We start from the raw sequence: 115,343 nt of genomic DNA on the forward strand, positions 1-115,343 counted from the left end.
CCTTCCAGGAACAAAAATCCTTTATAAGCCAGGTTCACCATACCAAAGCCGGCTACATCAATCTGTTCTGCGCGAACTCCTGTTGCATACAACGGATCAGCAGAGTTGGCCAAACTGAACCAGTTTTCATCCATCAAACCACCTTTCGTCTGGGTAAACTGATTCTTATATTTCTGTTTGCGGCCCGTAACACCACCGGTGAAAGACATATCAAAGTCCTTCGCTACTTTAGGGTTATAGATCAACATCGCATCTCCATAAAAGGAGTTATTATTACGGGTATTCAGCGCATACTGACCGGTATAGCCATAAACAGCCGGTTTGGTGTTGTATTGCTGATCGGAAGTTGTAACATTGGTGAAGTCACCACCTACACGGCCTCTGAAACGCAGACTATTCAGAAGGCTTACATTCAGCGTAGCGCTGTTGATAAAGCGATTCTGTGTTTCATCATACCTGTTACGCAGGTTATTCCACAGATAGTCCATCAGGTTGGTAGCCCTGAAGCGGTATGCCATTTTCTCATCCTGATCGTACTGGTTATTGTCCGCAGCTACATATTTGTAACCGTTACTGGTCTGATATTTATTGAAGAACGTACTCATGTCATCGAAGCGGCTGAAGAAGCCATCGAATGACCCAAATATGTTACTCATCACATTCGCGCGGTTGTGAACAAAGGTGTTGTTATAAGTAGATATCAGATCTACGCTGACCTTGTCACTTAATTTTAATGTACCGTTGAAGTTAAAGTTGTTTTTATAGAGATTACTTCCTGGCATAATACTCTTATAATCTACACGATTGTAAGAAAACCGGAAACTACCTTTATCGCTTGCGTTGGAAATAGCCACGTTGGCTGCAGAGTTATAACCATTCTGGAAGAAGTCCTTGTAGTTATCTTTCTGCGCTACATACTTGCGGGTAGTGCCATCCCAGTATTTCACGTCGCGGCCGTCGAATTTTGGTCCAAATTGATCGTACGCTCTGTAATAAGGATGCATAGCACCATCAGCGTCTGTAATCCAGCCATCTGGTGTAGCACCTACGGAGATGTTGGTTGCGGGGTCATAACCGGGACCATATTCATTCTGGTAATCCGGTGTAGCTGCGAGTTTCTCCTGGTTGTAAACATAATTAACGTCTACATTCAGGCCGCGGCCTTTCGCTCCTTTCTTGGTGGTAATTACCACCACCCCGTTAGTGGCTTCAGAACCGTACAAAGCAGATGCACTGGCGCCTTTGAGGATCGTCAGTGTTTCAATGTCTTCCGGGTTGATATCCAGTGCACCATTCCCCTCAATCCTTGAGTTGCTGGTACCAAAAGTGTTGGTGGTAGGATCATTAAAGTTTCTCAGCGGTACACCATCCACTACGTACAGCGGTTGTGTGCTCAGGCTTACAGAAGAAACTCCTCTTACCTGTACGGAAACACCACTGGCAGCGCCACCGGGAGCAGACACGATTTTCACACCGGCTGCTTTACCATACAAGGCAGAAGCAAAGTTGGTACTTCCGCTTTCGGTAATTTCTTTGGAACTTACGGTGCTAACAGAGTAACCCAGTGCCTTGGCTTCTCTCTTAATACCCATAGCGGTAACCACTACTTCATTCAGATTCTTGTTGTCTTCTTTTAATACAATGTTTACGGCAGACTGTCCATGAACAGCTACTTCCTGGTTGATAAATCCAATGTAGGAAAAAACGAGTGTAGCGCCGTCTGCTACCTGGATTTTAAAATTTCCATCGGGGCCGGTTGTAGCTCCGTTGGAGGCGTTTTTCTCTTTTACGGTAACACCCGGTAAAGGTGTTCCTTTTGCGTCCTTAACGGTTCCCGCAACAGCTTTCTTATCCTGCGCCCACGCAGTGATACAGCAGCATAAGAAAAGCAACGTGGTGAGAAGAAGTGATCTTCGCATAGCTTTCTTTTGGTTTAGTGAATTATAACAAGTGAATCAGACACATAAGCAAAAAAGACACGAAAGTCCCGCTACCATTAACTTGCCTGCATTGCACAGGAGTCCTGATGGTAATCACGTGGTTTCCGTTCTTAAATAATCAAATGGAATTACTCCATTGGCATTAATTGTTATTCTGACATCATACCAGTAGTAAAACGTTTTAGCAATACCACATAAAAAAAACCTGTACCCACCTTCACATTTCTTTTTCACTACAAGTTTGGCTGATCCCTCTGAATAATGGTTTCAAACTTAGGGATAATTATGAGAAGTGCAAAGAAGATTTAACAATTTTTTTATTTATCGTTAACAGCTCGTTAAGAAAGAGAAAATAATATTCCATGTGATCAAAATAGCATTAGGAGGTGATCGCCTTCGGCGATGCGGAAATTGTCTTAGCTCAGGATTACACTGATTATACTGATTAGCTGGATTTTTACTTTTTGGATTTTTTAAAGACTAAGGGAGATAAGAACGGAGATACTTAATTTATCCGTTTGCAATCTCAGTCATAAGCGACCCCGATTGGGGAGATAATCCATAGATAAGCCGTATCTAAGCTGTATCTATATAGGTACGGCTTATCTATGGCTTACCCTCGTTTTATCTCCCGATATAATATGAATATACGGAGTCACACCTTCTGATTACAGTTGGTTACATAACGATTAAGGGAGATAACAGCAGTATCTCCGCTCTTATCTCCCTTAATCTTTAAAAAATCCAAAAAGTAAAAATCCAGCTAATCAGTATAATCAGCGTAATCCTGAGCCAAGACAATTTCCGCATCGCCGAAGGCGATCACCTCCGCGAAGACGCGCGGATAATCAATTCCGGCTCCAGCACTACCTGTTGTTGTGGAGAAGCAGGTGCCCCTGCCGGATGATTTAATTCTTTCATCAACACTTCCACAATACTTTTCCCGATGGCAGCAATAGGTTGTGAAACACAGGTAATGGAAGGACTATGCAAACGAAACAGGTCGTGGTCATCAAAGCCCACCAGTCCGATCTCTTTTCCTATTTCCCATCCCATTGAGCGGATGGTTTCAATACCCGCAATGCCCAGGTAGTTGGTGGCAAAAAATACGGCGTCTACGCCCTTTGCAGCAGTGAGGAATTTCTTTATTTCATTATTGAAACTTTCGCGGTCCAGGTCGAATGGCAGGCGTTTCACGAACGATTTATTAAAAGGAATTTTATGGTCTTTGAGTGCCGCCGTGAAGCCATCCAGCCTGTCTTTCATCTGCGTTTGATCAGATGCGATGGTAACAATCGCAATTTTCTTATAGCCTTGCTCCACCAGGTGCGCAGTAGCATCATAGGCGCCCTTATAGTTGTTGAGCACCACATAGTGACAGTTCACATGCGGGAAATAGCGATCCACCAGCACCAGCGGCTTCGCAGCCGATTGAAGCAGTTCTATTTCTTTGTCGAGGTTTTTGGTGGGCGTAATAATATAACCATCTACCTGCCGGTACTTCAGCACTTCCAGTAGTCCCTTTGCCTTTTCCGTATTATCTTCCGTACTGCCGTAAAGTACTTTATAACCGTGCTTGTCGGCCTCGTCTTCCACTACTTTAGCCAGCGTGGCGAAGAAGTTGTTCGCAATGTCCTCCACAATAAGACCAATCGTTTTGGTTTTGCCGGTTCGCAGTCCGCGGGCAAGCTGGTTGGGTTTATATTTTAGCCGGGTTGCAATTTTCTGGATTTTCTTACTTACCTGTTCACTGATTCTTTTCTCCTTTGCTTTACCGTTGAGTACAAAAGATACCGTTGTGGGAGATACTCCGGCCTGTTTTGCAATATCTTTAATAGAGATCCCTTTCATAGAAAAAATGCTACATCGATTTAGCCGGACGTAATTTACAAAATGAAGTTGGAAATTACATTGTTGTACTAATTATTCCAAGTACCCCCGCCAAAACTATTGCCCTACCCCGGTTGATTTTCTATCACATAAAAAGGTTATTTTCGGGAAAATGATATTTTTTTAACCAATTTTTAATAATTTGGCATCATTCATAGGACGATATCAATACTACTCACCTGCCTGCATAGGGTTCCCCTGAGCCAGGATAATGGCGATGGTAATAAAGTATAGGACGGTCACAGTAATATAGTAGCTTAAATTAATACATGAATGAAACCCATCCTTATTAAAGTTGGGGCTTTTGCCGATAATCAGATCACGATCATAGAAAGAAGTGATCCTTATTTCAATACACCATTCCACTTCCACCCGGAGTGCGAGCTGGTATATGTTACGGAAAGCCATGGGAAGAGAATTGTAGGGGATAGCATCGAAAGCTTTGAAGAAGGCGATATGGTGTTTCTCGGTCCGCATATTCCGCATGTATGGTATAATGAAGAAGAATACTATAAGGGAGATGAAAATCTGAAAGCCCGCTCTGTGGTTATCTATTTTCCCAAAGACATATTCGGGGAGAAATTTTACGGATTGCCGGAAACCAAAGCACTCAGTGAACTATTTCACCGGGCACAAAGAGGGATGAAAATCACCGGCGCCACCCATGAACTGCTGAAACCCGAAATCCTGGCGCTTCCGCGGAAGGAGGGACTGGACCGCATCATTTCCCTTCTCCATATCTTAAAAACACTTTCGGAAACCCGCGACTGCTACTACCTGGCCAGCACCGGTTACTCTCACGCCTACAACGTAAAGGATAATCATAAGATCGATGAAGTGTTCAAGTACGTCATGAATAACTTCTCCAAGGAAATATCCCTGCAGGATGTGGCCAGCATCACCAACCTCTCACCCCAATCCTTCTGCCGCTTCTTTAAAAACCGTACAAAAAAATCCTTTGTACAGTTCCTCAATGAAGTACGTATCGGTCACGCCTGTAAACGGTTAACCGAGGAAGACTGGTCCATCGCGGAAATCGCCTACTCCTGCGGCTTTAAAAACCTTTCCAATTTCAATCGCTTCTTCAAGGAAATTGTAGGCAAAACTCCCAAGGAATATAAAAATGAACTGCGCCTGAAGGAAGCATGATAAAAAATGTAATTATTTTATCATTTGGTTCTTTAGTTATTTTAAAAAGTAAGCGCCAAATGTCAGAATATCAAAATTTTCTTCTTACATTCATTTCAGTAATTATCAACCAAAACGCTTAATTACTACTGTAATTCGATGTACAGCAGTTATTCCGACAACCAGCTAATTTCGCTGCTGAAAAGCGACGACAGCGCTGCCTTCAATGCCATCTACGACCGCTACAGTAAAATGCTGTATTTATTCATACACAGCAAACTGGATGCCTCAGAGATCAGCAAAGATGTGCTGCAGGAACTCTTTATTTCCCTATGGGAGAAGAGACATTCACTGATCCTCAAAGAATCATTGAAAGCTTACCTGTACCAGGTAGCCCGTCACAAAATCATCGATATTTACCGGAAAAACGCCACTTACCGCAAATACCTGCAGCAACTCATCGAACATTTCGATGCCCAGCCGCATTCCATCACGGAAACAGTAGACAATAAAGCACGGACACAGGAACTGTTTGAGGCGATCAACCACCTGCCCGACCGCATGAAAGAAATTTTCATGCTCAGCCGGTTTGAAAACCTCACCGTAGAACAGATCTCCACTCATCTTGGCCTTTCCCAACAGACGGTAAAAAACCAGATTACCAAAGCATTGAAGATACTAAGGACCAGTTATGCCAGGACCGACCTGATCGTACTCCTGATATATATTTATTTGTTTATTTAGCCCGCAGGCCCATAGCCAGGTAAAAAATAATTAAATGTACATGGTACCTTTTCCACGTTATTACGACTTATCAACACATAAAACGGCAACAGGTGGACACAGAACAGATTAAAATATTGCTGGAGCGATATAACCAGGGGAATTGCTCACCGGAGGAAGCTGCTATTGTAGATCAGTGGTTTGAAAATATTAACCGGCATAAGTCCACTTACATAGCAGATAAAGAACTGGACCACGAGCTCGACAGCATCCGTTTACAACTCAATGAACATATCACACCCACGCCAAAGGTGCGGCATATCCATACCCGTTACTGGTACGCCGCAACTGCGGCTATCATATTACTGGCAGCGGGGCTTTTCTGGTTTAACCAACAAACGCCCCGTACCGGGCCAGGTGCCGGCAACTTCCAGCCTCCGGTTATTGCGCGGCAATCCAACCGGATCATCAGGAACGGATTTGTGGAAATCACCACGCCCAAAGGCAATAAAGAAAGTATTACCCTCGAAGACGGCAGCTCCCTGGAACTGAACGCCGGTAGTAAAGTACGCTACCCCGAACATTTCGACAGCAACAGCCGCACCATTTTCCTGGAAGAAGGAGAAGCCTTTTTTAATGTAGCCGCCGACCCGGCCAGGAAATTTGTGGTGAATACCGGCGAACTGGCCACCACCGCACTCGGTACCGCCTTTAATATACGCGCATATGCCAGCGAACATAAAGTAACCGTAGCACTTGTGAGCGGCAAGGTAAAAGTAGACCAACTGAATAAAAACAGCCAATCCGCTTCATCACTCATTTTGCTGCCAAGTGAACAGATCAGCTACGACCCTATTTCACTTAGCCTCGTAAAATCTGTTTTCAATAAACCCGAAGACATCACCGGCTGGAAACAGGGATACCTTGTATTCAAAGATGCTCCCTATAATGAAATAGTAACAGGTATAGAAAATCGTTATGACGTTACCGTTATCAACGAAAGCGACAAAAAAGAATGGAACTACAACGGCTCTTTCAAAAACGAAAGCCTGAAAGACGTCATGGATATTATTTGCCTGGCCAAATCCCTTTCTTATACCATTAAAAACGATACCGTTCACCTGCAAAACAAAAACTAGTCCATATGAGGGTAAAGCCATGCCCCATGATGTGGTTTGTATCCATGGGGTTGATGCTGACACTACTGTTGGCGGGGAGCTTGAACACAACGACTAGTGCCATCACGCAAACACCCGACCCGCCCACAGGTATAGTTGTCACCATACAGGTAAAAAACAAAAACCTGGAAGAAGTAATGGCCGAAATTTCGGTAAAAACAGGACTAAACTTTCATTACGACAAAGCTGATCTTAACCTGAAGAAAAAGATTACGTTAAACTGTACGAAAACACCCATTGATGAAGTACTTGCGTTATTATCAGTTCAGGCCGGATTAAAGTTTACCCTTATCAACAACAAAATCATTGTAGGCGCAGAAAGTGAAGCCAAACCCTCACCCACTGCAGACCTGCTGAATCATGTATCCCTGGAGAGAGAGATCAGTGGAACAGTACGCGATAACAAAGGCACGCCGCTCCCGGGAGTCACCATTCAGATCAAATATTCCAATAAAGGAACCCAATCTAACGCCGATGCTGGTTTTTCACTAAAAGCCAGCACCGGCGACGTGCTGGTGTTTAGTTCCGTTGGCTTTATCACCCGGGAAGTTACCCTGAGCGCCGACCCACACCTCGATGTACGCCTGCAGGAAAATGTAAAGGCACTCAATGAGCTGGTGGTTACCGCACTAGGCATCCAGAAAAAAAGCAGGGAACTGCCCTACTCTACCCAACAGCTGGATGGAGATGACCTGCAACTGGTGAAAGATGCGAACGTTATCAACAGCCTGAACGGAAAAACAGCCGGCGCCACCATCACCCGCAGCGCCTCCGGTGTTGGCGGCTCCGTGAGAGTAGTACTGCGCGGCAACAAATCCACCCGCGAAAACCAGCCCCTTTATATCGTGGATGGCGTACCTTATGCCAACTACACACCCGCGCAACCTTCAGATGTATGGGGCCAGTCGCACAACATCATCGGCGCCGGCGGCCGCGATGGCGGCGATGGCATCTCCAACATCAACCCCGACGATATTGAAAGCATCAGCATCCTGAAGGGCGCTTCTGCTGCCGCCCTCTATGGCAGCCAGGCTGCCAACGGCGTGATCCTCATCACCACCAAAAAAGGAAAACCCGGCAGAAGCAAAATCGAGGTTTCTTCCGATTATACCCGGGAAATGCCCGCAATCCTGCCCCCGCTGCAATATCGCTACGCACAAACCGATACGCCCGGCGTAGATAAAGTAGGCACGCCACAACCCGGATCACTCGGCAGCTGGGGCAGACCTGTGAACGCACCCGATCATGTAAAAAACTTTTATAACACCGGCTCCACCTTTACCAACACCATCGCCTTCAGCGGCGGCACAGAAACCGCACAGAGTTACTTCTCCTACGCCAACACCACCAATAAAGGAATTCTTCCCACCAACAAATTCGACCGCCATACGGTGAACCTGCGCGAAACCCTGAAGCTGCTGAACGACAAACTGGTAATGGACGCCAATGTATCCTTTACCGCACAAAACACGACTAACCGGTTGTCATCCGGATTGTACTACAGTCCCATTTCCGGGCTCTATACCTTCCCCCGCGGGCAGGACTTCGACTATTACAAAAACAATTTTGAATACTACGACCAGGGCCGCGACCTGTACATGCAGAACTGGTGGAACATCCGCAATGATAAAAAATGGATTGGCCAGGACGACCAGCAAAACCCCATGTGGGCGCTGTACCGCGACCTGCGCCTGGATTCCCGCTACCGCGGCCTCGCTACCATATCGCTTACCTGGCAATTGAACGATTGGCTGTCGCTGAAAGGGCGCGGCAACTTTGACAAATCGCTCGATCAATACGAACTGGAAGCATACGCCGGTACACAAATCGTACTCGCCGGTTCCAACGGCCGGTATACCCTCGAACGGGAATTTAATACCCAACTGTACGGGGATATCATGCTGAATGCCAGCCGCAAAATGAACAAGTGGCTGCACCTGGCCGGTAATATCGGTGCAAGCATCACCGACACCAAAGCACACGAACGCACTTTTAACGGCTCCAATCCCAATGCCGATCCGGGACTCACGTACCCTAATAAATTTTCGGTATCCAATATCCTGAGTACCTCGCTCGATGCACAACACAGCATAGATCAGAAACAATTGCAGGCCGTATTCGGCAATGTGCAGGCAGGCATCAACAACTACCTTTTCCTGGATGTCACCGGTCGTAACGACTGGTCCAGCACCTTTGCCTATACCTCTACCCTGCATAAAGGATACTTTTACTATTCCGCCGGGCTGTCTGCCGTATGGAGTGAGATGTTTAAAATGCCCGCCTTCATTGATTTCCTGCGTTCCCGTATTTCCTACGCCAAGGTTGGTAATGATATCGCCGCTTACGCATCCCGGCCGGCGGCATTTACGTTACAAACCATTGCCGGCGTAACACGGGTAGTATTGAATCAACGTACCCTGTATCCCGGTCTCAGCCTGGAACCGGAAGACAACCGTTCTTTTGAAATAGGACTGGAAACACATTTGCTGAAAAACAGGATCACCGCCGATGTAACCTTCTATAAAAATAATAACTACAAGCAGTACATGGAAGTGCCGGCGCCATTGGGTAACAGGTATAACACCTACTACCTCAACATGGGGAATATACAAAACCAGGGCTGGGAAGCTACGCTCACCTTAATGCCTATACGTAATAAGGCAGTATCGTGGACCAGCACCATCAACTTTGCCGCGAATAAAAATAAAATCGTTTCTCTTTCCAATTCCAGGATCATTGGAGCGGATACGAGCAGCATGTTTGTGCTCACCGATTTCGGGGTAAATATGTTTGGCTCCTTCATTATGGAAGGCGGCTCCTGGGGCGATATCTACTCCAATAAAGAATTGTTGCAGAACGATAAGGGCGCTTATGTAATTGATGCTGCCGGCAAATTGCAAACGCGCAACGCATTTAAAAAAGTAGGCAATCCCAATCCTGATTTCACATTGGGATGGAACAACAGCATCGACTATAAAAATTTCAACCTGAGCTTCCTCATCGACGGCCGCTTCGGCGGCAAGGTGATGAGTGTAACACAGGCGGTATTGGACTGGTATGGCGTAAGTGAAGAGAGCGCCAAAGCCCGCGATAAAGGCGGCGTGGAAATAAATGCGGTGAACAGCAATGGAACGCCTTACAGCGGAAAACTGGATGCGCAAAGCTACTATACCACCATTGGCGGCAGGGCCGGCATCGGTGAAATGTATATGTACGACGCCACCAACATCCGCTTACGGGAACTGAGCCTGAGCTACCGCATACCGCTGAAGTGGAAATGGATACGGAATATGCGGATGGGCATCGTAGGCAGGAACCTTTTCTTTTTTGAGCTGCATGCACCATTTGATCCGGAAGTATCGATGGGAACAGGCAACGGACTGCAGGGCGTAGATGTTTTTGGCTTACCGCCCACGCGAAGTATGGGGATCAACCTGAGATTAGGCATTTAAAATACTCACCAATGAAAAGCTGGAAAATCGCCACATTATCCGCCGTTATGGCAATTCTGCTGGCAAGTGCATGTACGAAGAATTTTGATGAGATTAACAGAAACCCTTTCGACTTTACAGAAGAGGAGCTGAAAGCCGATTACCGGCTGATGGGGGAACCCTTATCCCAGGCGCAACTGAACCTGCTTATTTATAACGACCCGCCTACCGCGCAGTTACAACAGAATCTGAATGCAGATGTTTTCTCCGGCTATATGATGGCCCCCACTCCTTTTGAGGGCAATATCAATAACACCAACTATGGCCTGTTGTACTACTGGAATAATAAACCATGGCAGGTAACTTACAGCAACGTAATGAAGACCTGCGATTTTGCACAGTCGAAAGCGAAAGGCCATTATGCCGATTTTTATGCCTGGGCGCAGATCATCAAAGTGGAAGCCATGCACCGCATCAGCGATATTTACGGTCCCGTGATCTACACAAAATATGGTATACTGAATGAAGAAATGGGCATTGATTATGATTCACAGCAGGAAGCGTACTATGCTTTTTTTAAAGACCTGGATGAAGCGGTGGACACATTAACCGGTTTTATAAACAGTGGCTTCCCCCAACGCTTTGCAGCCTTCGACCTGGTATACAAAGGCGATTACACCCAATGGGTAAAATTTGCCAACACCCTTCGCTTACGGCTGGCCATCCGTATTTCCGGGATTGATCCGAAGAAAGCAAAGGAAGAAGGAGAAGCAGCGCTGCGGCATCCGCTGGGATTGCTCACAACACCTGCAGATAACTTTGCAGTGAATATTTCACCGGTTACGCATCCGCTGAATATTATGTGTTATACCTGGGCTGATCTGAGAATGAGCGCTCCCATGGAATCAATCCTCACGGGATATAAAGATCCGCGATTGGCACATTATTTTGTGCCTACCGACGATGGCGTAAATATTTACCATGGCATCCGCAACGGTATTAAGATTGCTGCCAAGGAAGAATACAGCGGCTTTTCACAACTGGTAAAGTTTGATAGCAGGATATTATTTATGACAGCCGCGGAAGCCTGGTTCCTGAAAGCTGAGGCGGCGCTGTATGGCTGGCAGGGCGCCGGTAATGCAGCTACGAGTTATGCCACCGGCATCAACACTTCTTTTAATCAATACGGCATTACTAACGCTGATGCATATATGAATAACAATATGGATAAACCCCATCCATATACGGATCCTCAAAATAGCGACAATAACATACCGGAAGGCGATCCGCATTTAAGTACGGTTACCATCAAGTGGAATGAAAGCGCTACGCTTCAACAGAAACTGGAACGGATTATCACGCAGAAATGGATTGCCATGTTCCCCGAAGGACAGGAAGCATGGAGTGAATTCCGCCGCACCGGTTACCCTAAATTATTCCCCGTAGTAATTAACAACAGCGGCGGCACCATTTCTACCGAAAAATTTATCCGCCGCCTGCCCATGCCGCAGATAGAACTCGTTACCAATCCTAAAGCAGTAGCCCGCGCAGTAGCCACGTTAAAAGGACCAGACACCGGCGGAACACCACTCTGGTGGGATCTCCGGTAATATCTCAAAAAAAAAATAAAAATAATTTAAAACAGGATAGTACTAAATATATCTCCACACGACTCCTTTCCGGAAGCGCCACATTTGAACGCTTTATGCTACGCAGCCTGTAAAAAACAGACGTTATTAAAAACAACATTTCATGTAAGGAAAACACATAACAACAAACTGCTTTGCTCAACCCGGTCAACACATTGCCATTAGCGATGAGGCCTTGCACGCCCCTATAGGCCGGTAAATGCATGTAACACGAAGAAAAACAGCCGCTAAAGGATGGTACGCGCCATGCTAACGGACATCTCATTTCCAAACAATGCACGCAATAAAAAAATGGTCAGTTTAATTCAACAATACAAATCCCATTTATTAACCAAAAAAAAGGCAAGTATGAAAAAAAACCTACGCCTTATGAAAGTGTGCGCTATGACCGGTCTGGCCCTCACTTCCATATTAGCAGACAGTGCATATGTGAAGGCAGCCAGCTATGTATGGTCGCCCGCATCTTCATTCCGTAGCACTTTCCAGGAAAAAGAAATCAGCGGCACCGTAAAGGACAGCAAAGGCAATCCTCTTCCTGGTGTTACTGTACAAATTAAAGGCGCCTCCAAAGGCACCCAAACAAGCGCAGAAGGTAAATATCACATCAATGCCAAAACCGGTGATGTACTTGTTTTCAGCTATGTTGGTTTTGCCATTAAAGAAAGTACCGTTGGCAACAGCGCTACCCTCAATGCAACCCTGGAAGACAATGTAAGAGGACTGAATGAACTGGTAGTTACCGCGCTGGGCATCCAGCGTAAAGCAAAGGATCTCACCTACTCTACCCAGCAGGTAAAAGGAGAAGATCTCACGAATGTAAAAGAAACAAACGTTATCAATAGTTTATCCGGTAAGGTATCCGGATTGCAGATCAACCGCAGCGCTTCCGGTGTGGGCGGCTCTGCCAGGGTGATTTTACGCGGACAAAAATCTATCCGTGAAAACCAGCCGCTGTACGTGATCGATGGAGTACCCATCGCGAACTTCACCAGCGCACAGCCAGGTGATCTCTGGGGACAAGCATCAGGCGCTTCCTCCGGTGGACGCGATGGTGGCGACATCCTGAGCACCATCAACCCGGACGATATTGAAAGCATCAACGTACTGAAAGGCGCTTCTGCATCTGCACTGTACGGCAGCCAGGCGGGTAATGGTGTGATCATCATTACTACCAAAAAAGGGAAAGCCGGTCAGGCAAAAGTGAACTTCTCTTCTAACTTCACTATCGACAGACCTGCATATCTGCCCGAATCACAAAACTCCTATCTTCAAACCGGCGCCGGCACTATTGATAGCTGGGGTAAAGCAGGCAGCAGTAAGGAAATTGTAAAAGACTTCTTCAAAACAGGCACCACCTGGATCAACTCCGTAAACGTAGCCGGCGGTACAGAAAAGGCACAAACCTATTTCTCCTACTCCAATACCACGAATACAGGAATAATGCCTACTGCAAAGTATGGTCAGCATACGCTCAACTTCAGGGAAACAGGTACTTTCCTCAACGATAAACTGAACATTGACGCGAATGTACAGATGACCACACAAAATGCACATAACCGCCCTACTTCCGGTTTATACTATAACCCGCTTACCGGTTTATACATCTTCCCAAGAGGACTGGACTTCGAAAGTTATAAAAACAATTACGAATACTTTTCTGCCCAACGTAACGTGAACATGCAGAACTGGTGGAATATCAATTATGATAAGGGCCAGGCGGGAGAAGACTTTCAGCAGAATCCATACTGGATCCTCAACAGGAACGTCACTGAAAACAGGAAAGATAACCTGATTGCTTCGCTGAGCTTACGTTATGCTATCAACGACTGGTTAAATGTACAGGTACGCGGTAACGCCAACAAAGCATGGGATAAATATGAACTGAAAGCAAATGCCGGTACACAAACTACCATTGCAGACGCCAACGGCCGTTATACCTACGATTACCTGACCAGCACACAATACTACGGAGATCTGTTAGTATCGGGTAACAGGAAACTGTCCGATAAACTCGGGTTCAATTTCACTGCCGGTACCAGCATCAACGACCTTAAACAAGACCGTACCTTTATAGATTCCAAAGACGGCGACCTGGCCTTTGCCAACGTATTCCACATTGGTAACCTGAACCTGAGCCCTGCCGCAAAATTAACGCCCACAGGCGCCAGAAGGCAGATCCAGTCGGTATTTGCAACAGCGGGTGTGAACCTGAGCGAAAAAGTATTCCTGGACCTGACCGCCCGTAACGACTGGTCATCCACCATGGCTTATACCCCTTCCATGAAGAAAGGTTACCTGTATTATTCAGCTGGTTTAAATACTATTCTGAGTGATGTATTTAAGATGCCTTCCGCGATCACGTATTCAAAGATCCGCGCATCTTATGCGAAGGTGGGTAACGACGTGGACCAGTTTGTAACACGCCCTACCAACCAGATCATTTCCGGAACGCTGATATCAAACATTGCCGGTCCTTTTGGCGGCGTGGCATTGAAACCAGAGATCACCACTTCCGTTGAAATCGGCACAGAGTGGAGATTCTTCGACAATCGCCTGAACCTGGATGTGACCTGGTATAATTCACACACCAAAGACCAGTACTTCGACTTCCCCGTATCCGTTGGTTACCTGTATCCTAATGCTTACCTGAATGCAGGTGATGTACAGAATACCGGTATAGAAGCCACGCTGGGTTTCCAGGTAGTTAAACAGAAGAACGTGGGTTGGAATACCGCCTTCAACTTCACCCGTAACAGGAATAAACTTATCAAACTGGCGCCGCAGTTAAACGGTGATTATACCCTCACACCAAGAGGCGATAACGTTAATACATATGCGCTAGTACTGCATGAAGGAAGCTCCTATGGCGACATTTACGGCAGGAAAGCAGTGCGCAGTGAAAGCGGTGCACTCGTAATAGATGACGAAACCGGTAAGCCAAAAGCAAAAGACGGCAAACTGGAATACCTCGGTAATCCCACACCAGACTTCCTCCTGGGATGGAGCAATACTATCAACTGGAAAAAGTTCAATGTAAACATCCTGGTAGATGGCCGCTTTGGTGGTAAAGTAATGAGTATTACCCAGGCCATGATGGACCAGTATGGCGTATCAAAAGCAAGCGCAGATGCCCGTAATAACGGTGGTGTGGATGTACCTGCTGTTTATGCCAGTGGTAAGGCATACACCGGAAAAGTTCCTGCAGATCTCTACTACCAGGGCATTGGCGGTCGCGCAGGCATCACTGAATTCTACATGTATGATGCTACCAACATCCGTTTAAGAGAATTATCCATCAGCTATAATTTCGCATTGAAACCAGGATTCTTCAAAGACATGAAGCTTGGACTGGTAGGACGTAACCTGTTCTTCATCACTAAAAAAGCGCCTTACGATCCTGAATTGAGCATGAGTACCGGCAATGGTGTACAAGGTGTGGATGTATTTGGTTTACCATCTACCCGCAGCTTTGGATTGAACCTGAAATGTGCATTTTAACCTGATTAAGAACAACAAAAACAAGAGCTATGAATTATAAAATATTCAAAATAGCTGGTCTGGCGATGGCAGCCACACTATGCTTCAGCAGCTGTACCAAAAACTTTGAAGACATCAACAAAAATCCATACGGCTCCACTGATGAGGAGTTAGCGGCTGATTTCGCCCTGGTACCTGCCCTACTGCAACAGGCACAACGCAGTATTTACCTGTATCAGCCGGCGCCTACCTTCCAGTTGCAACAAAATCTCCTGAGCGATATTTACAGTGGTTATATGATGTCTCCTACTCCGTTTGGCGGCAACATCAACAACATCACATACAGCTTCGTGGATGGCTGGATCAACACTACTTTCAGCACCGGCTATACCAATGTAATGAACCCCTGCTATAAAGTAGCCGGTTTTACAAAAGGTAAAGTACCCGATAGCTACGCCATGTCGCTGATCGTGAAGGTGGAAGCCATGCACCGTACCTCCGATATCTTTGGCCCCATCATCTACAGCAAATACAATACACCCAGCGGTGATGGTTCTGTTGAGTACGACAGTCAGAAGGATGTTTATTATACCTTCTTTGAAGAACTGAAAACAGCGATCGATATTCTAACGCCGCTGGCCGATAAACCGTCTACAGAGCTGTTTAAAAAATCAGATCTCGTATACGGTGGTAATTACAAACAATGGTTACAGTTTGCCAATACCCTCCGCTTAAGACTCGCACTGCGTATCGTAAACGTAGATGCTGCAAAAGCCAAGCTGGAAGGTGAAGCCGCACTCGCCAATGCCGGCGGACTGCTGCAAACTTACAAAGATAACTTCACGGTGGATATCGGAAGCACCACGCATCCGCTGAACACCATCTGCGGCTCCTGGGGCGATATTTTAATGGGCGCACCCATTGGTACTTATCTCGGTGGTTACAACGATCCACGCCTGCCCCTGTACTTCAAGAAAGCAGTGGACCCTGCTGTAAAAGACAGGTACATCGGTATCCGCAATGGTATTAACATTGACGGTAAAGCACGTTACGCCGACTATTCGAAACTGGTAGACCTGCCTGGTAAACTGCAACTGGTAACAGCTGCCGAAGCCTGGTTCCTGAAAGCAGAAGCCGCCATCCGCGGATGGGCAGGCGCCGGTAATGCACAAACCAACTACGAAACAGGTATCCAGACATCCTTTAATCAATATTCATTAGGCAGCGCCAGCACTTACTACAACAATGCCACTTCCCTGCCTGCTGAATACATTGATCCCAAGGCCATGACTGCCGGACAAAATGATATTAAGAAGGGTTCACAGTACCTGAGCACTGTTACCATCAAATGGGAAGAAGGCGTTACACTCGACAGGAAGCTGGAACGAATCATTACCCAGAAATGGATCGCTAACTTTCCTGAAGGACAGGAAGCATGGAGTGAGTTCCGCCGCACCGGTTATCCTAAACTGTTCCCTGTTGTTGTGAATAACAGCGGTGGAAAAGTAAGTACAACTGATTTCGTTCGCAGGGCGCCATTCCCAAGTAACGAGTACTCTACCAACGGTGCTGCTGTTGCGAAAGCCGTGAGTACCCTGAGCGAACCAAAAGACGTAGGTGGTACCCATCTGTGGTGGGATCCGAAAAAATAATTACCAGACATTCTTATTTTGAATCGCGTGCATAAAAAAGGCCGGTCCTGTTGAGGACCGGCAGCGAATTTTGTCTTGGCTCAGGATTACGCTGATTTTACTGATTACCTGTATTTTTACTTTTGGATTTATAAAGGATTAAGGGAGATAGAAGCGGGTATATTCGCTTTTATCTCCCTTAATTATTATTAAAAAAATCAAAGAAATCAAAAAAAATCCCAAAGTAAAAATCCAGCTAATCAGTAAAATCAGCGTAATCCTGAGCCAAGACAAAATCCGCTCTTTTACCTTTGAAAGAACTCGTGGAAAAACAACAGCTGGTATTTCACTGCGTTAGCCCAGTATTTCCAGTTGTGTTCTCCCGGGCGCTCCGTATAATCGTGGTCGATACCCGCCAGTAATAATTTTTTATGAAGATCCCGGTTTACATCGATGAAGAAGTCTTTCACTCCGCAATCGATGATGATGGACAATGCGCCGGATTTGAGGCTATCTACCTGCTTGAGGACCGTATAGTCGTACCAGTTAGCGCCATCTGTTCCGGGTTCACCCAGGCGTTTTTTCAGATCCCAGTTTTTTGGGAAGGGGCGGAAATCCACGCCGCCGCTCATGCTGCCGGCGGCTCCAAATACATCCTGGTGGCGGATGGCAAGAAACATAGCACCATGGCCGCCCATGCTTAAACCGGCGATGGCCCTGTGAGCGGGTTCGGGTAAGGTTTGGTAATGCTGGTCAATGTATTGTGGAATTTCCTTCGACACATAGGTTTCAAAACGCATGGAGCTGTCTACGGGGCTGTCGAAATACCAGCTGGTTACCGCGCCATCGGGGCATACGATCATGCACTGATAGGTGTCTGCCAGTTCTTTGATAATGGGTACGTTGGTTACCCAGTTAGCGAAGTTGCCACCGGCGCCGTGCAGCAGGTATACCACCGGGTAGCGCTGCGTACCATTTTTATAGGTATTGGGGGTGATGACCACGCATTTGTAGGCGCGCTGCATTTTGCTGCTGTGAATAGAAACGGTATCTACATCCGCGGCCCTGGCTGTTTGCGCCAGGCATATCAATAATAAAAATCGGGCTATTACTTTCATAACTCGGGCTTTTAAAAGAATCTAAAAAAATATAGCGGCTACCATACCAGGATGATAGCCGCCACAAAATATAAAATAGCTTGTTTATTTTGTATTTGCTTTCTTCATGGGGTTATCGCCGGTTGAAGCGCCACGAATGCCGCCCGATGATTTAAACAACTCAAACCTGGAGGGTGCGGCCTCCCGCGGCCAGCTGTTGTTGCTTTCATCGATATCGGCTGTTTCACGTATTGGGTCGAGCTTCACGGCTACTACCTCTTTATCTTTTGCAAACACCTTTGTAACGGTGTTTTCATCTTTGCGCCAGATGTAGGCAGAGATCCGGTCGGTTTCTTTGGTGCCATCTGCAAACGTCCACTCAATGATGAGCGGCATCACCAGCCCTCCCTTATTAGAGAATGTCAGCTGATAAAAGTTCTTCTTACTGTCGTACAAGGCTTTTTCTTCTTTGCTCAGGCCGTTATAGAACTGCGTGTAAGCCGCTTTATCTTCCTGGCTTACCTCGAAGCGGTTCCATTTGCTGTAGAAGTCCTGCAGGCTGGTATCCTGGTCCACCGTGTATTTTACGCCGGCCGCCTTATTTCTCTGCCTCGCTACGTGATCCATGTTTTTATCGTAAGCTGCCTGCGCTGTTTTAGCTGTTTCTTCCGGGTTTTTACCATCCATGCGATACCATTTGAGGCTGTCGATAGAGATATCTACCGGTTCCGTTCCGAAGAACCATCCGCGCCAGAACCAATCCAGGTCTACTGCAGAGGCATCTTCCATGGTACGGAAGAAATCGGCCGGTGTGGGATGTTTGAAGGCCCAGCGGCGTGCGTATTCACGAAATGCAAAATCAAACAGGTCGCGGCCCATGATGGTTTCGCGGAGAATATTCAATCCTGTAGCCGGTTTTGCATAGGCATTAGGTCCAAACTGCACGATGTTCTCGGAGTTTGTCATGATGGGCTCCAGCTGATCTTTCGGCATCTTCATATAATCCACGATCTTATGAGCGGGCCCGCGGGAAGAAGGGAAGTTGCTGTCCCACTCCTGTTCCGCCATAAACTGGCAGAAGGTATTGAGGCCTTCATCCATCCAGGTCCACTGCCTTTCATCGGAGTTCACGATCATGGGAAAGAAGTTGTGCCCCACTTCATGCGTGATCACGCCAATCATCCCGTTCTTTGTTGACTCACTGTAGGTACCGTCTTTATCGGCGCGGCCATAGTTAAAACAGATCATTGGATATTCCATGCCGTTGGCCGCTTCTACGGAAATAGCCACCGGGTAAGGATACGGAATAGTATGTTTGGAGTAGGACTGAAGGGTATGCGCCACTACTTTCGAAGAATAACGGCGGTAGAGCGGGTAGGCTTCCGGTCCGTAGTACGACATGGCCATTACTTTGTTGCCTTCCACGTTGGTCGCCAGGGCGTCCCATACGATGCGACGGGAAGATACCCAGGCGAAGTCGCGCACATTCTGCGCTTCATATACCCAGGTGTTTGTTTTGCCCGCGTGGCCCTGCATGGCTTTCTTTGCGTCGTCGAGGCTCACCACTTCAACAGGCTCTTTGCTGTTCTGCGCCTGTTGCCAGCGCTGGTATTGGGCCGGTGTGAGTACTTCTTTATAGTTCTGGCATTCACCGGTGGCGCCCACTACGTGATCTGCAGGAACGGTCATGCGTACACGAAAGTTACCAAAGGTGAGGGCAAATTCTCCCCTGCCGGTAAACTGCTTGTTCTGCCAGCCCTGGAAGTCGGAATATACTGCCAGTCGCGGATACCACTGGGAAATAGTGTACAGGTAATTTTTATCTTCCTGGAAATATTCATACCCTCCGCGGCCCCCGATGGTCATGCGATCGGAAATATTATACCACCAGGATACTTTAAACCGGTACTTCTCACCGGGCATCAATGGCTTTGGCAGGTCGATGCGGAGCATGGTCTGGTTGATGGTATAAGGTAGTGCTTTGCCATCAGCATCCGTGAGCTTTACAATCTTTACGCCCAGGTCTTTCCCGGAAGGCAGAATGCTGTTCAACGTAGCCAGCGTCATTTTATCAGACATACGGCTTTCATTGAACTGCTGGTTATCGCTTTTGCTGTCGTGTTCATTCTCGTCGAGCTGTAGCCACAGGTAGGTGAGCGGATCGGGAGAATTGTTAAAGTAGGTGATGGTTTCTGCGCCGGTGAGTTTCTGCTGCTCATCATCCAGTTGCGCCTCGATGTCGTAATCCGCTCTTTGCTGCCAGTATTTAGGGCCGGGAGCGCCGGAAGCCGAGCGGTACATGTTGGGTGTTTGCAGCATTGTTCCCAGCTGCTCAAAACGGTTGCCATGGTTGGATCCCGGGTTACTTTGCGCCTGCAGCAACAAAACGCTGCAACACAATACCCCCGCGAGGTAAAGTTGTTTTCTCATAAACAGTATTATATAAACAGTGCTCTTACGCTTTGAATGATCATTAAAAATGCGACGCCAAAGGTGGCAGAAGAAAGGAACATGTTCCAATCCCGGCGTTTTACGCCTCCAAAATTCACGATCGCAGAGGAAATGAGCAGTATGCACATCACAATGATGATCTGCCCGAATTCCAGTCCTAAATTGAATCCCAGCAGTGGCTTTACAATATCTGCCTGGCTTCCCAGCAAACTTTTCAGATAATTGGAAAATCCCAGTCCGTGAATTAAACCAAAAAATAAGGCGTAAAAATAGTTCAGCTGCAGCTTTTGCGGCTCATCGTCTTTCCGGATAATGTTAGAAACAGCTGTTACACAAATAGTGACCGGTATCAGGAACTCAATAAGCGCCGCAGGTATACGGATAATATGTAACACACTCAAAGCCAGCGTAATAGAATGACCGATGGTAAATGCGGTCACCAATACCAGTACTTTCCTCCAGTCACGCAGCAGGTAAATGGCACTCAACGCTATTACAAAAAGAATATGGTCATACGCATCCCAGTTTATAATATGTTGCCACCCCAGCTGAAAATACAACTCATCCATTGTTCCCTTTTCTATAATTTTGGTAATTATAAAAAGTAAAAGTTAATTTTTTTTAAAATCTTAGTCCAGTGGGTTTATTATTATGTAAATGGTGGATGACTTTGTGGCTCACAGCCCTGCACCCCTTCTATGCAAGCGTGACAGAGATTTCGCACGACGCCGGTAAAAAGGAACTGCAGGTAAGCTGCCGCATTTTTACAGATGACCTGGAAAATACCCTTAAAGCTCAGTATAAAATTCCTCTGGATATCACCCACCCTGCCAACAGGAAACAGGTGGAAGGTTATATTTCCGCCTATCTTTCCCAGCATCTCATGATCACACTCGACGGTAAAACTGTTCCCCTGCACTTCATTGGCTATAAAATAGAAGAAGATGCAGTGTGGAGCTTCCTGGAAGCGGAAAATGTGCCCGCACCAAAACAGGTACAGGTAAAGAATAACCTGTTGTATGAACGCCATGTTACGCAAACAAACATGGTGCATGTGCTGGTGGGCGGAGAGCGGAAAAGTGTGAAGCTGGATAACCCGAAAGAGGTGGCGGTGATGGGGTTTTAGGCCATAAAAACAGATTTCGAAAATTTCAATAAACTAAATTAAATTTCATTTATTGAAATTTAATTCTTACCTTCGAGAGGTAAACTCTTGTTATGGTGATCGTTTCGAGACGACTTATATGTTTTTGATATAGGTGGAAATAAATTCAGACTAATAGCAAGGATTTTCTCTCGTGTCCGAACCGTATATATAAGATTTATAGGTACTCACAAAGAATATGATAAAGTAAAACCTGATTCGCTTTAATAACAGGCCCACCTGCACATGGGGTGATGTGTGCACGCAGTAAAAACGATAATATGAAAAAGTTACCCAACCCTTCCTTTTCTACTGAAAAAGAGTATGCTGCCGCAATGCAACGTATTCACCTATTAATGAAAAAAGGTGAATCCAATTTAAGTGCTAATGAATTAAAAGAACTTCAACAACTTTCCATCGCTGCTGAGCATTATGAAGATACACGTTATCCAATCCCTAAGCCAACTACATTGGCTGGCATGATAGCATTAAAAATGTTTGAAATGAAACTCAAACAAAAAGAGATGGCAAGTATGTTGGATATAGGAGAAGCCAAATTTTCACAGATATTAAATGGCAAACGAGATCCGGATGTGGATTTTCTGAAGAAAATTTATCACAAGCTCAAAATTGATGCAGAGTTTATTATGCAGCATGTTTAACTCCTGTTATCCAAAAACTTCACCGGCTTCCGGCTGTTCTCCGGAAACTGCATCCGCATAATATCCTGCTGACTGGTATACCGTACCTGTGGAATTACGCGCAGCTTTGCCTGCAGATAAGATTTTATTTTGCGGTCCATTTCCTCTGATTCTTCCCGCGGCCACAGGTGCAGTAGTATTTCATCCGTACCAAGTTCATTGGAATACACTTCCACCACAAATTCTTTCACATCTTCCATATCATTGAGCAAATCAAACAGCGCAGGTGGATACAACGTAGTACCCTTATATTTGATCATCTGTTTTTTACGGCCTATTACGGGAGATAACCGGAGCGTATGTCTGCCGCAGGAACAGGCTTCATAATGATACTGGCAGATGTCGCCGGTTTTATAACGCAGCAGGGGCATGCCTTCCACGCCCAGGGTGGTAATAGTTACTTCGCCTTCTTCACCCGGGGCAACAGGCTGATTGTTTTCATCCAGCAACTCAACATAGAGCAGTTCGGGATGGTGATGACCGCCCTGCCCGGCTTTACATTCAGTAAAAGCAGTTTGCATTTCAGTGGATGCGTAGGTGGAATAGAGCTGGATATTCCATTGCTCCGTAATCTTCTTGCCCAGTACATTCAGCGAAAAATCCGTATTACGGATATTCTCCCCAATGCAAACAGCTTTCTTTACAGACGTCTGATTGATATCTATATGATGCTCTTGGGCATAAGCAATCAGCTTTACAATAAAAGAAGGAACACCTACAATAGTGGTAGGCTGTATCCGCTGAATGTTTTCCCACTGCATGCTTGGTACACCAGGCCCCACACGCAGCACGCCCGCTCCCAGTTTACGGATGCCATTGTAATAAGCCATACCTGCCATAAACTGGCGGTCCAGCGTAAGCATGAGCTGATAGATGTCGCTATCGGTGCCATCTGCACAACAGAAAGAAATATATTCATTATAACTTAAACGCTGCAGGTCCTTTTCCGTTAAGGCAATAATCACCGGGCGTCCTAAAGTGCCTGATGTAGTGGTGTATTCGGCTATTTTACTTTTATCTACACAAAGAAATTCCCAGTTGTGTTCCTGGAGATCTTCCTTTGTTACGGGCGGGATCTGTGAAAATGCTTCCAGCGATTGAACCTGGTCTGCAACGATGCCGTGTTTTTTAAACCATGCTTTATAGAATGGTGAAAATTCACGCAGGTAACCTAGCAGGCGCATTACTTCCTTTTCCTGGTAGGCCCTGATGGCTGCTTTCGACTGTAGTTCAATATCCGGTATATACATCTGCTATAAATTTATCCTTCTAAAATCACCATTGCAACAGCGGCACTTTTTTCATGGGATAAGGATACCCATATTTTCCTGATGCCTGATGATGCATATCTGTCAGCACCATTTCCTATTAAAAATAATTCCGGTTTCCCAACTTCATTATTACGGATCTCTATTTCATCGAAGTTAACACCGCCGTTTCCCCAGCCGGTACCCAACGCTTTGAGCAGGGCTTCTTTCGCAGCAAAACGAGCGGCATAGCTTTCTGCCGGCATCGCCTGGTTTTCACAATAGCTGATTTCAAAAGGGGTAAATACCAGGTTCCGGAATCCATCTCCCTTCGCCAGCTTGGCCGCGATACGCGGTACTTCTACGATATCTGTTCCGATGCCAATGATCATAGTGGTTAGCTTTTTAGTTTAGCATTGCACAGTGCCAGTTGTTTGCGGATGTGATCTTCCTCTCCTTTGGTAGCAATTACTTTTGTTAACGCTGTTTCGTAATAACCTTTCGCCTTTGCATATGCTTTCTGCTGATACTCATAATCGCCGGCCAGCACATAAGTATGATAGTAGGCCGGGTTGGAAGCGATCAATGCTTGTATATCCACTGCCTTTCCTTCTTTCAGCTGGTCTCTCAGCCTGCGGTAGGTTTCAAAGGCAAGATAATCTTTTGACAGCAGGAAACTATCAGCCGCAATGCTCTGCGCGCTGTCATATACTTCATGGTCGGTAGTAAGACCATGCATGCTGAAAATTTTATTCAGATCGTAAGCCACAAACTGTCCCAGCTGGTAAGGAGCTGTAGATACCCATACCATCCCCTTCTTAGGTTCAAATACGATTGAGTGATGTGCAATCAGCTGGTTAATAGCTTTCTCATTCCCCATCCCGATATCGGCATTGTGTAAACCACCGCGGTCGCGCAGGATATCCACCGTTTTCTGAACAGTATTGGGTCCTTTCTCTTTCATCAGCTCTGTCAACCTTTCGTAGCGGTATTCAGAGGCGCTTTCCTTTATCTGCAATTTGTTAGAGGCCAGGCTGCCCAGTGAATCGCCCTGGAAGTGATTGGTACAGGTAATAAAATTTTTACCGGAGCTGTACATATCCATGCCCTCAGGCGTTTTTTCAATGAGCACCGCTTTATTATCTTCCGCAGAACCTACGAGGAAGGATTCTGAAACAAACATCTTACGCTTCCGCGCAATCTCCCATGCTTCCTGGATGTTCTTCGCATATTGCAGTATTTCCCGCGCTACCAGCGATACCGGCGTAGCAGCAGCTGTAGGTACGCTGGTTTTGGCTGCATTGATCGTTACGGTAAGTCCCTTGTCGTTCATGCCGGAAACCACGCCGGTAAAGCCGCCCCAGGTGACAAACATAAAGTTGTGTCCCTTTTCAGGACGGTAGAATACCACCATCTTCTCTTCTGCAAAGGCATCACCCATGTAAAAATCGAAATTGCGGCCGATGATCAGGTTACTGTCGGCCGATTGATCATTCCAGGTGCCGAACGACGTACAACCCACCAGCATCATGCCTTGCAGGGCATGTCCAATGTCGTGCGCTGCATGATAGTTCATCAGCCGGGCATAGTTGGTCCCGATATAATCGTAGTTGGGTGAAGCTGAAAAAGACTCTCCGTAAATTTCTTCCTTAAACTCTTCCGGCACATGATCTGCCAGGTCGCGGTTAAACCAGCCGATAAAATATTTCAGGAAATGCAGGTAAAAAGTGGACGGCACCATTTTACTGAACTGTGCCACAAATACGTCTTCCTGGCGCCGGATCAACTCCCCGGAGAGCTTACCGTTGATCACGCCTCTTTCAAAAGGAGCGCCTTCCACATACATCTCGTATAAACCACTGTTGCTTTTACGGAACCAGTTGTTACCCAGTGTGTAGGCGGTGCTGTCCAGTTGGGTACGTTGCAGCTGCAATGCACGCTGGTCGGCTATTACCGGCGGCGGCATTTTACTTACCGATACCAGGTAAATGGCCAGCCCGATAAAAAGCAATACAAAAAAGCCGATGATGTATAGTAGTATGCGCCCAAATCGTCTCCAGCCGCTGCGTTTCTTATTTTTCACTTCAAGTATATATTGACTGATTAATTTCATTTACCAAAAAATCCATTCCCAGCAACTCTGCCGAGGTGATCACACTACTGATAGTTACCCCTAAAATTCCATGCAAGTTCAGGTTTTGACCGGTAAGATACAAATTGGATAGTTTGGTGCGGGCCGAAACCATTGTCCGTAGCGGATCTGCACTATCTTTTGTTATGCCGTACATACTGCCGTCGCTGGTACCGATGTAATCACGATAAGATAACGGCGTAGCCACATAGGAAGTATAAATACAATTACGGAAGCCGGGAAACTGCTTTTCCACGCAATCGATCAGCAGGTTGGCTTTTCTTTCTTTAAAAGCTTCATAGTCCGCGCCCCTGCTGCCGGTTTGCAACACTGTATTAAAAGTATGCTGCCATTGCTTTACTTCGTCGTACCGCATGTAGGTCATGATGGATAAACTATCGGCCCAGGTTTCATGCCGCGAGCTGGCCGACACATACATCGCATAGGTTTGCGGCCAATCTTCTTCTTTATAGTCAATTCCTGCCCAGGCGTTGCCCGTGGCATGGTAGTAATGATTGTAGTTAAGGTATTTAAAGGTACCTGGTTTCAATGCCACGTTCAATACAAAAGCCCCTATAGAGTTCTCTAACCCCTGCATACGGCTGCGGTAAGCGCCGCGCAATACATCGCTGTGGGTAATCGCCATGGTTTGCGCCGGATGCAGGTTGGAAATATAATGCGTGGCCTGTACCGTTCTCCCATCCTGCAATACAATATGATTTACCTTATCACCTTCGCCGTGGATAGCGGTAACCGCCATATTGCGGATTACCTCTCCGCCGTTCTCCCGGATCTGTTGGCACAATAGCTTTCCTATTTGGGAGCCGCCATCCACACACTTCCAGGAGCTTTTCATATAACTGTTTAACACCAACGCGTGTACGTAAAATGGTGTCTTCTCCGCTACACCAGCATACAAAAGATTGTTACCAGCCAATACCTGCTGCAGCTTTTCATTGCTGGTAATACTGCGCAAATACTCAGCGGTATTCAGCTGTAACACCGACCGCTTCTCTTCATAATCGCCGGTACGGAGATTATACAGCGGGAACTTACTGCAGACTTCCGTGATTTTATTGCAATAAGCACGCAATGCGTTTTCTTCCCCAGGGAAATCTTCCAGCAACGTGCGGATAAAATTTTCTTCTCCCTGCGCTATCCGGTATACTTTATCATCACCGGCAAAACTGATATGGTCAAAACCATCCATATCCATACGTTTCAGCCGGAGCTTATCATAAATGCCGAGGTATTTAAATACTTTGTAGAGATTTTCACCGGGCGCCAGTCCGCCAATATAGTGCACCCCCGAGTCAAAAATAACCTTATCGCGTGACCATGTTTGCAGGCATCCACCCGTTTGCCTATTTTTTTCGTATATGCATACACGATACCCATGCCGGCTGAGGATAGCTCCACATACCAGTCCGCCAAGGCCGCTGCCTATAATGATCACATCATAGTGGTGCATAATCCTCCCGGGGAAGTTTTTTTATCACAAATATTACGTTAGAGGTATACCGCGTATTGTCTATTTCCTCCGCCACCGCGCCGTATTTGTGAACAAGACTACGGACATGTGCAGCTGAGAAAAACGACAATGGCTGGTCTTTCGTTTTATTAAACCCAATTACTTTTGTAGACATAAACTCCGTGAACTTCGTCCGCTCGTGCCTTTTGGCCATATCGCTGTCGCCATCACGGATTACAATCACGCCATCCGGCGTAAGGCGCGCTATACACTGCTGCAGCAGCATTTCCTGCTCACCGGCAGGCAGGTAGTGCAATACATCACTCAGTATAAAGGCGTCGTATGCTGCAAAAGGAGTAGCCGAAATATCTCCATGAATAAATTGCAGCTGTTCCGGCTTATTATAACAGTAAGCGGCAGTGGCAATCTTATCTTCGTCATAGTCAATACCTGTGATGGTTCTGCCCGGTGCGGTCCAGGTAAGCATGTAATCCATGAATCCATATCCGCAGCCAATATCCAGTATACGTCCTTCTTTGGGCAGCAACTCATGGAACAGCTGGTAATTGTTTTCCATCGCCGTTTTCACGCGCATATACCATTCCAGCACCGGCCCTTTGTAGATGTAATTATACTTCAGCTGCTCCCGGAAATACTTTGGCACTTCCGTTTCTGCGCGCAATAGCTCGTATTGTTGTTTAAAATACCGGCTGATAGATTTCGTACGTGCGCTGTAGTTATCTCCCCACGACTTATCCTCCTGCCTGATACGCGGCAGGTATTTTACCGATACCGTTCCATCTTTCAACAGGAAATCTCCTTTACTCATCGTATAGGCGGTACCGTGAATCACCATTGGTAAAATATCCAATCCCAGTTGCTCTGCAATATAAAAGGCGCCTTTATGAAAACGCTTAATAGCCGGATCGGGAGAACGGGTGCCTTCCGGGTACACCACAATGGAATAGCCCGCCTTCACTCTGTCTCTCAGCCTGTCAATAGCTCCTTCTGCGCCATCCGCTACGGGGTAGTAATCCGCCAGGCGAACCACTGACCCAAATACCGGCGACCGCCATACCCATTGATTGGTAAGCAATATCACCTTCGGGTGCAGCATAGTGGATACCAATATATCGAGGAAAGACTGATGATTACTGATAATCACCGCCGGTTTCTCCAGTTGTTCATTGGAAGGATTGATGATGCGCTTCTTCACATTGCGCATAATATACAATACGCTGTGCGTATAAGCAGAAAGTATACGGTGATACAACACCTTGCCCTTTTCTTTATTGAACGGATTCCAGCGGATCAGTACCGTACCAATGGCGGTAAGGATAAAACTGCCCATGGCAAAATAAGTAAAGGAAAACACAGACAGCGTCCATCCTTTGAAAGTCCATGGTGCAAAGCCCTTCCGTACACGGCCGGTGATCAGCCAGTTAAACAGGAAAGGGATCATTACCTGCGAAATCAGTACTACAGTGCTAATACCGATAATAGAAATCAGCGCAATAGATTTAAGCGAAGGATGTTGTGCAAAGATCAGCACACCCAGCCCAAGAATAGTGGTGATGGCCGACAGGAAGATGGATGATTTAAAAGAAGAAAGGGTTTTCTTTCCGGTCCTGTACTCCTGCAACAGCCCATCCATCATAAAGATGCTGTAATCGTCTCCCAAACCAAAAATAAAAGTAGAAAGGATAATATTTACAATATTGAACTTAATCCCGAAAAGCCCCATGATACCTAATATCCATACCCAGCTGATGGCCATCGGGATAAAGGTGATGAGCGCCAGTTCAATGCGGCCATACGATAACAACAACGCAAAAAATACCAGCAGGGAAGTCATCCACGCAATGCTGTTAAATTCATCTTTCACTACTTCCACCAGGCGGTTAGCGGCGTATTGTTTGTCCAGCACTGTCGTATTCGGGATATTTTCCAACGCATCGTATACTGCCTGTTTGTGCGCCGGATCTACTTTCAGCAATGTTACTACGGAGGTAGTGCCGTTCTTCTCTATGATAAAGTCTCCCATGTTGCCGCTGCGCAGTACCTTCAAAGCATCCGGATCAAGTGGTTTGAAATCATTGTTTATCAGCTGATCGAACGGATCAAAAGCTGCCTTGCTAAAGCCCAGCACACTTCCCTCACTACGGAGATATTCCAGCAATTGTTGTTTCCTGTCTGCCGTCCAGTATTTGTTCCAGCGGTCAATGCGCGCCTGTTGTTCTTTATTGGATAACAGTAACGCCTGTACGCCGGCGTACTTTTTTACGACACCCTTCTGCTGCAACCGTTCAATGACCGGCAACAGCTTTTCGCCGCTTTCAAGCGCCCCTTCCAGGTCCCGGCCATCCGATACTACATATACCGACTGCGCTACATAGGAATTCACACTGTTGAGCTGTGCTTCTGCTGCTTTTAATTGCGGCGTCATGTAATTCATACGCATCATATCGCTTTCAAAGGATACGTTGCGCGCGGTATAGAAAAATACGATGGTCAGCAGGAAAATAGCGCCTACCAGGTATTTATTTTTCTCCGGCCGGTATGCCGATAATTTGTCGAGCCAGTTATCATGATGCGCGGCTACCTGCACCGGTTGTTGCCCCATCACAATCCAGTGGGGCAGGAAAATCAGCGAAAACAATGCAGCGCCCACCAGGCTGAGTGCGGCAAACAGCCCCACATCTTTCAGCATGGGGGAATGCACGAACTGCAAACACAGGAACCCGCCGATAGTAGTGAAGCTACCGAGCGTCATAGGGGTAGCCAGGTCGCTGATTACTTCACGGATATCCTGCGAATGGCGGTAGTGATTAAATACATGCAGCGAATAATTCACCGCAATACCGAGTACTACAGCGCCCGCACCCATGGCCATTACAGAGATATGCCCTTTAATAACGTATATCCATGCCAGTGAAAACAGTCCGCCGAAAATAACCGGCAGCATGACCAGCACCGGCGCTCTTTTCTTTTTAAAAAACAGGGCGATCAGTACTATCAATAGTACTACGGTAATGCCTTGTGTTAAAAAAGTATCCTGTCTTAGCTGCGTGGCATTGCCCACAGATACAGCGGTTCCCCCGAAGTAAGAAGCGGCGATACCGGGGTATTGCCGATCAAGACTATCTTTTATTTTATCCAGTCCTTTCAGGAACTGTGCATTGATTTTTGTGGCGCCCGGCGGATTTGCCGGGGTGATAAGGATCATCAGGTGTTTATGATCTCTGGTGATGATGTAGTTGTCGTACAGTTCAAACTGGTCATCATACTGCAGGTGTTGCAGTTTCTTTACGCCTATCCAGGAGATGCCTACGGGATCGGCCTGGATCATCTTTTTTAACACCAGTCCTGTTGGTGATATCAGCGTATTATAATCATATTGTAACGATTGCTGCAGTTGCCCGGGTAACAACAAACTATCAATCTTCGCGTAATCATTTTTTTCCAGGAAGATGGGCAGGTGTTGTTGTATCACCTGCATCAATCCCATTATCATGGCGTCGTCTGTTTGCGACTGGATCTGCCTGATATAGGGCGATAGCTGCGCGCCCGCCCTGGCAGACAGTTCTGCGGCATAAGCCGTTAGGCTGTCGGGCCGGGCTTCCTGTATAGTATCTTTTTGGGAGATGGTAACAATCAGCTTGTCTGCAAATCTGGAATCCTGGAACACCTGTTGCAGTTTATCCAGTTTCTTATCCTGCGGTAAAATTTTGGTAATATCTTCTTCCAGCTTTATTTGTGCAGCAAAATATCCAACCAGCAAAAAACTGGCGATGGTGCAACACCACAGCCACGCTTTACGCCGCTCAAAAAAATTATAGATCGCTACAAAAAGATTACCCATTTCTTCGTTCTTTTCTAAAAATTGTCAGTATTGCCCAACTCACTATCCAGGCCAGCAATCCACCCAATACTGCCAGTGTAATACTGCCAAATACATATTGTAACAGGTTATCCCTGATGGTGTCGAAGTTAATACCATTGGAAAATACCAGGTCTTTGGCAGTTTGCCCCATCCATATCCGGCCGGCCAGGAAGCTGGCAAAGATCACAAACGGCGTTAGCGGCGGCGTGCTAATATGCGCAAAAAGCAGTACCAACGCCTTATTCAACCTGAATTTTATAGACAACAGGATAGATACCAGCAGCTGGAATCCCCAGATAGGTATGATCCCCATAAAAATACCAAAGCCAATGGAAGCCGCTTTCCTGATATTGGATTCGTCAGACTTCAGCACTTCTTCTTTCCACATCTTTTTCCAGTTTTCTTTTTTTAAAAGAAAACGGATCAGGTCGCGGGGCTTGATATATAAAAAGGTAACGAACACCAGTATGGTATTCAATACAGTAATACGCGAAACGTCCCTTACCGGTCTGAAATGTGATACCCGCTCTTCCGGTGGCGGGTAATATACACGCACAGGTGTCCAGTCCACCTTGATACCTTTCCACGCACTACGCACCAACACCTCTATCTCAAATTCGTATTTGGTGCAGAAGTAATGCATTCTCCCCATGCGCTGCAGGGGATACAGGCGGTAGCCGGATTGTGTATCAGGGCCTTTTAATCCGGTAGTTACGTGAAACCAGAAGTTAGATACTTTATTGGCAGAAGTACTTTTGCCCGGCATATTCTCCTGGTGCAGGTTCCGGGCGCCTATGATCAGCGCCCCGGGATGTTCTTCAATCTGCTGCAACATGGTGGGCAGGTCGGTCGCAAAATGCTGCCCGTCGGCATCCATGGTGATTACATAGTCGTAGCCCTGCTCCAGCGCATAGGAAAATCCGCGGCGAAGCGCCACTCCTTTACCACGGTTGGGGCTATACGAAACTATTTGCAGGGAAGGGAACTTTTCCAGCACCGCAGCTGTTTCATCTGTAGCGCCGTCGTTTACCACAATCACATGACTGGTATAGGTAAGCGCATCAGACAATACAGCGCCCAGGGTACCAGCGTTGTTATACGTAGGAATGAGCACCGCGGCGCGGTGACGTTCAAAATGTTCGTTATGTGTAGGCTGACTGGTCACTTAATTGAATATACCCTGGAACTTCATAAATATTTTATCGTCGCGCTTCAGCGTAGCATTCACTTTCCACCCTCCTTCATCTTCTTTGTAGGTAAGTGAAACATCCACCAGTGGCTGTTTCACCGGGTCTATCATATGCAGGAATTTCATCTGGCTGGCCTTTTTCAGCATCACCTTTTTATCCAGCGCGCTTTCCAGCATTTCCGTAATGGTCTGCATCATGCATACACCAGGCACTACAGGCTGTTCCGGGAAATGACCCTGGAATATAGGATGTGCCGCATTCAATTCGATGGTGGCAGTCACCTGCCCTGGTTCCCGGGATTGCGCTGTAATGGTATAAAAATTTCCTGCTAACATTGAACTTATGTGATTATATAATTAAGGTGACGTTTTACTTTTCTACTTTCTGCAATGAAATATTGAATTTGAAATGCTCATGACGAATATTGATCGTATCCGGCACGCCATTGTTATAATGCTGCATCCATACGGTGACAACCGGTTTGCGGCGCGACGACTTTTCTATCCGTACCAGTTCACTACAAGCCGTGTCCGTGATATAATAGTTATTACCTTTTTCGGTAGGTACCACTGTATAACGGTAACGGTTATCCGAAGCCGTATGTGCCGCCAGCAGATCGGGCCGCAGCAGTACTAATGCAAAGTCCTGCTGCAAGGTTCTCACCACCGCCTTCTTGTCCATTTTGGCCATCAGGTAGTGTTTGGTAAAATTTCCCTGCTTGTCAAATTCAAAATCAAAGAACTTAAATCCCATCTCATTGGCAAATACCACGCGGATACTGCTATCCGGCATCTGCTTAAAAAACAGGAGTCCGCTCAGGTGATGCTTCAGGATATCCACCTGTGTGCTGTACAGCGTGGAGGTGAACTGCGGGCTGAACTGCCTGATACAAGTCACATCGCCGTTTACAGGCTGTAACCCTTTGTACACCGACCGGCAACCTGCCATCAGCAACACGATGCCCAACAAGCTACTTAGCAGAAAATACCGCATCCGGGATATTTGTGTTCAATTGTTTATGTAAAAAACTAATGGTGGTATCATCACCTGATGATTCTGCCATTGTAATCTTTGATACAGAATAGTCCTGTTTATCTACCAGCAACACAATCGTTTGGAAATATGTTTTCATCACCTTGTTTACCGGCGTAAGCTCCAGGCGGTAATACTGCGCATTTTCAGCGGCTTTGGTAGAAAAATCGGCGTTATCCAGTACAGTTCCTCTTACACAATCCACCGTAATTTTATTGATCTGCTCAAACAGCTTATTATTCTTTCCCGATACTTTATTCTCTTTCTGTGCATCTTTGATACGGATATCTTTCCCGTTAATCACCAGCAGATAATAAGAAGGCTGGAGGTATTCCATTCTTACTTTATTATCTTTCTTAAACCAGAATTTCCCTTTAGACACAATTTTATCAGACAACATGCTCAGGTTCTTTTCCTGTACAAAATCGCACTGAATACTTTGTGTGCTCTGAGCCGCTTTTGCAAACTGCTGTTTCAGCGGCGCCATATCCGCTACCGGTTTAAACCCGGACTGCGCCTGCATTTGCAGGCTTACCACACATCCAATTAATAATAACAGCCATTTACACATATGCTCGAACATTTAACATTTTATCAATTCTCTCCAGGCGGTATCCCTTTTCACGGATGCCCCGGATCAGCTGAGGCAGTATATCGGCGGTTATTTTACAGGTATCATGCAACAAAATAACTGCTCCCGGTTTCAGCTGCTGCATGATCCGGTGCAACAAAGCCGTTTCATCTTTTGCTACTGTATCCAGTGAGCGTATGTTCCAGCCTACCGGCAGATAATTCCCTGCCTTTACTGCCCTTGCCAGGTTAGGATTGGTTACGCCGTAAGGCGGCCGGAACAACCGTGGATGCAAGCCTGTAGCATTTACCGTAAGCGCATCCATTTCCTGCATATCCTTCAGCATGTTACCAGACAACTTCATATCAAACCAGAAGTGATGTGAATAAGTATGATTGCCTATTACATGTCCCTCTTCGTATATCCGTTTCAGTAAGTACTCATTCCCCCTGATATTTTTCCCGATACAAAAAAAAGCGGCAGGTACCTGTTCCCGATGCAGGATATCCAGTATCTGCGGCGTATATGCCTCCTGTGGCCCATCATCAAAAGACAGTGCCACTACCTTTTCCGTAGTACTGGCCTCACAGAACGCCTTTAAAAAAAAACCCGATTCAATATTCATCGCCCCGTAAACAGTTACCGGGAGAAAAATAAGCACCGGCAAACTATACCACCAGAAAGAAATACCATACGCCATTACTTTATCCAGGAATAAAAGTACCAGGAGCGTGATAACAGCAATGATATTTACAATCCTGTTGTTTAGCATGCAGTGAGTAATACCAGTGAATGATGTGTTCCCTGGTGATGATTATAGATTAATACTTTTTTTATCTTCTCCGGCGTCCTGCCAAAAAACACTGCTGCTTCCGGCACTTCCTGCTGCGCTATAATGGCATTCGCCATCCAAACGCCAAATGCCGCTGCTGTAGGGTATTCCCCGCAGAGGTGTTTAAAGCTGGCTTCCGCATGATCAGGAAATAAGGCATCGGCTACTTCTTCATAAATTTCATCCTGGTCAATATCTCCATTCCTGCCGGTAACGATCAGATCGATATCTGCAGGCGTGCAATTATTATCTTCCAGGAATTTCATGATGTGCCCGATCACTTCTCCTTCCCAGAGCGGCTTGTATAAGGTGCTTACACCGGATAATTCGGCTACAGCGCCGGGTTGTTTGGCAATACCCAATGTAAAAAAGGCGGCGCCTTCTCCGGCAATAGTGCCCCTGGAAGGACTATTCAGCAGTTCCATCGTTTTTACCGGCGTCTTTTTATAGAGTCCGAAACGCGACAGCAACTGGTGACTGTGATTCGTAATTTCATCCACGCCACCGGCGAGAATATGTTGTGCCGAACCTTCTTTCAATATCATGATAGCGTCCAGCAGGGCGTTTTCAAAAGAAAAGCCGCGATGAACGAAGGTGTTGTTATATCCGTTGCAACCCAGTAGCAGCGCAATCTGGCCGGCTACGGTGTTGTGGGTGCTTTGTATAAATGCAGTAGGCGTCAGCATTTCCTCCAGCTGGTTCACCATTTTAGTGAGGAATACGCCGGTGTCGTCCAGGCAGCCATAAGCAGTACCGGTAATGATAGCATCCGGGGCGGTAACACCGGCTGCTTCCAGGCTTAAATTCGCTGCCCCTACTCCCATTTTCACCACGCGGCTCATCCTGCGGATCTGTTTCACATCAATCCACTGTTTGTAGTCCGGGTCCACTGCGGCCAGGCGTACCTGCTCATATTCCCTTGGAGCGGCCAGCAAAGGGCCTCCCTGTGCAGTTTCCTGCGGAGAAATACAACCGGTGCCATTTATATAGATCTGCATAATTTATAGCTGTTAACTGGCCCTTGAAAATACGAGGCTGGAACAATTGCCGCCAAAACCGAATGAGTTGGACATTACATGTTGCAGATCATGACCTGCAGAAAAGGCGGTAACGGGTGCAAACGGTAACTCCTTCATCTGGTGTTCGAAACGTGCATTCGGGTAAATAATTCCTTCCTTTACTGCGAGCGCCGAAAATACAGCTTCTATGCCGCCGCTGGCGCCCAGCGTATGACCTGTAAAGGATTTGGTAGAACTCATTGCCGGGAAATACGGTGCAAAGAGCCGGTTTATAGCGATTCCTTCCGATACATCGTTGTTCTGTGTACCAGTACCGTGTAAATTAATATAACCAATTTGTTGTGGCTGCAATCCGCTCATATCCAGCGCACCTTTCATGGCCAGGTAGTTACCGGTGCCATCCGGCGAAGAAGCCGTTTGGTGAAAGGCATCGTTGGCGTTGGCGAAGCCGCTGAAGCGGCACCAGGGCTGCAAACGGGCAGCCAGGCTGTCGGACACCAGTACCACATAACCCGCGCCTTCGCCGAGGTTAAGCCCCGTACGGGTATCATCGAAAGGCCGGCAGGGCTGCTGATCCAGGATCATGAGGGTATTGAACCCGTTGAGGGTAAAGCGGGTCAGCGCATCTGTACCACCGGCAATTACTACATCCACAATGTTGTTGCGGATCAGCCGGGAGCCATACATCAGTGCGTTGGCGCCGGAAGAACAGGCGGTGCTGATGGTAGAAATATGATGACGCACCCCAAGGCTGTCGGCCACCAGTTCTGTGATGCTCCCGCACTCGTGGTGAAGCAGGTTCTGCAACCGGCCACCACGGGGATCAGACAGGTACTCCGCGAAAAAATCCTCGGTTTTATCCATCCCACCCACGGTATTACCTGAAACAAACCCTACCCGGTATTGGGAAATATCTCCCAAACCGCTGGATTGCCATGCCTCACGGGCGGCAATCATGCTCAGCAGGGCCGTACGGCTGATATTTTCCGGCATCCGTGCTATATCGGCAAGGGTGGCGTTATCGGCCTTTACTTCCGCTACCGGAAAAGTACTGCGGTGAACAGAAGACAGGTGCTGCATGGCTTCCATACCGGGCTTCATGTCCCGGAATGATTGTATACAGGCAGGTACGTCCAGCCCGATACCGCAGATCACACCACCACCTGCTATCCACACCTTTTCACTCATGCCTTTACGGTTTGATTTTCGGTAATATACACCGCCATCGTGCGCACCGAGTGGAAGATCTTCGGTCCTTCTTCAGGATTGGCAATGCGGATATTGTAGTGCTGTTGCAGCAATACAATCAATTCCAGCGCATCGATAGAATCGAGCCCAAGCCCCTCCTTTGTAAACAACGGCTGATCGTTGCCAATGCTGTCCGGTGCTACTTCCTGCAAGTTCAATTGTTCTATGATCTGCGCTTTCAGATCCGCCATCAACTTTTCCACTGTAGTTTGATTAAAGTTATTAACTGTTTTTTTGTTGATACAACGCTGACAAAGCCGCCTCCGTTAACGGGATGGCATTGTTTCGCTGTTTATTTTCCACGAGGAATAATATTGCCTCGTATGCTTGTTCCATTACTTCCACCCACCCGCAAATACAGGCCTGCAAAGGTGTTTCTGCCAGCAGCTGTGCCGGATAGGTACTCATTAAAGCCGTATCAAAAATATCTGATACAAAAAAAGTATTCTCTCCTTTAAAACCATGCCGGATAGAAATCTCTCCCATCACGATATTGGGCAGGGTATACACAAACAGCGCCGGACTGGCAAAGTCCTTTACAGTAGCGTAATACCGCAAATCCGTATCCAGACTGCTGCTCCGGTTGGACAATACCATGCCCGTTTGCTCCGGTGACAACGAATGGATGCCGGTATCTTTCAGCAATACTTCCGCTGCCAGCCAGCCCAGCTTGCTGAGGGCATCCATTTTATGGAATTTAGGATATTGACCGGAAAAACGGTCATATCCCGCCCGCAGAAATTCAGGTAATTCCAGCGCGGAATCCGCTTCCCACAACAAAGAGCCATTTAAATAAACCCTGTTTTGCCGTATGACGCAACTCCCCGTAATATATGTCGATCCGCTATTCAATCTCAGGGCTGCTTTTTAATTTTTCTGTTAATTCAATAGTTCTTGCCAGACGTTTTAAGGCAGTATCATGATTTTTCACAAAGGGATTGTTCATATCCCACACATAACCAGCCAGTACAGAACAAATTTGTCCTTTTATCAGCGGATCAGCATCTTTTTTAAAGAAAATAGTATCCAGGGTACCTTCGTACCAGGCCATTACATAAGAGCGGAACGTATTCACGCCCTGCATAGTAGGCTCCATATACTCTTTCTCCCAGTCAACCGCCTCACCTTTCAGTTTCCGGATCACCAGTTTTGCCGCCGTTTGTGAAGAAACACAGGCCAAAGTTACACCAGATGAGAAAATCGGGTCCAGAAATTCTGTCACGTTGCCTGTCAGCACAAATCCATCCCCGTAAAATTTATCCGTGGTGGCAGACCACGACTGTAAAACACGTGGTTCAAATACCAGCTCTACATCGCGGAAACGTTCCCTGGTATAGGGTTCCGCCTCCAGCAGGGCGCGGTATTTGTCCTCATCAGTGCCGGGGTACTGTTCAAAAAACTCAGGATCTCCTACAAAACCCAGGGAGGTAACCCCGGTAGAGAAAGGAATGATCCAGATCCATACGCCTTTTTTATGCACCACCGCGGTAATGCGGTTTGGCTGGTCGGCCATGGAACGGCGCACATCCACCGTATGGGCAAACAATGCCTTACGGGGTTGCAGGTTGGAGTTTTTCTCCAGGTTGAATAATTTGGGAATTACCCGGCCGTAGCCACTGCCGTCTACAATAAAACGGGCGGCTATCTGCGATTGCTGGCCATCTTTATCTTCCACGGTTGTAATGGAATCGGATCCATTAAAACGTATATCCGTTACGGTTGTTTCATAAGCTACCGGCACTCCCATACTTTCTACGGTGTCGGCAAGCGTTTTGTCAAAATCGGCACGCGTTACCTGCCAGGTCCAGGTCCAGCCCGGCGTAAATTGCTCTTCGAAAGTAAAATCGCAGAGCGCATCTCCTTTTACAAACTTTGCCCCATACTTCTGCTGAAAACCTTTTGCTTTGATGGCATCAATAAATCCTGCTTCTTCCAGGGCTTCCATGCTGCGTGGCAACAGGCTTTCGCCGATTACAAAACGGGGGAATTTCTGCTTCTCCACCACTTTTACCTTGTACCCTGCCTGATGAATAATAGACGCCGCTACTGTTCCCGCCGGACCTGCCCCTATTACCAGTACATCAACTTGCTCAGTTTTCATAAGTGACGATTTTGGGAGTTATAAATTTTATGCGATTGGATTGGTTATTTTTTTTGACATTTCAACAAAGTATAATTCATGCCCATCTGGTCATTTTCCTCGATAATCGTTAACCCCGCATCATCAATACACTGGAAGAAATCATCTGTGTGATACATCTGGCTGTTACCATTAGCCATAGCGGTAAAGTACAGGGAAGTCTGCTGCAGGCAAAAAGCGGCGGATTTAAATTGCTGGCGGTTCCAGAAAGGTTCCAGGATATATACTGTTCCTCCGTCGTTGAGCGCTTCGCGGCAACGTTTCAGGATGGAAACAATTTCTGCTTCAGAAAAACAATCGAGGAACTGGCTCATCCAGATGGCATCAAAGCCCTTCGGAAAGGGTACTTCCTCGTGGAGGATGTTGGCAATATGAAAATGCACGCGGTTTTCCACGCCGGCATCTTTCATTTTCTGCTGTGCCAGTCCTGCCTGACCCGGCAAATCAAAGATGGTTACTTCCACTTCCGGATCTTTGGCCGTGCAGGCCAGGGCCCACTTACCGGTGTTACCACCGATATCGAGCAAACGTTTCGGTTTCTTTTCAAAAACAATATCCAGCGCCTGCGGAGTGGCAAGGTCTGAATAGTAATGGTCGAAGTCGAACCAGCTTTTACCTACTTCAGGTGGCAGCAGCGACAGGCCGGGATAAATAGTATCCCAGGGACCGAGTTCGCGCAGGCCGGCGGGCTTTCCTTCTCTCAGGCTTTCCTGCAGGTGATTCATGCCTTTGTAGCAGATATCCTGTGAAAAGTCCATATTGATGCGGGTAAGCTGATCATGTAAAATAAAGTAACCGGTTTTGGTGAGGGTATACCGTTTATCGTTCACGATCACCAGCTCCATACCTAAACCTGCTTCCAGCAACACTCTTACGGCATAACGCGACATTTTGGTTTGCTCCATTATTTCCTCAATGGTAATACCGGCAGAGCGGCTGTTGCTCACTGCCGTTAAAATGCCCATATCACGTAATGCCCGGGTAGCCTGAAAAGCAACGGGGGCAAATGCCAGACGCAATGCCGCTTCTTTTGCTTCGAGTGCTGTTTTTGTTTCTTTATTAAACACGACAATAACTTTGTTTAGCTGTTAAGATTAAAAACCATCGCTGCATTGCATCCACCGAAACCTGATACTGTTTTCAGGAAGTGGCGGGATGTTTTTTGCAGCAGGGTATTATGAACATTCACCGGCATACTTACACCGGGTATTTCAAATCCTTTTGTTGGCAATACCACACCGGCTTTCATGGCCTGCATGCTGATGATTGCTTCAATGAGCCCGGCGGCGCCCAGCGTATGACCGTAGTAGCCCTTCAGGCTGTTCACTGGTACTGCTGCCAGGCCTGCGTGGTGCAGCGCCTTCGCCTCCATTTCATCGTTGTACAGCGTGGCAGTGCCATGCGCCGATACAAAACCGATGTCGGCAGCGGTTAGTCCGCTGCCATTTACCGCGAGCTGCATTACTGCCGCCAGTTCTTCGCCGGTACGGGAAGGACCGGAAATATGATTGGCGTCGTTGCTGATAGCGCCTGCACCCAATGAAAAGAGCGCATTCCCTTTCTCCCTGCTGAGGATTACGGTGGCCGCGCCTTCTCCGAGTGTAACACCTGTTCTGTTGGCATCGAATGGTTTACAGGGAACGGCGCTTACCGCCTGGAACGACTGAAACCCCGATAACACAAAGCGGGTGAGCACATCTGCGCCGGCCACCACAATATGGTCATAACGCCCCGATTCAATGAGCCGTTTGCCGGTTAAAATGGCTACCAGTCCGGAAATACAGGCACTGCTAATCACCAGCGGTTCATTAGCGGCGTTAAAATGGGCCGCTATTTTCTTTGCGGTGGTGTACAGCTGCATGTTGGCCAGCGGCGGTACGGCGCCTTCGGGTTGCTGCTCCAGTAATTCAATATTTCCTTTTGTAGTGGAAACAATGAAGCCGGTACGTGTATCCGTAAGCGTAACAGCAGTTTGCTGCAGGGCCGATTGTATGGAGGCAACCAGCAGCCGCTCAAACCGCGTATATCCTTTTACGTTAGTGTTTGCCGTAAAGGCATCCAGTTGCGCAGGCGTTGTGATGGCGCTATAAAACGGAGCAGCGGCATAGGCAGCATTGTTGTGCTGCGCTATGCCACTGTTGCCAGATAACACCTGGTCAAAATTTTCCCGGGTAGTACTGCCAAGAGGCCCCACAATATTATCTGCTACTACATACACCTGTTGCATAGTACCCTTTGGTTATACCAGTCCGTGCTTCTTTTTCCATTCACTGAAAAAAGGAGGAGCAATCAATTGCAGGGAAGAAGTTTCCTTGTCCAGGAATACCTGTACGGAAGAACCCTTTGCTACTATTTCCCCTGTGGCGGGATTGGTAAGGATGTATTCAAATTTTATTTTTGCTGCCAGGTCGTCCACATACCTTGTTTCTACTATTACCCTGTCGCCGTAGCGCAAAGAGCGTTTGTAATCACATTGTACATTTACTACCGGCACGGTGAATCCTTCTTCAAAAATATCCAGGTATCTGAGCCCGTATTTTTCTCCGAAAGCTTCCCTGCCATCTTCAAAATACCGCACATAATGCCCGTGCCATACTATTCCCAGCGGATCTGCTTCATTAAATCGTATCAGTATGTTGGTGCATTCAGTGAGTATCATAATTTATCCTTTCTTCTTTGGTTTCTTTGTTGCGGGTGTTGTACCGGCAGCTTTAGTTTCCTTCTTTGCTGCTGGCGCCTGCACTACCGGCTTTGGTTCTTCCGGATCTCTGGCGTCAGCATATTTGGTTTTCAGTTTGCTGTAATCATCATTGATCTCTTCCAACGCGCTTTTAATGGTAGCCAGCCAGTAGTTGCGCCATGCGAAGCTCCATTTCTGGCCTTTACCCACATAACGTTCTGTGAGCAGTACATTTTTCCGGTCCATATCTACTATGGCCAGCCACATAGACGCACTTTTGCTGGTTTTGCTCATACCTTCCATTACCAGCATTACGCCAATTCCGTGTTTTCCGGAAAAATCATACGATTTCACTACTTTGGTGATGTCTTCCGGTTTAAGACGTTCAAAGTCGGAAGATTCGTCGGATTTCAGCGCATCTTTATTGATGGCTTCATTGCGTTTGTTCACCAAACCAATACTGGTATTGTATTTATCGCGGTGAAATGCGCCTGGTACATCGTACTTCTTTTGTTCGTTCACAATTACCTGGTTCAGGGCAGTAAACTCGTGGTCTACGATCGCATCTGTTTTGGCAGCGGCGTCACCTATCAGTTTAGCCTGTGTAAAATCCACGCCCAGCCAGGTAAAGCTCGAATCTTTGTTGTCCAGGAAGTTCTTCAGTGTCTGAGCATTTGCTGTCATAGCCATCATGCTCAACATCAGCAACGGAAGTGCAATTAATTTTCTGCAGTTCATGTGTGATTAAATTTGGGGATTGATGAATATTTTCATTTCACATTGTGCCATCAGGCGGCCGTCAAACATTACTTTGCCGGTTACCATAGTGGCGTTAAACACTTCACCGCCGATTTCGGTGGTCGTTTCTATCATTTGTCCTGCCGGCGGCAGCTCCAGTATTTCCAGGTCTTTCACCGCGCCAATAAATCCCAGGGGAACGGGTGTATTTTGTTGTTTGGCGATATAGCCGATGCGGGCAGCGGCGGTTTGTGCAATATTCTCCATCAGGCCGGGCGCCGTAAGCACCCCATTCTCCACAAAAATATTATCAGGTGCGATATGAAGACCGGTGCGGGTGATAGGGCCATCTACTGCCAGAATACCACTGATCATTACAATGGGGGTACGCTGGGGAATATAGGCGGTGATATCGTCTGAATGAATAAACATCTGCACAAGTTATTATTAAATATGAAACACGAAATAAATAGAATTATACGAAATTATGAACAGTAAAAACACGCATTATTCCCAAAAATCGTAATAATTGAACCATTGCACCGGGTAACGGTATACTTTTTCTTCCACATGATGCACAAAATCCTGCAGGGCGGTTTCTACTCCCTGGTTACGCCGGCCGTGGTACTGACGGGGCTCGGTCGCAAAAAAATGATAGTGGGCAGACGATTCCTTAAAGGCGAATACCACGGAAACCGGCACCCGGAAGGTGGCGGCTAACAGGAAAGGACCCAGCGGGAAACGGGCGTCCTGTCCTAAAAAAGGGACTGTTACAGTTTTATTACCGGGCAGAAACCTGTCGGCATGCATACACACCAGTTCTTTATTACTCAATGCTTCATTGATAGCATAAATGTGCGACAGGTCGTCTTTGATCACGATAACATTCATATTCCGGTCGCCCGTAATACCAGACAGGTAATCTTTGATCCGCTGGTGTTCGCCATCGAACATCACGATATTAATACGGGTTTGCAGGCGCTTAAACAAATGACCTGCCACTTCCCAGTTACCCACATGTGCGCTCAGCAGGATACCGCCTTTGCCACCGGCAATCATTTCACGCAAATGATGTTCTCCCTCAAACTCAAAGGTGAATTTATTGGACATATCTGCCATTACCACCACCTTATCGATCAGTGTTTGACCAAATACGTAATAATTCCGGTATAAACTGAGCAATGCGCGCGCCCTGCTATAACCAATTTTTTTACGGAGATAATGATAGACAGGTTTTGAGGAACTCCAGGAAAATGCAAAAAAATAGAAGGCTACAAATCTCAGCAACATATACGCAGGCACCACCCCTCCATGCTTCAACAGGAAAACAAAACAACTATATCCGAACTTACTCCCTTTAGATTTTCCTTGCCAGGAGGGCATTATACCAGTTCTTTTTGTTGTACACGAGTGGCTACATAATTGTAGAAATCCTGGAAAGTAACAATAGCCTGGAATTCTTCGGGATTTACTTTAAATCCGAAGTTATCTTCTATTACTACCACCATATCGATATAATCCAAACTATCCAGATCCAGTGTGGATTTCATGTTTGCTTCCGGCGTGATGGCCGCGGGGTTTGCTTCAAACTCCTCTACCAGAAACTTATTCGTAACAGTTATTATCTCTCTAATGTCCATAAAGTGTGAAATCAGATATAGGTCGGTTTAAAAATTGTGTTTACGTAGTCTATTGGTCAGCTAATCCTATTCCGAGCGCCCAAAGTTAAGGATATTTATTTTCCATTCCACCCCCTTACTACCAGGGACGAATTTGTTCCTCCAAAGCCAAAAGAATTCGACAAAAATATATTAAAATTTTTATTAATTGTACTGGTTACAATATTTAGCCTCGCGGCATCCTCATCGGGGTTATCCAGGTTGATATTGGGGGCAATAAAGCCGTGCTGCATCATCAGCATGGAATACACAATTTCACTGGCGCCCGCCATCCAGCATTCATGGCCGGTCATGGACTTAGTAGAGCTTACGTACGGGCGCGAACCGCCAAATACTTCATGAATCGCCTTGGCTTCGCTGGCATCGCCGGCGGCGGTAGATGTAGCGTGCGCGTTGATATATTCTATATCTCCCGGCTGTAACCCTGCATCCTGCAGGGCTATCTGCAGGGATCTTACAGGTCCGTCTACAGTAGGATTGGAAATATGCGCGCCATTGGAGGAAAAACCATATCCCAGCACTTCACCTAAAATAGTGGCGCCCCTGCGCTGCGCAGATTCAAGGCTTTCCAGGATCACGGTGGCAGCACCACCACTGGGTACCAGTCCATCCCGGTCGCGGTCAAATGGCCGGGAAGCCCTGGTAGGATCGCTTTCCCTCACCGAAAAAGCGGCAATGGCATCAAAATTACCCATGGCATACACATTCACTTCCTGGGCCCCGCCGCAGATCACAGCGTCCTGCATACCGTTGCGGATAAACATATACCCAAGCCCGATGGCATGTGAACCACTCGCGCAAGCTGCACTTACAGTGAAATTCACGCCCCTGAGCTTAAAAATAGTAGCCAGGTTCATATTTACCGTGGAGTTCATGGTCTGGAAAACAGATCCTGAACCCACCAGCATCGTATCTTTTTTAGCCCGCATTATGTCATTGGCTTCTACCACCGGTTTTGCGGAGCTGTCGTTACCATATAAAAGTCCTATAGGTGTGGAGTCGATATATTCAGGTGTCATGCCTGCCTGTGCAAGGGCTTCCCGGGTGGCCATATAGGCAAATTCCGCCTGTTCAGGCATCATAAGCCTGGCCCGGCGATCCAGCAATCCTTTGAGTTCAGGTCTTTCTATATACCCGGTTAAACCGGAACGGTAACCAAATGTCTTTCTTTCAGGATCCAGTACAATACCGGATTTGCCCTGATACAATGAATCTTTCACTTCCTGCATGTCCTTTCCGATGCAGGAATAAATTCCCATCCCAGTGATCACTACTCTGTTCATAGCTCTTAGCTTTTAGCGGTTAGCCTATAGCCCAGTAATATTGACGTTATTAAGTGTGCAGCCCCCCATTGATGTTCAAAATTTCTCCGGTAATATAACCTGCCGACCTGGAAGCCAGGAAGGCCACTGCATCTGCCACCTCTTCGGCTGTGCCAAAACGGTTCATGGGAACCTGCGCTGCCAGCTCCTTTTCATTCAGTTCAGCCGTCATATCTGTTTTAATAAAACCCGGCGCAACGGCGTTCACCGTTACCCCTCTTTTGGCTACTTCCTGTGCCAGCGCCTTTGTAGCGCCTATTACCCCTGCTTTGGCGGCAGAATAATTGGTTTGTCCGGGTAAACCTTTAATACCGGACAGCGATACCATATTGATGATACGCCCGTAACGTTTCAGCAACATGCCATTCAGCACCTGCTTGGTTACGTTAAAAAATCCATTCAAACTGATATTGAGTACATTACTCCATTGCGCCTCATTCATCCAGAACATCAGGGAATCTTCCCGGATACCTGCATTATTCACCAGCACTTCTATCTGTTGATCTTTATTATTTTCCACCCAGCCTCCCAATACCTGTTGCACTTCCGCGGCATCGCCTACGTTAAATGGTATCAGTTCACCGGTACTGCCTTTTGCCTTCACTGCTTCCAGCGTTTCCAGCGCTGCTGCCTCATTTCCCTTGTAGTTGATCAGCACATGATAACCTGCTTCGGCCATCTTAATACATACTGCCCTTCCTATTCCCCTTGACCCTCCTGTTACTAATGCACATTTCATGAATTACAAATTACGAATGACGAATGACGGCTAACCACAATTATCTGATCAGAACTGGATCGGCATATTCTTTACCAGGTAAGCTTTAATTTGCTGAAGATCTTTATAGCGCGGGCTGTCCTCAATAAATTTAGGGAAAATTGCTCTCACTTCCTGGTATACTTTGTGTGAAAATCCCGCCAAACGGTCCTGGCAATTCAGATAATCCACCGCCTGTAACACTGTCATTACCTGTATAGCCAATACCTGGAAAGTATTTTCTATTACTTTGCTGGTCATAACAGCCGCATTGGTTCCCATACTCACAATATCCTGGTTATCGTTGTTGTTCGGAATACTGTGTACGTACATCGGGAACGACAATGTCTGGTTTTCCGCCACGGTGGAGGTTGCCGTAAATTGCACCCCCTGCATTCCAAAATTAAAGCCAAGTTTGCCGAGGTTCATAAACGGCGGAAACTTGTGATTCAGCTTATCATTCAGCAGGTAGTTGAGTTGTCTTTCTGCCAGCATCGACAATTTGGTGATGGCTATCTTGATTTTATCCATTTCCAGGGAGACATAATCGCCGTGGAAATTTCCGCCGTGGAAAACGTTTTCCAGGTGATGATCCACTACAGGATTATCACTCACGGAATTCAGCTCCTGTACCACCAGCTTCTCTGCCTGTGCAAGGGTATCGTAAACAGGCCCCAGGATCTGCGGTACGCAGCGCAGGGAATAATACTCCTGTACTTTATCTTTAAAAATTTCTTCTTCCAGTTCTTTATAGAGATGATCAGGGCGATGGCGCACCATTTTGCTGCCAGTAAGGATCTCCCGCATTTTTGCGGCAATCTGCTGCTGGCCTTCATGCTTTTTCACGGCATTCAGTTCGGCCGACAGGTGATCGTCGAATGCTTCTACTATTTCATTGATCATGGCAGATAATACCACCGACCATCCCAGCAGCTTCTTCGCTTCAATGAGGTTTACCAGCCCGATACCCGTCATGGCGGAAGTGCCATTTATAATGGCCAGTCCCTCCCTCACGTGGATGCCTATAGGTTTCAGGTTCAGTTTAGCAAAAACATCTGCCGTAGGCTGATATTTATCTTCATACCAAACCTCTCCTTCCCCGATCAGTACCAGCGCCAGGTGGGCCAGTTGTACCAGGTCGCCGCTGGCACCTACGCCTCCATGCTCAAACACACAGGGATATACGTTTTTGTTGATCAGGTCTTTTAAAAGATGTACCACTTCCGGGTGAATACCGGAATGCGCCTGCATAAAGCTGCTCAAACGGGCGATCATCAGGGCTTTGGTATGCAACGGCGACATGCAGTTGCCGGCGCCGGAGCTATGGCTGCGGATCAGGTTATACTGCAACTGGAAAGTATCTTCATCACTGATGCGGTATTGGGCCATCGGACCAAAACCAGTGTTGATACCGTAGATCAGTTTCTTTGCCGAAAATTTCTCGAGGAATAGAAAACTAGCTTCCACCTGCTGCAAAGCCGCTGCTTCCAATGTCAGCTCTTCCCCGCCCAAAAGGACCCTGTACACTTCTTCCAGAGACAGTGCCTTACTTCCTATTGCAACCATTTTATCTTAAATTAAATTATTTGTATATGTAAAAAAGTGCTCAAAATTAGCATAAAGCTAGATTTATCCAAATAAATAACAATCCCATTCAACGAATTACGGGTAATTACGCATGCGGTTTTTACTTATCAGGGAAGGGAGCAAGCCTATTCTTCTTCGTTTGTTGTTGGCGGTGTAACCAGTACTTTGTCGATACGATGCGCATCCATGTCCACTATTTCAAAGGTAAAATCTCTCCAGGAGAACTTCTCTCCCGTTTGAGGAATGTGTTCCAGGTGATGCAGGATAAACCCTGCCAGCGTATCAAAATCCTGCTCAAATTCGGTCATCCAGTCTTCTTTATCAAATTCTTCCAGGAAATCATAAAACGGGATCTGGGCATCTACCAGCCAGGTCCCATCTTCCCGGAGCACCATTTCATAGTCGTCGCTTTCAGCTGTTTCCGGCATATCGCCCACTATGGCTTCCAGGATATCATTCAATGTAATCATTCCCAGGAAGGTACCATATTCATCTACGATAAAAGCGGCGTGCAGGTGCGTTTCCTTAAATTTCTCCAACACCTGGTAAGCGGTATTATTTTCCGGCACAAACAACGGCTTACGGATAATTTCTGTAAGCGGGGTCGACTGGCCCGCTACCGAATACAGGTCTTTGATGGTAATTAATCCCTTAATACTGTCTATCTGCCCGTCGCACACCGGATATACCGAATGCAGGCTGTCGAGGATCGTTTGCCGGTAGGTGGCCGGTTCATCATTGATATCCAGCCAGGTAATATCATTACGGTAAGTCATGAGCGACGTGATATTACGGTCGCCCAGGTGGAAAACCCTTTCTATGATCTCCTGTTCTGTTTCTTCAATGGCGCCGGAACTGGTACCCTCATTAATAATGGCTTTGATCTCTTCTTCCGTAACATGGGGTTCACCGGATTTGAGATTTAACAATTTTATCAGTGCCGCAGAAGAAGCGGTTAATAACCAGATAAAAGGAAAAGTAAGCCAGGAAAGCACCTGCATGGGCTTCGCCATAAACTTGGCGATCGCTTCCGGTTTGGCCAGCCCGATACGTTTCGGAACCAGTTCTCCCAATACCATAGAAAAATAAGTGATCACCACTACAATGAGAATAGTGGCCACCACACTGCTGTAAGGCTGTATGGCCGGAAAGGTATTGAGCCAGGCCATCACATCAGTTTTGATGTTCTCGCCTGAATAAATACCCGTTAAGATGCCGATCAGCGTAATACCGATTTGCACGGTAGAAAGAAAGGTGTCCGGATTGTTGGCAAGCTTTAAAGCTGCCTTTGCTTTTTCATCCCCTTTATTGGCCTGGTTCTCCAATCGGATCTTCCGGGCCGAGACCAACGCTATCTCCGACATCGAGAACAGGCCGTTCAATAAAATAAGGATGAGGATAATGACGACTTCCATATATAAAGCCTAAAAATAAAAAATTATTCAAATATCAGGGTTAGAAATGCCAGAAGCAAGCCTACGGCTATTGCCAGCACTTTCTTCCTGCTGAGTTCATGATGTTTTGTACCACTTTCGTAAAAGATAGTAGTGGAAATGTGCAGAAATGCACCCACCACCAGCGCTACCACGTATAAAAAGTAATGTTGTATCACTTCAAAGCGGCTTCCCAGCCAACCCGCCAGTACTGCGGCCAGCGGCGTTACCAGCGCAAAAATGATCAGGATCCGCCAGAGATCCGCCCTTTTCTTATGGGCATGCATCATCACGGTAATAAGCGTTAATGCCTCCGGGATTTTATGAGCAGCAACGCCCGCCATCAGTGAAGGCAGCGCAGAATGATCATTATATTTAAAGCCCAGCGGCAACCCTTCCATGAACGCATGGATGGAAAGCCCCAGCAAAAGCGGGGTAACCGCAATATGATGATGATGCTCCTGCGGCATATGGGTATGACCGTGTTCCATTCCATGCGAAAGCTGCTGCAGGAATACCTGCAGGAAAAATCCCAACACAATATAAACACCCGCCTGGTGACCCAGCGCCTCGTACACTTCTGGCAGCAGGTGCATAATGATCACGCCGAAAAGAAAAGCCCCCGTAAAAGCGAGCAGGTAAATGGAAAAGTTGGCATTGACGCGTTTTACTGTCATGGGAATCATCCCACCAGCAATGGTTGCAGCCAGTATTAGTATCAGATAGTTCCAGTTCATGATGCGAGTTCAGACTCCAGTCTTATGCGGCGTTGAAAAAAACTGCCGCTCAGCAGTCCGATTAAAATACCCAGTACCGCACCTCCTGCCACATCGAGCGGATAGTGCACCCCTACGTATACCTGAGCATAGGCAATAGCAGCCGCCCATGCAAAGAATAACCAGGCGTACCGGTGAAATGCCTGTTTTAAAGTTATGAAACAAAATGTAGCCAGTGCAAAATGATTGGCGGCATGATTAGAAGTAAAGCTTCCGCTCATAGGACAATACACCACCAATACCCGGGCGTAGTGCGACACCAGCGGATCACGGCAGGGCCGCACCCTTCCGATCGCGCTTTTCAGGTACAAGCTGCTCTGATCTGCCACGCCAAAGCACAGCAGGAAAAATAATATCCAGAAAAGGCCTTTCCAGCCATAGTTAATAGTTACAAACAGCCCCAGGAACAGGTACAGCGGCGCCCAAACAAAAGGCTCCCTTAAAAAAGGCAGCACCACATCCAGGAACCCGTTATACCATTGACCATTAATATGAAAGAAGAGCCGGAGATCCCCGCGGAGTATCGATTCAAGCATGGCTATGATTTTGTGGCGATGATGATCAGTCGTGGCGAACGTTGTTCATCATAGCTGTTAAAGTGATAGTCGCCGAATATTTCTGTTATTTTGAGTCCCTGTTTGGCAAACATGACCTCAAACTCCTGCCTGGTGAAGGCATTCACGCTTTCTGTGTAAGTAGCGCGGCGCATTTTTTCCTTATCCAGGATACTGATTTGCTTCATAAATTTATGCGCCTTCAGTTCCCGGCGGATATCAAATACCACATTGTCCTTTTCCTTTACTTCATCATTCACCAGGTGGGCAGCTACATAATTACTGTTCAGGTAGTCCAGCACCAGTTTACCACCCGGCTTCAACGCATTTTTGAGTGTACGCAATGCGTTGTCATTATCGCGCTGCGATTCAAAGTAACCAAAGCTGGTAAAGAAATTAAACACCACATCGAAGTAGTTTACCCAGAAAGGTAAGCGCATGTCATGCTGAAAAAAGCTCAGGTGATTATTTTCCAGCTTTCTTGCCACATTAATACTTTCGATAGAAAGATCGATCCCGGTTACATAATAACCTTTATCTGCCAGGTATTTGGCGTGCCGTCCCCTTCCACAGGCTACATCCAGCATTTCCGCATCCGGCGCCGGTTGCAGATAGGTGAGTAACTTATCAATAAATGCCGCGGCTTCCCTGTCATCCCGGTTGTTGTACAACAGGTGATAATAAGGAGAATTAAACCAATCTTTAAACCATAGTTTATCTACTTCCATATTTTGTGCAGCTATAGGCAGAAACTAACAGCTATTTTTTATTATTAAACATCAAATATCGGGTGCTTTCGTAAAAGCCACGTGTTAAATTATCGAGGCTTTTCGCCGTATCCGGTTGCTGGGCACGGATATTCTTCAACGGGTCGCCCTTCAGATCATACAGAGCGGCAGCATCCGTAACCAGGTTGATTTCGTACAGGTAACGATCGCCCAATGTAGCGTAAAAAGGCATCTGATTACGCAGGTAGGTCATGAACACATATTTATCGTTTACCCGGGTGCTGTCAAACAGGTCTACGCCCAATGTATAATTTTTATATGGCATTCCCACCAGTTTTGCCACGGTAGGATACACATCCAGTAAGCTTCCCGGCGTATTAACCTGTTGCGGCGCCAGGTGCTTCGGACTGTACATAAATGCGGTTACATGCACGCCGCCGGTGGATAACTCATACTCCGGCAACGGCATAAAACTATATGGATTGAGCACACAGTTATGATCACCGAAAAATACAAAAATGGTGTTATCAAGATAGCCATCTTTGCGCGCCATATCAATAAGGTGCCCCACGTTATAATCTTCATACCTCAACGCATTGAACTGATCCACCGACACAAAGCCCGATTGTTTAAACTTTTTCATATCGAGGTCTTTCTCCGTCAGCTTCTTAAAATCGCCGGAGCCGCTGGTGGTGGTATACGGCGGGTGGTTATCTGCCAGCTGGAGGAACGCTACAAAAGGCTTCTTCTTATCATTATCTTCTTTAAAAATACCACTGGCCTCCGTGATGAGGTCGTAATCGGAAATACCCCACACATCGGCTTTCCCGGATTTGTACATGCCCTCTTCGTAGATGCGGATACCTTCCACGTTATTGGTAAATACCGCGCGGATATTGGCCCAGTTGGTATTTCCGCCAAGCAGGTACAGTTTGTCGTATCCTTTGAACTGGTCCATCACAATACGCTGATCCAGCATTTTAGGATGACGGCTCGCTGTTTTTACCGCGGTAATGTCCGGTAAACCGGTGTGCACACCAAATACTGTTTTGGCGGTGCTGATAGCCGGCACATAAAAATTCTTAAACAGGATACCGCTGTCTGCCAGGCGCTGCATATGAGGCGTGGCCTGCATCGGATTTCCGTACATACTGGTTACCGCTGCACCAGTGGATTCCAGCATCACCAATACCACATTGAGCCTGGGCTTGCTGCTATCGCCGGCAACGGTACGAACATAATTGAGGTTATTAACATCCGTGGAATCCACTTTCAGGTAGGAAGCCAGGTAAGGGTAATATTTTTTGGTGGCTTCCAGGTTGTAAGTATCTCCTTTTACGGAGAAGTTGGAAGCGAAATACAGGATGGGATTGAGTCCCAGGCTGGTTACGCCGTTATCGCGGGTAAACATGGCCTGGCTCCAGCGCAGCGGGAAATAAGCGATATTCCCATAGATGCCGGCGGCAAACAGCAGCACCATTCCTATAACGTAGCCGGTAAAGGGCCAGTTACGCAGGTAAGTAACCGGCTGGGCGGCAAATCTTTTCCAGGTAGCCTTCTGCAAACGGTATACAAGGAACATGAACACTATAATGCCCAGGGCGCCCCGCACTACGGGGTAACTTTGCCATACCATCCTGGCATTGTCGGCCCGCTCCCCCTTTGCCAGGAACCTCAGTACAGAAGGGTCGAGACGTTGTCCGAGGTAGTCGTAATGACCGAGGTCAAGAATATAAAGAAGGGTAAGTAACAGGTAAATAAGGAAAAAATAGATAAAACTGGTATTACGTATAGCCCTGGAGGTAAAAAATTTATTCCGGGTAATCAGCGTTAATAACAAGATGGGGATCATGAGGTAAAGTGCCAGCCGGAGATCAAATCTTAGTCCCAGGTTCCAGGCTTTGAGTATCGCTGCATGCTCTGTAATGGTTGTTTTAAAGAAAAACAGGTAAAATATAGCCCTGAACATCACCATTAACAGGAAGAGGTAAAGCGTTTGAACAAACACATAACGAATATACCGGGGTATATTCTTCCACGAGTATTGCATGTAACGTATAGCTGTTTTTTGAAAAGCGTAGCTGCAAATATAGTGAAAAGTGATGGCGGAAAATTGAAAAACAGGAATGACAGCAGCGTATTCGTGGTCATCTTTTCATAATTAGGATTTCTGGAATGGATTTTTTTATATTTGCCTTCCTTTAAAATTGAATCTTGTGGCACTGATCAAATCGATATCCGGCATACGCGGAACCATAGGCGGTAAGCCCGGCGAGGGACTTTCTCCATTAGATGTGGTGAAATTTACCGCTGCCTACGGCACCTGGCTGAGCCGGCAAACAGACAACCGTAAGGTGGTAATAGGCCGTGATGGCCGTATTTCCGGCGAAATGGTAAAAAACCTGGTAGTATCCACCCTCAACGGGCTGGGGATTGATGTGATAGACCTCGGTTTATCCACCACCCCTACCGTGGAACTGGCGGTTACAATGGAAAATGCCGCAGGCGGTATTATTCTCACTGCCAGCCATAACCCCAGAGAATGGAACGCCCTGAAGCTGCTGAACAGCAAAGGCGAGTTCATTTCCGGTGAAGATGGTGCACAGTTGCTGGAAATAGCCGAACAGGAAGACTTTAATTTCGCAGATGTAAATAAGCTCGGCTCCTACACCGTCGACGATTCCTATCTGCAGAAACATATCGACCTGATCGTGAACTACCCATTGGTGGATGTGCCTGCCATTAAAGCACGTAACTTCAAAATTGTGGTGGATGCGGTAAATTCTACCGGCGCTATCTTTGTTCCACCTTTGCTGAAAGCATTGGGTGTGGAGGAAGTAGAAGTGCTGTTTGCGGAAGTAAACGGCAAATTCAGCCACAATCCGGAACCGCTGGCAGAAAACCTGACCGCTCTTTCCAATGAGGTAAATAAATCCAATGCCGACCTCGGTATTGCCGTTGATCCGGATGTAGACCGCTTGTGCTTTGTTTGTGAAGATGGAAGCATGTTCGGCGAAGAATACACGCTGGTAGCAGTAGCCGATTACGTGTTAAGCAAAAGAAAAGGTAACACCGTTTCCAATATGTCTTCCACACAGGCGTTGAAAGACGTCACCCTCAAGCATGGTGGAGAATACACCCCGTCTGCAGTAGGTGAAGTGAATGTGGTAAAGAAAATGAAAGACACCAACGCGGTGATCGGCGGAGAAGGCAATGGCGGCATCATTGTGCCTGACCTGCACTATGGCCGTGATGCCCTGATCGGTATCGGGCTTTTCCTGAGCCACCTGGCGCACAGCAAAAAAAGCATCAAAGCCTTACGCAACAGCTATCCCGACTATTTCATCTCCAAAAATAAAATAGAGCTGGATAAAGGCGTGGATGTAAAAACTATCTTCGAAAAAATCAAGGTTAAGTATAAAAACCAGCCTTTAAATACCGAAGACGGATTGAAAATAGAGTTCGACAAAGACTGGGTACACTTGCGCACTTCCAATACAGAACCCATCATCCGTATATACGCCGAAAGCCAGAATGAAACTACGGCAGACAATATCGCCAAAAGGATCATGCAGGACATTAAAGAATTTATGCACTAGATCGCCTTCGGCGATGCGGATTTTGTCTTTCTCGCTGATTACGCTGATTTTACTGATTACCTGGATTTTTACTTTTGGATTTTTTTTGATTTTTTAGATTTTCTTAAAATAATAATTAAGGGAGATAAGAGCGAATATCCGCTTCTATCTCCCTTAATCCTTTATAAATCCAAAAGTAAAAATCCAGGTAATCAGTAAAATCAGCGTAATCCTGAGCCAAGACAAAATCCGCTTACATCAATTCTTTCAGTCGCTCCACTACCTTGTCCACTTCTTCTTTGGTGTTATTTTTACAGAAGGAGAAGCGCACCGCAATTTGATTAGGATTGCTGTTGATGGCGCGAATAACGTGAGATCCCGCATTGGCGCCGGATGTACACGCACTGCCGCCGGAAGCGCAGATGCCGTTGATATCCATATTAAACAGGATCATCTCTGTTTTCTCAGATTTGGGAAAAGCCACATTCAATACAGTATACAGGCTACGGCCATACAGGTCGCCGTTGAAAGCTACTTCAGGAATATGCTTTTGCAGTTGTTCTGCCATGTACATGCGCAGGCCATTGATATGTGCGCTGTGTTCTTCATGGTGTATGGTGGCCAGTTCCAGGGCTTTGGCAAAACCGATGATGCCATACAGGTTTTCGGTGCCGGCGCGCATGTTACGTTCCTGGCTGCCTCCCTGGATGAAAGGTGTTATCTTAACATTTTCATTGATGTACAGGATTCCAACTCCCTTGGGGCCGTGGAACTTATGCCCGGCGCCGGTGATGAAGTGTACAGGCGTATTACGCAGGTCAAAGGGGTAGTGACCTACGGTTTGCACGGTGTCTGAATGAAAAATGGCGTCAAACTCTTTGCAGAGGTTGCCCACGGCATGAATATCCAGCAGGTTACCGATTTCGTTATTGGCGTGCATGAGGGATACCAGGCAACGCTCCTGAGCATTCTGCAGCAGTTCACGCAGGTGGTCCATATCAATATGGCCGGTAGGCAGCACATTCACAAAGGAGAGGGCTATGCCGTCGTGGTGATGCAGGTATTCTACGGTGTGCAGCGTAGCATGGTGCTCGATTGGCGAAGAAATGATGTGCTTGCAGCCAAGATCCTTTACTGCCGCGTTGATGGCCGTATTGCTGCTTTCGGTGCCGCCGGAGGTAAAGAAAATTTCTCCCGGATGTGCATTGAGTGTTTTGGCGACTGATTTACGCGCGTTTTCGATACCCAGTCTTGATTCCCGTCCGTAAGAATAGATAGAGGAAGGATTACCGAACTTTTCCGTCATAAATGGCAGCATTGCTTCCAATACCGCTGGATCCAGCGATGTGGTAGCTGCATTGTCGAAGTATATTCTTTCCAATGTTTGGTGGTTTTTGATAAAAGAATAATAATTAATGGTGGTTGGTGGTCTTAAAAGGAAGCGAAGTTCCGAAAATTTTGGGATTTTTGATTTTGGTTTTTTATGAACGGAAATTTAAAAGGAAACAGCCCGCCCAAGCTGTTGGAGCGCGTTGTTTCCTTTTAACCCACATCTCCCGAAGGGAAAATATATTATGAATTTCTGTTAATCACGTCATAGAACCGGTCGCGGTACCCATCTGAAATGGGGATCGACTGGTTGGCGATCATCACGGTATTCTTCTCCACGCAGTTGATTTTATTCAGGGAAACGAGGTATGACCGGTGTACCCGGATGAATTTATCGGCCGGCAAACGGGTTTCAAATGATTTCAGGCTGCGCAGCGTGAGTACCGGCAGGTTTTGTGTATAAATCTTCGTATAGTCTTTCAGTGCTTCAATGAAAAGAATGTCTTCCAGATTGATCTTGATGATCTTGTATTCTGTTTTTATGAAGATGTAGTCATTTACCCATGCGGCGTCCATCGGGATGGCATTATTGCCGGCGCTTACATTTTTCTGCTGGGTGGCAGACCATGTTTCGCTGGCTTTGGCGGCCGCCTTCAGGAAGCGTTCAAAAGGAACGGGTTTCAGCAGGTAATCTACCACATCCAGGTTAAAGCCATCCAGGGCGTACTCTCCGTAGGCAGTGGTAAACACCACCATTGGCGGGTATTTGAGGGACTTCAGGAACTGGATACCCGTAATATCAGGCATTTTGATATCAAGGAATACCAGGTCTACCGGTTCATCCTGGATGAAGCGTAACGCGGTGGCCGCGTTTTCGAATTTACCTGCCAGGGTCAGAAAAGGAACCTTACGGATGTAGTCTTCCATGATTTCCAGCGCCAGCGGCTCGTCATCCACTGCAATACACTTTATCATTTTTTCAACGCAATTTTAAGATCAACAATAAATTGGTTCTCGGTTTCCGTGATATCAATCTCATGTTCATGCTCATAGAGCAATGCCAATCGTTTTAATACGTTGTCCAGGCCAACGCCCCCCCTTTCGGCTACCCGTTCTTTAAAGTGACTGTTCTTAACCGTTAATCTGATCATATTTTCAGTTGTAGCAATATCTATGTCTATAAAGGAATCTTCCGTGTAACTGATCCCGTGTTTAAACGCATTTTCCACAAAGGGCACCAGCAGCATAGGCTCTATCTCTACGCCATCTGCATTTCCGTTTAACTGGTAGGTGATCTCTATGTCCTTTGGTAACCGCAAACGTTGTATTTCAATGTAATCATGGAGGTATTTCAGTTCGTGCGACAGCAATACCCTGGCTTCATTGGACTCATAGATCATATAGCGCATAATGGTTGACAGCTTCAGGATGGCGTGTTCTGTTTGCGCCGATTGTTTATGCGCCAGCGAGTAAATAGTATTTAGACAGTTAAAAAGGAAGTGAGGATTAATCTGCGACTTTAAAAATTTTAATTCCGCATTTAATTTCTCCACTTTCAGCTCTTCCCGTTGTTTTTCACTTTTAAACCATTCGAGGGCAATCTTTATAAATCCGCTCATAAACAACATGAGCAAGGCAAAAAATCCGGATCTCCGCAGCACTTCCGGAAAAAACAGGTACTCCAGGATAGTTGGCGCATCCGGCTCCATTGGCGGCATTCCGGGCGGCAAGGGAGTAGCGGCTACACTGGTAACGGCAACACCGGCGGTATCGTTAGGCGTGTCTCTCGTCACAGTTGCCTGCTCAACAGGGATCGCCTCTGCACCCGCCATTCTTTCCCTGATCATCATACGACGACGTTGAAACGGCGGAAAGTCGTCGGATGTTACTTCTGAATTGTTAAATTTTTTATCCAGGCGAATAGCCATCATCGGATGCGCCCTGTGCGCATAATTCCGGAAGAAATAAAAATTTAAGACCGCCTGTTGCGCCGTAATAAAAACGATCAGCAAAACGATCGTGCTGAGATAAATAGCAATCTTTTTCCCGTTAAAAAAACGGGGGATCAACACATAAATATTGAGATAGAATATACCGATTAAAAACAGGTTGTCAATAAGTTCCTTAATAAAGAAACCTGTATGCAGAATCTGGATGCGATAAATGAAAAATGGAAAAAACAGAAAGCACGCCCAGCCAAGGATGTGCAGTGAAATGAGGAAGGGACGACTTTTGATAATCCGTTTAAAATTTAGCATCACATTATTTGATGCGATAAACTTACACCAGATAGGGTTAGGCTTGTGTTAAAATTTGTTAATCCGATATAAGGGTTTGTTAAATTTAATAAAGAAATTAAAAACAGCTTAAAAACGCGGAAATTGTCTTGGCTCAGGATTATGCGGAGGTTGTCTTTCTCAGGATTACACTGATTATACTGATTAGTTTGATTTTTACTTTTGGGATTTTATAAAGGATTCGGGGAGATAGAAGCGGATAGATTCGCACATATCTCCCCAAATCCTTTAAAATCCAAAGTGATCAAATCCCTGAATCAGTATAATCAGCGTAATCCTGAGAAAGACAACCTCCGCGTAATCCTGAGCCAAGACAAAATCCGCGCGCGTTATTGCGCTTCCGGGATACCGATGGCTATTAATTCCTGCCGGGATACCGATGGTATTTTGTTCTGTGTCAGCTTCGCTGCCACGGCCTGTCCAACGCGCAGGGCGTGCTCCTTTGAACTGAAAACACGGTTGCCCGGAACGCCTGGAATGATATCCTGGTAGATGTAGGTATGTCCGTCTACGTTTACCTTATATCCCCATCCGTTGTGTATTTCAAAGGGCACCACCGCTACCGGAAGCATATCGCTGCCAGCGTCGTGTGGTCGCCGGTAAGATCTCCCCACCACAAAAGCCAGTATGATCACGGCTATACCGGTTACGATAATGATATTACGCTTAGTCATTTTTATTGTACTCTGCACTAGGATTAAATTCCCATAAGTCATCCAGCGACAGGCTGGAGCTGGCGCCCAAACCTACAAAGCCACGGTCTTTTATACCAAAGCCTACTGCACCCGACCGGGCAGCACCTTCAAAAGCAGTTTTCTGCACCCAACGGTCGGTACCCGGAGTGTATTCCCACACTGCGGCGGAATAGCCACCCTTAATACCGGAAACGATGTAGCCTTTGCCCTGCATAGAAAACGCGGCGGCAGAACTGCCTGCAAAGTTATAGTCATCATCAAAGCTATCGTCGCTTACATTGGAAATCTGGTTCAGCGTCGTCCACGTAGTTCCGTCGAATGAATAGAAGTCGGTTACATTAGCAGCATTGGCGGTACCCATACAAACATAGGCTTTGTTGCCGATCACAAACGCCGAAGCATCTGTTCTCTTGCCGCTGTTCATGCTTTCTACCTGCGTCCATGCATTGGTACCCGGATCATATTGCCAGTTATCCTTTAACCAGTTGCCATCATAACCGGTAGTAATAAAGCCTTTATCGTTCAGTGCAAAAGCCACCGCGCCATAACGGGCAGTACCCTTAAAAGGAGCTTTCGCTGTCCAGCTGTTGGCAGCTGGATCGTATTCGTAAAAATCATTCAGTTTATTTAATCCGTCGTAACCGGTACCTACATACCCTTTACCGGCCATAGCCATGCCAACGGCTCCGTTACGGGCCACACCGGTAAACGGCGCTACCTGTGTCCACTGGTTCTGATCCACGTTATATACCCAGAAATCCTGTAACCTTTCAGTTCCATCATAGCCGGTACCTACATAAGCTCTATTATCAATTACAAAGGAAGCTGCCGAGCTCCTGGCAACGCCTTCATACTGAGAGCGCTTAACCCAGTTCCCTACCAGCGTAGTAGTATCTGAACCTTTCGAACAGGCTGCCAGGGAAGCCATCAATAATAAACTATAACCTTTTAAATATCGCATTAGCATGTTCTTTTTACTAGCGCCAAAATTATCCGCAGGAGCATTCCGGCAAACAGGAAATAGCTGTTCCCCTGTTTTTAGCGGACGGATACCGTTATTTCATCTACCAGTGGGTTTCTTTCGCCTGAAATGCCTGTTGCTGCGCTATTGGCGGCATAAAGGATATATTTCGTTATTCATCGATGAATTTTGGCCGTTGGCATATTAAAGGAACTGAAAGTATCGATCCTGTCTAAAATTGCGCACCATGAACAATACCATGTATCACTTATTTTTCAGGCGTACGGCAGGGAGTTTACGCAGGTATCTCCCGGCGCTTTTACTGGTGGCTGCTGTTTCTTCCTGCCAAAAAACAGGCTTTACCTATAATAATGTTGTAGATAATAATCAGAATACAGATTACATCCTGACCGACACACTTACCGTAAATGTGAAAACCGTGCAGCAGGATTCTGTACCCACCTCGGGAGTAGAAGTGCTGTTGGCCGGTAAAAATACCGATCCGCTTTTTGGCACCGCCACCATACAATCCTTTTTCCAGATAGCACAACCTGCCGCCGTGGAAATTCCGGCGAATGGCTCCGCATACGATTCAATGGTGTTGATGATGCGCCCCAACGGTTACATCGCCGGCGATTCCACCATACCACAGGAACTCCAGGTATACCGGGTAACATCTACCATACAAACCGCAAAAAATTTCTATTACCTGTACAACAACAGCAGCTTCTCAACAGAAAGTACCCCAATAGGCAGCTTCAACGGCCTTATACGGCCCGGTACCGACACCATCGTTACCGTACATATGTCCGATCAGCTGGGCAGTCAGCTATTTACCATGCTGGTTAACAAAAGTCCGGATATCACCGCCAATAATACTTTCCTCGAATTTTTTAAAGGTCTGAATGTACGGGGTGGCCCGAATAGCAAAGCCGTTAGCGGCTTTCGTGCTACAGAAAATTATCTCGTAATGCGGTTATACTATCATGTCAACGAAATTATTACCACCGTTAAATATGTTGATTTTAAAATGCAGGCATCTAACCTGCAATTCAACCAGGTAGTAGCAGATCAGACCGGCACGCCACTGGCGCCGCTTACAGGCAACGTTAAAGAACTTTCCTCCGCCAGCACCGGCAACAGGGTGTTCACCCGGCCTATCACGGGATCGGCTACACGAATAGATATCCCTTATATCAAGAACCTCGTGTACATGGGGCAGTTCTTTAAAATAATGAAAGTATATATGACGCTAAAACCGGTCCTCGGCAGCTACACAGATAACCGCCTTCCACCGAGAATGGCACTGTGCGAGGTGAATAAACTGAATGATGTAACAGATACCCTTACTTATGGTCAACTGACAGTAGATAAACTGTATGATAAAAATACCAATTACACCTTCGACATCACCAACTATGTAACAAAAGAACAAACTGTCAGCGATGTCGACTCCCGCGGCCTTTTGCTTACACCAAGTGCTACCGACAGCAGAACAACGCTGGACAGGCTGGTTACCGGTGATCAGAAGAATACGCAAAACCAGCTTAAAATACAGTTATACTACCTGTTGTATAAATAAAGGACACTCATGCGAATAAAAATATATAGCGGATTAATCTTACTCCTGTTGTGCACGGCTACCGTAAAAGCGCAACGTGGCCTTAATTCCATTTATTCTGCCTACGGCATAGGCGACCTGGAATCGAGGGATTACAGCCGCAATTTCGGACTGGGAAGCACCGGCATCGGCCGCAGGCACTCCGGTTATCTCAACGAACTCAATCCCGCTTCCTATAGCGCACTGCCTCCGCAAAACTTTATGTTTGATGTGTCGCTGAAAGCACAACAGATAAATTATAGTGGCAATAATATTTCACAAAGCGCCGGGGATATTAACTTTAAACGGCTTGCACTTGGATTCAAAGCAGCCAAATGGTGGGGCATCGGCGCAGGTATCACACCTTTCAGCACGATTGATTACAAACTGGAAAACCAGCAATTTGTAACCGGTACCGGCAGCCCCGTAACCGCCACTACTACCGGCACCGGCGGGTTCAACAGGGCCTATATCTCCAACGGATTCCAGATCAGCAAAAACTTCTCCGCCGGCGTATCCACCGCTTTCTTATTTGGCCCGCTGAATACTACACAATACATTGGTTCTGACTCCTTACAAACACAGCACAATAAATATGGGTTCAAACCTAACTTTACAGCCGGCGCACAATATGCAGGAAAAATAGGTAAAGACTGGCAACTGGGACTGGGCGCCACTTATCGCTTCGAAACAACAATGAAACTCCAGGAAAAACTGAATATCGTTAACCAGGACGGCACGTCGTTGTATCAGAAAGACCAGGACCCTTCTTTCTTTACCCTGCCCGCAGAATACGGCGCTGGTCTGAGCCTTACCAACGGTACCATTACCTGGGTGGCAGACTACCGCCATTCACTGTGGAACTCACTGAATGAAAAAGGCGCTACCTACCGCTACCAGGACGGAGAACGGTATTCTACCGGTGTAGAATATACGATTAAACGGCATTACTATAACCAAAGCTTTGAAGGAGCCGTGTTACAGGCCGGATTTGCTTATAATAAAACCCCGCTGGTAATAGGCAGCACGCAAATCACCGATATCTCGGGCACACTAGGCGTATCACTCCCCAATAAAAACGGGCAGCTCAGATACTACGTCGGCCTGGAAGCCGGGCAACGCGGAAAAGAAGGCACGGCACTGGTCAAGGAAACTTATGTCAACGCCGTATTCAACTTCAGCTTGCGCGATATCTGGTTCTTCAAACGCCTGGCACAATAGCGCGGATGTTGTCTTGGCTCAGGATTACGCTGATTATACTGATTAGTTTGATTTTTACTTTTGGATTTTTTTTGGATTTTTAGATTAATAATTAAGGGAGATAAAAGCGAATATCCGCTTCTATCTCCCTTAATCCTTTATAAAATCAAAAAAGTAAATCAAACTAATCAGTATAATCAGCGTAATCCTGAGCCAAGACAAATTTCGCATCGCCGAAGGCGATCTCCGCTATGATCCCGCCGACAGCAGCTCGCGGAACCAGTAGCCGGAGTCTTTAATCATGCGCTGTTGTGTATCAAAATTTACGTACACCAGGCCAAAGCGTGCACGGTAGCCTTCGGCCCACTCGAAGTTGTCGGTGAGGGTCCAGGCGAAATAACCGTCTACCGGAATCCCTTCTTTCTTTGCTTTCAGTACGGCAGCAAGATATTCCTGGAAGTAGCTGATGCGGGCTGTATCCGCGATACGGCCATCGGCGCCGGGGATATCCGGGAAAGCGGCTCCGCCTTCAGTAACGATCAGTTTTTTCACTCCTTTGTAACCGGCAAACTGCCGTAGAATTTCGTATAACCCATTGCCGTTAATCTCCCATCCCAGTCCTGTTAGCGGTACATTCCTGTACCTGGCCTTCACCTCAGAGATCCTTACCACCGGCATGAAAGTGTTGTACTTTACTACCAGCGGAAAATAATTCTGCACACCAATAAAATCAAAATCAAAGGCCAGCCGGTCCCAGTCGCGCCACAGGGCGTAGCGGCGTTCAATACGTTTAAGCAACGGAAAATCTGCTACCGGGTATCCCATCCCCAGCGAGGGTTCCAGGAACAAGCGGTTAAACAGTGCATCTGCGCGGCGCGCGGCCAGCAGGTCGGCATCGCTGTTGCTGTTGGGAATAATCTGTGAGCACGACAATGCCGTGCCGATATTGGCGCCGGCAACTTCTTCCCGGAGTACCCGTCCGCCTTCCGCCTGCGCCATCACCGCATGGTGCACCGCCGGCAAAAACCAGGAAAGGCCAAATTTGCCAGGTGCATGCACACCCAGCATATAACCAAGGGCGGTAAACCCGAAAGGCTCATTCATCACAATCCAGTTCTTCACTTTATTCCCGAATTCACGGGCACATACCCGTACAAATTCTTCAAAAGCAAAAACAACACCCCGGTGGCTCCAGCCACCTTTATGCTCCAGCGCCTGGGGCAAATCCCAGTGATACAGCGTTACATAAGGCTCCAGCCCCAACTCCAGGCACGCGTCTATTACCCGGTGGTAAAAGTCGATCCCAGCAGGATTTACCGCACCGGTGCCTTTAGGCATGATGCGTGACCACGACAATGAAAAACGGAAAACGGAAAAGCCCAGCAGCTTTGCCAGCAGGATATCCTGCGTGTAGCGGTTATAAAAATCGGTAGCGGTTTGTGCGTGGCTTTTATCTTTGATCTTGCCCTTACGGCCGGTGAAAGTATCCCAAATAGAAGGCCCTTTGCCATCGGTATCGAAGGCACCTTCATTCTGAAATGCGGAAATAGTAACCCCCCAGAGAAAATCGTCCCCGAAATCCTTTCGGGTAAAGGGTACGGCAGTTGTTTGCATATGCAATACCTGTAACCGGGGCCAAGTGCTTCCCGAAACAGCATGCAGTTTACAACAGTTTTCGGGGAAATTTAATTATATAATTGTTAACGGGTAATTACGGTGTGAAAGTCCGCCGTGAAAATTTCGCAAAAGCTGTTTTAATATCCTATTTTTGGAAGCCTACTAAATTGATAGACAAATATATGTTTAAGATAAACCTATTGCTTGGCCTTGCATTCCTGAGCGCCTGCGCGGGCAATCCGGGAAAGCAGGATGCAGCTGCCGGCGGAAAGGACTCACTGAATAAAATGGTACTGATACCGGCGGGAACTTTTACGATGGGAGCCGACGATTCAACCGGTATGGCCGATGAATATCCCAAACACACGGTGGATATCGCCGGGTTCTGGATGGATGAACATGAAGTAACCAACGCCGAATTTGCACAGTTTGTGACCGCAACAGGATATGTAACTACTGCCGAAAAGCCCATCAGCAAAGAAGAATTGCTGGCCAGCCTGCCGCCCGGAACACCGGAACCCGACAGCGCGGCATTGGCAGGAATGATGGCGCCGGGAGCCCTGGTATTCACGCCTCCTGATCATGCTGTTCCTTTTAATGATATTTCCCAATGGTGGTCGTTTGTACCGGGCGCCACCTGGCAGCATCCCGAAGGGCCGGCCAGTAATATCGATAAGCGGGAAAATGAGCCGGTAACGCAGGTGTCGTGGCTGGATGCACAGGCTTATGCCAAATGGGCCGGGAAACGCCTTCCTACGGAAGCCGAATGGGAATACGCGGCACGTGGCGGTCTCTCAGGCAAAATATATCCCTGGGGAACCGAAGCCTTAACCAGCGGCCAACCTAAAGCCAACACCTGGAACGGTAACTTCCCCTACCATAATACCAAAACAGATGGTTACTACGGGCTTGCGCCAGTGAAATCGTATAGCCCTAATGGTTACCAGTTATATGACATGTCCGGCAATGTGTGGGAATGGTGTGAAGACTGGTACGACGCCAATTATTATATCCAGGGAGAAAAAGGGGTGAAGAATCCGGCCGGACCGGCAGCAGGATTTGATCCGGACGATCCGGGCCAGGCCAAGCGCGTCATCCGGGGAGGCTCCTTTATGTGCAGTGATGAATATTGCCGGGGATACCGGGTATCTGCACGTATGAAAAGCACGCCTGAATCGGGCCTGGCTAATCTTGGCTTCCGTTGCGTGCGTTCACTTGTCCAGAAATGACGGCAATTCACGGTAGTCGCCGTTATAACGTTTGCCGTTTACATAAAAAGTGGGCGTACCATTCACGCCGCTGCGAACACCGCTTTCAAAGTCGGCTTCCACCCTGCTCAGTAGTTTGGGGGATTCCATGTCTTCCCTGAATTGTCTCAGATCCAATCCGAGACTGGTGGCCAGCTGCAATAGCAACCCTTCAGTCAAATCAGACTGACGGGCGTAGATCGCATCATGCATTTCCCAGAATTGGTTTTGCCGGCTGGCGGCCTCCGCTGCGAGCGCAGCATCCATCGCATATTCATGGGCTTCGGACAAAGGAAAGTTACGGAACACAAAACGGAGCCGGGTATCCAGTTGTTCCCGCAACTGTTTTATAATAAAAAAAGCTTCGCCGCAGAAAGTGCATTGAAAATCTCCGTATTCTACCAGTTCAATAGCTGCATCAGGTTTGCCTAGCACATGATCCATAGCATTTACCGGCGGGATGAGGGTGGGCATATCTTATTTATTTTTGAGGTTTTCCAATGCTTCGAGGATACCATCTGCACCGGGGTTTTCATTTACCGGCGATAAATAGCTCCACTGGATAATGCCGTTGGCGTCTATTACAAACAAGGCACGTTTACTCACCCCAAACTTTTCTTCATATACACCGTAAGCAATGGAAACGGCGCCTTTCGGCTCAAAATCGGAAAGCAGGTCGAAGTGGATCTGGCGGGCGCTGGCAAATGCCTGATGACACCAGGCGCCATCTACAGAAATACCCAGCAACACCGCATTGTACTTTTCGAAATAGGGCAGTATTTCGTTATACAGCGCCATCTGATCGCTGCATACAGGACTCCAGTCGGCCGGGTAAAAAGCCAGGATAACATTTTTCCCGCGAAGGTCTTTTAAATGCACCTTCTTTTCAGGAGTGGCATCCAGCGTGAAATCGGGAGCAGTTTCGCCTTTTTGTAACATAAGCAATGAGTTCTTAACCCTATATAAACAGCTATTGCGGAATAATGTTGTGCAGAAACAAAAATGCCACGGTGGCGGACCGTGGCTTTTTGTGACAGATTATTGCCGCTACTATTTTATTTTAACCGTATCCGACTCCATGGTTATCACACCAGATACAATCAGTTCATCCGGATTGTCTTTGGTGCTGATCATCACTATCCCGTTTGGCTGTGGCGTACCTTTGTAAAGGGTAGCCTTACCGCCTTTGTACACATTAACAGATTTGATATTGGAAGGAGGTATTGCCCCCACTTCTTCTTTAGTCATTTTTTTACCATCCACCAATAACAGTGCACCTTCCGAGGCACTAAAGGAATTACCTGTTACTACAACGCCCGATGCTTTAATGGGTGTCATAGTCGCTGCAGATTTCTTCAGCGTAACACGTATAACCCCATTTTTTCCCCTGTCGCCATACAAAGCAGTTGCACTTTTGTCTTTTAATACCTCAATGGCTTCAATCCTGTTAGGGTCAATACCTTCAATTGATTCCGCAACTTTACCATCAATTATATAGAGCGGTGCATTGGCGGGGTCTATTCCCCGAAGAGTCATACTACCGTTCAGTTTGACTTCCGGCGCTGGTACTTCTTTTACTTTTGCCGGTGGTGTCGGTTTAGCCACCTTTATTTTAGGTGGCGCCGGCGGAGGTGGAGGAAGTGGTGGCGCCGGCGGAGATGGCGGTACAGTGTCCTTGACGATAACAAGGGCTAAAGGATTAACGGAAGGCGCCTTGGTGTAATTGAGCGACAAAACGGTTCCACCTACCAGCAGTCCTAATACCAGGTAACGCGCCATTTGATAACGTGATGACTTTTTGCTGTTCATCATGATGATCCTGTTTTTTAGATGTGAGAAATTGAAATTGTTTGCGATGGCCGTCGCATATGGGATCCCACTTACTTTAATTAAATTGTATTGATAGGCGGTTTTATCCACACCCTGCTTCAGCAGGTACCTGTCTGTTATAAACTCCAGGTTTTCACGGATGGCTGTTTTCATCAGCCATGCGCCGGGATTGAACCAGTAAAAAATGTTATTAAGTTCTCCTAACACCACATCAACGCTGTGCCACTGCTGTACATGCACTTTTTCATGACGCAGTATGGCGGGCAGCTCTTCAGGTTGATGGAGTACCGGATTGATATAGATATTCCGGAAAAAAGAAAAAGGATTCACCGGTTGCCGCAATACCTGCACCGGGATATCGGCTATTTCACTGCGTTGCGAGGTACGGTGTATCTTCCATAAGGATAACAACTGGAAACAAAAACGTATAGCCATTACAGATACCCCTGTCCAGAAAATATACACCAGTAGTGTCCAGATCGTGAACACCGGTGCAGGCGCCCGCCAGCCGGCCAGATCCGGAACATAGGTCATGACGTTGCCCGCCAGCACTTCATGCCTGTTTACAAACGCATCAATGGGAATTAAGGGAAACAGGGACGAAAAGACAATACCGGTGAGCAGGAACAACCTGTTCCCGGTATAAAAGGTAAGCCTGCGCAAACCAAAGCGGTAAGCGAGAAAAAATAAGGTGAGTGCGATATTTGCCTTTAAGAGGTATATTAAAATAGCAGGTACCATGGCTGTAATTTTATTATTTACCTTTTTCTATCATGTTGATAATTTCCTTTAACTCATCCGGGCTGATCTTTTTCTCTTTCGCGAAAAAAGACACCAGCTCTTTGTAGGAGTTTTCGAAATAGTCTTTTACAAAGCCATTCATAAACTTCTGTTTATAAGCCGCTTCTTCCATAACCGGCGTATATTCATATACGTTACCCACTTTCCGGCTTTCCACAAATCCCTTTTTCTCCAGGTTCTTAATCGTAGAAGCCAATGTAGTATAAGGCGGCGCCGGAGCGCTGTGCGCTTCCAGGAAGTCTTTCACAAAACCTTTCCCTACTTTCCAGATAGCCAGCATGGCCGTTTCTTCTTGCTGGGTAAGTTTTTCCATACAAATGAATATTTTGAATTACGATTCTTTCGTAAATCTACGAATGTTTCGTAGATAAACAAATATTTTTTTAGATAAATGATCTTAGCAGGCAAAATTGTTTAAAAAAGAAAGAGGTGCAAGAATAAACCCTGCACCTCTTGATATGTTTCTCCCGGAGAGGAAATTATTACTTCAATATTTCTTCCAGCTTGGAGGCCAGTTCCTCACCACGCAGGTTTTTCGCTACGATCTTTCCTTTAGGATCAATCAGTACATTCTGCGGGATGGCACGCACGCCGTAAAGGTCTGCTGCTGCATTCTTCCAGCCTTTCAGATCGGAAACATGCGTCCAGGTGAGCTTATCTGCATCAACAGCAGCCAGCCATTTGTCTTTTTTGTCATCCAGGGAAACACCGAGGATTTCAAAGCCTTTGGACTTAAATTTATCGTATGCCTTTACCACGTTAGGGTTTTCTGCACGGCAGGGACCGCACCAGCTGGCCCAGAAATCAACCAATACATATTTACCACGGAAAGACGACAGGCTGATGTCCTTACCATTGGCATCTGCCTGGGCAAATTCAATAGCAGGCTGACCAACCGCCGTTTTACGGGCCGCCTCAAGACGCTTGGAGAATTCTTTACCGGAAGGTGAATTCTTTGCTTCCTTACTTAATTTCTTGAACAGCGGTGTAACTTCAGCAGGTTTTATATCGTAACCGGCTACCTGGTTTAACAGGAACATCGCAATAGGAGAATTGGTATTTTTAGAAAGAAAATCGTTCTCAATTTTTTTCTCTTCTGTATCTAACGAATCATATGCTGCTTCAAGTTTCTTAATCCCTTCTTCGTCCTTATTCTTCGCAAGTTCACGGTATTGTTTCTGCAAAGCTGCACCTTTCTCATTTACATCTTTCAGCAGTTCATTCAGATTTTTGTAATCATCGTTTGCTTTAGAGCCCGTAACAGTAGCTTTGCTGATAGAATCAGTAGTGCTGATAGTGATAACGCCTTTATCCAGGAAAACCGCCAGCATATCACGTCCCATCGACATTGGCTTTTCTGAACCTTTTTGTACCAGCATCAGGCTGGCCAAACCGGCTTCTTCCAAAGTTCCGTTAAAGGTAAATTTGCCGTCTTTGATCTGCGCGCTGTCCATGAAGTTCTCACCGCCCTTGCGCATCCTGAGATAAACAGTAGCCGGATTCTGTTGCTGGGAAACAGTTCCCTGTATAGTATAAGGTTTTCCTGCAGTTGCGCCTTTCTTATCCTGGGCAAACATGATCCCCGGCACTAAAAGGGCAACACCTATAATCGCTTTTTTCATTGGTTTTTGTTTTACGAATAACAAATTTGTAAAATCCGCCGCTCTTTAGCAACCTGATTTTGATAAGCGGCTATTTTAACAACTGCTCCAGCTTCGCCTCCAGCTCTTCCCCACGGAGATTGCGGGCGATAATTTTCCCGGCAGGATCTACCAGGAAGTTGGTGGGAATAGACTGAACGCCATACTGCACCGCTACTTCATTGCCCCAGCCTCGCAGGTCGGATACCTGGGTCCAGGCCAGTCCATCCTGGCTGATAGCCCGTAACCAACGATCACGGTTGTCATCCAGCGAAACGCCCAAAATGGTGAAGTTTTTATCCTTGAACCTGTTATAAGCCTTTACTACATTAGGATTCTCCTGGCGGCAGGGACCACACCAGCTCGCCCAGAAATCAACCAATACGTACTTACCACGGAAAGACGATAATTTTACCGGATTCCCTTTGGTATCCTCCTGCGAAAAATCGTCGGCGGCCACATTCAACACATTTGCTTTCAGACTTTTTACATAGGCGGTTACGCTTTGTCCGTACGAACTTTCCTGCACCGACTTATCCAGTGATTCAAACAATTGCCTGAACTCCTCCGGTTCCAGCCTGCTGCGCAGCTCATTCATCATCAACCATATACTGGCAATACTCTTTGGATGTGAGGTAATAAACTGCTTACCAGTGTTCACCACCTCCCGGCTGAATGTCTCCGCTTTCTTACGAAAGGCATTCTTCCCTGGCTCATCCTCGGGGTTAATCTGCTTTGCTTCGTTATTCAGCTCCTGCGCCTGTTTGATCAGGGGCTCAAATGCCTTCTGGTACTCCTGCATCGCCAGCGTATTCGCATTTCCCTTCACGGAAGTAGCAATTGGATAAGTAGCCACGGAAGTAGTAAACTGAACAGGCTCATTCCCTGTTACAAACAACATCGGGTAATTTACATCCCGCAGGATCAACGCATACACTGCTGGCTCCTTGCCACTTTTTACACGGAAGCTGAACTGCTCATTCTTTATCACCACCGAATCATCCGGATTATTATCCTGGTCGTCAAAAAGATAAATGGTTTTGCCGTTGCCTCCCCTCACAACACCCGACACCTGCTGGGCATTCACACCTGCGAAAACCAACACCGCAGCGGCTAACAGTAAAATCTGTTTCATTACAAATTATTTTAATTAGTTAGTGGGGTGTAATATACGAAGAGATTTTTTTATGGCGAGGGGTGCCGGCTTCGCCAGCACTAAATTGTCTTATTGCATGATTTAGTTGATTATACTGATTACCATGATTTGATTTTGTTTATGAGCAAGCTTATAAGTTAATTATCAACCTCTAATAAATAAAAATAAAATCATGGTAATCAGTATAATCAACTAAATCATGCAATAAGACAATCTAAAAGCCGGCGAAGCCGGCAGCTACTTGTGGCGCTGTTTTAACACCGATATAACATCTGCCAGCTGGAAACCCTTTGCCTGAAGAAGGATCAGGTAATGGAACAACAGGTCAGCGGATTCATTGAGGAACAGCTCATCGTTATTGTCCTTAGCTTCAATCACCACTTCTACCGCTTCCTCTCCTACTTTCTGTGCAATTTTGTTGATGCCCTTTTCAAAAAGACTGGCAGTGTAAGATTTATCGGAAGGATTATTTTTCCGGTCGGTAATGATGTTCTCCAGGGTAGAAAGAAAGTCGTTGCTTACATTCTTTTCATCCCAGCAGGTATCAGCGCCGGTATGGCATACCGGGCCTACAGGACTGGCTTTGATGAGAATCGTATCCTGGTCGCAATCTACTTTAAGGTCTTTTACGATCAGGAAATTGCCACTCTCTTCTCCTTTTGTCCACAAACGGTTTTTTGAGCGGCTGAAAAAAGTCACCTTGCCATCCAAAACGGTTTTCTCCAGCGACTCCCGGTTCATATAACCAAGCATCAGCACCTTATTGGTGATGGCGTCCTGTATAATGGCTGGTACGAGGCCATCGGGCGACTTTTGAAAATCTATCTGCATTGTTTACTTATTTCAGGTATCACTTAAAATCTTACGTTCACTCCCTTGTTATAAAGAAAAGTTTTGAGCGCAGGAATTTCTATTTCTTTATAATGGAAGATGCTGGCTGCGAGTGCGGCATCTGCCTGTGCGTTTTCAAAAACATCGGTAAAATGTTCCATTGTACCAGCGCCGCCGGAAGCGATAACAGGTACATTCAGGTGCTGTGCCAGCTGCCCGGTAATATCCAGGGCAAAGCCTTTCTTGGTGCCATCGTTGTTCATGGAAGTGAGCAGTATCTCACCAGCACCACGGCCTACCGCTTCTTTTGCCCAGTCAAATGCCTTTATATCCGTTTTCACACGGCCACCATTCAGGTACACATACCAGTCGCCCTCCTCAAAGCGGGTGTCAATAGCCAGTACTATACACTGACTCCCAAATTCACGGGCCAGCCTGTCCACCAGTGCAGGGTCCTTAAACGCAGAGGTATTCACCGAAATCTTATCCGCACCGGATTGCAGCAGCACGTATACATCTTCCACGGAAGATATGCCCCCGCCCACGGTAAAAGGAATATTCACATGACGGGCAATATTCGTTACCAGTTCCGCCAGCGTCTTTCTTCGTTCGTTCGTTGCCGTTATATCCAGAAATACCAGCTCATCAGCTCCCTGTGAAGCATACAACGCTCCCAGTTCAACAGGGTCGCCGGCATCGCGGATATTTTCAAAATTGATGCCTTTCACGGTACGGCCGTCTTTGATATCCAGGCATGGTATGATGCGTTTGGTCAACATGTGCTAATAGTTTACAGGAATGTTTTTAATGCATCCATGGAGATGTTACCTTCATAGATCGCTTTACCGATGATAGCGCCACTGCAGCCAATTTCCTGCAAGGCAGCCACATCTTCAATATTACTCACGCCGCCGCTGGCCACAAAGTTAATATCCGGGAAGCGTTCTATAATCTTTTTATACAGCTCTACAGACGGTCCCTGTAAAAGACCATCCTTAGCGATATCTGTACAAAAGATATTGCTGACGCCCTGCGCGATATTGCTTTCCAGAAAATCGAATACCGACAACTCCGTTGTTTCCAGCCACCCACCTACTGCAATCTTTTCTTCTTTTACATCGGCGCCCAGGAATATTTTACCGGCTCCGTATTGCTTCACCCAACTGAAAAACAGTTCCGGTTGCTTCACCGCTACGCTGCCTATCGTAGCCAATGCAGCACCGCTTTGAAATACAATCTCCAGATCTTTATCCGTTTTAATACCGCCGCCAAAATCTGTTATCAAACCGGTTTTACCGGCAATGCTCTCCAGCACTTTCCAGTTTACCACTGCTCCTTTCTTGGCGCCGTCGAGGTCTACCAGGTGAAGGCGGCGAACGCCGATGGCTTCAAATTCCTTTGCCACTTCCAGCGGATGTTCGTTGTACACTTTCTGCTGGTTATAATCGCCCTGGGTAAGCCTTACACATTTACCATCGATGATATCAATGGCAGGTATAACTTCAAATTTTTTAGTTGTCATGTTTTGCTGATCCAAAGGCAGTTCCATTCTCACAAAAGTGATTCCTCCCTTAACAAAGTAATCCCCTTTCTTCGTATAGCCCAGCCTGTCATAAAATGTTACTGCGGTATCACGGGCATTACACCAGAGCAGTTTTATTTTTTCTTTTTTACAGATGTCCACCAGATGTGCCAGTATCGCTTTGCCAAAGCCTTTCCCCTGTGCAGCCGGCGCTGTAGCCAGTTTGCGGAACTGTGCGCTTTCGCGGCCCAGGAAAAGGGACACTACTGTTACCAGTTGCCCCTGGTCAAAAACGCCGAAGTGCAGTCCATCTGCATCGTGGTCTACTTTTACGGCTTCCAGCGACTCATTGGGATACATCACATCCCTGCGGAGTTGCAGCGTGTCATCTGCGCTGATTTTCCGGATATTCATCTTACAGGTTCAAAAAGTTTTCAATAATACGGGCGCCTGCTATAGCTGATTTCTCCGGGTGAAACTGCACCGCATAAAAATTATCCTTCTGCAACGCAGCGCTATAGTTGATCACATAATTGGTGATGGCCACGGTATCTGCCCCGAGTGCCGCATAATAGCTATGCACAAAGTACATATAGGAGTTCTCCGGTACGTGTTCAAACACCACGCTGTGCAAACCGGTGATATTGTTCCATCCGATCTGCGGTATTTTCAGCAGGTTTTCCACCGGCGATTGAAAACGTTTCACATCCACATCAAATACACCGATGCATTTGGTATCGTTTTCTTCCGAATATTTACACAACAGCTGCATACCCAGGCAAATGCCCAGCACCGGCTGTTTCAGGCCGGCAATTACGGCATCCAGTTTTCTTTCTCTCAGGTACTGCATCGCCGTGCTGGCTTCTCCCACACCGGGAAAAATCACCTTATCGGCCGACATGATCTCTTCGTGATCATCCGTAACAGTGCCGTTTACGCCTAAACGCTCCAATGCAAACTGCACAGAGCGGATATTACCGGCGTTGTATTTTATGATAACCGTTTTCATGTTATTACTGAATTATTCCCGAAATAAACGTTTTCACCGTTTCGTCAATATTCTTACTGTGCTCAATGGCCCTGATAAAGGCAGTGCCGATAATAGCGCCATTGGCATAAGCAGATGCCGTATCAAAAGTAGCTTTATCTTTTATACCAAAACCAATTAAAACAGGGTTTGTGAGCTGCAACTGCTTCAGCCGCTCAAAATAAGCCTGCTGGTCTTTCATATCCTTGTCTTTTCCTGTGGTGGAAGAAGAAGATACGGCATAAATAAAGCCTTTGCTCAGACTGTCTATTTTACGGATCCGTGCTTCACTGGTTTCCGGCGTTACCAGGAAAATCAGGTGCAGGTTGTATTTTTCAAACACTGGTCTGTACTCATTTTCATATTCGGCCATTGGCAGGTCCGGCACAATGATACCATCCACACCTACTTCTGCACATTTTGCGCAAAAGGCTTCCACACCGTAAGTTAATACCGGGTTGAAATATCCCATCAGGATAACAGGCACCTGTATACGGTCCCTGAAACCGGTAAGTTGTTCAAACAGTTTGTGCAGGCTCATGCCGTTCTGCAACGCTTTAGTGCTGCTGTCCTGGATAACAGGCCCGTCGGCCAGCGGATCGGAGAATGGCATGCCCAGCTCAATAAGGTCCGCTCCATATTGCTGTAATGCGGTCATTACAGGCAGGGTGTCATTTAACTGCGGAAAGCCAGCCGTACAATATATATTTAAAACGTTGTGCCGCTTAACAGCAAACAGTTGATCAATACGATTTTGCATAATCCATTTATTTATTCATGTGACGGATATAGGTATCCAGATCTTTATCCCCGCGGCCGGAAAGGCATACCACCACTACATCATCAGTATTCAGGGGCAGGTCTTTCAGTTTAGCCAGGGCGTGAGCCGATTCCATAGCAGGAATAATTCCTTCCAGCAGGCTCAGTTCATAAGCCGCCGCCAGGGCTTCTTCATCGGTAGCCGACAGGAACTGTGCGCGGCCCGATTCATACAAATGGGCGTGCATAGGTCCGATGCCGGGATAATCGAGTCCTGCGGAAATGGAATGTGGTTCCACGATCTGTCCGTCGTTGGTTTGCATCAGCAATGTTTTGCTGGCATGGATAATACCAATGGTGCCCAGCTGCGTAGTAGCTGCGGAAAACCCGCTGTGTACACCCTTTCCGCCAGCTTCCACGGCTACCAGTTTTACCTTTTCCCTGTCGAGGTAATGGAAGTAAGCGCCGGCTGCATTGCTGCCGCCACCGATACAAGCCAGTACATAATCAGGATTCTCGCTGCCGGTTTTCTCCAACAGCTGTTTTTTTATTTCTTCGCTGATCACCGACTGGAAGCGGGCCACCATATCAGGATATGGATGCGGACCTGCAGCGGTGCCCAAAATATAATGTGTATCTACCGGGTTGTTGATCCAGTCGCGGATCGCTTCATTGGTAGCATCTTTCAAGGTTTTACTGCCGCTGGTGGCCGGCACTACGGTGGCTCCCAGCATTTTCATCCGCGCTACGTTGGGCGCCTGTCTTTCTATATCAATGCTGCCCATATACACCACGCACTCCATGCCCATGAGCGCGCATACGGTAGCCGTGGCCACGCCATGCTGACCAGCGCCGGTTTCAGCGATGATACGGCGTTTGCCCAGGCGTTGCGCCAGCAGGATCTGCCCGATGGTATTGTTTACTTTATGTGCACCGGTATGATTCAGATCTTCTCTTTTAAGATAAATTTTCGCTTTATATTTTTCAGACAAACGTTTGGCAAAATATAAAGGGGAAGGCCTTCCTACATAATCCCGCAACAGGGCTTCAAAGTCCTGCTGAAAACCGGGATCGCTGAGGATGCCGAGATATTTGGACTGTAATTCCTCTACGTTGGGATACAGCATCTCGGGAATGTACGCCCCGCCAAATCTGCCATAATAGCCATTCTTATCCACCTGATACCTGGAGTTGCCAGTATTAATCGCAATATCCATGACCGCTTATTTTATTATTGATGAATGAATTTGTTTCACAAATTGTTTTACCAGCGCAATGTTTTTCACACCCGGACTGTCCTCGAATTTACTGTTCACATCTGCTGCAAACAATGCCGGCAACTGCATCTCCTGTATTTCTGTTGCCTGGCCGGCACTGATGCCCCCGCTCAAAAAGAAGGGATGGTCAAACGGGTAAGTTTTCAGCAAATCCCAGTTAAACTGCTCGCCCGTTCCGCCATAACCTTTTACGGAAGCGGTATCGAAGAGAAAGTAATCGGTTACCGGTATAAAAGGCGCCACTTCCGTTTGCCAGTTAACGTTATCACCTATACGAAAAGCTTTCACCACCGGGATGAAGGTACGGACAGCAGCGCAAAACTCCGGCGTTTCCTCACCATGCAATTGCACCAGGTCCAGTGCATAATCACTCACGGTGCGTTGGATCTGTTCCAGCGGCGCGTTTACAAAAACCCCTGCCTTTTTGATGCCGGAGGTTTCCCGTACCGATCTCGCATCTATTTTGTTACCGGCAAAACGCGGTGACTTCTCGTAAAAAATAAATCCTGCATAGTCAACGCCGTTATCCACCAGCGCCTGCAGATCATTTATCCTGGTAATACCGCAAACTTTAATACGCATCGTGTTATGATTTATGCTGCAGATCGCTGAGTGTTTGTACAAAATTTTCAAAGGCACGTGCGGGATCTTCCTGCTTCATGAAATGCTCGCCTATCAGGAATCCCTGGAATCCGGCGGCTTTCAGTGTTACAATAGCAGCGGGGTCATTGATACCACTTTCCGCCACTTTCACTTTATCCGCCGGAATCTTCGGCGCCAGTTCACAGGAACGGTTAAAGTCTACCTGGAACGTGATCAGGTCGCGGTTATTCACGCCCACCAGGTGGGTATGTGCCGTTACTTTTTCCAGTTGCGCTTCACTGTGTACTTCCAGTAATACTTCCAGTCCGAGGTTATGTGCAAAAGCAGCCAGGTGTGCTACCTGTGCGGCATCCAGGCATTCTGCAATGAGGAGTATTACATCTGCCCCGATAGCCTTTGCCTCCAGTATCTGGTATTCATCTATCACAAAATCTTTCCGCAGAATCGGGATCTGGTTGAAGCTACGCGCCTGTTGCAGATCGTCGGAAGAACCACCGAAATATTTTTCATCGGTGAGCACCGACAGCCCGGAAGCGCCGTAACGGGTGTATGCGGTAGTTACCTGTTGAACAGTTACATCGCCGTTGATCACTCCTTTCGAAGGAGAGCGCCGTTTGAATTCCGCAATAATGCCCGTTTTTTCCGGCTGCTGCAGGAAATGGCGGAGCGATAATGTTTCCCTCGGGAAGGCCGGCGACTGCTCCAGGTCCTGCGCGCTGCGCTGCAATTTGCGGGCAGCTACTTCGATGTGTTTATGAGCAACAATTTCTGCTAAAATATTCTTCATGATAAACTATCTGTACTACGACTGCAAAGCAATCAGTTTTTTGAACGCATTATGTGCATTGCCCGACTCCAGGGATTCTACCGCGGCGGCGAAGCAATCTTCATACGAATTATATGTTCCGAGGCTGTACAAACCCATTGCTGCGTTGGCAAAAACAACGGAATTCTGTGCCCAGGTACCTTCGCCTTTCAGGATCTTCATAAAGATCTTTGCGGCTTCTTCAGTAGAGTTACCGCCGTAAATATCTTCCTGGTGAACTTTACGTTTGCCCAGCTGCTCCGGGGTCCAGTCCTGTTCACCTTTATTGGTAATCACTTTGGTATCTGCCGTGAGGGATATTTCATCATATCCATCGAGGCTGTGAACAATCACAAACTGCTTGTCCGTTTGCTGGAACAGGTAGTTGTATACCCTCGCCATTTCCAGGCTGTAAACACCGATCAGCTGATGTTTGGCCAGCGCCGGGTTCACAAGGGGACCAAGCATGTTAAAGAACGTACGGATACCCAGCTGGCGGCGGATGCCTGCCACATGTTTCAATGCCGGGTGGAACAGTGGTGCGTGCAGAAAACAGATCCCTGAATCCTCCAGCTCTGTTCTCAGTTTGGCATCGTCATTCTTGAATTTATACCCTACCAGCTCCATTACATTGGAAGCACCACTGACAGAAGATACGCCATAGTTGCCATGCTTGGCTACTTTTGCCCCCGCGCCGGCTACCACAAAGCACGACAAGGTAGAAATATTAAAAGTATTTTTTGCATCCCCGCCGGTACCAACAATGTCCAGTACATCGTAACCGTTGAGATTAACCGGTACACAGAGTTCCAGCAGCGCGTCGCGGAAGCCCAGCAACTCATCGATGGTGATGCTGCGCATCAGGTATACCGTCATGAAAGCCGCCAGTTCGCTTTCGTTGAACATGCCTTTGGAAATACTGATCAGGATATCTTTGGCAGCTTCGCGGCTGAAAGTTTTATGTTCAAAAAGGTAATTGAGAATCTTTTTCATTTTTGGAAGAATTTTGCTGATTGAGTGTTCGATAATTTTAAAACGGGTGTCGCGCTGTTATTACAGGCTTAACCAGTTTCTTACAATCTTTTCTCCCTGCGGGGTAAGCACACTTTCCGGGTGGAACTGCACACCACTTACATCGTATTTGTTATGCTGTACAGCCATAATAAAACCATCTTCGTCTTTGGCGGTGATCACCAGTTCCGCAGGCAGGGTAGACTCATCAATTACCCAGGAGTGATAACGGCCGGCCAGTATTTGTCGTGGTAAGCCGTTAAACAGCCGTCCATCTTCCTTAATAATATTTACGTTGGTAGCAACGCCATGGTATACTTCCTTCAGGTTGGTGAGAGAAGCGCCAAATGCCTGTCCGATGGCTTGCTGCCCCAAACACACACCAAAGATGGATTTGGTGGGCGCATATTCTTTAATCAGCGGCAGCAGTAATCCAGCTTCTTCCGGAATACCGGGGCCGGGCGATAAAATAATTTTATCGTAGTTATTTACTTTCTCCAATGGAATTTCATCATTGCGTACCACGGTTACTTTACCGTTGATGATTTTTTCCACGAGATGAACGAGGTTGTATGTGAAGGAGTCGTAGTTATCGAAAACGAGGATGTTCATACTAAATTTTTTGTGCCAGCAGAATGGCTTGTTTTAACGCATTGAGTTTGTTGTTCACTTCCTCCAGTTCTGAAGAAGCTACTGATTTTGCTACCACACCGGCGCCGGCCTGGTAGTACAGGGTATTCATTTTACTGAGTATGGAGCGGATCATGATGGCATGGTTGAAGTTGCCGTTGAAACCAACAGCGCCGATACAACCGCCGTAGAAGCCACGTGCAGTGGGTTCATACTGATCAATAATTTCCATGGCACGGTATTTTGGTGCGCCGGACAGTGTGCCTGCCGGGAAAGAAGAAGCCAGCAGCGTGAACGGATTCAGCTTCGGATCTACCTTTCCGGTTACTTCGCTTACCAGGTGAATTACGTGTGAATAGAAATGCACCTGTCTGTAAGAAGCTACTTCCACTTCTGTGGCGTTTCTGCTGAGATCATTCCTGGCCAGGTCTACCAGCATCACGTGTTCTGCGTTTTCCTTCGGATCTTCCAGCAGTTTATTGGCCAGCAGTTTATCCTGTTCATCATCCCCGGTGCGGCGGAAAGTACCTGCAATGGGATGAATAGTAGCTTTGCCATCTGTAATCACGATCTGTGCTTCCGGTGAGGAACCCATTAATTTATAATCGCCGTAATCGAAGAAGAAAAGATAAGGAGAGGGGTTGATGGAGCGGAGGGCGCGGTAAACATTGAATTCATCGCCTTTGAAGGATTGCTGGAAAGCTCTGGAAAGTACTACCTGGAAAACGTCTCCGCGGAAGCAGTGTTGTTTGCCCTGTTCTACCATCTGCATATATTCCGCATCCGTCATATTGCTTTTCTCTTCCCCGGTAGTGGCAAACGGATACCCGGGGGAATCTTTGTGCCGGATAAGCGACTCCAGTAGCTCAAACTCACTATCGATGCCGTCTATCTGGTTTTCACAAAGATAAAGTTCATCTTTAAAGTGATTGATCGCTATTACATATTGATAGTAGCGGTAACGCATCAACGGGATGGTATTACCGGCCTCTTGTTTCTTTTTATTGAATTCAATGGTTTCAAAGAACTGTACGGCATCAAAAGTGGTATACCCGAAGAGGCTCTGCGCCATTGGTACCGGGTGTTTGCCGGAGAAAGAATAGTTGCCGAGAAACTGCTCCATTTCATCCAGCACCTGTTGCTTATTTTTCAGCTCTTTCTTTTCTACGGGCAGGTTGGGATACTTAAATTCGAAGTGCGACGTGGAAGTAACTTCGATACCTGCAATGGGCTTCACACAAATAAAGGAATAACTGTTGTCACTGGCCCTGTAGTCAGTGCTTTCGAGGAGGATAGAACCCGGGAATTTATCGCGCAGCCGCAGATATATTCCCACTGGCGTGAAAATGTCTGCCAGCATCTGTTTGGATCTCGTTTTTACTTGGATGGTACGCATGATGTATTGGGTGAAGTATTTGTTTTTTTTAAAATGGGAAGGGCTGAAAAAGCGGAAGGCCCGCTGTGTAACAGCGGGCCTTCCAAATATATTTCTAAACGAAACATGGCACTGTAACACAGATCAGGAATTGATTCCGTGCCACCACCAATGTTTGTTTGTAATGATATTTTGCATAGCGAGAACAAAAATGAAACATTTTTTTAGAAAATGCAAATTTTTTTTGTGGGGGGCGGTGCCTTCGGCACCTTTTGTCTTTCTGCAGGATTACTGGATTAATCGTGATTGCACTGATTTTCCCACATTCTGTTTGATTTTATGGTGTGGAGATAAAAGCTGATTTTTCTAATTTCTGTTAGAAAATCGGTATGGAGATAAAAAACAAAATACGCTTATATCTTCTCCAATCATTTAATCTTATCCGCTTCTATCTCCGCCAAATAATTAAAACAAAAGGCGGGAAAATCAGTGCAATCACGATTAATCCAGTAATCCTGCAGAAAGACAAAAGGCGCCGAAGGCGCCGCCCGTCCGCTACAGTACCCCCTTCGTTGAAGGCAGCTGCATATTAGCCGGATTCCGTTTCACCGCCATTTTAATAGACTTGGCAAAGGTTTTAAAGATGGCTTCTATCTTGTGATGTTCATTTTCGCCTTCTGCCTTAATGTTCAGGTTCGCTTTGGCGCCATCTGAGAAGGATTTGAAGAAATGATAGAACATCTCGGTAGGCATCTCCCCTATTTTTTCCCTCTTAAACTCCGCGTCCCATACCAGCCAGTTGCGGCCGCCAAAGTCAATACCCACCTGGGCCAGGCAATCATCCATCGGCAGGCAGAAACCGTATCTTTCGATACCGCGTTTATCGCCTAAGCCTTTGGCAATGGCTTCTCCCAAGGCAATGCCCGTATCTTCTATGGTGTGGTGCTCATCAATATGCAGGTCGCCTTTGGCGGTGATCTTCAGGTCTATAGCGCCATGGCGGGCAATCTGGTCGAGCATATGATCAAAGAAGCCCAGCCCTGTATGAATATCCGCTTTACCGGTTCCATCCAGGTTCAGTTCAATATTGATATCTGTTTCATTGGTTTTCCGTACATGCGTTACCGTTCTTAATCCCAGTTTCAGGAACTCATAGATCCGGTTCCAGTCGGTGGTTTCGAGGGCAATCACGGATTGCAGCGCAGCTGCGTTATCGCTGATTTCGGCACTTCCCAAACCAACGCCTTCATTGATCCAGATAGCTTTTGCGCCCAGGTTTTTTGCCAGCTCCACATCGGTGATACGATCGCCGATCACAAAAGAATTGGCCAGGTCGTAGCTGCCATCGAGATATTTGGAGAGCATGCCCGTGCGGGGTTTGCGGGTAGGCGCATTATCGGCGGGAAAAGAGCGGTCAATAAACACCTCATCAAATTTGATCCCTTCGTTTTCAAACGCTTTCATGATCATATTCTGCGCAGGCCAGAAGGTATCTTCCGGGAAGGAAGCAGTACCTAGTCCGTCCTGGTTGGTAACCATTGCCAGCTCATAGTCCAGCTCAGCGGCGATCCGCGCCATATTCACAAATACTTTGGGATAAAACTCTACTTTGTCCAGGCTATCGATCTGGTAAGTTGGCGGCACTTCCCTGATCAGGGTACCATCACGGTCTATAAAGAGCACTCGTTTCATGCAGATGCAGTTGTGGCTGTTTTCAGGTTAAAAGATTTCAATACTTCCAGCAGTCGCAGGTTTTCGGCCGGCGTGCCAATGGTGATACGCAGGCAGCCCATACACAGTTCCACTTTGGAACGGTCGCGTACTACAATTCCCTGTTCAATGAGATAATTGTAGATACCTTTTGCATCGGTGGTTTTCACCAGGATAAAGCTCGCATCGCTGGGATAAATGTGCAGTACTTCCGGCAACTGGATCAGTGCGCCGGAAAGCAGGTCGCGTTCTATCACTATTTCGCGGATCCATTCATTTACCTGGCTTACATTTTCCAATGCCTGGAGCGCCAGCTCATTGGTGGCCTGGCTGATATTATAGGGTGGTTTCACCTTGTTGAAGGTGTTCACAATATCTTCACTGGCAAAAGCCATCCCGATGCGGAGTCCGGCCAATCCCCATGCCTTCGACAGTGTTTGCATCACCACGAGGTTAGGGTATTCGGTAAGTTCCTGTATAAAAGTTTTCTGACGGGAGAAATTGATATATGCTTCATCTATCACCACAATACCATCAAAATTATTCAACAGCAGTTCTATGTCCGAGCGGTTGATAGAATTGCCGGTAGGGTTATTGGGAGAACAGATGAAGATGAGCTTTGTGTTGGCATCTATGGCCTGTTGCAACGCCGGGATGTCCAGCTGAAAATCTTCTGTCAGCGTTACCTTGCGGATAATAGCATCGTTGATGTGCGCGCTTACTTCGTACATGCCATAGGTAGGCGGACAAAGGATCACGTTATCCACACCCGGATTCACAAAAGAGCGGTAAAGCACGTCTATGGCTTCGTCGCTGCCGTGACCAATAAAAATATTTTGTGGCGGCACACCTTTGATATCAGCAATTTTGTACTTGAGCTGCCATTGCATCGGATCGGGATAGCGGTTGTAATTCACCGGCAACGGGGATCCGAAATTATTTTCATTCGCATCCAGGAAGATGGATGCTTCTCCTTTGAATTCATCTCTGGCAGTAGAATAAGGCACCAGTTTTTTTATGTTTTCCCTTACCAGGGTATCGAGATTAAACATATTGCATTAATTAATCTGTTATAAGTGAGCCGGTGTATTCCAGCTGTTTTAATCTTACGGTAACGGCGTTTTTATGCGCCTCAAGTCCCTCTGCTGCTGCCATGGCTTCTATGGTACTTCCAATATTCCGCAGCCCATCGGGAGATATCTGCTGAAAAGTAATCTTTTTTACGAAGCTGTCCAGCGACACGCCGCTGTAAGCCCTGGCATAGCCGTTTGTAGGCAGGGTGTGATTGGTGCCGGAGGCGTAATCACCTGCGCTTTCCGGGGTATAATTTCCCATGAAAACAGAACCTGCATCTGTTACTTTATCTGCCAGGTTTTCTGCGCCTTCACAGGCCAGGATGAGGTGTTCCGGCGCATAGGCATTCAGCATGTCAATGGCAGTATCCATATCTTTCACCAGGATCATCTTGCTGTTTTCCAATGCCGCTGTGGCAATGCCTTTGCGGGGCAGTTCGTCCAGCTGGGCATTCAACGCATTGGTTACATTGGCGAGTACCTGCTCACTTGTGGTAACCAATACCACCTGGCTATCGGGGCCGTGTTCCGCCTGCGATAGCAAGTCGGCCGCCACAAAAGCCGGCACACAGCTATCATCCGCCAGCACGGCCACTTCAGAAGGACCAGCCGGCATATCTATGGCCACGCCGCTTTTATTCACCAGCTGTTTTGCACAGGTAACATACTGGTTACCCGGACCGAAGATCTTATATACCTGCGGCACGCTTTCCGTACCATAAGCCATTGCACCAATGGCCTGTACGCCGCCGATAGTAAATACTTTGTCAATGCCTATCAGTTGGGCAGTATACAGGATCGCCGGATGCAGGGAAGGCGTGCAAAGCACGATCTCCTTACAACCCGCTATCATGGCTGGTATGCCGAGCATCAGGATCGTGGAAAACAGTGGTGCGGAACCACCGGGAATATATAAGCCTACCTTTTGTATGGCGACAGATTTGCGCCAGCATTGTACGCCGGGCATGGTGGCTATTACCTGTACCTTTTCCTGCTGTGCGCGGTGAAAGGTAGTAATGTTTTTTGCTGCCTGCTGGATAGCCGCTTTCAGCGCCGGTTCCAGCGTAGCTTCTGCCGCTGCGAAAGCGGCGGATGGCACCTGTAAATTATCCAGCGTTACTTTATCGAATTCAGCTGCAAATTTTCTGATGGCGGCATCGCCGCCGGTGCGTACTTCCTGCAGGATATCATTCACTTTCTTTTCGAGCGTGGAGGTATCCATTACAGGTCTTTGCAGCAGCGTATTCCAGGAACTTTTATCGGGAAATCTGGTTGTTTGCATCGTTTACTCAGTTTATCAGATCACCATTTTTTCGATGGGTACTACCAGGATGCCTTGTGCACCCGCTTCTTTCAAACTTTCGATAATATCCCAGAAATCATTTTCATTCAGTACCGAATGAACAGAGCTCCAGCCGGCTTCAGCCAAAGGCAGTACTGTAGGGCTTTTCATGCCCGGCAGCAAACCAATAATTTCATTCAGTTTATCATTGGGCGCATTGAGCAGGATGTACTTGTTATTTTTTGCTTTCCTTACTGCCTGGATACGGAATAAAAGTTTGTCCAGCAACAGCTGTTGTTCCGGCTTCAGGTTGTGGCAGGCTGCCAGCACTGCTTCCGATTTCAGCACCGTTTCCACTTCTTTCAAACCATTCATGAACAGGGTAGATCCGCTGCTCACCAGGTCGCAGATAGCATCTGCCAAACCAATACCTGGCGCTATTTCCACGGAGCCGCTGATTTCATGGATTTCTGCGGTAATACCGTTTTGTTGCAGAAAATCTTCCACTATTACAGGATAGCTGGTAGCAATACGTTTATTTTGCAGGTCTTTCACGGAAGTATAATCCACCGATTTTTCCACCGCCATAGACAAACGGCATTTTCCAAAGCCCAGTTTCTGAACAATATTTACCTGCTTTTGTTTTTCCAGCACTACATTTTCTCCTACAATTCCTATGTCTGCCACACCATCTTCAATGTATTGCGGAATATCATCATCACGCAGGAAAAACACTTCCAGCGGGAAGTTGGTGGCCTCTGTTTTCAGTTTATTAACACCGTTGTTGATGTCGATGCCGCACTCCTTCAAAAGTTTGATGGAATCGTCGTGCAGGCGGCCGGATTTCTGGATTGCAATTTTCAGTTTCATCCCTGATAAAATAAAAAAAGGGGCTTACCTCTGCGGTAAGCCCCTGTTGATGATGTAATATGGTGATATACACAAATCATCCCCCTGCCTACCCTTGTGGTAAGATATGATGGTGGTGATGTGTATGTTTGTTTGTAATCATAATTTCAGGTGCAAAAATAGGAAGTAAAATGAAATAACAAAGGTTTTTTTTGGAATTAACGGGAAATTTAAATATAAGCGCTTATATATAATCACTGGTATAATGAACCTTTGCCAATATCTCTTTTCAGCATTCCAGCCTGCTTATTTCGCCAGCCTGCTTTGCAGTTCAGGCACTACATTTTCAAACGTACGCAGCAGCCGGTCCCAGTTCCGGAATGATTCATCAGAGCTTGCAGATACACCGGGAGGAGCTATTTCACTTACCAGCTTTGCCTTGTAGGTAAGCGGGTCTGTGTTCCCTGTTTTAATGATAAGACGGGTACGGACAGTAGCTGCTTTAAAAGATTTTACTACCCAGGCAGTGCACATGTATCCCGTCGCTTTATCGGTAACCGCAATCACATCAAAATAACCGGTAATGATGCGGTTGATCAGCTTCCAGGAATTTTCTTCATCATGACTGGTCCGTACATCGATATCCTGGTTCGCGAGATTCGTTACCATCGAATTTTCGTACGCATCGTCTTTCTCCAGCTTAATATAATCTGTAGAAGGCAATGTATGCTTTCCATCATTGATGTAGTTCCGCTCCTGTGTAATAAAACCTACCTTTTCCACACGGATGTTTACCTGCGCGTATGCTGCTACCTTGATTTCTGTAGAAGTGTTATTGACCAGTTTTCCATCTACATAGATCCGTGCGTCGTTCTCCGTATTAATAACGATCTTTTTGGATTTAACTTTTGCAGCTGCATGGTTGGGTGCAAAGAAGGTGAAGGCTGCCAGGCAGCAGAAAAGGAGTGCTTTCATTTGAATGCCCATAAGAAATAAGGATTATCTGAGGTTTACAATATTTTCACCGCGCAAAATTTAACGGCGCATAAAATTATGTGTGGGACATACAGGGAGTGTAGAAAAAAAATCCGGATGTACTGAATAACAAGTGATTAACATTAATATAAACGGCCAATAAATGATAAATATTGAACTGGATACATTATCTTCCCTTCTGTCAAAAAAAATCTTACTGCGCCTGTTTTAGCAACCAGGATTCATAGCTCACTGATCTCCCGGCACTTACTTCTCCCCTCTCCTGCAACGGATTTCCATCTTTTGCAAACGATGTGTTAACGGATTTCATAAACTAATAATTTTAGCTTTATTTTGCTAATAATATTAGTATTTACAAAAACGATAGTTATATGCAAGTGTTGAAACTGAGTGACCCGCACATTACCCTGCCATTCTTTAATACCAGTGTCCCTGCAGGGTTTCCTACTCCTGCCCTGGATTATGAAGAAGAGCAGATTGATCTCTCCCGTATCCTGCAGCCAAATCCCTCTACCTCCTTCATTATCAGGGTAAAGGGCGATAGCATGACTGATGCCAGCATTCCCGATGGTTGCATGGCGGTTGTAGACCGCTCTATCCGACCCTCCACGGGAGATATTGTAGTGGCGGCACTCAATGGGGAATATACCGTAAAACGGCTCGTAAAAGCGGGTCGCAGCTGGGTATTACATCCCGAAAATCCTTTTTATAAACCTATTGTTATCACAGAAGACGCCGACTTCCAGGTATGGGGCGTGGTAACCGCCGTCATTGTAGATATGCGGAAATAGCGCACCGGGACAGATACAGAAATAAAAGTACCTTTATCCGATTATAATACCACGACAGATAATATGTGTTACGATATTGCCTTTACCTCCAGCATAGAGAGCATTTTCAAATACCTGCCGCGACTTAAACCCGGCGGCAAACTGGATATCGACTTCGACCCTACCTGGCACAAGATCGGGATGTCTTATCCGCAATGGCCCGTAGTTACCAACAACAACGGCATCAAACTTGAAAAATACACCTGGGGTCCCATACCTAAAATGCTGGACACCCTGGAAAAAGTAAAACGCCAGCGGCAACTTTTCCTGAACGCCCGCAGCGAAAAAGTACTTGAAAACGGCACCATGTGGAATGCCATCCGGCACCAGCGCTGCCTCGTTCCAGCCAGCGGCTTCTTTGAATACCGGCACATTCCCGGATGGAAAAATAAAGTGGCCTATTATATCAAACCCAAAGAACAGGAACTCTTTTTTATAGCCGGATTGTGGGCAATGTCTAATTCCTGGGATGTAGATAAACCCGCACGTATTCCCGCGTTCACCCTGCTAACCCGTGCCGCTAACCCACTGATGGCACAGATCCATAACGGCGGCGACAACGCCGGCAGAATGCCCATGATGCTTACTCCCGGACTCGCAGAACAATGGCTGCAACCTGAACTAACTGATACGGATATACGCTCAATTATACAGTATGAACTGCCCGCAACACAACTGGAATGCTGGCCGGTAAATTCTGTCAGAAAAGCAAAGCCTGATGACGCAGCAGTAATAGCCCCTGCAGCATATGAGCATTTACCTGCCCTGCAGATGTAATATCGCTTCCCAGGCACCACAAAAAAACGGACGCCCCTTTCACAAGGCGTCCGCTCAGTATTGCTACGTTTCAATGCTTACTTAGCTACCACGCCCGCAGGCACTTTACCATCAGTATTATCCAATGATAATCCAAGCAGTTGCGCTACCAGCGGTGCCACATCTGTTACATTCATTTCTTTCACATGACCGCCTGCCACTATCCCTGCTCCGGAAGCCACAAAGCCGGTTTGTATCTCTTTAAAATCCGGGAAATAACCATGTGTGCCCCCTTTGGCTGCCATTACCAGTTCCCCGGTGGAGCCACCCCCAATGGTAACGCCATCAGAGGCGGAAATGGCCAAAGCAGCATGCGGATCAGCGCCCACTGCATCCAGCTGTTTGCGGCCAATAATCCGGAACATTTGCTGCTGTGCCGCTGGCAGTGCTTTCAGCAACGCCAGTACTTTCTGCTGTGTAGCTGCATCCTTCGGATCTTTGAGATGCAGGAAGGCCGACCCGCCGGAAGAATGGAACTGCGCTTTCCAATCACCCGTTTTGATATTATTCAGCAAACCATTTTGCGCCAGCAATACATTCGGGGAAAAGCTTTTGCCGATATTCACAAAACCATGATCGCCGGTAACAATGACGGTCGTATTTTCGTATATGCCTGCGCGTTTGAGCGCTTCAATAATAGTACCCAACGCCCTGTCTGCCCCCGCTACCGCCTTTCTTACCAGCAGGCCATCCCGGCCCTGTTCATGCTCATAATGATCTGTACAGGCCAGATGCAGCGTGGTAAAAGCAGGCTTATAGGTAGTGATCAGGTAGGCCGACATACGCGCCACATTTTCATCCAGGATCATTTCTTCATCCTCCATCGTGAAATCCTTTTCACCCAGCTTACCCGTGGCATGTTCCTGTACTTCCTGCCATAACGACACAGGATTGGTGACGGTAGCCATCAGCTCCCGCCTGTCTTTTTTTCCAATAAGCCATACATCCGGTATATTGTAATCGATCGGTGCGCCCACAGATACCGGCCAGATTACATTAGCCGATTTTTTCCCGGCTTTATGCACCGCATCAAACAGCGTAGGCGTTTTGATGCTGTCGTAATAAAAGTACCAGATGCCGCTGGCGCCATTAGGCTCAAAAGGTGTGTTATAATAAATACCATGCCGCGCCGGTGTTACACCGGTGATCAGCGACGTGTGATTGGGATAGGTAACGGTAGGGAATACACTGTTTACTCCGTCCGCATAAGCGCCGCTGTCTTTCATGGCCCGCAGGTTTACCATACCCCAGGAAGCGTCTGTATAAAACTCTGGCCGGAAGCCATCAATGGTAATCAGCACTACATGCGAGGCGCGCTGCGCATAGGAAGTGAATCCTATCATCAGCAACAATGCTATACCGGTAATCTTCTTCATACAATATATTTTTTCAACGCCGGTTTCAATGCCAGCCATACCAGCCAATATAAGGCTTCAAAGGTAAAGGGCCAAGTCCGCAGCGTACCAGAATGTAAAAACGGAAGCCCTCCGGGATCAGCTCAACGCCTCTTTCGCGGCGTATCTCCGGCAATACAGCGTGTATTACGCTTTCGTTAACATTCGGGAAACGGGACAAGGACCGCATCCCTGTAAGGTATACTACTCGTAGCAGTGAGTATATACAGCGGACTATAATTCCGCAATACGTAGGAAAAAGACCCTAACAAAAAAATGGCTGAACTCCCCGGAATCAACGCCTTAATTCCCCTATAATAAGCCATAGGAAAGGAAAATAGCGCCTCTGCACATTTTTCCTGTGCATTGGTATAATGATTGCCGGATAGTGCATGAACCTTTTCCGGATGAACTCATCCGGAATATTTATCTACCTTAACCATACAACTATGGCACACTTAGAAGTTCAACCCAGGAAAAGAAATCCAGCGTGGCTATGGCTGATCATAGGTCTTATCATCATCGCTGCTATCCTGTTTTTTCTGATGCGCAGCGGTAATAACCGTCAACAGGACGTAATCACTACCACTGATACTGTTAGCACTACCGGCAACGCTGCACCCGCAGCAGATACTCCCGGCGCACAACCGTAAAGGTTTTCACCTATTCTTTATCTAAAAAATATTACCATGTCTATCACTGAAACCAATCGTCTTGAAGAATTAAGCGGCAGCAGATTTGAAATTGTAGACGGACAGCCCGATATCAGGAACTGGGGGGTGGAAGATCTGCAAGGCAATAAATTCGGAAAAGTAGATGACCTGCTGTTCAATCCCGCTTCACGCAGGGTGCGCTATCTTGTCATCAACCTCAAGGGTAACCGGATAGGACTCACCGACCGGAAAGTACTGTTTCCTATCGGCGTAGCCATCCTGCATGAAAAGGATGATACCGTATTGCTGCCGGAAATAACTCCTTTACAGATCAGCATCCTTCCTTTTTATGAAAAAGGTGTGATCGTTACCCCCGAAACAGAACGGGATATCCGGAATGTGTTTGTGTCGCCGGATTCATATACCGCCGATAACGACTTTTACAACCACGACCAGTTTGACCAGGATAGATTTTATGGAACACGTGCGCCACGGGATAACCGCGTATAGTACTTGCCTAAATAATCGTCCGTTGATGTTAGCCTGCAAAAGAGAAAGCCTCCGGTCGGAGGCTTTCTCTTTTGCAGGCTAACACTAAATATGTTTTATTTGTACAACAAATTGCTCCGGATGAAATATGCTTTGGTGTGCGGCCTCGTGTTACTCTCTTTTTTTGCCAACGGCCAGAACCTTGTGAACTACCGCGATACGGCGAATCACTTCTCCGTAGGAATTCCCAACGGATGGCAGGTAATAAAAAACAAACAGATCCCTTCCCTGAAATTCATGGCGCAGCGGGCCGATAGCGCCCTGGTAGCGCCTGAAAACTTCACAGTCAATGTAGTGGATGAACCCCGCTCCAACGTAGATGCCGTTGCAAAAAAACTCCTGTACTATATCGGCCGCAATCCTTATTTCAAACTACTGGATTCCGGCAGCATTGTCAGCGCCGGTAAACGGATGATCTGGCTGGATGAAATCCACCTGGAGGGAAGCAGGACCGATACCATGTTCGCCAGCATCTTTATTGCGTATTCAAACAACAAAACCTACCTGTTGACCTCCACCACTCTTTTGCCGTTTTCGGCCGGTTTTAAGCCTTTATTCCATGAAATAGGCAATTCCTTCAAAACAGGCAAAGCAGCGGGAAAAGAGCGCCTTAAAATTGTGCTGCCGGTTAATGTAAAATGGACAACGATCACCGATACCGAAGTGGACAATCTCGCTACCCGCCAGTTCCTGCCTGCCAATGAAACGGCGCAGCAATGGACCCTGCTGATCAACAATATGACCATGGAAAATGCACGGGTCGATAACATTGATCTCGCTGTAAAAAGCTTCTCGGAAGCCGCTGTGAGTAAAGCATCACAGGCAAAGGTGACATTGCTTGGAAAAGAAAATATTCCCCAGCGGCGCTGGGCACTGTTCAAAGTGGAAACACCCGGCGCCGGAAGTCCGGAATCGCAGCTGTATTATGTGATACAGGGCCCCAGATCCTTTCATGCCATTTTCATTGCCCAAAAAACAGAAACTTTGTCGGCCGCCTTCGTAAGCAAATGGAGCGCCGTTTTCAGAAAAAGTAAAGTGGTGAATGAATAACCCATTAACTGTGTATTTATTTACGCAGCCCTCCGCAACAGCAGCCTGTAAATCAAGCTGTTTTTAGTGGTGCGATGTTTGGACTTTCCCTGGAAAACTTGCTTTATGACCACACAACCTAAAACACCCGGACCACTGCTCAATGACGATCTTCAACCAGACGATGTTTTTAGTCAAAAACAACAACCCGTGCCGCAGAGAGGCAACCAGGATGAACAATCCCGGCGGGGCGACGACAACTCTGATGAATTACTCGACGAAGAAGATGACGACGTGGAAATAGATGAGCTGCTGGAGGAAGAAGATATTACGGATGAGGATGTATCAGAAAACAGCCTGGAAGAAGATGATGCGCCAAAAAGGCCGCTGGAGTAAAACAATACGAACGGATACGGGTACTACGCCCCGCATCCGTTCGTTATAATGTTTACTTGTAAATCGAAATTTCAATTTTGCCGTCTTTGGTAACGGCGCCCCGGTACATGCCTTCCGTGTTAAAAGACATGGTCATGTTTCCTTTTTTATCCAGGGCAATCAAACCGCCATCGCCACCCATATCCCCTACTTTTTTGATCACCGTATTACCCGCCTGCTGTACAGAAAGCCCTTTATACGCCATGAGGGCAGACAAATCATAAGCCACCACATTACGGATGTAAAACTCACCCCAGCCGGTACAGGATATGGCAGCAGTTTCATTGTTCGCATAGGTACCCGCACCAATGATAGGCGAATCACCAATGCGGCCATATTTTTTGTTGGTCATACCGCCGGTAGAAGTTGCTGCCGCCAGGTTGCCCTGCCGGTCCAACGCTACCGCCCCAACCGTTCCGAATTTATAATCCCGGTTTTTTATACCCAGCTTGCCCGGGTTCGTATAGGCGTTTGATTTAGCCGCAGCAATAGAATCCTCCCTGATGGCACTCTGCAGGTCCCTCCAGCGCGATTCCGTTCTGAAATACGAGGGGTCCACTATTTCCAGTCCTGCTTCCTTTGCAAACTTTTCTGCACCCGGCCCTACCATCATCACATGCTCCGACTTTTCCATCACCGCCCTTGCAGCGCTCACCGGGTTGCGCACGGTGGTAACACCGGCTACCGCACCCGCTGCCCTGGTTTTACCATTCATGATGGCGGCATCCAGCTCGTTGCGCCCTTCGTGGGTAAACACAGCACCTTTGCCCGCATTAAAAAGTGAATCGTCTTCCAACACCCTTACAGTGGCTTCTACCGCATCCAGGCTGCTTCCGCCCGACTGCAGGATCTTATAGCCCGTTTCCAGTGCTTTTTGTAAAGATGCCTTGTACGCGGCTTCCTTTTCAGGGGTCATATTCTTTTTAAGAATAGTACCCGCACCACCATGGATCACCAGCACATAAGATGATGCCTTCTGTTGCGCCTTTACAGGCAAAACAAAAAGTACCATCAGAAAAAATAAAATACCAAACCTGCCTTTCATATCAAATTTTATTACGGAAATAATCAGATTGCTTTTTTCTTCAGCTGTCCCTTTTCCACCCACCACCAATACCAGGCGCCGCCACTGGCCGTTGCGGCATCAAAGTCAGCTACCCGGAAACTGCCGTTGCCGGAAGCGCTGGCAGGGATTTCATATACCTTCAATGCCTGCCCGCCATGGTTCCATTGCAGTGGTTGCCCCGGTTCACAAAGTTCCGGTTTTTTAAGACTGTCAGACATAATGAAATAAGCCTTGCTCACGCCAAAAACTTTGGCCACTCCTGCTTCATCAATACACACCGCCGTTTTTTCATCGGGCGCAATGCCTTTTGGAAAAATGCCCTGGTCTTTAATGATCCGGCTCATAAAAGTAACATGCCTGCCTTCGCGGCCACGTTTCAGGTAATGCTGGTCACTGATTACATCACGAAGATAAGGCGCATGCAGGAAATCGTTGTTATACACTTTTACCAGCGAATCATATGGATTGGCCAGCACCGAATCAGACACCGCACTGCCTCCCTCGCCGCTGTAATAAAACCCGGTCAGGATAGCACAACCCGCGCTGGTGCCGCCCACCGGCACTTTCTTTTCCTGCAGTAAATAATTGATCGCATCATTTACTTTGGTACCTCTCCATTGCAGCATGTAGCGCGACTGATCACCACCGGCAATAAACAACATTTCTGCATTACGGATAATATTGGCCACGGTATCATTATTGGCCAGTTCCCTGTTGGTAATATTCAGCGTTTCTACTGAGTTCACTTTCCCCAGGGAGTCGATGTCATGGTTATAGCCGCCATTGCCGGAGGCGGTAAGCACTACTACATCACCGCCACCGCTGCGTTCAATCATCCATTGGAAAGCGCCGTCCACATTCCCGCCACCACCAATTAACGCTACTCCTCCTTTTACCGGCGTGGTTACATCTGCCGTATCGCCAATAATCCCGATGGAAGCCGGCCGGCCGGCAATAGTCAGCGGTTTGGGCATACGCATATAACAGGCATTTAAACATATAGCCGTTATGGTTAGTACAGTTATTATTCTTTTCATCAGTAGCCGGGATTTTGTTTCATGTTTTTATTAGCTTTCGTTTCTGCATCAGGAATAGGAAATACATATCCCTTCTGACCAGGTTTCAGCAACACAGCACCCAGTGCGTTGATAGCGTCTTCCGGGTTGCGGGTTACAGACAGTCCCCTTCTTCTCAGGTCGAAGAGACGATGCCCTTCAAAGGCCAGCTCTTTGAATCGTTCGGTGTATAAAGCGGTGATCAATGCATCTTTATTACTAAAAGACTGCGGCGTGTAACCATTGATACGCGCAGCGCGCAGGTCGTTCAGGTCAGCGGCGCCATCCGCCACCCGGTTACTTTCCGCCAATGCTTCTGCACGGATCAGGTACATTTCTCCCGTTCTGAAAAGTTTAATATCTGCCAGGCCCATGCTGCCGGAAGATCCAAAATATTTATTCACCAGGTATTCAGAGTTGCCATCACCACGGGTATCGTCAAACTGTATATAAGCAGGATAACGCACATCGTTATTTTTATCGAACAGGTTAATCAGTTCAAAAGAAGGCACATATAACGCTACATCCCTGTCGAAATAAGCACTGCCGATCAACTCATCATCACTACCTGCTACCTGTTTCAGCTTCCAGATAACTTCAGATTGCTTGGTGTCTTTCCAGATGCCGGGAAAATCACTGGCGGAGGCCAGCGGCAGCGCATCAATAGCTTCTGTAGCATAGGTGATGGCATCGGTCCATTTTTTGGCGTATAAAGCTACTCTCGCCTGGATAGCAGAAATGGCCGGAAGCGTAATCCTCGTGTTATCATCTGCTTCAGCTGGGATCAGTGTTTTAGCCAGCTGTAAATCTCTTTCTATTCCAGCTACTACTTCTCCAAAAGTATTCCGGGCAGGAAAACTGTTAACGGAAGTATCCATATAAGGTACTCCCATCGCTGCCGGCTCATATGCCTCTGCATAACTCTGCAATAGCTGGAAATGACAATAAGCGCGTATCGCCAGCGCCTCTCCGCGGTACTGATCTTTCAAGGCTATCTCATCACCTTTGGCAGTAACATTGCCCATAGCGCCCAATACGCGGTTAGCGCGGTCAATGGCAATATAATACTCCCCGAAAGAAGCAGTAATAGTAGTATTGCTGGGATCTATCTGCCAGCGGTAAGTGGCTACACCGCCGCCAGTACCGTTCTCACTGGGCAGGGTACATTCATCGGTAACCAATGATACGCCGTAGATGGTGTTGTAGGTAAGACCGGCATAAGCGCCAAGCAGGCCGCCATTCAGATCACTGACAGTCCGGAAGGTTCTTCCCGGATCTATAATGCTGTCGGTAGGAGAAAGGTCCAGTTGCTTATTACAGGCAAGTGTACACAACGACAACAGGAGTGTAAAAGTATATTTGATATAACGGATCGTCATGAGCTTAATGATTTAAAAATTAACGTTCAGGCCAAAAGTGTAGGTTCGTGCGCTGGGGTAATCAAACCTGCCGTCGCCATAATTATTCTCAGGATCAAAACTCTTCCAGCTGGTCCAGGTGTACAGGTTCTGAGCCTGCGCAAATACCTGGATGCCCTGCACAAATTTCAGGTGGGTCATGATTTCTTTCGGGAAATTATAGCCGATGTTTACATTCCTTAAACGCAGGTAAGAGGCATCCTGGATATCTTTGGAAGAAAATCCCCTGCTGGCATCAAACTTAGGCAGGATGGCATTATCACCGGGTTTCTTCCAACGGTCATACAGCATACGTACCGATTGATTACTGCTGGCAAAACTTGGATTCTCGTTGTAATAATCTTCGTTGAGATACCGCATGGTTTTATCTGCAAATGTAAACAGCGCATTCAGGTAAAAACCTTTCCAGCTAACGGCCGTATTAAATCCACCGGTGAAAGGAGGAATATAAGTGCCGAATTCGGCTACGCTCAAAGCCGTTTCATTATAATCGCTTGTTTTATTACCTGACCTGTCATAGTACAAAGGATCGCCTGTTTGCGGATCCACACCGGCCCATTTAGGCGCATAGTGAGATCCGTAAGGCAAGCCCACTCTTACAATCTGTGTAGTACCCTGCGTAAATTCACCGGACACGCCCAGATCGGTGATCACATTTTTATTATAGGCAAAGTTCACACCTACCGACCAGGTGAGATCTTTTCCCTTCACAATATCTCCCTGGAGATCCATTTCTATTCCCCTGTTGCGCATAGCGCCGGAATTGAGGAACATGGTGGAAAATCCTGACGTAATAGATAACGGCTGTTCTATAAAGAGGTTATTGGTTACTTTATTATATACATCTGTTACCAGGCGGATGCGGTTATTCATTACACCCAGGTCAAAACCGATGTTAAATTCTTTGGCGTACTCCCAGTCGTAGTTCGGATTACCCGGCTGGTTAGGCACAATCGCCGGGTTACCGCCATACTGGTCGGTTCCATAAGTCCGGAAATAAGCAAAGGGGCCGAGATTGGAAAATGGATTGGCGGAAGTACCATAGCTGGCCCGGAAGCGCAGGTTATCTACAAAGCTCACATCTTTCAGGAAATTCTCTTTCTTTACTTCCCATCCAACACCCAGGGAGTAGAACCCATGCCAGCGGTTGTCCGGTGGCACGGTAGAAGCGCCATCATACCGGTAACTCGCATTCAGGGTATATTTTTCATTGAAAGTATACCGGCCTACACCAATGTAAGAAGCCAGCGCACTTTTGGTGCGGCCTCCGCCCAGCAAGGCGCTGTAGGGCGAACCGGGTGTAATGGCGGCAGGAGTGGCGGGTAACCTGTCGTCCAGGTCATAACCTGTATAATCAAATGCGCGGTAATTATTCCTGGTAAACTCAAAATAACCGGATACTTCGAAATCATGTTTGCCGGTAACTTTTGAATACGTTAACCCCGAAGTGCTCACCAGCGTAACGTTCCTGGTAACGCCTTCTCCAAAACTTCCTCTTCCGCCGTTATCCACTTTATAGCCGGAATAAGAATCCGGGTTCACATAACGCTCGGTGGTAGTTTCCCTGAAGTCGATGCCCAACCTGGTTTTCGCCACCAATCCTTTGGCCAGGATGTAATTCAGTGAAGTACCGATAATGCTTTTCAGCTGGTTATCTTTACTGCTGGTATTTAATAAGGCTTCCAGTGCATTACTGCCTTCCCGCAGATCATATACCGGGTACACATCATCGTTATAATTGGTAACCAGTGTGCCATCCGGTGCATAAGGATATTCATAAGGCAGGGCATAGTATACCGCTGCCAACGGGTTGCTGCCGCTACTGGAGGCTTCTCTTTCTATAAAGGAAGACTCAGAATAGGCCAGTCCTACGTTGATATTGGCGGTTAATTTACCCGCATTGAAATCCAGGTTATTTTTAAAGCTGTAGCGTTTTAATTCAGAGCGTTTGGCAATACCCTGCTGATCGTAATAATTCACAGAACTATAAAACCGCACATTTTCATTACCGCCGCTTACACTCAGCTGTTGTTCCTGGAATTTACCTGTCTGAAGGAAAATTTTTCTCCAGTCGGTATTAACACCTCTTAAGCTATCAATGATATGATCTGCCTCTTGTTGTTCCTGTGGTGTTTTATTGAGGTAGTCAGGATTTTTATTGGAGAACTCCCAACCCGGTCCCAGGTTAGCGCCGGTTTCCAGGCCAATCTCTTCTTCAAACTGCAGGTGCTGCAGGGAGTTCATCATCTGGAACTTGGGGGTGGTCATATTGGAAAAACCATACTGCGATTTATACGACACCGCTATTCTTCCGGCCTGTCCTTTTTTTGTAGTGATCACAATTACGCCGTTGGAACCGCGTGATCCGTATAATGCTTTAGCAGAAGCGTCTTTCAATACGGTAACAGAAGCGATGTCTGAAGGGTTGATGCCCTGGAACTGCCCTGCTTCAATGGGAATACCATCCATTACATATAAAACGGAGGAGCTGCCATTGATGGTACCAACGCCCCGCACGGTAATCGTTGCAGCGGTACCTGGTTGGCCGGAGCCGGCAGATACTACCATTCCCGGAACCCGTCCCTGTAATATCTGGTCGAAGGTAGCCATCGGTACCTGCGTAATCTTATCAGCGCCTACTACGCCGGCGGCTGCGGTAGATTTATCCCTGGTATAATTCGTATACCCGGTAACCGTTACGGCATTCAGCGTTTTGATGTCTTCTGTTAGTACCACATTGATTTCACGTCTGTTGCCAATAGTTACCTGCTGGCTGAGATACCCTACCAGTGAGAACTGGAGCGTGGTGGCATTGTCCGGGGCGATGAGCGTATAAGCGCCATCTTCATTGGTAAGCGTACCGGCGGTGGTGCCGGAGGCACGAACGGTAACTCCCGGTAAAGGCAGGTTATCTATTCCCCTCACCGTTCCGCTGATCGTAATATCTACGGCAGATGTACTTTCTGCGCCTGCATATACTACCACCAGCCCGTCTTCTTTCAGGGTATATGCCAGGTTGGTACCGGCAAATGCCTGTGAAAGCACTGCATCCAGCGTGGCTTCTTTTGCTGCTACCGTCACCTTTTTGTTTTCAGGCAGTGTTTTATCATGGAACACAAAGCGGTAGGCCGTTTGATGCTCCAGTGCTTTCAGCAATTGTTTGATACTTGTTTCTTTTACCTGCAGGGTAATGGTCTCCTGCGCGAAACAAATAGCCTGCACCTGAAGGCAGGTCAAAAAAAGAAGAACAGTTAATTTCATAGTAAGCAGCAATTTGCCGGTGGGAACAGGTTTCCCCTTCCATTCCAGGAATACAAGTTTTAACATACCTTTGATGTTGGTTTAGTTAATGATCATTCAGGACATTTTCTAGCCTAATTCCGGGGGAAGTGTTCCAGCACTTCCCCCTTCTTTATTTGGTTGATGTATAATTATTTATTTACTGATGATAATCTGACCGTTTACCATTTTAAAACTGAATGGATAAGATAACTGCAGGGCATCCAATGCTTTCAGGATCGTTTCACTTTCAAAGGTGCCGGAATACCGGTAATGCTTTACTTCTTCATCCGCAAAGGTGACCTTGATGCCATACCATTTTTCCAGCTTGCCCGCTATCACTTCCAGCGGCTCATTTTCAATTTCCAGCCGGTTTCTTACCCAGGCTATTTCCCTGGCTTTATGATTTACCGGGTCTGCGTCCAGCGGCATTACTTTAAAAGGATTGACCGGCGCCGGCAGCCCGGCAACATTCATCGTTAGCTTCTGGTTTGGTTGTAATATGATCTTTTCTTCGGGCTTATTGGCCAGCGTAACCTCCACCTTGCCTTTAAACAAAGCGGTTTCCGACTGATGGCTGCCGGCATAGGCACTTACGTTAAAAACGGTACCTAATACTTTAATATCAAAAGCGGCAGTATGTACAATGAAAGGATACTGCGCATGCTGCGTTACATCAAAAAAAGCCTCCCCTGTAAGGGTTAGCTTCCTGTTGGCCTCATTAAATCCCTCCGCCAGTTCCACGGTACTGTTCTTCCGTAAAATAATGGAAGAGCCATCCGGCAGCACCACGGTTTTACGGGGATCGTTGCCGGCATTGATAACAACCATGCTTGTTTTGGGTGAGGTGATATCAGTAACGGTGTTGGTACGGCTGAACAGGTAAATGGCGCCGGCCAGTAGCAGGATGCCCCCCAATGCGGCAGCATATTTAAATAATGGACCGGTTTTCCTGGCGGGAGCAGGTGTATTTTGCCCCAACGGCTCTTCCAGGGCCGAATGGAGCAGATCATACTGTAAAATACCATCTTTCAGGTGTTTCAACTGCTCCAGGCGGTTACCCTGCCGGGCCGACAATACCCCAATCATATACCGGGCCTCCTGTACAGCAGCCTTCTTTTCAGGATGGCGGGTTATCCAGCTCTCCCAAAATAATATATCGCTGTCATTCTCTTCCAGGCAATAGCGCTGGAAAGATTCATCACATGCAAAGTCGGCGGCTTCGAAATCCTGGAAATTCATGTAGATAATGCCTTTGACTATACAGACGGCAAAATCAATCGTTTTTCCTAAAGGTTTTATAATTTTTTTTTCGGGAGATGGGAAAGCCGGGCTTATTTCAGCATTTTCCTTAATGCTTTGATGGCATCATAAATAGTATTGTAAGCCGTTTTCACCGTTTGTGAAGTTTGTGCAGCAATCTGTTCGTACGACAATCCTTCAAAAAACTTAAGCCGTATCAGCTCTGTCTGTCGCGGAGTGAGCGCTTTCAGCGCCTGCTGCAGCCGCTGCTTTAATTCTTCGTCCTGTTGTACCTGGATAATAATTTCTTCATAAGATAATTCGCGCTCCGCTTCCTTATCAGTCATCCGGTGAATAGCTGCATGGATCTTCGACTGGTACGCCAACTGATCCAGTAGCTGTCTTTTCAGCGCGGTAAATAAATAGGCCGGCACGTTGGTTACCGGGCGCAGACTTTGATGCCGGGTCCACAGCTGCAAAAATAATTGTGTGATACAGTCCTTTACCAGTTCATCGCTGCCGCAGGTTTTCAATCCAAACCTCAGCAGATGTGAATAGGTATTATTATACAGTGCAAACAACGCCTGCTTATCGCCGTTTCTCAGGCGTTCCCAATGAATATTATTGTCTTCTTCATAAGACATAAAATGCAGGTCGTTATAATGTTGATGGAGCAGTTTCCTTCATCAATTCCCTGATGGCTGCTTCCAGTTGCTGATCTCTTCCCTTAATTATTTCTTCAGGCGCATTCCTTACACGTATATCCGGTTCCGTTTGATGATTTTCCAGGTAATAGCCCTCCCGGCTTTTTACACCCAGTGAAGGCACGCTCCAATGGAGGTTACCATCGGGCAATGTTTCCCCGGTCATGAAGGTACAACTGCCAGGCACTGGCATCCCTATCAGCTTACCCATATGGAGATACTGATAATCGAACACAAAACAGCTGCCATCGCTATAGTTGGCTTCGTTGGCAATCACCACCGACGGCTTTGTCCAGCGGAAGCCAGGCTCTATGCTTTCCACCTGCTCGTCTGTTGTATTTTTCCTGATCTCCGTGCCGCTCAGCATCATGCCCAGGTCTGAAGCCAGATCGCCTCCCCGGTTAAAACGGGTATCCACTACAATACCTTTACAGCCGGCGTACCTGCCCATTATTTCGCTGTAGGCATTGCGGTAGGCGGCGTCGTTCATCCGGTATAAATGTACATATCCCAATTGTCCGTTGCTGAGGCGTGTTACTTCGTCCCTGTTACGTTTTACCCATCTTTTATACAGAAGGTCGTTTTCTGCTTCCGGCGTAACCGGCGTCACCACTATATCCCGTCGCTGGCCACCATCATCAATACGCAGCCGGGTATTTTTACCTGCCCGGTGATTAAGGTATTGCGAAAGATCTTTATCTGCCGTAATCTCCTCACCATCTACGGCCGTAATAAACATGCCCGGCTTCAGATTAAATGCTTCCTGATCCAGCGGTCCGCCAGGAAGTATTTCACTTATTTTCACACCGTCGCCACTGTAAGATACATCGTAACAAATACCCAGGGAAGCTGTTTCTTCCTTTTCTTCCACCACATGGCTGCCCGTTGCGCCACTATGACTTACATTCAGCTCACCCAGCATTTCACTCACCATTTCGGCCAGTTCAAAGTTGTTGGCAATATGCGGCAGGAACTTTTCATAATTCCGGCCATACGCTTCCCAGTCGGCGCCGTGATAACCAGCGGTATAAAACGCTTCTTTTGTTCTTCGCCAGATATGGGAAAACATCGCCTTCCTTTCTGCTGCCAGGTCTATTTTCATGGAACCGTTAATGGTAATGCTATGCTGCGTTTGCCCCGTAGTATCCAATTGCAGGATGCGGGCATCTGCCAGCAGGAAAAGTTGTTGTTGTGCAGCGTCCCATTGCAGCGAGCAATCTTCTGCCTTCACCGACAAAGGCATCGTGGACGTTTTAGTGGTAATATCTGTTATCCACAACTGGTAAGCCGCACCGGCTTTTACCAGGTAATATAATTTGTTGCCGCTTTTACTGAGTAATACATCTGCCAGCATAGCGGCTGAAGGCGTCAGTTTTGTAATCTGTTCTGCATCTTTAAAGCTGCCGCCGGAAAACGGTAACGCATATACGTCCTGTTGCCGGCTGCTGCTCGTGGAAAAACCCCGGAGTCCGTTCCGGTCGCTTTTCCAGATCATCATCTTTCCGTCCGTTGCCCATTGCGGCGCCTCATCACCAAAGCCGCTTTGCGTAATATTTTGTACACTACCACTACCATCGGCTGCTACCAGGCCCACTTCCTGGTTGCCGGCGCCCGGCTGGTTGTATTGAAGCAGGAGATACCGGGCATCAGGACTCCAGCGGAAATACTGATCATGATCCCTGCGACTGAACAACGACGCAATGCGGCGACTTTTTCCCGAAGCGATGTTATATATTTTTAACGTTACCCTGTTTTCGATATAAGCTACTTCTTTTCCATCTGGTGAATATAAAGGCTGATAGTTTTCCTGGTTGTTGGCCAGCAACACGGTTTCCTTTCCATGTAGCAGATCCATTTCACAAAGCCGCCAGCCATGGCTACTTTCACTGGCATACAACAGTTTGGTACCATCCGGTGAAAAGCTCAGGTCTGCTTCTTCCCCGGGAGTATGCGTCCATTGCCGGATAACGCCGTGTTCCATGCCGGCGGAAAATACATCTCCCCGGAAAATAAACGCGATGTCCTTACCGGACGGTGAAACCACCCCGTATTTAATATGATCCGCTACCGGCACTACGGTTGTATTTTCCGTAACCCGGCTGGTAAGATGTATGTTTACTTTTTTGGGCGCAGTGCCCGGCGCCTGTAAATAAATATCTCCGTTAAAACCGAAGCACAGTGTGCCATTGCGGGATGCACTCAAAAAACGGACGGGGAATTGCTTAAATGTTGTCAGTTGTTCTGATGCGCCGGGACGACCGGGCCACAAACGGTGCACATTAAAACTGCCACTCTCTTCACTCAAATAACAAATGGATTTCCCTTTGTCGGTAAACACCGGTGACCTGTCTTCCCCGCGAAAGTCTGTCAATTGCTTATACGTATCGTTTTGCGTGTCATACAGCCATATATCCCTCGCCGCAGCAGATACCTGGTGCTTTCTCCAGGGATTCTCCCGGTTCTTCTTATCGTGATAAACAATGAATGGGCCGTTGAGCTTTGCACCTTCCGCAGGAACGCCCAGTAACTGGGTTACCCGTCCACCGTGTACGGATACACGATATAGCTCAGGCTGTGCATCTGAAGGAAACTGCCGGCTGTTTACCGCATCCATTCTCACCCCACCAAAAATCACCTGCTGATCATCTTCACTAAAATCATAGGGATACTCCTCTGCCGAATGAAAGGTGAGTTGTTTTTCAGTTCCTCCTTTTGCGGGTACCAGGAAAATATCGGCATTACCATAACGGTCAGATGCAAAAGCAATACTGCTGCTGTTATGGCTCCATACAGGCATCCACTCTTCCGCAGGGTTAGCCGTTAACTGTACAGCAGTACCACCCCTGGCAGCAACGGTGTATAAATCGCCTTTATAAGTAAATACAATTGTTTTTCCATCAGGAGAAAGAGAAGGATAACGCAACCAGCAGGGAGAACTTTGGGCAAAAATATATTCCCCCCAAAACAAGATGAGTAAAATAATGATCAGTCTTTTCATTCGCAGTGCATGAATGCAGTTTGTAACAGCCCGGATAAAGATACAAATATATAATTCATATTTTCCGGGTACTCTACATCCTGCTAAATGCCCAGCATCACCCGCTCTTCCTCCGCTTCGGCTTCTGCCTGCGACACATGTGGCGCATCGGTTATTTCTGTGAGCAGCAGGGTATACCCCAGCAGCAACACGATCAGCAATACCTGGTACCGCAATACAATAGGCGCGGCAAAAACGCTGAATGCAAAATTCAGCCCGATGAAAGCCCAGCACAACAACAGCGCAATATTAAATTTACGGCTGGTTTTCCAGGTACCTTTTTTAATAAGATAGCGGATCGTTTCTTCTATAAACAACAAATGACAAATCACGATCAAAGAAGGGAACAGCGACATCAGCGTGCTTTGCCAGTTATTATATTTACCTTCCGGCTTAGGCTTGTCCCCATCTTTAAAAAAAGTGGCTACCTCTTTATTCACCAGGTTAATAACAGGCCGGTTATACCCGCCCAGCACTTCCAGTTCCGGCAACAGATAAAGCTTTGTATTGCCCAGCAAATAATAGCGGGTAAAATCCCAGGGGTACTTCCGGATCATATAATTGCCGTAATCACTGCATAAAGGCGCCACGCCACACCAGCCCGCATATACATCTTTACCCTGATGCGCCAACCCATAATCTCTCAGCAATCCTTTCTGCGGCCCGTTCATGTCCCACATAAAATACGATCCGTCTGACACCACTATTTTCCTCGGCAGCTTCTTCAGCGCCGTCATGTAGTGATATACCGCCTTATGTGTTTTGGCAAACTGTGGCGGCACGCCCGCAGAATCCAGCGGCACATACTGCATCATATACATCGCGTTATTCATGATCTGCCAGCCGCTGAAAGCAGAAAATATTTTCACCCCGGAATGCTCTGCTGTTTTCTGACGGGTAAACAGTACAAACGAAACGATCAGCATTACCGGCAACAAAACAGCCACCACTTTCTGCCACGGCCGGTAAGCAGATAATAAAATCGGGATCAGCGCCACCAACGGGTAAAACATGGCATTATAGCGCACCGTAAACGCATAGCCCAGCAACAGCCCGTGAAATACCAGTAACAACGTAGTTGGCTTATGCAGGATCCACAGCAACAAAGTAATCCAGGTAAGTCCGAGCGAAAGGAACAGCGCATCTGAAATAAAATAATTGCTCAGGAAAGGGAACAAGGGATTAATAAGCAGGAAAGCATAAAAGCCATACCTGAAATAGCTCTGTGGATTAAAAATATAACATACACTGAAATAGAAGAAAAACGCACTGGTTTCCAGCAATACAAACTGCACCACGGTGAGCATCGTTTCTGAGCGGGAAAACTGGTGAAACAACCACAGGAATTTGGAATATCCTATAGGCCAGAGATTATAATTCCTGTTCTGCAGGGCCGTTTCCATATAAGAACCGGTATCTGATGTAAAATCTATGTACGGGAAAAAATGTTTGAATACCACCATCTTGATCACCGCAACAATAATAGCAGCTGCCAGGAGCAGGCCATTACGCCGGCTGGCAAATACAAAGGCGCCGAAACCGGGAGCAGGGGCAACAAGGGACCGGGGAGATAGTAATAACATAGCCTGTTTTGAGGGATTTGACTTATAGCTGCAAGTATAAAAGAAGCCACTGAATTGGCGCGTCAGTATATGATTTTCAGCGCTTTAAGGATCTTTTTTTGAGAAAAAAGGATTAAAAATTTGGTAATTATCAGAAATGTCATAATTTCGCGGTCCTGATTTGCTATTGCCTGATAGTATAACGGTAGTACGACAGACTCTGACTCTGTTTGTCTTGGTTCGAATCCAGGTCAGGCAACAACCTAATCGCCGCAGACGCTTGCTAGACAAGTGATTGCGGCGTTTTCTTTTTTATGCGGTTGTCGTTTTTGTGGTTGTTTTAATTCCAATGTCTAAAATAAATTACCGCATTACTTTTTGTCTCTCCTTTTATTAACTACTGCTATAGCATCCCAGATGCGCCAATTTTACTATCTTGATTATAATCTTTTGCGCATATGATAACAGAACAACCGGCTTCTCTCTTAAGAACTATTATCCTGCAACCTCAGAAACCATATGACAGCTATGGAGGTTTGATATTTTCAGATATTCGTTTTACTGGGGATGGCTACCTAAGTGTGCAAGGGCAATGGCCACGCGATCTTTATGTTACAGATTGTGAATTTGAAAGCCAGTTAATCATAGAAGAGATTATCCATAAGAACTATACATTTAAAAATTGCGCTTTTGAAGGAGATGTAAAAATTCTGTGTAAAGAAAGCAAGAATTTCATTCGCTTCATTGATTGTATTTTCAAGAAAGACTTGATAATAAATGGAAAACAGTTTAATTCTGTTATAATCGAAAGTAATATAGAAGGTGCGCTTTACATTGAAGCTGGAAAATTTGAAAAGTTAATAATTGGGGCCGACTTTAAGGGTAAAAAGTACTCCGTTAATTCTTTTCATATTGACTTTTCTGGCTCGAAAGGTGTAATGCTTTTTCGACATTTACTAATTGATAGGTTAACCTTATATGGGACGAATAGTAAAGATTCTGAGGCGTCTTTCTTTTCAATAAGGGCATTTAGAATTAATATATTGAACCTGTCTAATGAAGGGAAAATACGGTTCTCCGATTTAGTATGGAATGATACCCTTACAGACGAATCTTATCGTTCATTTTACTGTTTCCAATCGAATTTGGGGAAAACGGAGTTCTTCAATTTCAATTTCAATTGTTTCCAAGAAATAGAATTTATACAAAGTCAGCTTATTGAATGTGTTTTCATAAATACAGTGTGGCCGCGGCATTACTATAAGTTAAACCTCAAACTAAAGGAAGATAGGTTAGCAGACCTGAGAGAAGAATTTAGACAATTGAAGTTTGTATTGTCAAAACAAGGTGATAGCGTTAAGGAGCATGAATTTCATGCCTTAGAAATGCGGACTCTTTTACTTTTGTCAACTCGTAGATTGTTTAAGTCTCAAAACAGTGAGATTAATCGTACTTACACATGGAGGCAAAATTTACAAAATTGGGTTGTCCTTCTTCTCAGTTGGTTAAGCAGTAACTTTGGATTAAGTTGGCTACGACCCATATTTTTCATGCTAGTGGTGAACTTTTTCCTTATTTACTTAGGGATATATGGGTTTAGGCTACAAGCTCTTGCTAACATCTTCAGTTTTCACTCTTCAGTAGACTACAATGCCATCGGCAATTTTTTATACTATTGCTCACCATTCAGGAGATTTGACAATATCATAACAGGCAAAGCATCCATTTTTGATATATTAATTAGGATAGTATCATCCTACGGAATATACAATTTCATTCGTGCTACCAGAAGGTATGTCAAATAATTACACTCCTTCTTAGGCTTAAAGAGGCAAATCAGGTAAAAAATCCTTTGGCGAACATTTGAAAACCTTAGCCAATTCATTAAGATGCCGGATATTATATTTATCCCTCCGCTTATTGCTTTCTACATTGGAAATAAAGCTATCGGCCATTCCTAAATGTTGTGATAAATCAATCTGTCTTATTTTTTCCTTCTCCCTCATTTCTTTCACCTTATTTATTACAAACAAATCTACTTCCGTGGCGTGTGGCTTGCTTTCCATAGTCATTTTGAGAGTAAAGCAATGCCTATCGAAAGAAAAAACCAACCGGACATGTCCGGTTTTATCAATATTTCCCTATATTTGTTAAAATGATTTTGAACTTATGGATACATCATAGTTTTATTACTTTTGCGGGATAATAAAATACTAAGCGTGTTTGCTTTGCTCTCTTTGCTGAAAACTACGACCTTTCAAGAACAAGAGGGAAAAAGGTAAATCGCCTATACTATATTGGTGTAGGCGTTCTTTTCTCTTGTTCGGGGTGTCGTAGCCCTTCAGCAGTGATAGGAACCAACCTACACCATTTTTATGCCCGCTAGTTTCCCCCCGCCCTCACTTCATTTCTTTTAACCCTTCAATTATCCAAAAATGCAAAAAGAAATTATAATAAAAATATCATCTGGCAAGTCAAATGCAGCCCTAGACCTTCATACACTTTTCAGCGCATTGCCAACAGTTTTCAGGGAGTATGTATGTGAAGAATGCAATTGGAGTACTCCAACATTTTACAGAAAGTTAAGGACAAAGGATATGGTAAATCCCGAAAATCCGAAAAGGGTAATTTCTGCTATCAGCAAAGCCGAAAAGGATAAAATTATAGAAATAGGACTAAAGGTGTTTGAAAAGGCAGGGATGTACATAAGCAAATACAATCCTCAAACCAGTAAACAATAACAAGATTAAAGCTGGTTCTATGACTGATAAAGAATTTCTAATACAAGCCTGTGCTGAAATAGAGGCTAAGAATCTTCTATTAAAAAGGGATTGCCGCAAAATGGATATAGAAATTAAAAAATTGCGGAAGGAAATAGCCCTACAGAAAAAGAACGGAGGGCTTATTTGCAGTGGTGCGGTTAATACCCAAATCCGGCTTAATCCATAATAATAAGGTCAATAATGTGAAGGAGGCCGGACATTCGCACCCCGGAAAGGCAGCAGTTTTGCTGCCTTTTTTTATCAGCGGTTGCCTTTATCTTTTAAATAATAATAAACCGTTGTCCTGCTTTTTCTTAGTATGCTTGCTATTTCCCGGTAACTATGACCTTGCCTGAATAACTCTTTTGCGCGATTCTGCAATGTTTCAGGCGTTGCCAATTCTTTAAATTTATTATCCCTAGCGTACCGCTGTATAGTACGTGGTGAAATATTCAATAGCGTTCCTATTTCAACCGCGTTTAAACCTTTCAAATAGTATTGATAAGCCCTTTCTACAAGTAAATTATTAAACCTTGTCTTAGGGGCTGCATTTACGTTTCCCATTAAAATTCACTTTAAATTAACCTAAAATATACTTAAACGTGTCGCGGTTGTTTACACCAATATGGGTAGTTTGTTGAACTGTTTTAGATAGTACCCCCCATACGTTATTTGCCCTAAGCAATGCCCCTGTATAGGAAAAAGTATCAAACAACCTTTAAATCTATCTTAAAACCAAACACCTACCAGATACGGAACATTGATACAATACCGATCCGGTAGGTATAAAGCATTTAAGAGCCGCAATTGCCCTAAGCTGTAAACAATTGCGACTGTACAAAAACAGGGTAGTACAAAACTGGCTCGTTTCTTTCAGTCTTACGCAATTGATAGCGGATAAACGCAGCCTCTTTGTTAAGCCCCTTACAGATTATAACTATATCGTATAGCCTTGCTTTTAAGCGCAATTCTCCATTTTCATTATGTATCTGTTCCCGTAGTTGCTTTTCGCACTCAATAAAGTAACATCTGGCTAACTTCCCTTTTTCGGTACGCTGTAGCATGGATATTTCCTTTGCAGTATCCATTGTTAAAATGTAATCCGTTAATGGGCGACCACCAATACTTTTGGCCAAAATTGGCCGAAAGTCCAAACCATTATCAAATCCGTAAGCAAACATTTCCTTGCTCCACTTATGGAAAGCACGTTTAACATCTAAAAATTTGTGCAATTCCTTTGCTGATACTACGTTCTGTCCAGCGTGGTTCTGAATTTTAATTAGTCCATTCATTATTTTTAATTTTAAAGTTTGATTGTATAAATTGTTTAGCTGCTTTTCCCTTTATAGTTTCCGGCTTTTCGCCCGATGCAACAGGCATAATGTCAATTTTCGTAATCCGGTCTAACCACGTTTTAGTTATATCTAGTTCTGAGGGGTGCAACGTATCTGTATAAGTCTTTCCCCCAACCTGATAGGTGATTGATATAAAGTTTTGAATGTTCATAGCTTTAAAAATTGTGCGTTTTAAATCTCTACGGCGGTTACTGTCTTTATTTCTACAGGATTTAGCTATTTTCCCATACCGGCTTTCACTACAAAACATACTGGTTACCTGTTGACTGGATATATCCCGACCACAACTTTTACAGGTACGCCTTTGAACATTTTTCGCGCTATATATTTTAACCTGATCCAGTGAATAAATTTGTGCAGGATTCGCACTTTTTTTTCTCCTATTACTGTTAAGGGATAATGCTACCTTTTCCCCTACATATTCAAGGTGTGAAAAGGTTGCATCCACGCAGGTATTTTGCCCGCCTCCTAACTGGTGAAAAGGTTGCAGTTTTTCAGCTTCAAAAAGGCCGTTCCAATTATCTAGCAGCAAGGCATTTAAAAGAGGTTTAAGGTTCCTCTTTGAATATTTCGTTATCAGGTCGTTTAATCGCTGCCGGTTACGGGTCAATTGGTATTTACTCATGGCAGCCCAGCTTACCGGATTACTCAGCATTAGAAATTGGTTTAATTCCGGCTTTGATAGCTGCCTTTGGTCTATGGAATAATCAAAGAAAACGATACCATGTAATACTTCAATAAGCAGGCTTATCAGACTATACATTTTATCAGCTTCCGTAAGATCAGCCATTGACGTAATCCGGTAAGGCCGGAGATACCGCATTTTTTTAACCTTTACTTCAAACCGTAACATATACCCGCATGGCTGCTTACTTTGAGCCTGCTTATCGTATAGCTTTACATCATAGTCCGTAAGGCAACAAATAAGCCCCATACGCTTTACCTTTTTATCTATTTGGGTAAATGGCTTATTCCGGTAGCAAACAACCTGTTTAAATATTCTTAATGGCGAAAATGGCAACTTTATATTTACTCCAATCTCCAAACCATGCAGGGTTGCCGCACCCGGAATAACCGCGAACCTGGCTGTCAGGTCTTTTACGGTATTGACCAGCTGAAAAAATGAATAATCATTTGCATTATGCAAACCGTCATTACTGTATTTATGTAACGATCCGTTAAGCAAAAGTGCCGCTCCCGGCCCTTTAACAGATGGTCTAATTTCAAACCGCAATCCTTTATAATCCGCTATTTGCGCAACTGATATAATTTCACCGGTTGCCAAATCCACATCAACCCCGTAAACCAGCAGCGGATTACCACGCCATGCGTCAGGTTGTAAATATGGGTGATGGCTCTTTATCCAGTCTATCATATCAATTAAATACAGGGTTAAAAATTAGTGGTTTGCTGTTTGCTTGCTGATAGCAGTTTGCGTATACTCCAAAGCAATTCCTAATAATTGCCCGGTGCTGTATATGGCATTTTGCGGCATCCTGCCTTTGATACACCTTTCCAGTATTCCAATGGTCATGCGGATAATATTATCTGCAATGATCACATCAGGTATGCTTTTAGTTTCCAAATCAGGGCTAGGGTAACCGTAAAGGGCCATTAATACTGATTGTAGGATTGGAATTGAGGATTTGCCGGTAGTGTGAATAACCGCCAATTCATCAAATGCAGCGATAATGGCTCCTTCCTTTTGAGAAAGGATAGATAACGCCTTATTCATGGTTACCTCCTTTCCGGGAAATATCCTTAGCAGCTGCTACTACCTCACTACGGAGAAAACGGGTTTTATTGGCAATTTTGTAAGGCTTCAAAATACCGGCATTCATCCACGCATGAACAGTAGGTAGGGAGATTTTAAATAGCTCGGCAACTTCATGGCGGGTAATGAATACTTCGTTGTTATCAGCTATAGCCGGGGTTAACTGATCCAATCGCTTGTTAAGGTCATCAAACAACCCTAAAAGGACTGTGCCTTCTAAATTTTCAATCTGGATTAATTTGGTTTGCGTCATAATTTTTAAGTTGATTATGACGCAAATCTCAAAAGAAGTAAAGAGGGGTATGTTCAAGTTTATTCAACTTGAACAAAAAAAATATCTACCTGAACTATTTATTGGGGGTTTTATCAACAATAGCTGTAAAGTGGTTTTTATTCAATTCCGATAGTTCTTTCATGAAATGTTCCTTGTCTACAGCCTGTTTTGCGGTTTGGGCTTTTGCATTGAGTAGCTTGTCAATATTGGACAAATCCGTATTAAACACCTTTTCAAAAACTTCCTTTAATGCTTTTTTGGTAATGGGGGTGCCTCCTTTGGTGATGCGTTTACTTAGAGCCAGCGCATTAATCAACTCACTCATTTCCGTTTTATCACTCCATTGTAGCCCAAAGCCTGTAGATTGTTCCGCTTTCATTTTTCCGTTTTTAATTTCTTTTATAAAGTCATCCAGAAATTTCAAGTAATTCTTTTCAGTAAAGAATAGCAGCCGCTCTGTATACCTAAAATCCGTTTTACACTCGATAAGATAAAATTTCTTTGCCTGATCACTGTCTAACTTAGATACCGCTTCTCTTATTTCTTCAAATAATAGCAAATCTTTCGTCCTGTTTATTTCCTCTGGAAGAATGTCAAAAACAGTTTTTTGGTCGCCATGAGGTGCCATACTGCGCAACATTTCAGCTGTTCTCAATAAAGATTGAATGACTTCATTATTTTTCTGGTGTTCTTTGGCTAGTTTTTCTAACCTTAGTCTATTTTCAAGCCAAGCAAGGCGTTCCTTCAAATCCTCTATTTCGCGAGCTTTTTCCTGATCTTCGTATAATTTTTCATTACCCAATAGGTCAAACATGGCTTATAACAGTTTTTGCTTTAACAATTTTTTTTACTACTTTCTTTGCCGCTTGCTTAGGTTTCCTAGCTTTCCACATATCCCGCATGATGTTGGCGTGTTCCTGCTCGGATAGCTTTATATATTTTAGGAAAACAGCCTCTTTAATATGCCCGGTAATCTTCATGATTGTTTGCGCCGGTATCCCCATTTTATACATATTGGTAGCAAATGAGCGCCGGGCAGTATGATTGGTGATTAACTGCCATTTTTCAAATACCTCCGTAGTACGTATCCCGGCTTTTGTTACCTGTATTTCAATCTTTTCAGTGAGTTTTACCAGCTGGCACAACTCTTTAATATACTCATTCAGCTTTTGATCTGACATACGCGCAGGAGTATTGCCGCCATATTTCTTTAATATCTCTTTTACTGTAGCATGAATAGGAATTATCACTTTCCCGCCTGTTTTGGTCTGGAAAAGTTCAATAAACTCCCCTTTTATATTGTGGGGCTGAATATTCATAAAATCACTTACCCGCAAGCCGGTATAGCACCCGATCAGGAATAAGTCACGGGCGCGGATAAGGCGTTGGTTATCTTTTAAATCAAAGGCAGCAATATTCTGCAACTCGTTTTCAGGAAGATATACGGCGGTTGTGTTTTCAGTGATAACTTTAAAGCTGCGTTTTATCCGTTCAGTGTTTATATTAGCTATTCCCGCTGTAGCAGCTTCGCTCAGGATCATTTTTAACGTGGCAATATGCCCGCCTATGGTGTTGACCTTCATTTGTTTTACCTGTGTCAGGTACTCTTTCAGGTCATTGTAAAACTCTATATCAATATTATAAAAATCAATATGGCGGCGGCTTGCCTTCTCAAAATCTTTAAGCAAACCGGAAAAAACGTTGTATTTCTGAATAGTCCGTTTTGAGATTAACTTCCCATTTTTACTGAAACGTTTATCAGAGTTTTTGATAAATGATTCAAGGAATCCCCAAAAATGCTTTTCCGGTTGGTCGTTCCGTCTAGTAAAATCGTCCAGCTTTTCTTTTATCAGCTCTTTGGTGACGGTTTCCCGCTTTTCTACAGCTGTAGCATAAACCCTGATAGTTTCTGCCTTTAGATTTTTAAGATGTGAATTAATAGTATCCCTGTTAAGCTCCTGAATAATATTACGCACTTCATGTGCTTTGGTACTCCAATGTTTAGGTTTAACGCTTAATTCGGTAGAATATACAAGGCGGTTTCCATTCCAACGGGCGATAAGGTAGATAATTTGGGGGGTGTCGCTATCCATTCGACGGAGATTAAATTTTACTCGGATCATTGATTTTGAGGTTGAGGTGTTGGCAAAGGTAAATTAAAAGTATTTTGGTTGTTGCTTTGGTTGTCGTTTTTTCTTAACTATTCTTTACTTATTTTAATTTTCCTTAACGTGTTGATTAGTCGGGTTTTTAATAGAATCGTTAACTGTGCTGTATTCAGACAGATTTTATAGTCCTTTCGGGGAAGCCGAAATAAAATAGGTGTGCATTCAGGTCAGGCAACAAAAAGGTCCGCTATGACAGCGGACCTTTTTTATTGGGGAAAGAGGTCGTGATACTATCACGTGATACTATCAGTTTATGAAATTCTTCGCCGGGAGCGCTAAAATATTTACTTTTGATAGTATCACGTGATACTATCAATACCGCTAAAGATGACGCCTCCATATCAGATTACCCATCGGATTCTTCAACTCATTGTCTCTATTTCAGAGAAAATCGGGGAAATTAATGCCTCGCATTTACAAAAGGCGCCAGCGGCTTTAAGGAAAACCAACCGGATTAAAACCATACAATCTTCTTTGGAAATAGAGGGCAATACACTCACGGAAGAACAGGTAACCGCCATCCTAAACAACAAAAGGATACTGGCTCCGCAAAAGGATATCCTGGAAGTAAAAAATGCAATTGCATTGTACGATGCTATTCATGAATTTAAGCCTAATAGTCAAACCTCCTTTTTGAAGGCCCATAAAATACTGATGCAGGGACTTATTGCAACACCCGGAAAAATACGAAGCACGGCTGTTGGAATCGTAAAGGGATCAAAGATCTCCCACATTGCCCCGATAGGGCAAATGGTAAAGCCATTGTTGAATGAATTATTTGC

Annotated in this window: 104 protein-coding genes, 1 tRNA gene and 1 pseudogene (2 of these 106 cut by a window edge); 25 read left to right on the forward strand and 81 right to left on the reverse strand. The window is 46.2% G+C overall.

Going from position 1 to position 115,343, the window contains the following annotated elements; genetic code table 11:
* Both ACLHR0_RS13850 and ACLHR0_RS13855 read right to left on the reverse strand, forming a co-directional pair.
* On the reverse strand, nt 1–1,919 hold the 5' portion of the coding sequence (locus tag ACLHR0_RS13850) for a SusC/RagA family TonB-linked outer membrane protein (protein ID WP_436487312.1). The gene continues 1,363 nt to the left of window position 1, outside the view; the window shows 1,919 of its 3,282 coding nt (coding positions 1–1,919); the start codon lies at nt 1,917–1,919; its stop codon lies off the left edge, out of view.
* Between the two features lie 843 nt (nt 1,920–2,762).
* The gene (locus ACLHR0_RS13855; RefSeq protein WP_436487314.1) at nt 2,763–3,791 is read right to left on the reverse strand and encodes a LacI family DNA-binding transcriptional regulator; all 1,029 of its coding nucleotides are present in this window, start codon (nt 3,789–3,791) and stop codon (nt 2,763–2,765) included.
* Nucleotides 3,792–4,103: 312 nt separating this feature from the next.
* On the opposite strand from ACLHR0_RS13855, the gene ACLHR0_RS13860 reads away from it, so the two are divergent.
* From ACLHR0_RS13860 to ACLHR0_RS13890, 7 genes are all read left to right on the forward strand, one after another.
* Nucleotides 4,104–4,979 (forward strand): AraC family transcriptional regulator, encoded by an 876-nt coding sequence (locus ACLHR0_RS13860; RefSeq protein ID WP_079470510.1) that lies wholly within the window; start codon nt 4,104–4,106, stop codon nt 4,977–4,979.
* A 138-nt stretch (nt 4,980–5,117) separates the two neighbouring features.
* On the forward strand, nt 5,118–5,702 hold the full coding sequence (locus ACLHR0_RS13865; protein ID WP_429050949.1) for an RNA polymerase sigma factor: 585 nt from the start codon (nt 5,118–5,120) through the stop codon (nt 5,700–5,702).
* Nucleotides 5,703–5,794: 92 nt separating this feature from the next.
* Nucleotides 5,795–6,820: a FecR family protein gene (locus tag ACLHR0_RS13870; protein WP_429050951.1), complete on the forward strand. Its 1,026-nt coding sequence runs from the start codon at nt 5,795–5,797 to the stop codon at nt 6,818–6,820.
* Between the two features lie 5 nt (nt 6,821–6,825).
* A complete protein-coding gene (locus tag ACLHR0_RS13875) occupies nt 6,826–10,311 on the forward strand; it encodes a SusC/RagA family TonB-linked outer membrane protein (RefSeq protein ID WP_436487317.1) in 3,486 nt (1,161 codons plus the stop codon).
* 11 nt (nt 10,312–10,322) lie between these two features.
* Complete coding sequence (locus ACLHR0_RS13880; RefSeq protein ID WP_436487319.1) at nt 10,323–11,900, forward strand: SusD/RagB family nutrient-binding outer membrane lipoprotein; 1,578 nt, start codon at nt 10,323–10,325, stop codon at nt 11,898–11,900.
* Between the two features lie 387 nt (nt 11,901–12,287).
* Nucleotides 12,288–15,437: a SusC/RagA family TonB-linked outer membrane protein gene (locus ACLHR0_RS13885; RefSeq protein ID WP_436487321.1), complete on the forward strand. Its 3,150-nt coding sequence runs from the start codon at nt 12,288–12,290 to the stop codon at nt 15,435–15,437.
* Between the two features lie 29 nt (nt 15,438–15,466).
* Nucleotides 15,467–17,068, forward strand: coding sequence for a SusD/RagB family nutrient-binding outer membrane lipoprotein (locus ACLHR0_RS13890; RefSeq protein ID WP_370912328.1), 1,602 nt, complete (start codon nt 15,467–15,469; stop codon nt 17,066–17,068).
* A 284-nt stretch (nt 17,069–17,352) separates the two neighbouring features.
* Here the strand turns inward: ACLHR0_RS13890 and ACLHR0_RS13895 are convergent, their stop codons facing one another.
* The 3 genes from ACLHR0_RS13895 to ACLHR0_RS13905 all read right to left on the reverse strand — a co-directional run bounded on the left by ACLHR0_RS13895 (nt 17,353) and on the right by ACLHR0_RS13905 (nt 21,164).
* Entirely contained in the window at nt 17,353–18,165 is an 813-nt protein-coding gene (locus ACLHR0_RS13895; protein WP_436487323.1) for an alpha/beta hydrolase, read from the reverse strand.
* 84 nt (nt 18,166–18,249) lie between these two features.
* Entirely contained in the window at nt 18,250–20,574 is a 2,325-nt protein-coding gene (locus ACLHR0_RS13900; protein ID WP_436487325.1) for a M1 family metallopeptidase, read from the reverse strand.
* Between the two features lie 8 nt (nt 20,575–20,582).
* On the reverse strand, nt 20,583–21,164 hold the full coding sequence (locus ACLHR0_RS13905) for a HupE/UreJ family protein (protein ID WP_429050962.1): 582 nt from the start codon (nt 21,162–21,164) through the stop codon (nt 20,583–20,585).
* 68 nt (nt 21,165–21,232) lie between these two features.
* Here ACLHR0_RS13905 and ACLHR0_RS13910 point away from each other — a divergent pair, with 68 nt between their 5' ends.
* The 3 genes and pseudogenes from ACLHR0_RS13910 to ACLHR0_RS13920 all read left to right on the forward strand — a co-directional run bounded on the left by ACLHR0_RS13910 (nt 21,233) and on the right by ACLHR0_RS13920 (nt 22,401).
* Entirely contained in the window at nt 21,233–21,721 is a 489-nt protein-coding gene (locus ACLHR0_RS13910) for a DUF6702 family protein (RefSeq protein ID WP_436487327.1), read from the forward strand.
* 117 nt (nt 21,722–21,838) lie between these two features.
* Nucleotides 21,839–21,967 (forward strand): annotated as a pseudogene (locus tag ACLHR0_RS13915) (type II toxin-antitoxin system HigB family toxin); the annotation flags it as partial.
* A gap of 53 nt (nt 21,968–22,020) precedes the next feature.
* A complete protein-coding gene (locus tag ACLHR0_RS13920; RefSeq protein ID WP_370912321.1) occupies nt 22,021–22,401 on the forward strand; it encodes a helix-turn-helix domain-containing protein in 381 nt (126 codons plus the stop codon).
* Here ACLHR0_RS13920 and ACLHR0_RS13925 read toward each other — a convergent pair.
* From ACLHR0_RS13925 to ACLHR0_RS14070, 30 genes are all read right to left on the reverse strand, one after another.
* On the reverse strand, nt 22,398–23,690 hold the full coding sequence (locus tag ACLHR0_RS13925) for a phenylacetate--CoA ligase family protein (RefSeq protein ID WP_429063035.1): 1,293 nt from the start codon (nt 23,688–23,690) through the stop codon (nt 22,398–22,400). The genes ACLHR0_RS13920 and ACLHR0_RS13925 overlap by 4 nt on opposite strands.
* An 11-nt stretch (nt 23,691–23,701) precedes the next feature.
* Nucleotides 23,702–24,079 carry a holo-ACP synthase gene (locus tag ACLHR0_RS13930; protein WP_370912319.1) on the reverse strand — a complete coding sequence of 126 codons (378 nt, stop codon included), beginning with the start codon at nt 24,077–24,079 and terminating at the stop codon, nt 23,702–23,704.
* 5 nt (nt 24,080–24,084) lie between these two features.
* Nucleotides 24,085–25,770: a C45 family autoproteolytic acyltransferase/hydolase gene (locus ACLHR0_RS13935; protein ID WP_436487328.1), complete on the reverse strand. Its 1,686-nt coding sequence runs from the start codon at nt 25,768–25,770 to the stop codon at nt 24,085–24,087.
* A 1-nt stretch (nt 25,771) separates the two neighbouring features.
* Nucleotides 25,772–27,289, reverse strand: coding sequence for a phytoene desaturase family protein (locus ACLHR0_RS13940; protein WP_436487330.1), 1,518 nt, complete (start codon nt 27,287–27,289; stop codon nt 25,772–25,774).
* Nucleotides 27,276–31,151 carry a 1-acyl-sn-glycerol-3-phosphate acyltransferase gene (locus ACLHR0_RS13945; protein WP_436487332.1) on the reverse strand — a complete coding sequence of 1,292 codons (3,876 nt, stop codon included), beginning with the start codon at nt 31,149–31,151 and terminating at the stop codon, nt 27,276–27,278. Before ACLHR0_RS13945 ends, ACLHR0_RS13940 begins: the two co-directional genes overlap by 14 nt.
* Nucleotides 31,144–32,337, reverse strand: coding sequence for a DUF2062 domain-containing protein (locus ACLHR0_RS13950; RefSeq protein WP_436487334.1), 1,194 nt, complete (start codon nt 32,335–32,337; stop codon nt 31,144–31,146). The genes ACLHR0_RS13945 and ACLHR0_RS13950 overlap by 8 nt, the downstream gene beginning before the upstream one ends.
* Nucleotides 32,338–32,697, reverse strand: a complete 360-nt coding sequence (locus tag ACLHR0_RS13955) for a 3-hydroxyacyl-ACP dehydratase (protein WP_436487336.1) — start codon at nt 32,695–32,697, stop codon at nt 32,338–32,340.
* Between the two features lie 34 nt (nt 32,698–32,731).
* Nucleotides 32,732–33,355, reverse strand: a complete 624-nt coding sequence (locus ACLHR0_RS13960; RefSeq protein WP_436487338.1) for a hypothetical protein — start codon at nt 33,353–33,355, stop codon at nt 32,732–32,734.
* On the reverse strand, nt 33,333–33,965 hold the full coding sequence (locus tag ACLHR0_RS13965) for an outer membrane lipoprotein carrier protein LolA (RefSeq protein WP_429050982.1): 633 nt from the start codon (nt 33,963–33,965) through the stop codon (nt 33,333–33,335). Before ACLHR0_RS13965 ends, ACLHR0_RS13960 begins: the two co-directional genes overlap by 23 nt.
* Nucleotides 33,958–34,737: a polysaccharide deacetylase family protein gene (locus tag ACLHR0_RS13970; RefSeq protein WP_436487340.1), complete on the reverse strand. Its 780-nt coding sequence runs from the start codon at nt 34,735–34,737 to the stop codon at nt 33,958–33,960. Before ACLHR0_RS13970 ends, ACLHR0_RS13965 begins: the two co-directional genes overlap by 8 nt.
* Nucleotides 34,731–35,795 carry a beta-ketoacyl synthase N-terminal-like domain-containing protein gene (locus ACLHR0_RS13975; protein ID WP_436487342.1) on the reverse strand — a complete coding sequence of 355 codons (1,065 nt, stop codon included), beginning with the start codon at nt 35,793–35,795 and terminating at the stop codon, nt 34,731–34,733. The genes ACLHR0_RS13970 and ACLHR0_RS13975 overlap by 7 nt, the downstream gene beginning before the upstream one ends.
* A 12-nt stretch (nt 35,796–35,807) precedes the next feature.
* A complete protein-coding gene (locus tag ACLHR0_RS13980) occupies nt 35,808–37,004 on the reverse strand; it encodes a beta-ketoacyl-[acyl-carrier-protein] synthase family protein (RefSeq protein WP_429050986.1) in 1,197 nt (398 codons plus the stop codon).
* Nucleotides 37,001–37,267: a phosphopantetheine-binding protein gene (locus tag ACLHR0_RS13985; RefSeq protein ID WP_079470532.1), complete on the reverse strand. Its 267-nt coding sequence runs from the start codon at nt 37,265–37,267 to the stop codon at nt 37,001–37,003. The genes ACLHR0_RS13980 and ACLHR0_RS13985 overlap by 4 nt, the downstream gene beginning before the upstream one ends.
* A gap of 19 nt (nt 37,268–37,286) precedes the next feature.
* A complete protein-coding gene (locus tag ACLHR0_RS13990) occupies nt 37,287–37,841 on the reverse strand; it encodes a beta-ketoacyl synthase N-terminal-like domain-containing protein (protein ID WP_436487345.1) in 555 nt (184 codons plus the stop codon).
* 67 nt (nt 37,842–37,908) lie between these two features.
* Complete coding sequence (locus ACLHR0_RS13995) at nt 37,909–39,165, reverse strand: NAD(P)/FAD-dependent oxidoreductase (protein WP_370912300.1); 1,257 nt, start codon at nt 39,163–39,165, stop codon at nt 37,909–37,911.
* Between the two features lie 44 nt (nt 39,166–39,209).
* Nucleotides 39,210–40,271 carry an SAM-dependent methyltransferase gene (locus tag ACLHR0_RS14000; RefSeq protein ID WP_429050991.1) on the reverse strand — a complete coding sequence of 354 codons (1,062 nt, stop codon included), beginning with the start codon at nt 40,269–40,271 and terminating at the stop codon, nt 39,210–39,212.
* Nucleotides 40,272–40,285: 14 nt separating this feature from the next.
* Nucleotides 40,286–41,431, reverse strand: coding sequence for a beta-ketoacyl-[acyl-carrier-protein] synthase family protein (locus tag ACLHR0_RS14005; RefSeq protein ID WP_436487347.1), 1,146 nt, complete (start codon nt 41,429–41,431; stop codon nt 40,286–40,288).
* Between the two features lie 12 nt (nt 41,432–41,443).
* On the reverse strand, nt 41,444–41,863 hold the full coding sequence (locus ACLHR0_RS14010) for an acyl-CoA thioesterase (RefSeq protein WP_079470537.1): 420 nt from the start codon (nt 41,861–41,863) through the stop codon (nt 41,444–41,446).
* Between the two features lie 3 nt (nt 41,864–41,866).
* A complete protein-coding gene (locus ACLHR0_RS14015) occupies nt 41,867–42,622 on the reverse strand; it encodes a hypothetical protein (RefSeq protein WP_436487350.1) in 756 nt (251 codons plus the stop codon).
* Between the two features lie 6 nt (nt 42,623–42,628).
* Entirely contained in the window at nt 42,629–43,054 is a 426-nt protein-coding gene (locus ACLHR0_RS14020; protein ID WP_429050998.1) for a 3-hydroxyacyl-ACP dehydratase, read from the reverse strand.
* A gap of 75 nt (nt 43,055–43,129) precedes the next feature.
* Nucleotides 43,130–44,005: an LpxL/LpxP family acyltransferase gene (locus ACLHR0_RS14025; RefSeq protein ID WP_429050999.1), complete on the reverse strand. Its 876-nt coding sequence runs from the start codon at nt 44,003–44,005 to the stop codon at nt 43,130–43,132.
* Nucleotides 44,005–44,262 carry a phosphopantetheine-binding protein gene (locus ACLHR0_RS14030; protein ID WP_370912293.1) on the reverse strand — a complete coding sequence of 86 codons (258 nt, stop codon included), beginning with the start codon at nt 44,260–44,262 and terminating at the stop codon, nt 44,005–44,007. The genes ACLHR0_RS14025 and ACLHR0_RS14030 overlap by 1 nt, the downstream gene beginning before the upstream one ends.
* A 95-nt stretch (nt 44,263–44,357) precedes the next feature.
* Nucleotides 44,358–45,584, reverse strand: coding sequence for a beta-ketoacyl-[acyl-carrier-protein] synthase family protein (locus ACLHR0_RS14035; RefSeq protein ID WP_429063027.1), 1,227 nt, complete (start codon nt 45,582–45,584; stop codon nt 44,358–44,360).
* A 49-nt stretch (nt 45,585–45,633) separates the two neighbouring features.
* Entirely contained in the window at nt 45,634–46,362 is a 729-nt protein-coding gene (fabG, locus tag ACLHR0_RS14040; RefSeq protein ID WP_429051002.1) for a 3-oxoacyl-ACP reductase FabG, read from the reverse strand.
* Nucleotides 46,363–46,410: 48 nt separating this feature from the next.
* Nucleotides 46,411–47,946: an HAL/PAL/TAL family ammonia-lyase gene (locus ACLHR0_RS14045; RefSeq protein ID WP_370912290.1), complete on the reverse strand. Its 1,536-nt coding sequence runs from the start codon at nt 47,944–47,946 to the stop codon at nt 46,411–46,413.
* Between the two features lie 146 nt (nt 47,947–48,092).
* A complete protein-coding gene (locus ACLHR0_RS14050) occupies nt 48,093–49,382 on the reverse strand; it encodes a hemolysin family protein (RefSeq protein WP_370912289.1) in 1,290 nt (429 codons plus the stop codon).
* Nucleotides 49,383–49,405: 23 nt separating this feature from the next.
* Nucleotides 49,406–50,137, reverse strand: a complete 732-nt coding sequence (locus tag ACLHR0_RS14055) for a ZIP family metal transporter (RefSeq protein ID WP_370912288.1) — start codon at nt 50,135–50,137, stop codon at nt 49,406–49,408.
* On the reverse strand, nt 50,134–50,712 hold the full coding sequence (locus ACLHR0_RS14060) for a phosphatase PAP2 family protein (protein WP_429051006.1): 579 nt from the start codon (nt 50,710–50,712) through the stop codon (nt 50,134–50,136). Before ACLHR0_RS14060 ends, ACLHR0_RS14055 begins: the two co-directional genes overlap by 4 nt.
* 2 nt (nt 50,713–50,714) lie before the next feature.
* Nucleotides 50,715–51,458, reverse strand: coding sequence for a class I SAM-dependent methyltransferase (locus ACLHR0_RS14065; RefSeq protein ID WP_429051007.1), 744 nt, complete (start codon nt 51,456–51,458; stop codon nt 50,715–50,717).
* Nucleotides 51,459–51,489: 31 nt separating this feature from the next.
* Nucleotides 51,490–53,508 (reverse strand): LTA synthase family protein, encoded by a 2,019-nt coding sequence (locus tag ACLHR0_RS14070; RefSeq protein WP_436487355.1) that lies wholly within the window; start codon nt 53,506–53,508, stop codon nt 51,490–51,492.
* A gap of 166 nt (nt 53,509–53,674) precedes the next feature.
* Here ACLHR0_RS14070 and glmM point away from each other — a divergent pair, with 166 nt between their 5' ends.
* Nucleotides 53,675–55,057, forward strand: coding sequence for a phosphoglucosamine mutase (gene glmM / locus ACLHR0_RS14075; RefSeq protein ID WP_429051011.1), 1,383 nt, complete (start codon nt 53,675–53,677; stop codon nt 55,055–55,057).
* Between the two features lie 232 nt (nt 55,058–55,289).
* Here the strand turns inward: glmM and ACLHR0_RS14080 are convergent, their stop codons facing one another.
* The 5 genes from ACLHR0_RS14080 to ACLHR0_RS14100 form a co-directional block, all read right to left on the reverse strand.
* Nucleotides 55,290–56,417 (reverse strand): cysteine desulfurase family protein, encoded by a 1,128-nt coding sequence (locus ACLHR0_RS14080; protein ID WP_436487357.1) that lies wholly within the window; start codon nt 56,415–56,417, stop codon nt 55,290–55,292.
* Between the two features lie 191 nt (nt 56,418–56,608).
* A complete protein-coding gene (locus ACLHR0_RS14085) occupies nt 56,609–57,340 on the reverse strand; it encodes a LytR/AlgR family response regulator transcription factor (protein ID WP_079470552.1) in 732 nt (243 codons plus the stop codon).
* Nucleotides 57,337–58,434 (reverse strand): sensor histidine kinase, encoded by a 1,098-nt coding sequence (locus ACLHR0_RS14090; protein WP_429051014.1) that lies wholly within the window; start codon nt 58,432–58,434, stop codon nt 57,337–57,339. Before ACLHR0_RS14090 ends, ACLHR0_RS14085 begins: the two co-directional genes overlap by 4 nt.
* A 557-nt stretch (nt 58,435–58,991) precedes the next feature.
* Nucleotides 58,992–59,336, reverse strand: coding sequence for a DUF4907 domain-containing protein (locus ACLHR0_RS14095; RefSeq protein ID WP_429051015.1), 345 nt, complete (start codon nt 59,334–59,336; stop codon nt 58,992–58,994).
* Nucleotides 59,329–60,318 (reverse strand): Kelch repeat-containing protein, encoded by a 990-nt coding sequence (locus tag ACLHR0_RS14100; protein WP_436487360.1) that lies wholly within the window; start codon nt 60,316–60,318, stop codon nt 59,329–59,331. Before ACLHR0_RS14100 ends, ACLHR0_RS14095 begins: the two co-directional genes overlap by 8 nt.
* A 247-nt stretch (nt 60,319–60,565) precedes the next feature.
* Between ACLHR0_RS14100 and ACLHR0_RS14105 the strand changes: the two genes are divergently transcribed.
* Nucleotides 60,566–61,900, forward strand: coding sequence for a DUF4270 family protein (locus ACLHR0_RS14105; RefSeq protein WP_436487362.1), 1,335 nt, complete (start codon nt 60,566–60,568; stop codon nt 61,898–61,900).
* Nucleotides 61,901–61,909: 9 nt separating this feature from the next.
* A complete protein-coding gene (locus ACLHR0_RS14110) occupies nt 61,910–63,139 on the forward strand; it encodes a hypothetical protein (RefSeq protein WP_436487364.1) in 1,230 nt (409 codons plus the stop codon).
* Between the two features lie 228 nt (nt 63,140–63,367).
* On the opposite strand, the gene ACLHR0_RS14115 is transcribed toward ACLHR0_RS14110, so the two are convergent.
* A complete protein-coding gene (locus ACLHR0_RS14115; RefSeq protein ID WP_436487365.1) occupies nt 63,368–64,732 on the reverse strand; it encodes a GH1 family beta-glucosidase in 1,365 nt (454 codons plus the stop codon).
* A gap of 185 nt (nt 64,733–64,917) precedes the next feature.
* On the opposite strand from ACLHR0_RS14115, the gene ACLHR0_RS14120 reads away from it, so the two are divergent.
* Nucleotides 64,918–65,964, forward strand: a complete 1,047-nt coding sequence (locus tag ACLHR0_RS14120; protein WP_436487367.1) for a formylglycine-generating enzyme family protein — start codon at nt 64,918–64,920, stop codon at nt 65,962–65,964.
* On the opposite strand, the gene ACLHR0_RS14125 is transcribed toward ACLHR0_RS14120, so the two are convergent.
* From ACLHR0_RS14125 to ACLHR0_RS14230, 22 genes are all read right to left on the reverse strand, one after another.
* The gene (locus tag ACLHR0_RS14125) at nt 65,947–66,456 is read right to left on the reverse strand and encodes a DsbA family protein (RefSeq protein WP_436487369.1); all 510 of its coding nucleotides are present in this window, start codon (nt 66,454–66,456) and stop codon (nt 65,947–65,949) included. The genes ACLHR0_RS14120 and ACLHR0_RS14125 overlap by 18 nt on opposite strands.
* Nucleotides 66,457–66,459: 3 nt before the next feature.
* On the reverse strand, nt 66,460–66,921 hold the full coding sequence (locus ACLHR0_RS14130) for a peroxiredoxin (RefSeq protein WP_370912274.1): 462 nt from the start codon (nt 66,919–66,921) through the stop codon (nt 66,460–66,462).
* Nucleotides 66,922–67,032: 111 nt separating this feature from the next.
* On the reverse strand, nt 67,033–68,553 hold the full coding sequence (locus ACLHR0_RS14135) for a TonB-dependent receptor plug domain-containing protein (RefSeq protein ID WP_436487371.1): 1,521 nt from the start codon (nt 68,551–68,553) through the stop codon (nt 67,033–67,035).
* A gap of 13 nt (nt 68,554–68,566) precedes the next feature.
* Nucleotides 68,567–68,926 carry a BlaI/MecI/CopY family transcriptional regulator gene (locus ACLHR0_RS14140; protein WP_370912272.1) on the reverse strand — a complete coding sequence of 120 codons (360 nt, stop codon included), beginning with the start codon at nt 68,924–68,926 and terminating at the stop codon, nt 68,567–68,569.
* A 169-nt stretch (nt 68,927–69,095) separates the two neighbouring features.
* Nucleotides 69,096–70,235, reverse strand: coding sequence for a redoxin domain-containing protein (locus ACLHR0_RS14145; RefSeq protein WP_436487374.1), 1,140 nt, complete (start codon nt 70,233–70,235; stop codon nt 69,096–69,098).
* A 70-nt stretch (nt 70,236–70,305) separates the two neighbouring features.
* Nucleotides 70,306–71,388 (reverse strand): redoxin domain-containing protein, encoded by a 1,083-nt coding sequence (locus ACLHR0_RS14150; RefSeq protein ID WP_429051027.1) that lies wholly within the window; start codon nt 71,386–71,388, stop codon nt 70,306–70,308.
* 258 nt (nt 71,389–71,646) lie between these two features.
* Nucleotides 71,647–72,240 (reverse strand): bifunctional phosphoribosyl-AMP cyclohydrolase/phosphoribosyl-ATP diphosphatase HisIE, encoded by a 594-nt coding sequence (gene hisIE, locus ACLHR0_RS14155; RefSeq protein WP_370912269.1) that lies wholly within the window; start codon nt 72,238–72,240, stop codon nt 71,647–71,649.
* 23 nt (nt 72,241–72,263) lie between these two features.
* Nucleotides 72,264–73,019, reverse strand: coding sequence for an imidazole glycerol phosphate synthase subunit HisF (hisF, locus tag ACLHR0_RS14160; RefSeq protein ID WP_429051030.1), 756 nt, complete (start codon nt 73,017–73,019; stop codon nt 72,264–72,266).
* An 11-nt stretch (nt 73,020–73,030) separates the two neighbouring features.
* Complete coding sequence (gene hisA, locus ACLHR0_RS14165; RefSeq protein ID WP_436487376.1) at nt 73,031–74,176, reverse strand: 1-(5-phosphoribosyl)-5-[(5-phosphoribosylamino)methylideneamino]imidazole-4-carboxamide isomerase; 1,146 nt, start codon at nt 74,174–74,176, stop codon at nt 73,031–73,033.
* Between the two features lies 1 nt (nt 74,177).
* Entirely contained in the window at nt 74,178–74,771 is a 594-nt protein-coding gene (hisH, locus tag ACLHR0_RS14170; protein ID WP_370912266.1) for an imidazole glycerol phosphate synthase subunit HisH, read from the reverse strand.
* A 4-nt stretch (nt 74,772–74,775) separates the two neighbouring features.
* On the reverse strand, nt 74,776–75,549 hold the full coding sequence (gene trpA, locus ACLHR0_RS14175) for a tryptophan synthase subunit alpha (protein ID WP_429051034.1): 774 nt from the start codon (nt 75,547–75,549) through the stop codon (nt 74,776–74,778).
* 7 nt (nt 75,550–75,556) lie between these two features.
* Complete coding sequence (gene trpB, locus ACLHR0_RS14180) at nt 75,557–76,765, reverse strand: tryptophan synthase subunit beta (RefSeq protein WP_436487378.1); 1,209 nt, start codon at nt 76,763–76,765, stop codon at nt 75,557–75,559.
* 6 nt (nt 76,766–76,771) lie between these two features.
* Nucleotides 76,772–77,407, reverse strand: a complete 636-nt coding sequence (locus ACLHR0_RS14185; protein WP_436487380.1) for a phosphoribosylanthranilate isomerase — start codon at nt 77,405–77,407, stop codon at nt 76,772–76,774.
* A 4-nt stretch (nt 77,408–77,411) separates the two neighbouring features.
* On the reverse strand, nt 77,412–78,215 hold the full coding sequence (gene trpC / locus ACLHR0_RS14190) for an indole-3-glycerol phosphate synthase TrpC (RefSeq protein WP_429051037.1): 804 nt from the start codon (nt 78,213–78,215) through the stop codon (nt 77,412–77,414).
* A 15-nt stretch (nt 78,216–78,230) separates the two neighbouring features.
* The gene (trpD, locus tag ACLHR0_RS14195) at nt 78,231–79,226 is read right to left on the reverse strand and encodes an anthranilate phosphoribosyltransferase (protein WP_370912261.1); all 996 of its coding nucleotides are present in this window, start codon (nt 79,224–79,226) and stop codon (nt 78,231–78,233) included.
* A 60-nt stretch (nt 79,227–79,286) separates the two neighbouring features.
* The gene (locus tag ACLHR0_RS14200) at nt 79,287–79,856 is read right to left on the reverse strand and encodes an anthranilate synthase component II (protein ID WP_370912260.1); all 570 of its coding nucleotides are present in this window, start codon (nt 79,854–79,856) and stop codon (nt 79,287–79,289) included.
* 1 nt (nt 79,857) lies between these two features.
* Complete coding sequence (locus ACLHR0_RS14205) at nt 79,858–81,270, reverse strand: anthranilate synthase component I family protein (RefSeq protein WP_429051038.1); 1,413 nt, start codon at nt 81,268–81,270, stop codon at nt 79,858–79,860.
* A 534-nt stretch (nt 81,271–81,804) separates the two neighbouring features.
* The gene (hisB, locus tag ACLHR0_RS14210) at nt 81,805–82,941 is read right to left on the reverse strand and encodes a bifunctional histidinol-phosphatase/imidazoleglycerol-phosphate dehydratase HisB (protein ID WP_370912258.1); all 1,137 of its coding nucleotides are present in this window, start codon (nt 82,939–82,941) and stop codon (nt 81,805–81,807) included.
* The gene (gene hisC, locus ACLHR0_RS14215; protein WP_429051040.1) at nt 82,938–84,011 is read right to left on the reverse strand and encodes a histidinol-phosphate transaminase; all 1,074 of its coding nucleotides are present in this window, start codon (nt 84,009–84,011) and stop codon (nt 82,938–82,940) included. Before hisC ends, hisB begins: the two co-directional genes overlap by 4 nt.
* A gap of 10 nt (nt 84,012–84,021) precedes the next feature.
* Nucleotides 84,022–85,314, reverse strand: coding sequence for a histidinol dehydrogenase (hisD, locus tag ACLHR0_RS14220; RefSeq protein ID WP_436487384.1), 1,293 nt, complete (start codon nt 85,312–85,314; stop codon nt 84,022–84,024).
* 15 nt (nt 85,315–85,329) lie between these two features.
* Nucleotides 85,330–86,184, reverse strand: coding sequence for an ATP phosphoribosyltransferase (gene hisG / locus ACLHR0_RS14225; protein WP_370912255.1), 855 nt, complete (start codon nt 86,182–86,184; stop codon nt 85,330–85,332).
* A 285-nt stretch (nt 86,185–86,469) separates the two neighbouring features.
* The gene (locus ACLHR0_RS14230; protein WP_436487387.1) at nt 86,470–87,150 is read right to left on the reverse strand and encodes a hypothetical protein; all 681 of its coding nucleotides are present in this window, start codon (nt 87,148–87,150) and stop codon (nt 86,470–86,472) included.
* Nucleotides 87,151–87,530: 380 nt separating this feature from the next.
* Here ACLHR0_RS14230 and ACLHR0_RS14235 point away from each other — a divergent pair, with 380 nt between their 5' ends.
* Both ACLHR0_RS14235 and ACLHR0_RS14240 read left to right on the forward strand, forming a co-directional pair.
* Complete coding sequence (locus tag ACLHR0_RS14235; protein ID WP_429063011.1) at nt 87,531–87,950, forward strand: LexA family protein; 420 nt, start codon at nt 87,531–87,533, stop codon at nt 87,948–87,950.
* Nucleotides 87,951–88,013: 63 nt separating this feature from the next.
* Nucleotides 88,014–88,766 (forward strand): SOS response-associated peptidase, encoded by a 753-nt coding sequence (locus tag ACLHR0_RS14240; RefSeq protein WP_429051047.1) that lies wholly within the window; start codon nt 88,014–88,016, stop codon nt 88,764–88,766.
* Nucleotides 88,767–88,843: 77 nt separating this feature from the next.
* Here the strand turns inward: ACLHR0_RS14240 and ACLHR0_RS14245 are convergent, their stop codons facing one another.
* Together ACLHR0_RS14245 and ACLHR0_RS14250 are read right to left on the reverse strand one after the other, a co-directional pair.
* Nucleotides 88,844–90,181, reverse strand: coding sequence for an alkaline phosphatase family protein (locus ACLHR0_RS14245; protein WP_436487389.1), 1,338 nt, complete (start codon nt 90,179–90,181; stop codon nt 88,844–88,846).
* Nucleotides 90,182–90,206: 25 nt separating this feature from the next.
* Nucleotides 90,207–90,389, reverse strand: a complete 183-nt coding sequence (locus tag ACLHR0_RS14250; protein WP_436487391.1) for a hypothetical protein — start codon at nt 90,387–90,389, stop codon at nt 90,207–90,209.
* A gap of 259 nt (nt 90,390–90,648) precedes the next feature.
* On the opposite strand from ACLHR0_RS14250, the gene ACLHR0_RS14255 reads away from it, so the two are divergent.
* The 4 genes from ACLHR0_RS14255 to ACLHR0_RS14270 all read left to right on the forward strand — a co-directional run bounded on the left by ACLHR0_RS14255 (nt 90,649) and on the right by ACLHR0_RS14270 (nt 92,826).
* A complete protein-coding gene (locus ACLHR0_RS14255) occupies nt 90,649–90,852 on the forward strand; it encodes a hypothetical protein (protein ID WP_436487392.1) in 204 nt (67 codons plus the stop codon).
* Nucleotides 90,853–90,888: 36 nt separating this feature from the next.
* Complete coding sequence (locus ACLHR0_RS14260) at nt 90,889–91,362, forward strand: PRC-barrel domain-containing protein (RefSeq protein WP_436487394.1); 474 nt, start codon at nt 90,889–90,891, stop codon at nt 91,360–91,362.
* 120 nt (nt 91,363–91,482) lie between these two features.
* Nucleotides 91,483–92,451 carry a hypothetical protein gene (locus ACLHR0_RS14265; RefSeq protein WP_436487395.1) on the forward strand — a complete coding sequence of 323 codons (969 nt, stop codon included), beginning with the start codon at nt 91,483–91,485 and terminating at the stop codon, nt 92,449–92,451.
* Between the two features lie 105 nt (nt 92,452–92,556).
* Nucleotides 92,557–92,826, forward strand: coding sequence for a hypothetical protein (locus ACLHR0_RS14270; RefSeq protein WP_429051055.1), 270 nt, complete (start codon nt 92,557–92,559; stop codon nt 92,824–92,826).
* A 52-nt stretch (nt 92,827–92,878) separates the two neighbouring features.
* Here ACLHR0_RS14270 and ACLHR0_RS14275 read toward each other — a convergent pair whose 3' ends face one another.
* The 8 genes from ACLHR0_RS14275 to ACLHR0_RS14310 all read right to left on the reverse strand — a co-directional run bounded on the left by ACLHR0_RS14275 (nt 92,879) and on the right by ACLHR0_RS14310 (nt 106,249).
* Nucleotides 92,879–93,910, reverse strand: a complete 1,032-nt coding sequence (locus ACLHR0_RS14275) for an isoaspartyl peptidase/L-asparaginase family protein (RefSeq protein WP_436487397.1) — start codon at nt 93,908–93,910, stop codon at nt 92,879–92,881.
* A 23-nt stretch (nt 93,911–93,933) separates the two neighbouring features.
* A complete protein-coding gene (locus ACLHR0_RS14280) occupies nt 93,934–94,911 on the reverse strand; it encodes a cyanophycinase (protein ID WP_436487398.1) in 978 nt (325 codons plus the stop codon).
* Nucleotides 94,912–94,967: 56 nt separating this feature from the next.
* A complete protein-coding gene (locus tag ACLHR0_RS14285) occupies nt 94,968–96,365 on the reverse strand; it encodes a RagB/SusD family nutrient uptake outer membrane protein (protein ID WP_436487400.1) in 1,398 nt (465 codons plus the stop codon).
* A 12-nt stretch (nt 96,366–96,377) separates the two neighbouring features.
* Nucleotides 96,378–99,731, reverse strand: coding sequence for a TonB-dependent receptor (locus tag ACLHR0_RS14290; protein ID WP_436487402.1), 3,354 nt, complete (start codon nt 99,729–99,731; stop codon nt 96,378–96,380).
* Nucleotides 99,732–99,839: 108 nt separating this feature from the next.
* Nucleotides 99,840–100,925 (reverse strand): FecR family protein, encoded by a 1,086-nt coding sequence (locus ACLHR0_RS14295; protein WP_436487404.1) that lies wholly within the window; start codon nt 100,923–100,925, stop codon nt 99,840–99,842.
* Between the two features lie 92 nt (nt 100,926–101,017).
* Nucleotides 101,018–101,569 (reverse strand): RNA polymerase sigma factor, encoded by a 552-nt coding sequence (locus ACLHR0_RS14300; protein ID WP_429051063.1) that lies wholly within the window; start codon nt 101,567–101,569, stop codon nt 101,018–101,020.
* Nucleotides 101,570–101,582: 13 nt separating this feature from the next.
* Nucleotides 101,583–104,627 carry a S41 family peptidase gene (locus ACLHR0_RS14305; RefSeq protein WP_436487405.1) on the reverse strand — a complete coding sequence of 1,015 codons (3,045 nt, stop codon included), beginning with the start codon at nt 104,625–104,627 and terminating at the stop codon, nt 101,583–101,585.
* 83 nt (nt 104,628–104,710) lie between these two features.
* Nucleotides 104,711–106,249, reverse strand: a complete 1,539-nt coding sequence (locus ACLHR0_RS14310) for a hypothetical protein (RefSeq protein WP_436487407.1) — start codon at nt 106,247–106,249, stop codon at nt 104,711–104,713.
* 167 nt (nt 106,250–106,416) lie between these two features.
* Between ACLHR0_RS14310 and ACLHR0_RS14315 the strand changes: the two genes are divergently transcribed.
* Nucleotides 106,417–106,487: transfer RNA gene (locus ACLHR0_RS14315), tRNA-Gln, on the forward strand.
* A 199-nt stretch (nt 106,488–106,686) separates the two neighbouring features.
* On the forward strand, nt 106,687–108,033 hold the full coding sequence (locus ACLHR0_RS14320; RefSeq protein ID WP_436487409.1) for a hypothetical protein: 1,347 nt from the start codon (nt 106,687–106,689) through the stop codon (nt 108,031–108,033).
* Nucleotides 108,034–108,051: 18 nt separating this feature from the next.
* Here the strand turns inward: ACLHR0_RS14320 and ACLHR0_RS14325 are convergent, their stop codons facing one another.
* Nucleotides 108,052–108,294, reverse strand: coding sequence for a helix-turn-helix domain-containing protein (locus ACLHR0_RS14325; RefSeq protein ID WP_436487411.1), 243 nt, complete (start codon nt 108,292–108,294; stop codon nt 108,052–108,054).
* A gap of 369 nt (nt 108,295–108,663) precedes the next feature.
* Between ACLHR0_RS14325 and ACLHR0_RS14330 the strand changes: the two genes are divergently transcribed.
* Nucleotides 108,664–108,969 carry a hypothetical protein gene (locus ACLHR0_RS14330; RefSeq protein ID WP_436487413.1) on the forward strand — a complete coding sequence of 102 codons (306 nt, stop codon included), beginning with the start codon at nt 108,664–108,666 and terminating at the stop codon, nt 108,967–108,969.
* A 19-nt stretch (nt 108,970–108,988) separates the two neighbouring features.
* Nucleotides 108,989–109,177, forward strand: coding sequence for a hypothetical protein (locus ACLHR0_RS14335; RefSeq protein WP_436487415.1), 189 nt, complete (start codon nt 108,989–108,991; stop codon nt 109,175–109,177).
* Nucleotides 109,178–109,251: 74 nt separating this feature from the next.
* Here ACLHR0_RS14335 and ACLHR0_RS14340 read toward each other — a convergent pair whose 3' ends face one another.
* From ACLHR0_RS14340 to ACLHR0_RS14370, 7 genes are all read right to left on the reverse strand, one after another.
* Nucleotides 109,252–109,554 carry a helix-turn-helix domain-containing protein gene (locus ACLHR0_RS14340; protein ID WP_436487416.1) on the reverse strand — a complete coding sequence of 101 codons (303 nt, stop codon included), beginning with the start codon at nt 109,552–109,554 and terminating at the stop codon, nt 109,252–109,254.
* A 248-nt stretch (nt 109,555–109,802) separates the two neighbouring features.
* The gene (locus tag ACLHR0_RS14345; RefSeq protein ID WP_436487418.1) at nt 109,803–110,282 is read right to left on the reverse strand and encodes an antA/AntB antirepressor family protein; all 480 of its coding nucleotides are present in this window, start codon (nt 110,280–110,282) and stop codon (nt 109,803–109,805) included.
* The gene (locus ACLHR0_RS14350) at nt 110,266–111,720 is read right to left on the reverse strand and encodes a hypothetical protein (RefSeq protein ID WP_436487420.1); all 1,455 of its coding nucleotides are present in this window, start codon (nt 111,718–111,720) and stop codon (nt 110,266–110,268) included. The genes ACLHR0_RS14345 and ACLHR0_RS14350 overlap by 17 nt, the downstream gene beginning before the upstream one ends.
* Nucleotides 111,721–111,744: 24 nt before the next feature.
* On the reverse strand, nt 111,745–112,080 hold the full coding sequence (locus ACLHR0_RS14355) for a hypothetical protein (RefSeq protein ID WP_436487422.1): 336 nt from the start codon (nt 112,078–112,080) through the stop codon (nt 111,745–111,747).
* Nucleotides 112,073–112,372 carry a helix-turn-helix domain-containing protein gene (locus ACLHR0_RS14360; RefSeq protein WP_436487424.1) on the reverse strand — a complete coding sequence of 100 codons (300 nt, stop codon included), beginning with the start codon at nt 112,370–112,372 and terminating at the stop codon, nt 112,073–112,075. Before ACLHR0_RS14360 ends, ACLHR0_RS14355 begins: the two co-directional genes overlap by 8 nt.
* Before the next feature lie 94 nt (nt 112,373–112,466).
* Nucleotides 112,467–113,207, reverse strand: a complete 741-nt coding sequence (locus ACLHR0_RS14365; RefSeq protein WP_436487426.1) for a hypothetical protein — start codon at nt 113,205–113,207, stop codon at nt 112,467–112,469.
* Nucleotides 113,200–114,486 (reverse strand): tyrosine-type recombinase/integrase, encoded by a 1,287-nt coding sequence (locus ACLHR0_RS14370; RefSeq protein WP_436487428.1) that lies wholly within the window; start codon nt 114,484–114,486, stop codon nt 113,200–113,202. Before ACLHR0_RS14370 ends, ACLHR0_RS14365 begins: the two co-directional genes overlap by 8 nt.
* A 402-nt stretch (nt 114,487–114,888) precedes the next feature.
* On the opposite strand from ACLHR0_RS14370, the gene ACLHR0_RS14375 reads away from it, so the two are divergent.
* Nucleotides 114,889–115,343: the 5' end (the start) of a Fic family protein gene (locus ACLHR0_RS14375; protein WP_436487429.1), read on the forward strand. It continues 508 nt past the right edge of the window; 455 of the gene's 963 nt are visible here — the first part of the coding sequence; its start codon is at nt 114,889–114,891; its stop codon lies beyond the right edge, outside the window.

It is taken from the genome of Chitinophaga sp. ARDCPP14, from assembly GCF_051362515.1.
Classification (GTDB): Bacteria; Bacteroidota; Bacteroidia; order Chitinophagales; family Chitinophagaceae; genus Chitinophaga.

What these genes read in the sequence shown, in the direction of transcription:
- ACLHR0_RS14055 (WP_370912288.1), bottom strand. Translation starts at nt 50,137, where the DNA reads ATGAACTGGAACTATCTGATACTAATACTGGCTGCAACCATTGCTGGT.
- ACLHR0_RS14140 (WP_370912272.1), bottom strand. Translation starts at nt 68,926, where the DNA reads ATGGAAAAACTTACCCAGCAAGAAGAAACGGCCATGCTGGCTATCTGG.
- ACLHR0_RS13955 (WP_436487336.1), bottom strand. Translation starts at nt 32,697, where the DNA reads ATGTTAGCAGGAAATTTTTATACCATTACAGCGCAATCCCGGGAACCA.
- trpC (WP_429051037.1), bottom strand. Translation starts at nt 78,215, where the DNA reads ATGAAGAATATTTTAGCAGAAATTGTTGCTCATAAACACATCGAAGTA.
- ACLHR0_RS14125 (WP_436487369.1), bottom strand. Translation starts at nt 66,456, where the DNA reads ATGCCCACCCTCATCCCGCCGGTAAATGCTATGGATCATGTGCTAGGC.
- ACLHR0_RS14070 (WP_436487355.1), bottom strand. Translation starts at nt 53,508, where the DNA reads ATGCAATACTCGTGGAAGAATATACCCCGGTATATTCGTTATGTGTTT.
- ACLHR0_RS14035 (WP_429063027.1), bottom strand. Translation starts at nt 45,584, where the DNA reads ATGAACAGAGTAGTGATCACTGGGATGGGAATTTATTCCTGCATCGGA.
- ACLHR0_RS14015 (WP_436487350.1), bottom strand. Translation starts at nt 42,622, where the DNA reads ATGAACTGCAGAAAATTAATTGCACTTCCGTTGCTGATGTTGAGCATG.
- ACLHR0_RS14150 (WP_429051027.1), bottom strand. Translation starts at nt 71,388, where the DNA reads ATGAAACAGATTTTACTGTTAGCCGCTGCGGTGTTGGTTTTCGCAGGT.
- hisD (WP_436487384.1), bottom strand. Translation starts at nt 85,314, where the DNA reads ATGCAAACAACCAGATTTCCCGATAAAAGTTCCTGGAATACGCTGCTG.
- ACLHR0_RS13860 (WP_079470510.1), top strand. Translation starts at nt 4,104, where the DNA reads ATGAAACCCATCCTTATTAAAGTTGGGGCTTTTGCCGATAATCAGATC.
- ACLHR0_RS14250 (WP_436487391.1), bottom strand. Translation starts at nt 90,389, where the DNA reads ATGCGGTCCTTGTCCCGTTTCCCGAATGTTAACGAAAGCGTAATACAC.
- hisG (WP_370912255.1), bottom strand. Translation starts at nt 86,184, where the DNA reads ATGAAACTGAAAATTGCAATCCAGAAATCCGGCCGCCTGCACGACGAT.
- ACLHR0_RS14095 (WP_429051015.1), bottom strand. Translation starts at nt 59,336, where the DNA reads ATGACTAAGCGTAATATCATTATCGTAACCGGTATAGCCGTGATCATA.
- fabG (WP_429051002.1), bottom strand. Translation starts at nt 46,362, where the DNA reads ATGAAATGTGCATTAGTAACAGGAGGGTCAAGGGGAATAGGAAGGGCA.
- ACLHR0_RS14305 (WP_436487405.1), bottom strand. Translation starts at nt 104,627, where the DNA reads ATGAAAAGACTGATCATTATTTTACTCATCTTGTTTTGGGGGGAATAT.
- ACLHR0_RS14030 (WP_370912293.1), bottom strand. Translation starts at nt 44,262, where the DNA reads ATGGACATTAGAGAGATAATAACTGTTACGAATAAGTTTCTGGTAGAG.
- ACLHR0_RS14265 (WP_436487395.1), top strand. Translation starts at nt 91,483, where the DNA reads ATGAAATATGCTTTGGTGTGCGGCCTCGTGTTACTCTCTTTTTTTGCC.
- ACLHR0_RS14135 (WP_436487371.1), bottom strand. Translation starts at nt 68,553, where the DNA reads ATGGTACCTGCTATTTTAATATACCTCTTAAAGGCAAATATCGCACTC.
- ACLHR0_RS14115 (WP_436487365.1), bottom strand. Translation starts at nt 64,732, where the DNA reads ATGCAAACAACTGCCGTACCCTTTACCCGAAAGGATTTCGGGGACGAT.
- ACLHR0_RS13960 (WP_436487338.1), bottom strand. Translation starts at nt 33,355, where the DNA reads ATGCGGTATTTTCTGCTAAGTAGCTTGTTGGGCATCGTGTTGCTGATG.
- hisB (WP_370912258.1), bottom strand. Translation starts at nt 82,941, where the DNA reads ATGAAACGAGTGCTCTTTATAGACCGTGATGGTACCCTGATCAGGGAA.
- ACLHR0_RS14110 (WP_436487364.1), top strand. Translation starts at nt 61,910, where the DNA reads ATGCGAATAAAAATATATAGCGGATTAATCTTACTCCTGTTGTGCACG.
- ACLHR0_RS14205 (WP_429051038.1), bottom strand. Translation starts at nt 81,270, where the DNA reads ATGCGTACCATCCAAGTAAAAACGAGATCCAAACAGATGCTGGCAGAC.
- ACLHR0_RS14355 (WP_436487422.1), bottom strand. Translation starts at nt 112,080, where the DNA reads ATGAATAAGGCGTTATCTATCCTTTCTCAAAAGGAAGGAGCCATTATC.
- ACLHR0_RS14300 (WP_429051063.1), bottom strand. Translation starts at nt 101,569, where the DNA reads ATGTCTTATGAAGAAGACAATAATATTCATTGGGAACGCCTGAGAAAC.
- ACLHR0_RS13895 (WP_436487323.1), bottom strand. Translation starts at nt 18,165, where the DNA reads ATGAAAGTAATAGCCCGATTTTTATTATTGATATGCCTGGCGCAAACA.
- ACLHR0_RS14350 (WP_436487420.1), bottom strand. Translation starts at nt 111,720, where the DNA reads ATGATAGACTGGATAAAGAGCCATCACCCATATTTACAACCTGACGCA.
- hisH (WP_370912266.1), bottom strand. Translation starts at nt 74,771, where the DNA reads ATGAAAACGGTTATCATAAAATACAACGCCGGTAATATCCGCTCTGTG.
- ACLHR0_RS14130 (WP_370912274.1), bottom strand. Translation starts at nt 66,921, where the DNA reads ATGTTACAAAAAGGCGAAACTGCTCCCGATTTCACGCTGGATGCCACT.
- ACLHR0_RS13980 (WP_429050986.1), bottom strand. Translation starts at nt 37,004, where the DNA reads ATGAGTGAAAAGGTGTGGATAGCAGGTGGTGGTGTGATCTGCGGTATC.
- ACLHR0_RS14340 (WP_436487416.1), bottom strand. Translation starts at nt 109,554, where the DNA reads ATGGGAAACGTAAATGCAGCCCCTAAGACAAGGTTTAATAATTTACTT.
- ACLHR0_RS14005 (WP_436487347.1), bottom strand. Translation starts at nt 41,431, where the DNA reads ATGCAACAGGTGTATGTAGTAGCAGATAATATTGTGGGGCCTCTTGGC.
- ACLHR0_RS14025 (WP_429050999.1), bottom strand. Translation starts at nt 44,005, where the DNA reads ATGCCCTCCTGGCAAGGAAAATCTAAAGGGAGTAAGTTCGGATATAGT.
- ACLHR0_RS14275 (WP_436487397.1), bottom strand. Translation starts at nt 93,910, where the DNA reads ATGAAAGGCAGGTTTGGTATTTTATTTTTTCTGATGGTACTTTTTGTT.
- ACLHR0_RS14260 (WP_436487394.1), top strand. Translation starts at nt 90,889, where the DNA reads ATGTCTATCACTGAAACCAATCGTCTTGAAGAATTAAGCGGCAGCAGA.
- ACLHR0_RS13880 (WP_436487319.1), top strand. Translation starts at nt 10,323, where the DNA reads ATGAAAAGCTGGAAAATCGCCACATTATCCGCCGTTATGGCAATTCTG.
- ACLHR0_RS14145 (WP_436487374.1), bottom strand. Translation starts at nt 70,235, where the DNA reads ATGAAAAAAGCGATTATAGGTGTTGCCCTTTTAGTGCCGGGGATCATG.
- trpD (WP_370912261.1), bottom strand. Translation starts at nt 79,226, where the DNA reads ATGAAAAAGATTCTCAATTACCTTTTTGAACATAAAACTTTCAGCCGC.
- ACLHR0_RS13865 (WP_429050949.1), top strand. Translation starts at nt 5,118, where the DNA reads ATGTACAGCAGTTATTCCGACAACCAGCTAATTTCGCTGCTGAAAAGC.
- ACLHR0_RS13995 (WP_370912300.1), bottom strand. Translation starts at nt 39,165, where the DNA reads ATGAAAACTGAGCAAGTTGATGTACTGGTAATAGGGGCAGGTCCGGCG.
- ACLHR0_RS14100 (WP_436487360.1), bottom strand. Translation starts at nt 60,318, where the DNA reads ATGCGATATTTAAAAGGTTATAGTTTATTATTGATGGCTTCCCTGGCA.
- ACLHR0_RS14290 (WP_436487402.1), bottom strand. Translation starts at nt 99,731, where the DNA reads ATGTTAAAACTTGTATTCCTGGAATGGAAGGGGAAACCTGTTCCCACC.
- ACLHR0_RS14330 (WP_436487413.1), top strand. Translation starts at nt 108,664, where the DNA reads ATGCAAAAAGAAATTATAATAAAAATATCATCTGGCAAGTCAAATGCA.
- trpA (WP_429051034.1), bottom strand. Translation starts at nt 75,549, where the DNA reads ATGCAAAATCGTATTGATCAACTGTTTGCTGTTAAGCGGCACAACGTT.
- ACLHR0_RS14085 (WP_079470552.1), bottom strand. Translation starts at nt 57,340, where the DNA reads ATGATAAAGTGTATTGCAGTGGATGACGAGCCGCTGGCGCTGGAAATC.
- ACLHR0_RS14335 (WP_436487415.1), top strand. Translation starts at nt 108,989, where the DNA reads ATGACTGATAAAGAATTTCTAATACAAGCCTGTGCTGAAATAGAGGCT.
- ACLHR0_RS13885 (WP_436487321.1), top strand. Translation starts at nt 12,288, where the DNA reads ATGAAAAAAAACCTACGCCTTATGAAAGTGTGCGCTATGACCGGTCTG.
- ACLHR0_RS13965 (WP_429050982.1), bottom strand. Translation starts at nt 33,965, where the DNA reads ATGTGTAAATGGCTGTTATTATTAATTGGATGTGTGGTAAGCCTGCAA.
- ACLHR0_RS14230 (WP_436487387.1), bottom strand. Translation starts at nt 87,150, where the DNA reads ATGGGCATTCAAATGAAAGCACTCCTTTTCTGCTGCCTGGCAGCCTTC.
- ACLHR0_RS14185 (WP_436487380.1), bottom strand. Translation starts at nt 77,407, where the DNA reads ATGCGTATTAAAGTTTGCGGTATTACCAGGATAAATGATCTGCAGGCG.
- ACLHR0_RS14295 (WP_436487404.1), bottom strand. Translation starts at nt 100,925, where the DNA reads ATGAATTTCCAGGATTTCGAAGCCGCCGACTTTGCATGTGATGAATCT.
- ACLHR0_RS14020 (WP_429050998.1), bottom strand. Translation starts at nt 43,054, where the DNA reads ATGTTTATTCATTCAGACGATATCACCGCCTATATTCCCCAGCGTACC.
- ACLHR0_RS14255 (WP_436487392.1), top strand. Translation starts at nt 90,649, where the DNA reads ATGGCACACTTAGAAGTTCAACCCAGGAAAAGAAATCCAGCGTGGCTA.
- ACLHR0_RS13930 (WP_370912319.1), bottom strand. Translation starts at nt 24,079, where the DNA reads ATGATCATTGGCATCGGAACAGATATCGTAGAAGTACCGCGTATCGCG.
- ACLHR0_RS14245 (WP_436487389.1), bottom strand. Translation starts at nt 90,181, where the DNA reads ATGAAGAAGATTACCGGTATAGCATTGTTGCTGATGATAGGATTCACT.
- ACLHR0_RS14120 (WP_436487367.1), top strand. Translation starts at nt 64,918, where the DNA reads ATGTTTAAGATAAACCTATTGCTTGGCCTTGCATTCCTGAGCGCCTGC.
- ACLHR0_RS14310 (WP_436487407.1), bottom strand. Translation starts at nt 106,249, where the DNA reads ATGTTATTACTATCTCCCCGGTCCCTTGTTGCCCCTGCTCCCGGTTTC.
- ACLHR0_RS14240 (WP_429051047.1), top strand. Translation starts at nt 88,014, where the DNA reads ATGTGTTACGATATTGCCTTTACCTCCAGCATAGAGAGCATTTTCAAA.
- hisF (WP_429051030.1), bottom strand. Translation starts at nt 73,019, where the DNA reads ATGTTGACCAAACGCATCATACCATGCCTGGATATCAAAGACGGCCGT.
- ACLHR0_RS14270 (WP_429051055.1), top strand. Translation starts at nt 92,557, where the DNA reads ATGACCACACAACCTAAAACACCCGGACCACTGCTCAATGACGATCTT.
- ACLHR0_RS13945 (WP_436487332.1), bottom strand. Translation starts at nt 31,151, where the DNA reads ATGGGTAATCTTTTTGTAGCGATCTATAATTTTTTTGAGCGGCGTAAA.
- ACLHR0_RS14285 (WP_436487400.1), bottom strand. Translation starts at nt 96,365, where the DNA reads ATGACGATCCGTTATATCAAATATACTTTTACACTCCTGTTGTCGTTG.
- ACLHR0_RS14010 (WP_079470537.1), bottom strand. Translation starts at nt 41,863, where the DNA reads ATGATACTCACTGAATGCACCAACATACTGATACGATTTAATGAAGCA.
- ACLHR0_RS14200 (WP_370912260.1), bottom strand. Translation starts at nt 79,856, where the DNA reads ATGAACATCCTCGTTTTCGATAACTACGACTCCTTCACATACAACCTC.
- ACLHR0_RS13970 (WP_436487340.1), bottom strand. Translation starts at nt 34,737, where the DNA reads ATGCTAAACAACAGGATTGTAAATATCATTGCTGTTATCACGCTCCTG.
- ACLHR0_RS14370 (WP_436487428.1), bottom strand. Translation starts at nt 114,486, where the DNA reads ATGGATAGCGACACCCCCCAAATTATCTACCTTATCGCCCGTTGGAAT.
- ACLHR0_RS14235 (WP_429063011.1), top strand. Translation starts at nt 87,531, where the DNA reads ATGCAAGTGTTGAAACTGAGTGACCCGCACATTACCCTGCCATTCTTT.
- ACLHR0_RS13920 (WP_370912321.1), top strand. Translation starts at nt 22,021, where the DNA reads ATGAAAAAGTTACCCAACCCTTCCTTTTCTACTGAAAAAGAGTATGCT.
- ACLHR0_RS14050 (WP_370912289.1), bottom strand. Translation starts at nt 49,382, where the DNA reads ATGGAAGTCGTCATTATCCTCATCCTTATTTTATTGAACGGCCTGTTC.
- ACLHR0_RS13940 (WP_436487330.1), bottom strand. Translation starts at nt 27,289, where the DNA reads ATGCACCACTATGATGTGATCATTATAGGCAGCGGCCTTGGCGGACTG.
- ACLHR0_RS14360 (WP_436487424.1), bottom strand. Translation starts at nt 112,372, where the DNA reads ATGACGCAAACCAAATTAATCCAGATTGAAAATTTAGAAGGCACAGTC.
- ACLHR0_RS14325 (WP_436487411.1), bottom strand. Translation starts at nt 108,294, where the DNA reads ATGGAAAGCAAGCCACACGCCACGGAAGTAGATTTGTTTGTAATAAAT.
- ACLHR0_RS13875 (WP_436487317.1), top strand. Translation starts at nt 6,826, where the DNA reads ATGAGGGTAAAGCCATGCCCCATGATGTGGTTTGTATCCATGGGGTTG.
- ACLHR0_RS13975 (WP_436487342.1), bottom strand. Translation starts at nt 35,795, where the DNA reads ATGCAGATCTATATAAATGGCACCGGTTGTATTTCTCCGCAGGAAACT.
- ACLHR0_RS14345 (WP_436487418.1), bottom strand. Translation starts at nt 110,282, where the DNA reads ATGAATGGACTAATTAAAATTCAGAACCACGCTGGACAGAACGTAGTA.
- hisIE (WP_370912269.1), bottom strand. Translation starts at nt 72,240, where the DNA reads ATGCAGATAGATTTTCAAAAGTCGCCCGATGGCCTCGTACCAGCCATT.
- ACLHR0_RS14045 (WP_370912290.1), bottom strand. Translation starts at nt 47,946, where the DNA reads ATGGTTGCAATAGGAAGTAAGGCACTGTCTCTGGAAGAAGTGTACAGG.
- hisA (WP_436487376.1), bottom strand. Translation starts at nt 74,176, where the DNA reads ATGAATATCCGGAAAATCAGCGCAGATGACACGCTGCAACTCCGCAGG.
- ACLHR0_RS14065 (WP_429051007.1), bottom strand. Translation starts at nt 51,458, where the DNA reads ATGGAAGTAGATAAACTATGGTTTAAAGATTGGTTTAATTCTCCTTAT.
- hisC (WP_429051040.1), bottom strand. Translation starts at nt 84,011, where the DNA reads ATGTTTAATCTCGATACCCTGGTAAGGGAAAACATAAAAAAACTGGTG.
- ACLHR0_RS13855 (WP_436487314.1), bottom strand. Translation starts at nt 3,791, where the DNA reads ATGAAAGGGATCTCTATTAAAGATATTGCAAAACAGGCCGGAGTATCT.
- ACLHR0_RS13905 (WP_429050962.1), bottom strand. Translation starts at nt 21,164, where the DNA reads ATGGATGAGTTGTATTTTCAGCTGGGGTGGCAACATATTATAAACTGG.
- ACLHR0_RS14365 (WP_436487426.1), bottom strand. Translation starts at nt 113,207, where the DNA reads ATGTTTGACCTATTGGGTAATGAAAAATTATACGAAGATCAGGAAAAA.
- ACLHR0_RS13890 (WP_370912328.1), top strand. Translation starts at nt 15,467, where the DNA reads ATGAATTATAAAATATTCAAAATAGCTGGTCTGGCGATGGCAGCCACA.
- ACLHR0_RS14280 (WP_436487398.1), bottom strand. Translation starts at nt 94,911, where the DNA reads ATGCGTATGCCCAAACCGCTGACTATTGCCGGCCGGCCGGCTTCCATC.
- ACLHR0_RS14060 (WP_429051006.1), bottom strand. Translation starts at nt 50,712, where the DNA reads ATGCTTGAATCGATACTCCGCGGGGATCTCCGGCTCTTCTTTCATATT.
- ACLHR0_RS14105 (WP_436487362.1), top strand. Translation starts at nt 60,566, where the DNA reads ATGAACAATACCATGTATCACTTATTTTTCAGGCGTACGGCAGGGAGT.
- ACLHR0_RS13900 (WP_436487325.1), bottom strand. Translation starts at nt 20,574, where the DNA reads ATGAGAAAACAACTTTACCTCGCGGGGGTATTGTGTTGCAGCGTTTTG.
- trpB (WP_436487378.1), bottom strand. Translation starts at nt 76,765, where the DNA reads ATGGATATTGCGATTAATACTGGCAACTCCAGGTATCAGGTGGATAAG.
- ACLHR0_RS14320 (WP_436487409.1), top strand. Translation starts at nt 106,687, where the DNA reads ATGATAACAGAACAACCGGCTTCTCTCTTAAGAACTATTATCCTGCAA.
- ACLHR0_RS13925 (WP_429063035.1), bottom strand. Translation starts at nt 23,690, where the DNA reads ATGTATATACCGGATATTGAACTACAGTCGAAAGCAGCCATCAGGGCC.